The 113,101-nt window shown below is 64.1% G+C and carries 109 protein-coding genes and 3 pseudogenes; 50 read left to right on the plus strand and 62 right to left on the minus strand.

Annotation, left to right across the window (positions count from 1 at the left end):
• Window positions 1-48 precede the first annotated feature (48 nt).
• Window positions 49-1,716, plus strand: a complete 1,668-nt coding sequence (locus JGU71_RS10205; RefSeq protein ID WP_233529009.1) for an NTF2-like N-terminal transpeptidase domain-containing protein — start codon at window positions 49-51, stop codon at window positions 1,714-1,716.
• A gap of 28 nt (window positions 1,717-1,744) precedes the next feature.
• Here JGU71_RS10205 and JGU71_RS10210 read toward each other — a convergent pair.
• From JGU71_RS10210 to JGU71_RS10225, 4 genes and pseudogenes are all read right to left on the minus strand, one after another.
• Window positions 1,745-2,113, minus strand: a pseudogene (locus JGU71_RS10210) (DUF3054 domain-containing protein); the annotation flags it as partial.
• Between the two features lie 83 nt (window positions 2,114-2,196).
• Window positions 2,197-2,742, minus strand: coding sequence for a YceI family protein (locus JGU71_RS10215; protein WP_199703979.1), 546 nt, complete (start codon window positions 2,740-2,742; stop codon window positions 2,197-2,199).
• A 97-nt stretch (window positions 2,743-2,839) separates the two neighbouring features.
• Window positions 2,840-3,916 carry a lysylphosphatidylglycerol synthase transmembrane domain-containing protein gene (locus JGU71_RS10220; RefSeq protein WP_199703980.1) on the minus strand — a complete coding sequence of 359 codons (1,077 nt, stop codon included), beginning with the start codon at window positions 3,914-3,916 and terminating at the stop codon, window positions 2,840-2,842.
• 31 nt (window positions 3,917-3,947) lie between these two features.
• On the minus strand, window positions 3,948-5,426 hold the full coding sequence (locus JGU71_RS10225; RefSeq protein ID WP_233529097.1) for an adenylate/guanylate cyclase domain-containing protein: 1,479 nt from the start codon (window positions 5,424-5,426) through the stop codon (window positions 3,948-3,950).
• A gap of 100 nt (window positions 5,427-5,526) precedes the next feature.
• Here JGU71_RS10225 and JGU71_RS10230 point away from each other — a divergent pair, with 100 nt between their 5' ends.
• The 5 genes from JGU71_RS10230 (at window position 5,527) to JGU71_RS10250 (ending at window position 11,307) form a co-directional block, all read left to right on the plus strand.
• Complete coding sequence (locus JGU71_RS10230; protein ID WP_199703981.1) at window positions 5,527-6,717, plus strand: AI-2E family transporter; 1,191 nt, start codon at window positions 5,527-5,529, stop codon at window positions 6,715-6,717.
• A complete protein-coding gene (macS, locus tag JGU71_RS10235) occupies window positions 6,701-7,933 on the plus strand; it encodes a MacS family sensor histidine kinase (RefSeq protein WP_199703982.1) in 1,233 nt (410 codons plus the stop codon). Before JGU71_RS10230 ends, macS begins: the two co-directional genes overlap by 17 nt.
• 44 nt (window positions 7,934-7,977) lie before the next feature.
• On the plus strand, window positions 7,978-8,610 hold the full coding sequence (locus tag JGU71_RS10240) for a response regulator (protein WP_233529098.1): 633 nt from the start codon (window positions 7,978-7,980) through the stop codon (window positions 8,608-8,610).
• A 16-nt stretch (window positions 8,611-8,626) separates the two neighbouring features.
• On the plus strand, window positions 8,627-9,274 hold the full coding sequence (locus tag JGU71_RS10245; protein ID WP_199703984.1) for a DUF1707 SHOCT-like domain-containing protein: 648 nt from the start codon (window positions 8,627-8,629) through the stop codon (window positions 9,272-9,274).
• Between the two features lie 86 nt (window positions 9,275-9,360).
• Window positions 9,361-11,307: a DUF2339 domain-containing protein gene (locus JGU71_RS10250; protein WP_199703985.1), complete on the plus strand. Its 1,947-nt coding sequence runs from the start codon at window positions 9,361-9,363 to the stop codon at window positions 11,305-11,307.
• Here JGU71_RS10250 and JGU71_RS10255 read toward each other — a convergent pair.
• The 4 genes from JGU71_RS10255 to JGU71_RS10270 are packed head-to-tail and all read right to left on the minus strand — an operon-like array spanning window position 11,273 to window position 15,630.
• Window positions 11,273-13,882, minus strand: a complete 2,610-nt coding sequence (locus JGU71_RS10255) for an MMPL family transporter (protein WP_199703986.1) — start codon at window positions 13,880-13,882, stop codon at window positions 11,273-11,275. The two genes, JGU71_RS10250 and JGU71_RS10255, sit on opposite strands and share 35 nt — an antisense overlap.
• Window positions 13,882-14,613, minus strand: coding sequence for an NYN domain-containing protein (locus JGU71_RS10260; protein ID WP_199703987.1), 732 nt, complete (start codon window positions 14,611-14,613; stop codon window positions 13,882-13,884). The genes JGU71_RS10255 and JGU71_RS10260 overlap by 1 nt, the downstream gene beginning before the upstream one ends.
• Complete coding sequence (trmB, locus tag JGU71_RS10265) at window positions 14,610-15,335, minus strand: tRNA (guanosine(46)-N7)-methyltransferase TrmB (protein ID WP_199703988.1); 726 nt, start codon at window positions 15,333-15,335, stop codon at window positions 14,610-14,612. The genes JGU71_RS10260 and trmB overlap by 4 nt, the downstream gene beginning before the upstream one ends.
• 46 nt (window positions 15,336-15,381) lie before the next feature.
• Window positions 15,382-15,630 carry a hypothetical protein gene (locus JGU71_RS10270; protein WP_199703989.1) on the minus strand — a complete coding sequence of 83 codons (249 nt, stop codon included), beginning with the start codon at window positions 15,628-15,630 and terminating at the stop codon, window positions 15,382-15,384.
• Between the two features lie 56 nt (window positions 15,631-15,686).
• Here JGU71_RS10270 and JGU71_RS10275 point away from each other — a divergent pair, with 56 nt between their 5' ends.
• The 6 genes from JGU71_RS10275 to JGU71_RS10300 all read left to right on the plus strand — a co-directional run bounded on the left by JGU71_RS10275 (window position 15,687) and on the right by JGU71_RS10300 (window position 22,307).
• A complete protein-coding gene (locus tag JGU71_RS10275; RefSeq protein WP_199703990.1) occupies window positions 15,687-16,748 on the plus strand; it encodes a hypothetical protein in 1,062 nt (353 codons plus the stop codon).
• Complete coding sequence (locus JGU71_RS10280) at window positions 16,741-18,207, plus strand: hypothetical protein (protein WP_199703991.1); 1,467 nt, start codon at window positions 16,741-16,743, stop codon at window positions 18,205-18,207. The genes JGU71_RS10275 and JGU71_RS10280 overlap by 8 nt, the downstream gene beginning before the upstream one ends.
• A 21-nt stretch (window positions 18,208-18,228) precedes the next feature.
• Window positions 18,229-18,534, plus strand: coding sequence for a DUF6802 family protein (locus JGU71_RS10285; RefSeq protein ID WP_199703992.1), 306 nt, complete (start codon window positions 18,229-18,231; stop codon window positions 18,532-18,534).
• 251 nt (window positions 18,535-18,785) lie between these two features.
• Window positions 18,786-20,639, plus strand: coding sequence for a phosphoenolpyruvate carboxykinase (GTP) (locus JGU71_RS10290; protein ID WP_199703993.1), 1,854 nt, complete (start codon window positions 18,786-18,788; stop codon window positions 20,637-20,639).
• Complete coding sequence (locus tag JGU71_RS10295; RefSeq protein ID WP_199703994.1) at window positions 20,636-21,502, plus strand: patatin-like phospholipase family protein; 867 nt, start codon at window positions 20,636-20,638, stop codon at window positions 21,500-21,502. Before JGU71_RS10290 ends, JGU71_RS10295 begins: the two co-directional genes overlap by 4 nt.
• A 7-nt stretch (window positions 21,503-21,509) precedes the next feature.
• On the plus strand, window positions 21,510-22,307 hold the full coding sequence (locus tag JGU71_RS10300; RefSeq protein ID WP_199703995.1) for an acyl-CoA thioesterase: 798 nt from the start codon (window positions 21,510-21,512) through the stop codon (window positions 22,305-22,307).
• A gap of 205 nt (window positions 22,308-22,512) precedes the next feature.
• Here the strand turns inward: JGU71_RS10300 and JGU71_RS10305 are convergent, their stop codons facing one another.
• Genes JGU71_RS10305 through JGU71_RS10315 form a run of 3 tightly spaced genes read right to left on the minus strand, consistent with a single transcriptional unit; the run spans window position 22,513 to window position 24,704 of the window.
• Complete coding sequence (locus tag JGU71_RS10305) at window positions 22,513-23,268, minus strand: HD domain-containing protein (protein WP_199703996.1); 756 nt, start codon at window positions 23,266-23,268, stop codon at window positions 22,513-22,515.
• Between the two features lie 17 nt (window positions 23,269-23,285).
• The gene (locus JGU71_RS10310) at window positions 23,286-23,738 is read right to left on the minus strand and encodes an SRPBCC family protein (RefSeq protein ID WP_199703997.1); all 453 of its coding nucleotides are present in this window, start codon (window positions 23,736-23,738) and stop codon (window positions 23,286-23,288) included.
• A 30-nt stretch (window positions 23,739-23,768) separates the two neighbouring features.
• Window positions 23,769-24,704, minus strand: a complete 936-nt coding sequence (locus JGU71_RS10315; RefSeq protein ID WP_199704544.1) for a cation diffusion facilitator family transporter — start codon at window positions 24,702-24,704, stop codon at window positions 23,769-23,771.
• Window positions 24,705-24,851: 147 nt separating this feature from the next.
• Here JGU71_RS10315 and JGU71_RS10320 point away from each other — a divergent pair, with 147 nt between their 5' ends.
• On the plus strand, window positions 24,852-25,250 hold the full coding sequence (locus tag JGU71_RS10320) for a hypothetical protein (protein WP_199703998.1): 399 nt from the start codon (window positions 24,852-24,854) through the stop codon (window positions 25,248-25,250).
• A gap of 4 nt (window positions 25,251-25,254) precedes the next feature.
• Here the strand turns inward: JGU71_RS10320 and JGU71_RS10325 are convergent, their stop codons facing one another.
• Window positions 25,255-25,662, minus strand: a complete 408-nt coding sequence (locus JGU71_RS10325; protein WP_199703999.1) for a RidA family protein — start codon at window positions 25,660-25,662, stop codon at window positions 25,255-25,257.
• Window positions 25,663-25,722: 60 nt separating this feature from the next.
• Here JGU71_RS10325 and JGU71_RS10330 point away from each other — a divergent pair, with 60 nt between their 5' ends.
• Window positions 25,723-26,331 carry a TetR/AcrR family transcriptional regulator gene (locus JGU71_RS10330; RefSeq protein WP_199704000.1) on the plus strand — a complete coding sequence of 203 codons (609 nt, stop codon included), beginning with the start codon at window positions 25,723-25,725 and terminating at the stop codon, window positions 26,329-26,331.
• A 4-nt stretch (window positions 26,332-26,335) separates the two neighbouring features.
• Here JGU71_RS10330 and JGU71_RS10335 read toward each other — a convergent pair whose 3' ends face one another.
• Window positions 26,336-27,256 (minus strand): helix-turn-helix domain-containing protein, encoded by a 921-nt coding sequence (locus JGU71_RS10335; RefSeq protein ID WP_199704001.1) that lies wholly within the window; start codon window positions 27,254-27,256, stop codon window positions 26,336-26,338.
• 116 nt (window positions 27,257-27,372) lie between these two features.
• Between JGU71_RS10335 and JGU71_RS10340 the strand changes: the two genes are divergently transcribed.
• Genes JGU71_RS10340 through JGU71_RS10350 form a run of 3 tightly spaced genes read left to right on the plus strand, consistent with a single transcriptional unit; the run spans window position 27,373 to window position 30,307 of the window.
• Entirely contained in the window at window positions 27,373-28,620 is a 1,248-nt protein-coding gene (locus tag JGU71_RS10340) for an MFS transporter (protein WP_199704002.1), read from the plus strand.
• A 34-nt stretch (window positions 28,621-28,654) separates the two neighbouring features.
• Window positions 28,655-29,152, plus strand: a complete 498-nt coding sequence (locus JGU71_RS10345; protein WP_199704003.1) for a cyclophilin-like fold protein — start codon at window positions 28,655-28,657, stop codon at window positions 29,150-29,152.
• 42 nt (window positions 29,153-29,194) lie between these two features.
• A complete protein-coding gene (locus tag JGU71_RS10350) occupies window positions 29,195-30,307 on the plus strand; it encodes an alpha/beta hydrolase (RefSeq protein WP_199704004.1) in 1,113 nt (370 codons plus the stop codon).
• A 3-nt stretch (window positions 30,308-30,310) separates the two neighbouring features.
• Here the strand turns inward: JGU71_RS10350 and JGU71_RS10355 are convergent, their stop codons facing one another.
• From JGU71_RS10355 to JGU71_RS10395, 9 genes are all read right to left on the minus strand, one after another.
• Window positions 30,311-31,354, minus strand: a complete 1,044-nt coding sequence (locus JGU71_RS10355) for a potassium channel family protein (protein ID WP_199704005.1) — start codon at window positions 31,352-31,354, stop codon at window positions 30,311-30,313.
• 18 nt (window positions 31,355-31,372) lie between these two features.
• On the minus strand, window positions 31,373-31,834 hold the full coding sequence (locus tag JGU71_RS10360; RefSeq protein ID WP_199704006.1) for an SRPBCC family protein: 462 nt from the start codon (window positions 31,832-31,834) through the stop codon (window positions 31,373-31,375).
• A gap of 1 nt (window position 31,835) precedes the next feature.
• Entirely contained in the window at window positions 31,836-32,735 is a 900-nt protein-coding gene (gene sigJ, locus JGU71_RS10365) for an RNA polymerase sigma factor SigJ (RefSeq protein WP_199704007.1), read from the minus strand.
• A complete protein-coding gene (locus tag JGU71_RS10370; RefSeq protein WP_199704008.1) occupies window positions 32,728-33,858 on the minus strand; it encodes an NAD(P)/FAD-dependent oxidoreductase in 1,131 nt (376 codons plus the stop codon). Before JGU71_RS10370 ends, sigJ begins: the two co-directional genes overlap by 8 nt.
• Window positions 33,859-34,034: 176 nt before the next feature.
• On the minus strand, window positions 34,035-34,511 hold the full coding sequence (locus tag JGU71_RS10375) for a DUF4383 domain-containing protein (RefSeq protein WP_199704009.1): 477 nt from the start codon (window positions 34,509-34,511) through the stop codon (window positions 34,035-34,037).
• Window positions 34,512-34,597: 86 nt separating this feature from the next.
• Complete coding sequence (locus JGU71_RS10380) at window positions 34,598-35,857, minus strand: diguanylate cyclase domain-containing protein (protein ID WP_199704010.1); 1,260 nt, start codon at window positions 35,855-35,857, stop codon at window positions 34,598-34,600.
• A gap of 121 nt (window positions 35,858-35,978) precedes the next feature.
• Window positions 35,979-37,427: an aldehyde dehydrogenase gene (locus JGU71_RS10385; protein ID WP_199704011.1), complete on the minus strand. Its 1,449-nt coding sequence runs from the start codon at window positions 37,425-37,427 to the stop codon at window positions 35,979-35,981.
• Between the two features lie 76 nt (window positions 37,428-37,503).
• A complete protein-coding gene (locus tag JGU71_RS10390) occupies window positions 37,504-38,400 on the minus strand; it encodes an ROK family protein (RefSeq protein WP_199704012.1) in 897 nt (298 codons plus the stop codon).
• Between the two features lie 27 nt (window positions 38,401-38,427).
• Window positions 38,428-39,231: a class I SAM-dependent methyltransferase gene (locus tag JGU71_RS10395; protein ID WP_199704013.1), complete on the minus strand. Its 804-nt coding sequence runs from the start codon at window positions 39,229-39,231 to the stop codon at window positions 38,428-38,430.
• A gap of 154 nt (window positions 39,232-39,385) precedes the next feature.
• Between JGU71_RS10395 and JGU71_RS10400 the strand changes: the two genes are divergently transcribed.
• Entirely contained in the window at window positions 39,386-40,600 is a 1,215-nt protein-coding gene (locus JGU71_RS10400) for a glycosyltransferase family 4 protein (protein ID WP_199704014.1), read from the plus strand.
• On the opposite strand, the gene JGU71_RS10405 is transcribed toward JGU71_RS10400, so the two are convergent.
• Entirely contained in the window at window positions 40,526-42,259 is a 1,734-nt protein-coding gene (locus JGU71_RS10405) for an MmpA family trehalose lipid delivery protein (protein WP_199704015.1), read from the minus strand. The two genes, JGU71_RS10400 and JGU71_RS10405, sit on opposite strands and share 75 nt — an antisense overlap.
• 96 nt (window positions 42,260-42,355) lie before the next feature.
• On the opposite strand from JGU71_RS10405, the gene JGU71_RS10410 reads away from it, so the two are divergent.
• On the plus strand, window positions 42,356-43,522 hold the full coding sequence (locus JGU71_RS10410; RefSeq protein WP_199704545.1) for a polysaccharide biosynthesis protein: 1,167 nt from the start codon (window positions 42,356-42,358) through the stop codon (window positions 43,520-43,522).
• On the opposite strand, the gene JGU71_RS10415 is transcribed toward JGU71_RS10410, so the two are convergent.
• From JGU71_RS10415 to JGU71_RS10425, 3 genes are all read right to left on the minus strand, one after another.
• Window positions 43,493-44,026 (minus strand): PRC-barrel domain-containing protein, encoded by a 534-nt coding sequence (locus tag JGU71_RS10415; protein WP_233529105.1) that lies wholly within the window; start codon window positions 44,024-44,026, stop codon window positions 43,493-43,495. The genes JGU71_RS10410 and JGU71_RS10415 overlap by 30 nt on opposite strands.
• A gap of 41 nt (window positions 44,027-44,067) precedes the next feature.
• The gene (locus JGU71_RS10420; RefSeq protein WP_199704546.1) at window positions 44,068-44,271 is read right to left on the minus strand and encodes a hypothetical protein; all 204 of its coding nucleotides are present in this window, start codon (window positions 44,269-44,271) and stop codon (window positions 44,068-44,070) included.
• Window positions 44,272-44,425: 154 nt separating this feature from the next.
• Window positions 44,426-44,767 carry a cupin domain-containing protein gene (locus tag JGU71_RS10425; protein ID WP_199704017.1) on the minus strand — a complete coding sequence of 114 codons (342 nt, stop codon included), beginning with the start codon at window positions 44,765-44,767 and terminating at the stop codon, window positions 44,426-44,428.
• Window positions 44,768-44,840: 73 nt separating this feature from the next.
• On the opposite strand from JGU71_RS10425, the gene JGU71_RS10430 reads away from it, so the two are divergent.
• Window positions 44,841-45,431: a TetR/AcrR family transcriptional regulator gene (locus tag JGU71_RS10430; protein WP_199704018.1), complete on the plus strand. Its 591-nt coding sequence runs from the start codon at window positions 44,841-44,843 to the stop codon at window positions 45,429-45,431.
• A gap of 76 nt (window positions 45,432-45,507) precedes the next feature.
• On the opposite strand, the gene pgfA is transcribed toward JGU71_RS10430, so the two are convergent.
• Window positions 45,508-46,671, minus strand: coding sequence for a cell envelope lipid trafficking protein PgfA (pgfA, locus tag JGU71_RS10435; RefSeq protein WP_199704019.1), 1,164 nt, complete (start codon window positions 46,669-46,671; stop codon window positions 45,508-45,510).
• Window positions 46,672-46,965: 294 nt separating this feature from the next.
• Between pgfA and JGU71_RS10440 the strand changes: the two genes are divergently transcribed.
• Together JGU71_RS10440 and JGU71_RS10445 are read left to right on the plus strand one after the other, a co-directional pair.
• A complete protein-coding gene (locus JGU71_RS10440) occupies window positions 46,966-48,126 on the plus strand; it encodes a zinc-binding dehydrogenase (protein WP_199704020.1) in 1,161 nt (386 codons plus the stop codon).
• Window positions 48,126-49,229, plus strand: a pseudogene (locus JGU71_RS10445) (acyltransferase family protein); the annotation flags it as partial. The gene JGU71_RS10440 and the pseudogene JGU71_RS10445, both read left to right, overlap by 1 nt.
• Here JGU71_RS10445 and JGU71_RS30560 read toward each other — a convergent pair.
• Genes JGU71_RS30560 through JGU71_RS10470 form a run of 5 tightly spaced genes read right to left on the minus strand, consistent with a single transcriptional unit; the run spans window position 49,175 to window position 56,813 of the window.
• On the minus strand, window positions 49,175-53,452 hold the full coding sequence (locus tag JGU71_RS30560) for an alpha-(1->3)-arabinofuranosyltransferase domain-containing protein (RefSeq protein ID WP_199704547.1): 4,278 nt from the start codon (window positions 53,450-53,452) through the stop codon (window positions 49,175-49,177). The pseudogene JGU71_RS10445 and the gene JGU71_RS30560 overlap by 55 nt on opposite strands.
• On the minus strand, window positions 53,452-53,622 hold the full coding sequence (locus JGU71_RS10455; RefSeq protein ID WP_199704021.1) for a DUF2613 domain-containing protein: 171 nt from the start codon (window positions 53,620-53,622) through the stop codon (window positions 53,452-53,454). The genes JGU71_RS30560 and JGU71_RS10455 overlap by 1 nt, the downstream gene beginning before the upstream one ends.
• Entirely contained in the window at window positions 53,619-54,785 is a 1,167-nt protein-coding gene (locus tag JGU71_RS10460; protein ID WP_199704022.1) for an isochorismate synthase, read from the minus strand. The genes JGU71_RS10455 and JGU71_RS10460 overlap by 4 nt, the downstream gene beginning before the upstream one ends.
• A gap of 19 nt (window positions 54,786-54,804) precedes the next feature.
• Complete coding sequence (locus tag JGU71_RS10465) at window positions 54,805-56,355, minus strand: alkaline phosphatase family protein (RefSeq protein ID WP_199704023.1); 1,551 nt, start codon at window positions 56,353-56,355, stop codon at window positions 54,805-54,807.
• A complete protein-coding gene (locus JGU71_RS10470; protein ID WP_199704024.1) occupies window positions 56,328-56,813 on the minus strand; it encodes a universal stress protein in 486 nt (161 codons plus the stop codon). The genes JGU71_RS10465 and JGU71_RS10470 overlap by 28 nt, the downstream gene beginning before the upstream one ends.
• A 112-nt stretch (window positions 56,814-56,925) precedes the next feature.
• Here JGU71_RS10470 and JGU71_RS10475 point away from each other — a divergent pair, with 112 nt between their 5' ends.
• Together JGU71_RS10475 and JGU71_RS10480 are read left to right on the plus strand one after the other, a co-directional pair.
• Window positions 56,926-58,113, plus strand: a complete 1,188-nt coding sequence (locus tag JGU71_RS10475) for a glycoside hydrolase family 3 N-terminal domain-containing protein (protein WP_199704025.1) — start codon at window positions 56,926-56,928, stop codon at window positions 58,111-58,113.
• A 71-nt stretch (window positions 58,114-58,184) separates the two neighbouring features.
• On the plus strand, window positions 58,185-58,787 hold the full coding sequence (locus tag JGU71_RS10480) for a TetR/AcrR family transcriptional regulator (RefSeq protein WP_199704026.1): 603 nt from the start codon (window positions 58,185-58,187) through the stop codon (window positions 58,785-58,787).
• Between the two features lie 61 nt (window positions 58,788-58,848).
• Here the strand turns inward: JGU71_RS10480 and JGU71_RS10485 are convergent, their stop codons facing one another.
• Window positions 58,849-59,715, minus strand: a complete 867-nt coding sequence (locus JGU71_RS10485) for a MaoC/PaaZ C-terminal domain-containing protein (RefSeq protein ID WP_372433144.1) — start codon at window positions 59,713-59,715, stop codon at window positions 58,849-58,851.
• A gap of 2 nt (window positions 59,716-59,717) precedes the next feature.
• On the minus strand, window positions 59,718-61,070 hold the full coding sequence (locus JGU71_RS10490; protein ID WP_199704028.1) for a 3-oxoacyl-ACP reductase: 1,353 nt from the start codon (window positions 61,068-61,070) through the stop codon (window positions 59,718-59,720).
• Between the two features lie 90 nt (window positions 61,071-61,160).
• On the opposite strand from JGU71_RS10490, the gene JGU71_RS10495 reads away from it, so the two are divergent.
• The 5 genes from JGU71_RS10495 (at window position 61,161) to JGU71_RS10515 (ending at window position 68,344) form a co-directional block, all read left to right on the plus strand.
• Window positions 61,161-62,486, plus strand: coding sequence for an acetyl-CoA C-acetyltransferase (locus JGU71_RS10495; RefSeq protein WP_199704029.1), 1,326 nt, complete (start codon window positions 61,161-61,163; stop codon window positions 62,484-62,486).
• Window positions 62,487-62,728: 242 nt separating this feature from the next.
• Complete coding sequence (locus JGU71_RS10500; RefSeq protein ID WP_307829582.1) at window positions 62,729-64,645, plus strand: VanW family protein; 1,917 nt, start codon at window positions 62,729-62,731, stop codon at window positions 64,643-64,645.
• A 151-nt stretch (window positions 64,646-64,796) separates the two neighbouring features.
• Window positions 64,797-65,918 (plus strand): dimethylsulfone monooxygenase SfnG, encoded by a 1,122-nt coding sequence (sfnG, locus tag JGU71_RS10505; RefSeq protein ID WP_199704031.1) that lies wholly within the window; start codon window positions 64,797-64,799, stop codon window positions 65,916-65,918.
• The gene (locus JGU71_RS10510) at window positions 65,915-67,135 is read left to right on the plus strand and encodes an SfnB family sulfur acquisition oxidoreductase (protein WP_199704032.1); all 1,221 of its coding nucleotides are present in this window, start codon (window positions 65,915-65,917) and stop codon (window positions 67,133-67,135) included. The genes sfnG and JGU71_RS10510 overlap by 4 nt, the downstream gene beginning before the upstream one ends.
• 45 nt (window positions 67,136-67,180) lie before the next feature.
• Window positions 67,181-68,344, plus strand: a complete 1,164-nt coding sequence (locus JGU71_RS10515; protein ID WP_199704033.1) for an LLM class flavin-dependent oxidoreductase — start codon at window positions 67,181-67,183, stop codon at window positions 68,342-68,344.
• Here the strand turns inward: JGU71_RS10515 and JGU71_RS10520 are convergent.
• A complete protein-coding gene (locus JGU71_RS10520) occupies window positions 68,278-69,276 on the minus strand; it encodes an EamA family transporter (protein WP_199704034.1) in 999 nt (332 codons plus the stop codon). The two genes, JGU71_RS10515 and JGU71_RS10520, sit on opposite strands and share 67 nt — an antisense overlap.
• 104 nt (window positions 69,277-69,380) lie before the next feature.
• Here JGU71_RS10520 and JGU71_RS10525 point away from each other — a divergent pair, with 104 nt between their 5' ends.
• Entirely contained in the window at window positions 69,381-69,932 is a 552-nt protein-coding gene (locus tag JGU71_RS10525; RefSeq protein ID WP_199704035.1) for a CGNR zinc finger domain-containing protein, read from the plus strand.
• Between the two features lie 51 nt (window positions 69,933-69,983).
• Here JGU71_RS10525 and JGU71_RS10530 read toward each other — a convergent pair whose 3' ends face one another.
• From JGU71_RS10530 to JGU71_RS10540, 3 genes are read right to left on the minus strand one after another with little or no spacing between them, the layout of a single operon-like run.
• Window positions 69,984-71,027 (minus strand): alpha/beta fold hydrolase, encoded by a 1,044-nt coding sequence (locus tag JGU71_RS10530; RefSeq protein ID WP_307829583.1) that lies wholly within the window; start codon window positions 71,025-71,027, stop codon window positions 69,984-69,986.
• 10 nt (window positions 71,028-71,037) lie between these two features.
• A complete protein-coding gene (locus tag JGU71_RS30385) occupies window positions 71,038-72,105 on the minus strand; it encodes a class I SAM-dependent methyltransferase (protein WP_199704037.1) in 1,068 nt (355 codons plus the stop codon).
• Window positions 72,102-72,851 carry a hotdog fold domain-containing protein gene (locus JGU71_RS10540; RefSeq protein ID WP_199704038.1) on the minus strand — a complete coding sequence of 250 codons (750 nt, stop codon included), beginning with the start codon at window positions 72,849-72,851 and terminating at the stop codon, window positions 72,102-72,104. Before JGU71_RS10540 ends, JGU71_RS30385 begins: the two co-directional genes overlap by 4 nt.
• A gap of 128 nt (window positions 72,852-72,979) precedes the next feature.
• On the opposite strand from JGU71_RS10540, the gene JGU71_RS10545 reads away from it, so the two are divergent.
• Window positions 72,980-74,185: an MFS transporter gene (locus JGU71_RS10545; RefSeq protein ID WP_233529012.1), complete on the plus strand. Its 1,206-nt coding sequence runs from the start codon at window positions 72,980-72,982 to the stop codon at window positions 74,183-74,185.
• Between the two features lie 38 nt (window positions 74,186-74,223).
• Here JGU71_RS10545 and JGU71_RS10550 read toward each other — a convergent pair whose 3' ends face one another.
• Window positions 74,224-76,062, minus strand: a complete 1,839-nt coding sequence (locus JGU71_RS10550) for an acyl-CoA dehydrogenase (RefSeq protein WP_199704039.1) — start codon at window positions 76,060-76,062, stop codon at window positions 74,224-74,226.
• 271 nt (window positions 76,063-76,333) lie between these two features.
• Here JGU71_RS10550 and JGU71_RS10555 point away from each other — a divergent pair, with 271 nt between their 5' ends.
• Entirely contained in the window at window positions 76,334-76,957 is a 624-nt protein-coding gene (locus JGU71_RS10555) for an alpha/beta hydrolase family protein (RefSeq protein ID WP_233529013.1), read from the plus strand.
• 5 nt (window positions 76,958-76,962) lie between these two features.
• Here JGU71_RS10555 and JGU71_RS10560 read toward each other — a convergent pair whose 3' ends face one another.
• The 6 genes from JGU71_RS10560 to JGU71_RS10585 all read right to left on the minus strand — a co-directional run bounded on the left by JGU71_RS10560 (window position 76,963) and on the right by JGU71_RS10585 (window position 80,959).
• Window positions 76,963-77,559, minus strand: a complete 597-nt coding sequence (locus JGU71_RS10560; protein WP_199704040.1) for a class I SAM-dependent methyltransferase — start codon at window positions 77,557-77,559, stop codon at window positions 76,963-76,965.
• Window positions 77,560-78,669 (minus strand): glycoside hydrolase family 183 protein, encoded by a 1,110-nt coding sequence (locus JGU71_RS10565; RefSeq protein ID WP_199704041.1) that lies wholly within the window; start codon window positions 78,667-78,669, stop codon window positions 77,560-77,562.
• Window positions 78,670-79,050: 381 nt separating this feature from the next.
• Window positions 79,051-79,671 carry a TetR/AcrR family transcriptional regulator gene (locus JGU71_RS10570; protein WP_199704042.1) on the minus strand — a complete coding sequence of 207 codons (621 nt, stop codon included), beginning with the start codon at window positions 79,669-79,671 and terminating at the stop codon, window positions 79,051-79,053.
• A 42-nt stretch (window positions 79,672-79,713) separates the two neighbouring features.
• Entirely contained in the window at window positions 79,714-80,208 is a 495-nt protein-coding gene (locus JGU71_RS10575) for a hypothetical protein (protein WP_199704043.1), read from the minus strand.
• 88 nt (window positions 80,209-80,296) lie between these two features.
• Complete coding sequence (locus tag JGU71_RS10580) at window positions 80,297-80,500, minus strand: hypothetical protein (protein WP_199704044.1); 204 nt, start codon at window positions 80,498-80,500, stop codon at window positions 80,297-80,299.
• A gap of 159 nt (window positions 80,501-80,659) precedes the next feature.
• Window positions 80,660-80,959, minus strand: coding sequence for a hypothetical protein (locus tag JGU71_RS10585; RefSeq protein ID WP_199704045.1), 300 nt, complete (start codon window positions 80,957-80,959; stop codon window positions 80,660-80,662).
• A 139-nt stretch (window positions 80,960-81,098) separates the two neighbouring features.
• On the opposite strand from JGU71_RS10585, the gene JGU71_RS10590 reads away from it, so the two are divergent.
• Together JGU71_RS10590 and JGU71_RS10595 are read left to right on the plus strand one after the other, a co-directional pair.
• Window positions 81,099-81,242, plus strand: a complete 144-nt coding sequence (locus tag JGU71_RS10590) for a hypothetical protein (RefSeq protein ID WP_199704046.1) — start codon at window positions 81,099-81,101, stop codon at window positions 81,240-81,242.
• Between the two features lie 44 nt (window positions 81,243-81,286).
• A complete protein-coding gene (locus JGU71_RS10595) occupies window positions 81,287-81,820 on the plus strand; it encodes a DM13 domain-containing protein (RefSeq protein WP_199704047.1) in 534 nt (177 codons plus the stop codon).
• A gap of 17 nt (window positions 81,821-81,837) precedes the next feature.
• On the opposite strand, the gene JGU71_RS10600 is transcribed toward JGU71_RS10595, so the two are convergent.
• Together JGU71_RS10600 and JGU71_RS10605 are read right to left on the minus strand one after the other, a co-directional pair.
• Window positions 81,838-82,248, minus strand: a complete 411-nt coding sequence (locus tag JGU71_RS10600; protein ID WP_199704048.1) for a hypothetical protein — start codon at window positions 82,246-82,248, stop codon at window positions 81,838-81,840.
• 53 nt (window positions 82,249-82,301) lie between these two features.
• On the minus strand, window positions 82,302-82,625 hold the full coding sequence (locus JGU71_RS10605; RefSeq protein ID WP_199704049.1) for an FHA domain-containing protein: 324 nt from the start codon (window positions 82,623-82,625) through the stop codon (window positions 82,302-82,304).
• A 74-nt stretch (window positions 82,626-82,699) separates the two neighbouring features.
• On the opposite strand from JGU71_RS10605, the gene JGU71_RS10610 reads away from it, so the two are divergent.
• Window positions 82,700-84,055 carry a cryptochrome/photolyase family protein gene (locus tag JGU71_RS10610; RefSeq protein ID WP_199704050.1) on the plus strand — a complete coding sequence of 452 codons (1,356 nt, stop codon included), beginning with the start codon at window positions 82,700-82,702 and terminating at the stop codon, window positions 84,053-84,055.
• A 23-nt stretch (window positions 84,056-84,078) separates the two neighbouring features.
• Here the strand turns inward: JGU71_RS10610 and JGU71_RS10615 are convergent, their stop codons facing one another.
• Window positions 84,079-84,936, minus strand: coding sequence for a MerR family transcriptional regulator (locus tag JGU71_RS10615; protein ID WP_199704051.1), 858 nt, complete (start codon window positions 84,934-84,936; stop codon window positions 84,079-84,081).
• Between the two features lie 156 nt (window positions 84,937-85,092).
• On the opposite strand from JGU71_RS10615, the gene JGU71_RS10620 reads away from it, so the two are divergent.
• Window positions 85,093-85,710 (plus strand): sigma-70 family RNA polymerase sigma factor, encoded by a 618-nt coding sequence (locus tag JGU71_RS10620; RefSeq protein WP_199704052.1) that lies wholly within the window; start codon window positions 85,093-85,095, stop codon window positions 85,708-85,710.
• On the opposite strand, the gene JGU71_RS10625 is transcribed toward JGU71_RS10620, so the two are convergent.
• Together JGU71_RS10625 and JGU71_RS10630 are read right to left on the minus strand one after the other, a co-directional pair.
• Entirely contained in the window at window positions 85,680-87,041 is a 1,362-nt protein-coding gene (locus tag JGU71_RS10625) for a TIGR01777 family oxidoreductase (protein WP_199704053.1), read from the minus strand. The two genes, JGU71_RS10620 and JGU71_RS10625, sit on opposite strands and share 31 nt — an antisense overlap.
• Window positions 87,042-87,069: 28 nt before the next feature.
• Window positions 87,070-87,624, minus strand: a complete 555-nt coding sequence (locus JGU71_RS10630; RefSeq protein ID WP_199704550.1) for a lipocalin family protein — start codon at window positions 87,622-87,624, stop codon at window positions 87,070-87,072.
• Window positions 87,625-87,824: 200 nt separating this feature from the next.
• On the opposite strand from JGU71_RS10630, the gene JGU71_RS10635 reads away from it, so the two are divergent.
• From JGU71_RS10635 to JGU71_RS10660, 6 genes are read left to right on the plus strand one after another with little or no spacing between them, the layout of a single operon-like run.
• A complete protein-coding gene (locus JGU71_RS10635; protein WP_199704054.1) occupies window positions 87,825-89,174 on the plus strand; it encodes an NAD(P)/FAD-dependent oxidoreductase in 1,350 nt (449 codons plus the stop codon).
• On the plus strand, window positions 89,171-89,932 hold the full coding sequence (locus tag JGU71_RS10640) for a DUF1365 domain-containing protein (RefSeq protein ID WP_199704055.1): 762 nt from the start codon (window positions 89,171-89,173) through the stop codon (window positions 89,930-89,932). The genes JGU71_RS10635 and JGU71_RS10640 overlap by 4 nt, the downstream gene beginning before the upstream one ends.
• A complete protein-coding gene (locus tag JGU71_RS10645) occupies window positions 89,929-91,278 on the plus strand; it encodes a class I SAM-dependent methyltransferase (RefSeq protein ID WP_199704056.1) in 1,350 nt (449 codons plus the stop codon). Before JGU71_RS10640 ends, JGU71_RS10645 begins: the two co-directional genes overlap by 4 nt.
• Complete coding sequence (locus JGU71_RS10650; RefSeq protein WP_199704057.1) at window positions 91,275-92,579, plus strand: SAM-dependent methyltransferase; 1,305 nt, start codon at window positions 91,275-91,277, stop codon at window positions 92,577-92,579. Before JGU71_RS10645 ends, JGU71_RS10650 begins: the two co-directional genes overlap by 4 nt.
• Window positions 92,576-93,376 carry a DUF1295 domain-containing protein gene (locus JGU71_RS10655; RefSeq protein ID WP_199704058.1) on the plus strand — a complete coding sequence of 267 codons (801 nt, stop codon included), beginning with the start codon at window positions 92,576-92,578 and terminating at the stop codon, window positions 93,374-93,376. The genes JGU71_RS10650 and JGU71_RS10655 overlap by 4 nt, the downstream gene beginning before the upstream one ends.
• Before the next feature lie 33 nt (window positions 93,377-93,409).
• A complete protein-coding gene (locus tag JGU71_RS10660) occupies window positions 93,410-94,846 on the plus strand; it encodes a lipase family protein (RefSeq protein WP_199704059.1) in 1,437 nt (478 codons plus the stop codon).
• A 5-nt stretch (window positions 94,847-94,851) separates the two neighbouring features.
• Here the strand turns inward: JGU71_RS10660 and JGU71_RS10665 are convergent, their stop codons facing one another.
• Entirely contained in the window at window positions 94,852-95,736 is an 885-nt protein-coding gene (locus tag JGU71_RS10665) for an SDR family oxidoreductase (protein WP_199704060.1), read from the minus strand.
• Window positions 95,733-96,149 carry a nuclear transport factor 2 family protein gene (locus JGU71_RS10670; RefSeq protein WP_199704061.1) on the minus strand — a complete coding sequence of 139 codons (417 nt, stop codon included), beginning with the start codon at window positions 96,147-96,149 and terminating at the stop codon, window positions 95,733-95,735. The genes JGU71_RS10665 and JGU71_RS10670 overlap by 4 nt, the downstream gene beginning before the upstream one ends.
• A 72-nt stretch (window positions 96,150-96,221) precedes the next feature.
• Here JGU71_RS10670 and JGU71_RS10675 point away from each other — a divergent pair, with 72 nt between their 5' ends.
• Entirely contained in the window at window positions 96,222-96,887 is a 666-nt protein-coding gene (locus JGU71_RS10675; RefSeq protein WP_199704062.1) for a TetR/AcrR family transcriptional regulator, read from the plus strand.
• On the opposite strand, the gene JGU71_RS10680 is transcribed toward JGU71_RS10675, so the two are convergent.
• From JGU71_RS10680 to JGU71_RS10690, 3 genes are read right to left on the minus strand one after another with little or no spacing between them, the layout of a single operon-like run.
• Entirely contained in the window at window positions 96,888-97,997 is a 1,110-nt protein-coding gene (locus tag JGU71_RS10680; RefSeq protein WP_199704063.1) for a PDR/VanB family oxidoreductase, read from the minus strand.
• Entirely contained in the window at window positions 97,994-98,911 is a 918-nt protein-coding gene (locus JGU71_RS10685; protein ID WP_372433145.1) for a metal-dependent hydrolase, read from the minus strand. The genes JGU71_RS10680 and JGU71_RS10685 overlap by 4 nt, the downstream gene beginning before the upstream one ends.
• Window positions 98,908-99,876, minus strand: coding sequence for an alpha/beta fold hydrolase (locus tag JGU71_RS10690; protein ID WP_199704064.1), 969 nt, complete (start codon window positions 99,874-99,876; stop codon window positions 98,908-98,910). Before JGU71_RS10690 ends, JGU71_RS10685 begins: the two co-directional genes overlap by 4 nt.
• 324 nt (window positions 99,877-100,200) lie before the next feature.
• Between JGU71_RS10690 and JGU71_RS10695 the strand changes: the two genes are divergently transcribed.
• On the plus strand, window positions 100,201-100,896 hold the full coding sequence (locus JGU71_RS10695) for a TetR/AcrR family transcriptional regulator (RefSeq protein ID WP_199704065.1): 696 nt from the start codon (window positions 100,201-100,203) through the stop codon (window positions 100,894-100,896).
• A gap of 6 nt (window positions 100,897-100,902) precedes the next feature.
• Here the strand turns inward: JGU71_RS10695 and JGU71_RS10700 are convergent, their stop codons facing one another.
• Window positions 100,903-101,541 (minus strand): TetR/AcrR family transcriptional regulator, encoded by a 639-nt coding sequence (locus tag JGU71_RS10700; RefSeq protein WP_199704066.1) that lies wholly within the window; start codon window positions 101,539-101,541, stop codon window positions 100,903-100,905.
• Between the two features lie 70 nt (window positions 101,542-101,611).
• On the opposite strand from JGU71_RS10700, the gene JGU71_RS10705 reads away from it, so the two are divergent.
• The 3 genes from JGU71_RS10705 to JGU71_RS10715 all read left to right on the plus strand — a co-directional run bounded on the left by JGU71_RS10705 (window position 101,612) and on the right by JGU71_RS10715 (window position 104,493).
• Window positions 101,612-102,286 carry a hypothetical protein gene (locus JGU71_RS10705; protein ID WP_199704067.1) on the plus strand — a complete coding sequence of 225 codons (675 nt, stop codon included), beginning with the start codon at window positions 101,612-101,614 and terminating at the stop codon, window positions 102,284-102,286.
• Between the two features lie 114 nt (window positions 102,287-102,400).
• Window positions 102,401-103,798, plus strand: a complete 1,398-nt coding sequence (locus JGU71_RS10710; RefSeq protein WP_233529014.1) for an HNH endonuclease signature motif containing protein — start codon at window positions 102,401-102,403, stop codon at window positions 103,796-103,798.
• An 89-nt stretch (window positions 103,799-103,887) separates the two neighbouring features.
• Entirely contained in the window at window positions 103,888-104,493 is a 606-nt protein-coding gene (locus JGU71_RS10715) for an alpha/beta hydrolase (protein ID WP_199704068.1), read from the plus strand.
• Window positions 104,494-104,524: 31 nt separating this feature from the next.
• Here the strand turns inward: JGU71_RS10715 and JGU71_RS10720 are convergent, their stop codons facing one another.
• From JGU71_RS10720 to JGU71_RS10730, 3 genes and pseudogenes are all read right to left on the minus strand, one after another.
• On the minus strand, window positions 104,525-105,193 hold the full coding sequence (locus JGU71_RS10720) for a TetR/AcrR family transcriptional regulator (protein ID WP_199704069.1): 669 nt from the start codon (window positions 105,191-105,193) through the stop codon (window positions 104,525-104,527).
• Between the two features lie 119 nt (window positions 105,194-105,312).
• Window positions 105,313-105,618, minus strand: a pseudogene (fdxA, locus tag JGU71_RS10725) (ferredoxin); the annotation flags it as partial.
• A 10-nt stretch (window positions 105,619-105,628) separates the two neighbouring features.
• On the minus strand, window positions 105,629-106,705 hold the full coding sequence (locus JGU71_RS10730; RefSeq protein ID WP_199704071.1) for an oxygenase MpaB family protein: 1,077 nt from the start codon (window positions 106,703-106,705) through the stop codon (window positions 105,629-105,631).
• 169 nt (window positions 106,706-106,874) lie between these two features.
• Between JGU71_RS10730 and JGU71_RS10735 the strand changes: the two genes are divergently transcribed.
• The gene (locus tag JGU71_RS10735; protein WP_307829584.1) at window positions 106,875-107,444 is read left to right on the plus strand and encodes a TetR/AcrR family transcriptional regulator; all 570 of its coding nucleotides are present in this window, start codon (window positions 106,875-106,877) and stop codon (window positions 107,442-107,444) included.
• A 116-nt stretch (window positions 107,445-107,560) separates the two neighbouring features.
• A complete protein-coding gene (locus JGU71_RS10740; protein ID WP_199704072.1) occupies window positions 107,561-109,204 on the plus strand; it encodes an MFS transporter in 1,644 nt (547 codons plus the stop codon).
• A 3-nt stretch (window positions 109,205-109,207) separates the two neighbouring features.
• Here JGU71_RS10740 and JGU71_RS10745 read toward each other — a convergent pair whose 3' ends face one another.
• Entirely contained in the window at window positions 109,208-109,618 is a 411-nt protein-coding gene (locus tag JGU71_RS10745; RefSeq protein WP_199704073.1) for a DUF5997 family protein, read from the minus strand.
• A gap of 62 nt (window positions 109,619-109,680) precedes the next feature.
• Here JGU71_RS10745 and JGU71_RS10750 point away from each other — a divergent pair, with 62 nt between their 5' ends.
• Window positions 109,681-110,610 (plus strand): LysR family transcriptional regulator, encoded by a 930-nt coding sequence (locus tag JGU71_RS10750; RefSeq protein WP_199704074.1) that lies wholly within the window; start codon window positions 109,681-109,683, stop codon window positions 110,608-110,610.
• Between the two features lie 25 nt (window positions 110,611-110,635).
• On the opposite strand, the gene JGU71_RS10755 is transcribed toward JGU71_RS10750, so the two are convergent.
• Both JGU71_RS10755 and JGU71_RS10760 read right to left on the minus strand, forming a co-directional pair.
• A complete protein-coding gene (locus JGU71_RS10755; protein WP_199704075.1) occupies window positions 110,636-111,202 on the minus strand; it encodes a hypothetical protein in 567 nt (188 codons plus the stop codon).
• On the minus strand, window positions 111,202-112,944 hold the full coding sequence (locus JGU71_RS10760) for a DEAD/DEAH box helicase (protein ID WP_199704554.1): 1,743 nt from the start codon (window positions 112,942-112,944) through the stop codon (window positions 111,202-111,204). Before JGU71_RS10760 ends, JGU71_RS10755 begins: the two co-directional genes overlap by 1 nt.
• Window positions 112,945-113,101: the final 157 nt, after the last annotated feature.

A 113,101-nucleotide genomic window follows, 5' to 3' on the forward strand; every position in this document is an offset into this window, starting at 1 on the left:
TTGTTACTGATGTGACAAGAGTGGAGATTGTTACTCATGGGGTTTGAGATGTCTCGTCGGGTGGGCGTAACCGGTGCAACTGCCGCAGTGGCGGTTGCGACGTTGGTAGCGACCTTGGGGTCGTGTGCGGTCGGTCGGCAAGCGAGCGAAGCCGAAAGGCTGGTCGAGCACTTTGCGGAGGCCCTCGACAGTCAGGACGTCGGCGGTGCGGCGTCGCTGACGTCGTACCCGAACGCAGCCTCGGCATCGATCCAGCAAATATTCGACGGTCTGCACCCGGAAAGCGTCGACTACAAGGTCAGTCAGTTCATCGGCCTCGACGAGGCATCCGGATTCTTCACCCTCGACGCCGTCTGGGATTTCGGACGCGACCGCAATTGGACCTACAGCGTCTCGGGCAGTGTCCGCAAACTTGCCGTCGGCTGGCGGATCTCCTGGGAGCCGTCCGTCGTAATGCCCGAACTCGGCCACAGTCGAGCCGTCAACCTCGTCCGCACGGACGCGGCGGCGCCCCGCGTCGTCGACGCCTCCGGCGCGGTGTTGATGGACGAGCAGACGATCAATGCCATCAGGCTCGATCCCGCGCACATGCCGGACCCCGTCGCATCGACGACCGCACTCGCGAAGGCGATCGAGCCGGTCGCACCGCTGATCACGTCGCAGTCGTTGTTGCAGGATCTGGTTGTGGCACAGGGTAAATCGATCACGGCGGTGACACTGCGTGACGCGGACTTCGAGATCCTCGAGCCCGAGTTGAGTCCGATCCCCGGCGTCGTCCTGGAAAAGCAGCCGAAACTGATCGCAACCGACCGGCGCGTCGTCTCGCCCGTTCTCGACGGACTCCGCAACGTCTGGCAGGCCAATCGCGACGCGACCTCGGGTTGGGCAGTACGAATCTCCGAACGCAGCGGTGGTGAGCCGATCCAGATGGCAGGCTTCCAAGGACCTCCGGGCCCGGACGTCGCCGCAACACTCGATCCGAAGCTGCAGCTCGCTGCCGAAGATGCGGTCGTCAGCGTCGGCACACCGGCGACGATCGTCGCGATTCAACCGTCGACCGGCGCTGTTCTCGCGGTCGCGCAGAACAGCTACGCCACCGATATCGGACCGATCTCGTTGACCGGACTGTTTCCGGCAGGCTCGAACCTCGAACTTTTCCGCGACGCCGCCGCTGCGATGAAAGGTGTAGCGCCGAGCAATGTTTCGGCTTCGGACATCCTCGATGCAGCGAGCGACCTCGGCATCGGCGTCGATTTCGACGTGCCGGGGTTGGACGAAGTCACCGGTAGTTTGCCGGGCGACGGGTCCGGGATGGAAGGTATTCGCGAGCGAAAGCCCAAGTCGGACGCGGTCATGGTCAGTCCGTTCGGAATGGCCGTCGTGTCTGCGTCGATCGCTCGCGGTGCACCGACGGCACCGATGATCGCCTATGGCCAACCCAGCACCGCGGACACCGAGCAGGAGCCGCTTCGAGCCGACATGGTCGAGCGGTTGCGTGGACTGATGCGCGACGCGGCAAAGAATCCCGACCTCGAGAGCCTGCGATCGATGCCGGATGTGGCTGCCTATCCTGCGTCCAACGGTGGCGATCAGTGGCTGATCGGAAATCGCGGCGACCTGGCGTTCGCCGTGTTCATCCAGGATGCGGACGGCTCCGATCAGGCCGCGAAGATGACTACTCGGATGTTCCGCGCGTTGTCGAAGCCTCAGCCTTAGAAGCCGCAGCCCTAGACGCAGCAGCCCTAGTCCGGCGCGAGTCGACCGCGCGGTAGACAGCGCGCCAGCCGATCAGGAAAACCCCGAGCACGGTCGTCGCCACGATGATGAAACTGGTTGCCGTTCCCTGACCGCTGACGGCGCGCAACACCATGCCGACCACGACGGTCGTGACCCAGACGAGGATGCCGGTCGGGAGTACCAGTTCGGGGGTGAACTTCTCCCTGTACAGCGCGATCGTGGCCAGCCAGCCGACCCCGAGGCCGGCGAGGAACGGCCACACCGTGCCCAACAGGCCGAAAATGGCGTTGGACTCGTCGTGGCTGCGTCGACCGATCACGCAGAAAACCACAACGAGTCCAACGTCGAGAGCAAGTGCAGGGGCGTGCCGCTTCATACGAACAAGCGTAGGCGGCAAGCCGCTCGTGAGTCTTTTCGGTGGTCCCGACCTCCGAAAAGACTCACGAGGCGCGGAGCGCCCTACGCCTTTGCAACCTCGATTTCGAGGACGAGGTTGATCTTGTCGCCGACAACCGCGCCACCGTTGGCGAGCGGCATGTCGATGGTGATGCCGAAGTCACGGCGATTGATGGTGGTCTTGGCCTCGAAGCCTGCGACCGGGCCGTTGCCCATGCCCTCGTTGACGCCGTTGAACTCGACCTCGAGGGAGACCGGCTTGGTGACGCCGTGGATCGTGAAGTCGCCATCGACTACGAAGTCGTCACCGTTGACGCGGAAACCGGTCGACTTGAACGTCGCGGTCGGGAACTCTTCGGCGTGGAAGAAGTCGGCGGTACGGAGGTGGCCGTCACGCTGCTCGTTGTCGGTGGTGACGCTGGCGACCTTGATCTCGGCCTCGGCGGAGGCTGTGCCGTCTTCGTTGATGACGAGCTTGCCGGAGAAGTCGGTGAAACGGCCGCGGACCTTGCTCACCATCAGGTGGCGAACCGAGAAACCGAGAGTCGAATGGCTGGCATCGATGTTCCAGGTGCCTGCGGTGAGCTTGGTGGTCGTTGCGGTGGTCATGTGAGCTCCTGTGTGGTTGAGGTTTCAACTAATACTATACCTCAATCGGACTACGGTCCGCTTTATTCCATGGGTCTTGACTCGGAAGATCGCAAACTCAGCGGATCGGACGTTCCAACTCTGCTGCGAAGTCGACATCTTCGTGCTGATGCCGCCGGAACAGGAAGAGGAAAACGATCCAGCCGACAAGCGCGACCAGAATGAAGCTGACCCCGCGATAGACGAAGGCGGCTGCGACGGCCTGAGAGGCAGGCAGAGCAGCAGCCGAGGTCAGCGTCGCGATCAAGGTCGCGTCCACGTAGACGAGGCCACCCGGCGCGAACGGCACAGTCCCGACCGCCTTGCCGATCGCGAACGTGATGAGCAAACCGGCGAGCGTCGGATCCGCGCCGATGGCATAACAGGCGAACGCCAGACAGGCGACGTCGCCACCACGGTGCAGGACCGCCCAGACGATCGAGAGCCCCCCGTCACGGACGCCGAGCTTGACCGACTCGATTTGATCGATCACTTCGCGAACGCGGTCCATCCCGACGTCCAACCGTTGCTTGCGAATCCGGTTGTACTTACCGACCACCCAGCCGACCGCGCGCTCGAGACTGTCCGGATGCGTCGAGGCGTACTGACCCGCATAGATCAGCGCAACCATGCCGCCGATCGAAATGATCAGCGTGAACGGACTCACCGAGCCACCGACCGCGATCGCGCCGGCAAGACCGATGAGCGCGAGACCGGAGGCCGCGATGACGCCGGATATCGCGAGTTGCCAGGACGCGACGATCGGACTTGCACCCCACCGACGGGTCTCGCGATAGGTGAACGCCGTCGAGAAGACCTGACCTGCGGGCAGCGTCACCGACATCGCGGTGCTTGCATAGATGACGGCAACCGATTTACGTTGACTGACCCGAACGCCACCGGCCTGCAGCAGTTGGCGTTGCAATGCACCGAAGCCGCTCAGCGACACCGCCTGCGCCGCGATACACGCGCTCAACCAGCCCCAATGGATCTCACTCAGGCTCTTCCACGATTCGTGCAACCGTGGCCACAAATAGATGGCTTCGCCGGTCAACAAAGCAAGCAATGCGATTCCGGCAACCCACTTGACCCACCGAAATCTGCCCCGCTTCGGCGCGGGCTCGGCATCAGGCGCGTCAGGTCCGGGCTGTGCCACACCTTTAGAGTAGCGAACGAGGTACTTCGATCTAGCTGCGAAGTACAGGAGACGCCAAGTGTGTCCTCCTGCGACGACCACGCAATTGCACTTCTTCGCCGAGTTCCCAGTTGCTCTGCTCGTCCTCGTCCGCGAAGTACAGTGCGCTGCTCGACGCAAGAACACGCGCCGGTTGGAGCTTCGCCAGCTCTGTCAATCGCGACGCCTCGTTGACCGGATCGCCGATCACCGTGTACTCGAACCGATTTGCGGCGCCGATGTTTCCGGCGACGGCAAGTCCGGCGGAGACGCCGATACCGATGTCGAGTCCGACGACTTTGCTGAGCTCTATCCGCATATCTCGGGCGGCCGCAAGAGCAGCGGTCGGCGCGTCCGGACGATCGAGTGGCGCACCGAAAATCGCAAGCGCGGCATCACCCATGAACTTGTTGACGAAGCCGTGATGCCGGTCGACCACCTCGACGACGATCCGGAAGAACTCGTTGAGCAAGCTGACGACCTCGGTGGGGGGTCGCTCCGCCGCCGTCGCCGTCGACCCGACCATGTCGACGAAAAGCACAGCGACGAAACGGGTCTCACCACCGAGTTCGGTACCGAACTGCAGCGCACGCCGCGCTACGTCCTCGCCGACATGCTGGCCGAACAACTCCTGCAGGACCCTGCGCTCGGACGCTTCCTCCATCATCCTGTTGAACCCGACCTGCAGCCGGCCGATCTCGCTACCGTCGAACACCTCGACCGAAACGTCCGGCTCGCCCTCCTGCACCTTGTCGATGGCCCTGGTGAGTTGGCGGATGGGATCGGAAATGCTGCCGCTGGTCAGCATCGACAGCGCGAACGCCTGCACGATCACCACGATGGTCAGCAGCAGCACGGCGACAGCGAGCGAGTTCGACGAGTATTCGAGGTCCGTCGAAATCTGCGTGACGCACAGCAACACGATCGCGATCGAGGGCGCGAGTGTGCCGAGCCCCCAGGTCATCGCCATCCGGGTACCGATGCCGGGAGTGAGAGTGCGGTCGAAACTGCCTTCGCTCAACGCTTTTGCCGCAACCGGGCGCAGGATGCGCTCGCCGAGCATGTAGGAGAAGCCGAACACGATGACCGCACCCATGATGTAGGTCATGATCACGGCTGCCGACAACTCAGGCGCACTCGGAATCGCGAGGATCGCGAATGCGGTGCCGCCGAAGATCCACAGGATCAAATGCACTATCGCCTGCCGAAGCGGTGCGTGCAGCGCGGCCATTTGTTCGCGCCGACTCGGCGGACCACCCCGCAACTGCCATCGCACGACCGGGCTGAGCATAAACGCCGACGACCCCAAACTCACGAGCGCGCCGACACCGAGCAGGGCGGCGATGATGGTCGCGCTACGCCTGCGATCCGAGATCACCGCCGACGATTGGGGAACAGGGAGGCCGTGCTGAATGAAGGCGTAGACCAGCAGTACTCCGAAGCCGTTTGCCAAGGCCATCGAGACGACATAGAGCGGCCAGCGAGTATGCATCGTCTGTTTGACCGCTTCGAGTGGCGCTGACACGGAACCAATTTAGCGTTCCCGGTGTGCGTACCGCCCGGTGATGGTCTTTCCCGATAGGCTCGGCGCAATGAATGCCCAGGTACCCGCGTCAGAACCGGCTCCGAAATCGCATGCGGATTCGGTGCATCCGCTGGTTCGGGTAGGCGCCGAATGGACGTGGCGGCTGCTCGTTCTGTTCGCGGGACTCCTTGCGATCGGCTACATCGTCCAAGAGCTCGCGACGGTGATGATTCCACTTGCGATCGCGCTTCTCGGGGCCGCGATGCTCGCACCGATGGTCAATTGGATGCAACGACAAGGGGTTCCGAGGTCCGCGGCCGTCGTCGTCGCCATCGTCGGCTCGATCAGTGTGCTCGCAGGCATTCTGACCTTCGTGGTCGAGCAGTTCATCGAAGGTCTGCCCCAGTTGGTCAGCCAATTCTCGACGAGCATCGAGCAGGTCCAGAATTGGCTCACCGATGGTCCCCTGCACTTCAGTGAAGACCAGATCCGCAGCGGCGGCGATTCACTGCGCCAAGCGCTGGAATCGAATCAGGATTCGCTCACGAGCGGCGCACTGACGACCGCGGCCGTCATCGGTGAAATCCTGACGGGTTCGTTGCTCGCATTGTTCATCCTGATCTTCTTCCTCTACGGCGGCGAACAGATCTGGGACTTCCTAACGCGAATCGTGCCGACCGACTCGCGTCGCCGGGTGCGGGTCGCCGGTCGGCAGGGCTTCGGTTCCCTCGTCGGCTTCGTACGCGCGACGGTCGCTGTGGCTGCGGTCGATGCGATCGGTATCGGCGCGGGACTGGCAATACTCGGTGTGCCCCTTGCGCTGCCGTTGGCGTCACTTGTGTTCATCGGCGCCTTCGTTCCGATCATCGGCGCCTTCGTCGCCGGTTTCGTCGCCGTCTTCATCGCGCTCGTGACCAAGGGTCTACTCACCGCTCTGATCACGTTCGGCATCATCGTCGCGGTGATGCAGTTGGAAGGCCATGTGCTGCAGCCGCTTCTGTTAGGTCGGGCAGTACGGGTGCATCCGCTGGCCGTTGTTCTTGCGATCACCGCGGGCCTCGTCGTTGCGGGCATCGCAGGCGCGTTGTTCGCCGTTCCGCTCGTCGCCTTCTTGAACACCGCCATCAGGTCGCTGCTCGTCGACGAGCCCGACGAGGTTTTCGAGGAGCAGACTGCCGACATGGTGACCGGTCCATCGTTCGCTGCGACACCCGACGAGCCTGATAAACCCGATAAACCCGATGAACCAGCAGGGTAGAGGTGAGCGCAGGCTGCACCGCGGGCGTGAGCGCCGCAGGCTGAACCTGCGCGCCGTTACGGGCGTCGAGGCGGATCCCGTTGCGCCGCTCTGGCGAGCGTCACAAGCGTTCCGGCTGATCACTTTGGTCTACGCGGCGTCCTACCAGTTCACCGTTATCGACAACTACACGAATCAGCGTCTCGCCTGGTTCTTCTTCGCGTTGATGGCTGTGTGGACCGGGATGTCGGCGTTGGCACTGACTGTCAATTCGCTACCCCGCTGGTGGATCGTGGCCGCAGACCAGTTGGTCGTCGCGGGGCTGATGCTCGCGACCAAGCTTGTCGCCGATCACGACTGGTACACAACCAAGCAGACTTTGCCGACGACGCTGTGGGCTGCCAACGCCGTGCTGTCGGCTGCCATTCTCTGCGGACCGTGGATCGGCGTCGTATCGGGACTTGGCATCGCCTTGGTAAGTCTCTATGTGCAGGAACGCATCACACTCGATCTTGGCGGCGACGCGACGGTACCGATGCTGGTCTCGACAGGGCTGGCGATCGGGCTGGCGTCGAGTGCGGCGACCCGCGCACACGGGCAGCTCGAGCGCGCTGTCCGGCTCGCCGCAGCAACCGAGGAACGCGAGCGACTTGCTCGTGAAGTACACGACGGGGTGCTGCAGGTGCTCGCCTACGTGCAGCGGCGGGGCGCTGAAATAGGCGGTCCGGCAGTCGAACTCGCTGCCAAGGCCGGTGAACAGGAAGTCGCCCTCAGGATGTTGATCTCGGAGCAGGGCGCCGGTGCGGAGTCCGATGCAGGCGGCGGCGCCATCGATCTGTGCCCGCTGTTGCGATCGCAAGCGCGGCCTCTCGTTGCGGTGTCCACTCCTGCCGATCCGGTGTTGGTCGGACGGTTCATCGGCACGGAACTCGCCGCCGCCGTGGCGACGGCACTGTCCAACACCGAACTCCATGCCGGCGCGGGCGCGAAAGCGTATGTGTTGCTGGAGGATATGGGCACCGAGATCATCCTCAGCGTTCGCGACGACGGCAGTGGTATCGCTGCCGGTCGGCTGGCGGAGGCCGAAGCCGAAGGGCGGCTCGGTGTTTCGAAATCGATCTGCGGACGCGTCGAAGCGCTCGGTGGCACCGCCACACTGGTGACCGAGCCCGGCGGCGGGACAGAATGGGAATTCACGGTGCCCCGCGATACAACGGACATCGGCAAACATCGTTAGCGGAAGGGGAGACACACGTGACCGAAGCGGATCAGGTGTCTGTGATGGTTGTCGACGATCATCCGATGTGGCGCGACGGAGTGTCCCGTGACCTGGAGGCCGCGGGTTTCACGGTGGTCGCGACAGCAGACGGCGTCGGCACAGCAAGCCGCCGAGCGGCTGCCGTGCAACCCGACGTCGTGCTTATGGATATGCAGCTCATCGACGGCAACGGTGCGGAGGCAACCGCGAAGGTGCTCGACGTGTCGCCGAACAGTCGGGTCCTTGTGCTGTCTGCGTCCGCCGAGCGGGAGGACGTGCTCGATGCGATCAAAGCCGGCGCATCGGGCTATCTCGTGAAGAGTGCGTCGGCCACGGAGCTGATCGACGCCGTTCGCGCAACCGCGGCAGGTCAACCGGTGTTCACTCCAGGGCTGGCAGGTCTGGTGCTCGGGGAGTATCGACGGATGGCGACGGCACCGGCCGACGAGCGCGCACCCGAGGTTCCCGCGCTGACCGAACGGGAGACGGAGGTGCTCCGGATGGTCGCAAAAGGCCTGAGTGCGAAGCAGATTGCGACGAGGTTGACGTTGAGTCACCGCACCGTCGAAAACCACGTACAGGCGACGTTACGCAAGCTGCAGCTCGCCAACCGAGTCGAGCTGACGCGCTACGCAATCGAGCAAGGTCTCGAATAACACCTATTCTGGATTTATGGACGCAAGAGACTTGCGGGTATCGGACGCCGAACGCGAACACGTCGGGCGGATACTGCAGAGCGCGGTGGGGCAGGGCATGCTTTCGCTCGGCGAATTCACCGAACGAATGGACACCGCGCTTGCGGCGAAAACGCGCGCCGAGCTCAACATAGTGCTGGTCGATCTGCCTGGAGTGCGCCTGGTCGGTGCAGAGACAGCCAACCGTGGGTACACGGCTCCGCAACCGACCTCGGGTCCGCAGCAGCAGCACCCCACGGTCGCACCTGGTGAACGCGACGTCGTCCGCGGCAGAATGTCGGGACTTTCGCGCAAAGGACCGTGGCACGTGCCGGCGACCCTGTTCGTCAGCACCAAGATGTCGAGCGTGACCCTCGACTTCACCGAAGCAGTCGTCTCGACGCAGGTCGTCGAGGTCGTCGTCGACGATTTCGCCAGTAGCGTCTCCCTGATCGTTCCGCCCAACGCGACGGTGGACATGAACGGGCTCGACCTCGTCGGCGCGAGCGCGAACAACAAGGTGCGAACCGGTCCGCCGGTCGGCGCGCTGCACCTCGTCGTCCGGGGCCGAATGCGCTTCGGCTCGGTGACCGCCAAGCATCCCTTCGGCACCGGCTGGCGACGCCTGCTCGGTCAGATGGACTGATTACCCGCAGATCAGGGTCCAATTCCCTACCCGGGCTGAGTAGGGATACTCATCTGCTAGAGCGGTCGATGGACGAGTCTTGTGTCATGACATCACCTCGGTCGCCTTTCGTCGATCCGCAACTAGTCACGCGGCTCTCCGACGATTTCGCATCCCTCGGCGCGCAACTCGGCCACGTCGGCCGAAATCTCGCGATACTGCGGACGCAGTTGGACGCGGCAGTAGCGCCGCCGCAGCCCGCGCCGCCGCAGCCCGCACCGCCGCAGCACGCACCGCCGCAGCCCGCACCGCCGCAGCCCGCACCGCAAGTAGCGCCTCAGCCCGTGCAACCGCAATACCGGCCGCCGCAACCACCGCCGCAGTACCGCCCGCCACAGCCGCCGCCACAGTATTGGTCACCCGCGCCGCAGCAGGCAAGGCCCCGTCCACAGCTCCCGCCGCGTACGCCGTGGTGGCAGCGCGACGGCGTGATCAGCAAGTTGCTCGCCGTCGCGGGTGCAGGCGTCACGCTGATCGGTGTGGTCATGTTGCTTGTGATCGCCGCGCAGGCGGGCTTCTTCGGACCGGTCGCTCGTGTCACAGCGGGAGCGGCGCTGTCCATCGTGCTGGTCGGAATCGGCGCGCGTGTCTTCGGGCGAACCGGCGGCCGGGTCGGCGGAATCGCCTTGGCCGCAACGGGTATCGCAGGTGCGTACCTCGACGTGATGGCGGTGACCTCGATCTACGGTTGGCTCGTTCCGCCGCTCGGGCTGCTCGTCGCGCTCGGGGTCGGGGCCTTCGGTGTTGCGCTTGCGGCCAAATGGCAGTCGCAGTCGTTGGCGCTGCTCGTCGTCGTCGGCGTTGCCGTGCTTGCGCCGATCGTCACCGACGGGATCACACTTGTGCTCATCGGCTTCCTCGTCGTCATCCAGATCGCTTGCTACCCAGTGCAATTGGTTCGTCCGTGGCCCTATCTCGAAGCAGCACGCACCATCCCGGTGGTACTCGCCCTGCTGCTCGCCATCGCGCTGAGCGTCGTCGACTCCGATTCGAGCAACGAGTACTGGCTGCTCGCGTCTAGCATCGTCGTCGCACTGGTCGGCATCGCAGCAGTCGTCCCCTACGGTCGCCGTCGCGTCGACGTGCTCGGTAGCGCGATGTTCGCAACAGCCGCACTGCCGCTGCTGTTCACGAGCGCGCTGTTCGAGCGTCCCATCGTTGTCGCGATCGAAGCGCCGTTCGCCGCTGTGCTGCTGCTCATCGCTGCGCTGCCGATGTTCGCCGCGCACACCAGGATTGCTGCTGTCACGGTCGCCGTACTTGCCCTGCTGCAGACCACGTTCGCTGCAACCGATCGCAACACGCTCGCGATCGCACTCCTTGTCGTTGCCGCCGGATTCATCGCAGCATCGGATCGGCTGCGGTCGAAGGTCGCCTACGGGATCGGCTTCGGCTTCACCGTCGTCGCCGGGTTCGCCTACCTCGCACAGGCCTCACCCGACAGCGTCGCGTCGGCGAGCCGTGCGGTCGAAAATCTGGGCAGCTCGGTTGTCCTCGCGGGCGCCGCCGCCATTGCAGTGCTGGTCTTGCTGGTGTGGGTTGGACAACGTTCCGGCATCGTGGCGAAGTCCACTGTCGAGCCGCTGACGTTCCTGGCCGGGCTCGCCGGTCTCTATGCGATGACCACAGCAACCGTCGCAGCCGGCGTCGCGATAGCAGGCAGGGACGGGTTCATCGGCGGACACTGCGTCGCAACGATCACGTGGATGATCGTCGCAACACTCGTCCTGATGCGCGGACTGCGGGTTCGCAGCAACGCACACCTCACGCTGCTGTGCGGGCTTGCGCTGTGCGCTGCCGCGATTGCGAAGCTGTTCCTCTTCGACCTGGCAACCCTCGACGGCCTGTTCCGAGTCTCGGCCTTCATTGCGGTCGGGCTGCTACTGCTGGTCGCAGGCACCAAGTACGCACGGGCCTTCGCGGAGCGTGAAAGCGCTGCCGAACTGGCCGAGCAACAGGCTAGTGACGGTTCTCCCGCTCCAGCAGCTCGCTGACGCTGACGGCTGGATGGTCGGCACTGCGACGGTGCCGACCAGTGTCGTCGTCGAGGTCGTCGCTCGGAGGATCCGTCGCAGGCGGGGTGCTAGCGCCGTTGTCGCCCATGGTCGCGGGCGGTCGCTGTGGCCGATCCGACGTCGGTCCAGCCGACCCCGATTGCGTCGGACGCGGTGTGGAACCACGCAGGTCGGCGAGCCAACTCTCGATTCCGCTCGAATTGCGGTCCGGGGGTGGTGGTGTCGGCTTCTGCACGCGGGGCTGTGGCCGCACCGCACGGACCGGCGGCGTCGCCGAGATCCGCGGAAGCGGTTCGGTAAGCGGCTCCGGAGCCGCAGCTTGATGATGATGCGTCGCGCGCCCGACAGGATGTGGGACCGCAGCGGGACCGACGTCGGGTACATCGTGGGGAATGTTCTGCTCGTGCAGCAGCGGTTCGCCGAGGCCGAGCTTCTCCTGAATGCGTTTCATCCATGCAGGAGCCCACCAGCAGTCGTCACCGAGCAGCTTCATGGTCGCTGGGACAAGGAACATCCGGATCAGGGTGGCGTCGATGATCAGCGCCGCGATCATGCCGTAGGCGATGTACTGCATCATCACCAGATCGGAGAAGCCGAACGCGCCGGTGACGACGATCAGGATCAACGCGGCGGCCGTGATGATTCGGCCCGTGTGCGCGGTACCGATGCGGACCGCCTCGGTTGTACTCGCTCCCATCGCGCGCGCTTCGACCATCCGCGAGAGCAGGAACACTTCGTAGTCCGTCGACAGGCCGTAAATGACGGCGATGATCAGCACAAGGACTGGCGAACTCACCGGCCCCGGCGTGAAGTTCAAGATTCCTGAGCCATGACCGTCGACGAAGATCCAGGTCAGAATGCCGAGTGTCGACCCGAGACCGAGCGCGCTCATCAACGCGGCCTTGATCGGCAACACCAACGATCCGAACGTCAAGAACATCAACAGGGTCGTCGACAAAACGACAAGGATGATCATCAGTGGCATTCGATCGAGCAGCGCGGTGACACTGTCCGCCTCGATCGCCGGGGTGCCGGTCACACCGACCTTCACGCCGTCGGGAACGTCCATGCTCCGGAGATAGTCGATCGCAGGCGTTGCGACGTTGCGATCCTTGAGCCCGGCTTCGGACCTGAAGACGTTGTCCTTGGTCGGCGACAGCGGATTGAGCGTGAACTTCTGCACCAACCCCGGCGCATTGCTGGCCTCTTTGAGAATGTCCGAAACCTGAGTGCTGTTCGCGCCGGTGATGACCAGTTTGATCGGCTCGGTACGCAGGTTGGGGAACAGTGAGTCGAACTCCTGCTGCGCGACGCGTGTCGCGTTGTCCGGTGGCAGATACTTTTCGCTGATGCCGCCGAACTTGATGGCATTCACCGGGATGATCAGCAGCAGCAGGCCGATGACGATCGGGATCGCGACCTTCAGCGGGTGCTTCATCACGAACCGGGTGAGGCGTCCCCAGAAACTCGCCTCGACCTCTTCGGCCGTCTTCGTTTTGCGGAAACGCTTGAGGCCGAACGCGTCTACTCGGGGCCCGAGGATGCCGAGGATGCCGGGTAGGACCGTGATTGCGGCAAGCGCAGCCAAGCTGACGGTGGCGATGGCACCGTAGGCGACGGACTTCAGGAAGCCCTGCGGGAACAGCAGCAGACCCGCAAGGCTGGCGACGATCATCGTCGCGGAGAACACAACTGTTCGCCCTGCCGTCATCACCGACCGTCGGACGGCGTCCTCGGTGCTGTAACCCTCGGCTAGTTCCTCGCGAAAGCGGCTGACTATGAACAGTCCGTAGTCGATCGCCAGACCTAGTCCGATGAGCGAGACGACGGGCGAGACAAAGGCGTTGACCTCGGTGAACATCGTGATGACGCGGACGACGCCCCACGCACCGACAACGGTGAGGCCGCCGACGATCAACGGCAGCGCTGCCGCGATAACGCCGCCGAAGATGAAGAAGAGCAGGACACCGACAACAGGAATTGCGAGCAGTTCCATGCGGTGGATGTCGTTCTGCATCGTGTCGTTGATCGTTCCGAAGACCGGCTGCAAACCGGCGAGTTGGACGTCGACGCCGTCGATGTAGAAGTTGCTCTTGACCTTCTGGAAGTTCTGCGTCAGTTCGGTGTCGGTATCGCCGACGATGCCGATGCTGGCGACCGCATGCTGCTTCTCTTTGTCGGCCGCCGCCTGGTTGTTGATCGCACCTTCGACCGGGTAGTACGAGATGTTGACCTTGAGGATCTGGTCGGGATGGTCTTTGACCAGGCTGTTCAGATTGTTTTGGATGGCCTGTGCGAACTGCGGATCGTCGATCGTCTTGCCAGGCGGGGCAGTGTAGAGCGCGAGGACGTCGGAATTGTGATCACGTCCGTAGGTCTTGTCCAGAAGTTGGGCTGCCGCAACAGAATCCGACCCGGGATCGTCGAAACCGCTCTGACTCAGGTGATCTTCGAGACCGAGGCCGTAGGCGCCGAGCCCTAGCAGGCCCGCGACCATCAGACCGATGACGGTGTACCGAAGCTTGTAGACCAAGCGGCCCCAACCGGCGAACACTATGAAACTCCTGAACGTGACGCCAACAGAGCGGACAGCGGCCGGAACGGCTGCAGCCACGCGCCCTCGTCGGGTAGCGAATCGAGGCTTACGCGTGGAAGCGGCTCGCGGAATACGCCTGGGATGTCTTCGAGATCGATGAAGTCGAGGATGTCGGATGCGACAGCCCAGCTGGCATGCTCACGGAATCCGAGCACCTGCACGGGAACGCCGGTCGCGGCGATTGCTTCGAGCGGCTCGCGAAAAGCCTGGCCGTCGGCAGAGGCGACCATGATTCCGGCGAGACCGTTGTCGCGGGCGCGTAGTTCGATGTGGGCGAGCATGTCGGAGTCGACATCGGAATCTTCGTCGATCTTGGGTTTTGCGAAGACAGCGAAACCGACGTTGCGCAACGCCTCGACCCATGGCCGGACGACGTCGGCACTGCCGGTGGCGATGTTGGTGAAGACTGTTGCTTCCGGTTCGAGCGATGCGCTCTTACCGTTGGAAAGATCTGCTGTCCTGCCGAGCAGCCAGCGACCGAGGGCGTCGAACCTGGGTCGGTATGCGGCGGTGGGTCGGCCACCGAGGATCGCGCCGAGGCCCATGTCGAGGTTGGGAGCGTCCCAAACGAGCAGAACGCGTCGGACCGTGCGGTTGGTCCGGGGCAGTTCGCCCGGCAGGCCACCCTCTGCACCCAGGACATCTGCGACTCCAAGGACGGGGTCCGGCGGCGCTTCGCTGATGCTCATGACCTGATCTTCCCCCATATCAGCTCGGTGATGGAGCTTCCAACGCGATGAGCTTTGCTTTCGAACTTCGTCACAGGGCGCTCGTGCGTCATGGGTGAATCCCAATCGAGTGCGCTGAGATGGGGATCAGCATTGCCTACCGAGGCGATGTATTCGGCGTATTCCGCATGGTCGGTTGCGACATGGAGCACTCCGCCCGCCTGCAGCCTGTTCGCGATCAGTGCGACGGTCGGCGGTTGAAGCAGTCGTCGTTTGTGATGACGGGCCTTCGGCCAGGGATCGGGAAAGAAGACGCGAACGCCGGTCAGCGAATCGGGGGCGAGCATATTTTCGAGAACGTCGACGGCGTCGCCGCGGAGCAAACGGATGTTGGGGATGTCCTCGCGCTCGACCTGCTGGACGAGTTGCGCGAGCCCGGGCCGATAGACCTCGATGGCAATGAGGTTGACGTGGGGTTCTGCCCTCGCCATTGCCGCCGTCGCGGTGCCTGTGCCCGATCCGATTTCGATGATCAGCGGTGCTTCGCGACCGAACCAGGCAGCGACGTCGACAGGTTCGTCACCGACATCGCGGCCGATCTGCGGCCACATTCGGTTCCAACTCTGTTGCTGAGTCTCGGTCAGCGCGCCACGGCGCGACCGAAAACTGGTCACTCGAGGGTGCAGCCGTGAGCCCCGCGTCGCGATCTGTTCGGCGTCGTTCACTCGACCATTGTCACGCATAAACCGCTGCTGTGACACAAGGGTCTGAAGTTGTTATTGGGACGTTTCAGATCACAACGACATCTCCACCCATCTCACGCTGGGCAAAAGCGGCGTGGTCGGAGGCCGCAACAGCCAGCGGAAACGTTGTGACCTGCGTTGTCACGCTTACCCGTACTGCAGCCGTCACAGTGTCCGAAACGCTGCACAAAGCAGCGTCCGGGACGAGACCGACGGCCGATCCAGCCGTCGTCGTTGCTGTGATGTTCCTCCCAGCAATGCTGTTGCCGTCCAGGTAGAGCTCGCGAATGCACACATTTCCTCGACTTCTGGGAAGATTTCGCAGAACGCGGGTGCTTTGGGGGGAACGTTTTGTCTGGCTACAGATTGTCCGACCACGGGCCGTCGAACGACGCGCTCGATCGGCTCGTCGAGCGGGTCCGCCGCGTCGACGCCTCGGTCGCGGATCAACTCTCCGAGTCGGTCGCGCGGTATCAACGACCGCTGACAGTGCAGGTTGCCGGTCGTGCAGGCACGGGACGATCGAGCGTGATCCGAGCTCTGCTCGCCGGACGGGCAGAGCCGTTCGGGTTCGACCCCGCCGACACGGACCCGGTCGACAGCCCCGCGACACCCGACCCGACGCTGGACGGCGATCTGGTCCTCTACGTCCTTGCTGCCTCGTTGCATCCCGCCGATCGTGCCGCCGTCCGATCGATTCCGACCGGCCACGGCCTCGTCGTCTTGAACAAAGCAGATGCGGTCGGCGCGTCCTTGGCAACGGTGTTGGCACGTGCGAACGAATGCACCGATTCGCTCGGCATGCGAACACTTCCGCTCGTCGCAAACACCGCGGCGACCGCTGCGAGCAGTGCCGTCACACCAGCCGAACTCGCTCTGTTCAGAAACTGCGCAGACAACGATCCGACGCTGGTCGAGCGCTGGGGGTCGTTCGGAGTCGGCATCGCGATCGATGTACTGCGTCGGAACCCGCAAACGAGCGCGCGAACGCTGACGCAGATCCTCGCCGCTGCGAGTGGTGCGAGCGGTCTGCAGACGGCATTCGAGCGGCAACGTCGACAAGCGCAGGCGCTACGTGGGGTGAGGCTGATCGACGACCTCGAACGGCTCGCGACTCGTGCGCTCGAGGGTGCGGCTCGCGACGAGATCGAGCACTTTCTGCGATCCGACGGTGCCGCGCAGATCGGGCTCGTCGGAGCGTGGGCCTCGCCGGATATCGCGGCTGTTGTCGGTGAGCACGAACTCGTCGATCCCGTCGACGATGAGCAGGCCTTGCAGCTTGCCCGGTGGTGGCGTGGCTTCGCCGACGCCGGCGACACGCGCAGCGATCCGACCGGGGCAGGCAAGCGCGCAGCCTTGCGGATCCACCACGGTTACGTGCGGTCGTGGGCGAGAGCGGTGCGCGATGGCTGATCGAAGTTCGAACCTCGACGAACTCGTTCCCCCTGCCGTCGAAGCAGTGTTGCAACGCTGGCACCCCACAGGCGTCGATCAGCTCGTCGCGATCAGACATACCTCCGGAACAGACGGTCGCGTCGCAATCGTCGGAGACGTCGACGGTGTGTTGCACGACGAACTCGCCAAGGCAGACCCCGGATTACGGTTCGTCGATTCGCCCGAGGCGGCGTCGGTGCTCGTCGTTCGCTTCGACGCTGCCGCGCCGATCGGCCGGACCGAACTCGAACTCGTCACACGGTCGAGTGCCGCCGGGCAGCCGGTCGTGTTCGCGTTGACCGGAATCGACGCACACGCGGACTGGCGGATCGTTCGTGATCGCAACATCGAAATCCTGGGGGCACACACCGCACGCTTCGGCGATGCCCGAATCTGGCCGGTCGGTGGCGGATCGGCGCCGAACGATCTCGTGCGCGAGATCGGCGACGTGCTCCGAGCCGATCCCGCGTCGGCGCGTGCGATGCAACTACGGCACGCGAGTGCTGCCGTTGTCGTCGAGGCCAGACGTCGTATCGCCACGAAGGTTGCCGAACTGCGCGCATCAACGGAGTCGGCGGTGCTGCGGAACGAGCGAACCGCCCTCGTCGCACGTCGTGACGGTGGTCGTGTCGAGTCGATGGCGATACTGCGCAGCCAGATCCAGTTGGCGCGGCACGAACTGCTGCACGAGGTCGGCAATCGGGTGCGGTCGGTCAACGTCGGCGCGCGAACCGAGATCGAGCGCGCGGACCGCGGCGGGGTGACGGAATTTCCCGGGCGACTGGACGGGATCGTCTCCGCGGTTGTTGCGCAGACCGACGAGTCCGTGGTGGCCAGAGTCGGCGCTGTGCAGAGCGCAGTACTGAGCAGACTCGAACCGACAGACGTATCGGGAGACGCATCGGGCTACGGGCTGCGATTGCCACCCGCGCCCGACCTCGGTGCCGGACCCGAGCCTCGTCGGCACGGGATCGAAGACAGAATGATGGTCCTGATCGGCGCATCGGCTGGATTCGGGATAGGCAGGTTGGCCGTCGCGCCGCTGTCGATCGTCCCTGCTCTCGATATTGCGAGTATTCCGATCACGCTGCTGCTCGGCGGGTTCGCCGCCTGGTGGCTCACGAGGTCACGCAGCCTGGTTGCCGATCGTGCGCATCTGCGGCAGTGGACCGCCGACGTGCTTGTCACGCTCAAATCTGCACTCGAACAACGGGTCGTCGGTGCAGTCGTCGGCGCGGAAGCCGACCTCGCCGATCGTGTGGTGCGGGACAGTTCGGCGCGGCAGATCCTCATCGACCAGGAGGTTGCGCGGATCGACGCCGAAATACGGCAGCTCAACGCACGAACGACGGCACAACTCGCCTCGTGTGAGCGGGATCTCGACGTGCTGTCCAGTCCGATGGAACCGCGACGGGTCGGCGTGCGTCGAACAGTGTGAGCCGACTTTGGGAGCACACTGATGATCGCGTCGAACGAGTTTCCGGGCATTCCGGAGCTGACGGATGCGTCGACCCCGCTGGAGAACCTGGGCGCAGTCGAACTCGACACCCCGGGCCACGACATCGACGCCGACGGCACCCTCGATACGGAGACGTTTCGCACCGACGATGCCTTCGTTGTAGCGACCGATACCGATCTCGACGGATTCGCCGATCACCTCACCATCGTCGACACCGACGGGGACTTCGCTGCGTGGGAGTTTCACCACTCTGAAGACGGTGAGACGCATTGGAAACGCACTGATAACGGTAAACTGGGCGAATAATTTTCGCCGGTGCAAACCGGTCGGCGTGGCGTTGAAACAAAAGGTCGAGAATCGGACACGACCCGATTCTGTGGTTGGCGTAGCACACGTTAACCTCTAGGGCTAGGAACCCCGGCCCCCGTGCAGGACCGCTTCACGAAGTTTGTAAGAGCGGACGAAACGGGTAGCCCCCCGCCGACAGGGGGAAACTGGGGATGCGGTGCCAGCCAGCGCCGAAGCTCCGGTTCCGGCCCCACCTCAGGGAGAGTTTGATGACCTCAGCGACCATTCCAGGTGTCGACGGCCCAACGGGCGGAGCTTCAGCCCAGCCTCCTACTCAGCACAAAGAGCTGCTGGCGTGGGTCCAGGAGATCGCCGAGCTCACCCAACCCGCACGCGTCGTATTCGCAGATGGTTCCGAAGAAGAATGGGACCGGCTGACGGCCCAGCTCGTCGAGGCAGGCACCTTCAAGCAGCTCAATCCTGACAAGAAGCCGAACTCGTTCCTCGCGTTGTCGGATCCGACGGACGTCGCTCGTGTCGAGTCGCGCACCTACATCTGTTCGCGCACTCCCGAGGGCGCAGGCCCGACGAACAACTGGATCGATCCCACCGAGATGCGCGCGACCATGTCGGAGCTGTACCGCGGTTCGATGCGCGGTCGCACGATGTGGGTCGTCCCGTTCTGCATGGGCCCGCTCGGCGCGGAGGATCCGAAGCTCGGTGTCGAGATCACCGACTCCGAGTACGTGGTCGTCTCGATGAAGGTCATGACCCGCATGGGTGCTGCTGCACTCGAAAAGCTCGGCACGGACAAGCCGTTCGTCAAGGCATTGCACTCGGTCGGCGCACCTCTCGAAGACGGTCAGGCAGATGTGCCGTGGCCATGCAACTCGACGAAATACATCACTCACTTCCCGGAAGACCGCGAAATCTGGAGCTTCGGCTCGGGCTACGGCGGCAACGCGTTGCTCGGCAAGAAGTGCTACTCGCTGCGGATCGCGTCGGCTATGGCACACGACGAGGGCTGGCTCGCCGAGCACATGCTGATCCTCAAGCTGATCTCGCCCGAGAACAAGTCGTTCTACGTCGCGGCCGCGTTCCCGAGTGCGTGTGGCAAGACCAACCTCGCGATGATCCAGCCGACCGTTCCCGGCTGGCGTGCGGAGACCCTCGGCGACGACATCGCGTGGATGCGGTTCGGTGACGACGGCCAGCTCTACGCCGTCAACCCCGAGTTCGGTTTCTTCGGCGTTGCCCCCGGCACCAACTGGTCGTCGAATCCGAATGCGATGAAGACCGTCGAAGGTGGCAACACCGTCTACACCAACGTTGCTCTCACCGACGACGGCGACGTCTGGTGGGAAGGCCTCGAAGGCGACCCCGATCACCTGATCGACTGGAAGGGCCACGACTGGGATCGCGAGTCGGAAGAGAAGGCAGCGCACCCGAACTCGCGCTACTGCACCCCGATGTCGCAGTGCCCGACCTTGGCTCCCGAATGGGACGACCCGAAGGGTGTGCCGATCTCGGCAATTCTGTTCGGTGGACGCCGCAAGACGACGGTCCCGCTGGTGACCGAGTCGTTCGACTGGCAGCACGGTGTGTTCATGGGCGCGACGTTGTCGTCCGAGCAGACCGCCGCCGCAGAAGGCAAGGTCGGTACGGTCCGCCGCGACCCGATGGCGATGATTCCGTTCATCGGCTACAACGTCGGCGACTACCTCGGTCACTGGATCAACATCGGTAAGAACGCCGATGCCCAGAAGTTGCCGAAGATCTTCTACGTCAACTGGTTCCGCCGCGGTGCAGACGGTCGCTTCCTGTGGCCAGGATTCGGCGAGAACTCCCGCGTGCTGGAGTGGATCGTCGACCGCATCGAGGGTCGGGCAGATGCCGTCGCCACACCGATCGGCAACGTTCCGACCGCTGCGCAGATGGACCTCGCCGGCCTCGATGTCGATGCCAACGACGTCGACGAAGCACTGAAGGTCGACGTCGAAGAGTGGAAGAAGGAAATTCCGCTCATCGAAGAATGGTTCGAGTTCATCGGTGACAAACTGCCATCCGGTATTCGCGACGAGTTCGAGTCGCTGAAGGAGCGCCTCAGCGGCGAGCCCGCGTGAGCTGGGGTCTCGTACTCGCCGGTGGCGGGGTCACCGGATTGGCGTGGGAGGCCGGCGTCATCGTCGGCCTTGCCGACTCCGGTGTCGATCTGACCTCTGCTGACGTCGTTGTCGGCACCTCGGCAGGGTCGATCGTCGGATCACTCGTGCTCGGCGGGATCGCACCATCGGAATTGGCGGGACTCGTCGCCGACCCGGAGCGGTCACCGCTCGAGCTCAACGGCAAGTCGAAGAACGACGGCGACGGTGGCGTCAACGCGCAGGTGTTCATCCGGTGGATGTCGGTGAAAGAGTTCGACGAATCCTCGACGAGCGCGATCGCGCAGCTGTCACTCGGCTCGCGGACGATGACCGAAGCAGCGTGGGTCGAGGCGTTCACCGAAGAACTCGGCGAGCGCACCTGGGCACCGTCGCTTCGAATCGTGTCCGTCGATGTCGAGACCGGCCGACGCAAGTTGTGGTCCGCGGCGGACTCTGCGCCGCTTCCCTCCGTCGTCGCGTCCTCGTGCGCGGTTCCCGGTGTGTTCCCGGCCGTCGAGATCGACGGAACCAAGTACGTCGACGGTGGTCTCTGGTCACCGACGAGCGCGGATCTTCTGCTCGACGCAGGCTTGGACGCCGTCGTTGTCGTGTCGCCGCTCGGTGGCAGCGATCCGATGGGCGTTGCCTTCAACAGGTCGACCGATCGTGAGGTCGCCGAGTTGATCGAACGTGGCATCGACACCGAGGTGTTGCGACCGCAGACCCCCATCAGTCCGCTCAGCGCGTTCGACGATTCGCAACGAATCCCGGCGTTCGAAGCGGGAATCGTCGACGGTAAGGCTGCGGCGGAGCGCTTGGGTCGTGTGGTCGGCGTTGCCTGATTCGGAGATGCATAGTTTCGACAATGCGCTGGAATTGACCGGTTCCGGCGAAAAGCTTTCGGGCCGAACGACTCCCGAATACGCCAACATGGTCGGCCCCTTCGGTGGTGTCACGGCCGCTGTCGTGGTGCGGGCAATTCAGCAGCATCCCGATGTGCTCGGTGATCCCGTCACGTTGACGGTGAACTTCCTCGGTCCCATCGCGTACGGAGATTTCGATCTGAGTGTGCGGCCGGTGCGAACCAACCGCGCGACCCAACACTGGTCCGTCGAGATAAGCCAGGACGGCGCGGCGGTGACGACGGCGACGGCTGTGTTCGGCTTTCGGCGCTCGACCTGGTCGGCGACCGAAGCGGGTTTTCCGTCAGTCCCGGATGCCGAAACTGTTGCCGAGCAATCGTTTCCGGACATCTACGCGTGGCCGCAGAACTACGAAATGCGCTTCGTCGAGGGTGGCTTGATGGAACTCGACGGCAGCGAGAACGCCGAGTCGGTGTCGACGTTGTGGTTGCGCGACAAGCCCGTTCGACCACTCGATTTTCCGGCACTGACATCGATTGCGGACGCCTTCTACCCGCGCATCTTCAGAAGGTTGGGCCGCCCCACCGTCGCCGGAACGGTCTCGATGACGACCTACTTCCACGCCGACGCTGCAACTCTGGCGGCATACGGCACCGACTACATCCTCGGTACCGCACGCGGGCAAGCTTTCGGCGCAGGGTATTTCGATCAGACCGCACAATTGTGGGGAGTCGGAAAGAACCTGCTCGCGACCAGTCACCAGGTCGTCTACTTCAAGGGCTGAGTGCGGTCCTTCGAGGGTCGGCTCGACTGCGCAACACGTTCTCGCACTTCGCAACGCGTTCTCGCACTGCGCAACCCGCGTAACGTGTCCGGGGGCGTGCGCAGTGTCAACGCATGCTGCGCAGTGAGCTGGAATACCCGGAATTCCAGTGCTAGCGCGACTAGGAGTTCGATCAGCTGGCGATGGCAACAGGGACTGATAGCCCTTACTCAGCGAACGGCGCCTGCCGGATCAGCAGCGGGAACATCGCGTAGCGCCTGGCCCAGTTGGCTCTCCCGTTGGGCACCGCTTTGCTCTCGTCGAGCCACGCGGACACCATGTGTTTCTTGAAGCCGAGTCGGGGATGCCGTTGCAGCAGTTCGTCCACCCACTCTGGCGAGAATTCGTCGACGCGCGAGCCCATCACGTCCGCGCTCGCGCCGGCCGAGACGAATCCGCCTGGGTCGCTGAGGTCGCCATCGACGCCGACCGTGATGTGCGCGGCGATTGCAGCACCGATGGCCTGCGCGCGTTCGGGTTCCGCGCCGTGCTCCGCCGCGAACGCGACTGCGCGCGTGCCGCCGACGACAGCGAAACAGGTGCCGGGTGTCGGTCTCTCGAGGTTCAGATCGTGCAGCAACGATGCGACGTACACAATCTCGTCGTCGTAGGTCGCGCCATCGAGGGCCGCCAGAACTCGTCCGAAATAGTAGGTTCGATAGCTGTGTTCGAGCACGTGTGCCGAAACTGATTCGCGTGCTTGCATTTCCGCGGCCTTGGCAAGCTTCGAGTCGGGGAGTGTGATGCCCCCGAAATCGAGGGCGCCACTGCCTCGCCGGCCCATTCGAGTGCGGACGGCACTGAGGGTGAATGCGGGTAGCGACCGCGCCAACGTTGCCGACAGCTGCAGTTTTTGGCGACGATCGAGATTGCCACCCGTCCGCTGCGCCCACTCCCAGTCGATGCCGTCAGGTCCGCTCATGGGACAAGTGAAGCAGATCAGCCCTCAGCCAGGTGCTTGATGTCGGCGAGTCCTTTGTCGAAGTCTTTGCCGATTGCTTTGTCGAAGAACAGTTTCCCCGCGATCTCCATGGCGAGGTTGCGCTTGCCCGTCATGGTCCAGGACAACTCGGTTCCGCCCGCGGTCGGCTTCAGCTCGAAGATCGTCTTGTTGGACGCTTTGAACGGTTTGATGAACTCCAGGTCGATGTCGATCCGATCTGGAGTGGAGTCGGTGATCTCCATCCGGCCCGACCCGACCTTCTTGTTCCCCTCCCACGAGTACTTCGCACCCGCGCCTTGCTCGGCGCCTGCGAAATGTCGCTGTAGTTGGGGATCTAGCTTCTCCCACGGAGACCATGCGCCCCACTGATGGAAGTCGTTGAGCAGCTTGTGTATTGCTGCTGCGTCCGCCTTGATTACTGTTGTGCGTGTCTGTGTGAAGGCTGCCATGTCAGAGAGGGTACCTGCGACTACGCCACATCAGGCGGTGATGGTCGGCTCTGTTGCTGTCGCGAGGCTGAGCACCGCACGGACGACGTGCTCGCTCGTCTCGATGCGGGACTCCAAGTCGCGCAACGATTGTGCGATCTCGGATTCAGGTCGGTCGCCGACGAGGTCGACGGTCGCGACGAGCAGGACCCGACGCGGACCCAGGTATTCCATTCGCAGGAAGGTGACGCGGTCGATCTCCGGCAACGAGGTCAGTACTTTGATCCCGACGTTGCGTAGCTCGGGTGCTGCTTGTTCGCCGACGAGGAAGCGGCGATTGCGGTCGATCAGCAAGATGGCGACGACGCCGAGCAGGATGCCGACCGCGATGGACCCGATCGCGTCCGGAATCGGCGACCCGGTGAGTTGGTGCATAAGGATGCCGACGAATGCGATGGCGAGCCCGATCAACGCGGCGGCATCCTCGGCGAACACGGCTCGTACCGTCGGGTCGGAGGTGTTGAGCGCGTGCTGCCACAGGTCACGATCGAAATCGGCTGCCTCGGAGCGTAATTGGCGATAGGCCTGTTGGAAGGAGACCACCTCGAGTGCAAACGAGATGCCGAGCACGATGTAGGCGACCGGGAAGTTGCTCGACGGTTCGGAGTGGAACAGTTCCTGAATGCCGTGGGTGATGGACACGCCTGCTCCGAGCGCGAACAGTCCGAGTGCGGCGAACATCGACCATACGTAGGCCTCGCGGCCGTAACCGAGTGGATGCTCGTCGTCCGGTGGTGTCGACGAGCGTCTGTTGGCGATCAGCAGCAGGACCTCGTTGCCTGCGTCTGCCCAGGAATGCGCTGCTTCGGCAACCATCGACGCCGATCCGGTAAGGGCGGCGGCAACCGATTTCGCCAGTGCTATCAACAGATTTGCGGCGAAAGCGAGTACGACGGTGAGGCTGGATTCCTGCTCGGCGTCGGCCATCTGCTCACCGTAGGCCAGGTTCACCGCCACGTGAAGATTGGGCACGCGAACCGTTGGCGCGCACCAACTTCGTGCGCTCACGGCTGCGAGGTGTCATTCTGGTTAACGCTGAATGCGGGAATTGCCCGATCTGTTGAGGAGACCATCATGGCGCGCAAGGTTCACAGGAGTGCGGCGATCGTTGCTGTCGCTATGTCGGTCATGCTGGCATTGTCCGGTTGTTCCAAGCAGGAGAAGGACTTTCGGAAGCAGCTCGAGCAGGCGGGCTTCTCGGTATCCGACGTCAGATCGGAGAAAGCGTCGTCGTCCAAAACGAAAACCAAGTCCAAGAAGCGCCCGAAGAAGAGCTCGAACAAGAAGGTCTTCGAGGCGGACGTGAAGCTGGGCAACTGCCTTGTCGAGTTCGAGCAGGGCGAGAAGGAAAAGCGGTACTACCTCGACGAGGTCAACAACGACGAACCGGTCATCGGCCTGATGAAAGACAACCCGACCAAGGCGGACGTCGAAGCCTACCTGCGCGGCCCCGACAGTCCCTGCAAACTCTGACCGGTCAGTCCAGTACGGCTGTCGCGTCTACTTCGACGAGAAGATCTGGCTCGGTCAACGACGCGACCGGGATCAAAGTGATCGGCTTGACCGGGTTCACGCCGAGCTTCGCGGCAGCGCGCGCGACGCCCTCACCGAGTAGAGGGAACTTTTCGTCGGACCAGTCGACGACGTAGACGGTCAGCTTTGCGACGTCGTCGAAGGACCCGCCAACCTCTGCGAGTGCTGTCGCGATGTTGAGGTAGCTCTGCTCGACCTGTGCGGCGAGATCACCTGCACCGACCTGGTTGCCGTCTGCGTCTCGTGCAACCTGTCCGGCGAGAAATACGAACTTGGTGCCGGTCGCGACCGACATCTGCCGGTAGACCTCCGGCTTGGGTAGTCCATCGGGATTGATAACGGTGACGGTCATGTCTGCTCCTCGGTTTGTGGGATGGTTTTCATAACATAGCAATGTTATACTTAAAGCACCATGGCAAGGACAAAACAACCTCAGGTTCGAGCCCAGCTGATCGAGCGAGCGGCGCAGATGCTCCGCACACGAGAGCCGGTCACGTTGCGCGCGCTCGTCGACGGCACCGGACTTTCGACGATGGCCGTCTACACCTACTTCGGCAGCATGGACGGATTGTGGAGAGCGGTCCGCCAGGAGGGCTTCAGTCGACTGGCGACGAAAGTCGCGACGGTACCGACGACGACGGATCCAGTTCGAGATCTGGCAGCACTCGGGGCCGCGTACACCGCCAACGCGCTGGAAGCCCCGGACCTGTATCGCGTCATGTTCGACGCGGGGTTCGAATTGGAGGATGCGGAGGGCGCCGACGCGACGCTTCACGTACTCGTTGCCGCTGCCGAGAGGGCCAAGGTGGCCGGCCGCTTTCGTGCCGACGTGGACCCGATCGATCTCGCGACCCAGACGTGGGTGATCGGGCACGGTCTTGCCTCACTCGTCGCAACCGGACCCCTACCCGAAGCAGCTCTGGCACATGCGATTCCGATGCTCACCGCGCTGTTCGCATACGCCGGAGACGACGCTGTGGCCGCGCGCGAATCGGTCGAAGCCGGCTGGACAGGACTCTAGTTCGCTATTCGCTCGGGCTGCGGCTCGGCTGATCGGCCGTTGCGGTGGTAGCGAGGTTGGTGGCGGCCCAGTTCCCGAGCAGCGTCATGGCGTCGGCCGACGGGGTGCCGGGTTCTGCGCTGTACAACGTCAGGACCATGCCGGGGTCGGCAGGCAGCGGCATCGTTTCGTAGCCGATCGTGATGTCGCCGACGACGGGATGGTGGAAAGTCTTTGTGCCCGTGTAGTGCAGGCGCACATTATGTCTGGCCCATCGAATGCGGAATTCATCACTGCGGGTGGATAATTCGCCAACCAAGTCGGAGATGCCACGATCGTAGGGGTCGCGGCCCGCATCAGTTCGAAGCAGGTTCACCCCGCCGTCGGCCATCTGATCCCAGTCGGGATAGAACTCACGCGCTCGGGGGTCAAGGAAGCAGAATCGGACGAAGTTGACCGGCGTCGTCGGGTCCGGTCGCATGTGGTCCGGGTACAGCGGCGAGTAGAAGGCATAGGCGAGTTGGTTGGCAGCGACGAGATCATGGCGGGCATTGCGCACGAAGGCGGGCCCCGAGAAACCGTCGAGCAGCCGCTGAACGACCGGCCTGATCGTGTGACCCGTCCGGCGGGGACGTGTCCGCTGCGGGCTGGTCAACGCACTGCGGTGCAGATCGAACAGGTACGAACGTTCGGCTTCGTAGAGCTCGAGTGCTCGCGCGATGGCAACGAGAACCGATTCGGAAATACCGTTGACCTTGCCTCGTTCGATTTGGGTGTAGTACTCGACGGAGAGCCCGGCGAGAGTGGCGACCTCTTGCCTGCGTAGGCCGGGCACGCGTCTCTTGGCGGCGTCGTAGACCGGCAACCCCACTTGGTCGGGCGTGATCTTGGCACGTCGCGACGTCAGGAACTGCCCGATCGCGGCCGCTCGGTCGATGGACTCCATACCGCTGAGGCTACGACTCCCGGGTAGGCGGTTGCCAGGTTCTGTGAGGGGGGTGCTGCCAGTACACCTCTCGTCCGCATCTCCCACACGGCTCGTCCGCGACGTTGCATGGTGACATGACATCGCGACCGACCTCCCGAACACCGACCAGCAGGCTGCCTGCACTGGTGTACGTGCTTGCAGCTGGAATCTTTCTGATGGGCACGACCGAGTTCATGGTCGCCGGGCTACTGCCCGACGTTGCCGCGGATCTGAACGTGGATCTCGCGCAGGCAGGGTTGCTGGTCACGGCGTTTGCGGTAGGAATGGTCATCGGTCCGCCGGTGATGGCCTTGGCGACGCTGCGACTCCCCGCGCAGGCCACGCTCATCGGTGCGCTGGCGGTATTCGCCGCTGGACACCTGGTCGCGGCGGTCAGCGACTCGTTCACCGTGGTGATCGTCTCGCGGGTAGTGACCGCACTGGCTACAGGCACGTTCTGGGCCACCGGTGCCGTCGTTGCTGCAGCGGTCGCCGGGCCGGGGGCCAGCGCGCGGGCACTCGCGGTGATGTCGGGTGGCTTGAGCCTGGCGGTGGTCGCGGGGGTGCCGTTGGGAACTTTCGCCGGCCAGTTTGTCGGGTGGCGCGGCCCCTTCTGGATGTTGGCCGCATTGACGGTCCCGGCCATTTTCGCGGTGCTCCGGTTCGCACCGAGGGCCGCTGGAAACAAGCAGACCAGGGTCGCTATCGGTGCGGAGGTGGCAACGGTCAGGTCGGGGCGAATGTGGCTGGTGTTGGGGGTGATCGTCCTCGCTCAGGCTGGGTTCCTCGGGGCCTACAGCTTCATCAGCCCGTTGCTGACCGACCGTGCGGGTCTACCCGCGGTACTTGTGCCGTTGGTGCTGGTCGGATTTGGTATCGGTGCTCTGGCCGGCACCGCAATCGGCGGACGTCTCGGGGACCGGCGACCGCTTACGACTGTTGCCGTCGCAGTGTCTGCGACCTCGGTGCTGCTGCTGATCCTCGCGGCAACGGCAAGTCATTCGATGGTGGTCGTTGGACTTGTTGTGGTGGTTGGCGCGACCGGCCTCGGCGCAAACCCGGTGCTGATCGCGCAGACGCTGCAGTTCGCCGGGCACGGCTCACGACTCGCCTCGTCGCTGGCCACTGCGGCGTTCAACCTCGGCACCGCCACCGGGTCGGCTCTTGCCGCGACCACGTTGTCGAGCTCGCTCGGTGTGGTCGGACCTGCAGTGCTCGGCGCTGGAATCACAGTCACCGCGCTGATCCCGCTCGCCCTGCTGGCTGCTCGTTCCCGCTCGCGCACAGACACAACGACGTCATCCCGCGTTGAGCCGACGCGGGTTGCTGTGGGAGTGAGCTGACCATGGCGACCGCAGTGACGAGACGGGGAATCTGATGCGCATCAGACTGGTCGGCCTTGTCGCAGCCGCCGCTGTCGCAGGACTCAGCGCGTGTGCGAGCCCGTCGACTTCCGACAGTTCGGTCGCTTCACCGACAACACAACCCACAACAACGCAACCCGGCCAGCAAGTCACGTCCACGCAGATTCGGTTGAGGATCGGCACGGACGAGGCGACAGCGCGACTTTACGACAACGCGCCGGCGCGAGAGTTTGCCTCCCTGCTACCGACCACACTCAGCCTGCACGATCTCGGCGGGCGGGAGAAAGCTGGCGCGCTGCCACGCGATCTCACCAGCGGACAGGGTCAAAGCGACTATCGGGCAGGGCAACTCGGCTACTGGCCGCCCAGCGGCGACCTGGCCATCTACTACCGCGAAGACAGCTTCCGGATCCCCGACCCAGGGATCGTGATGATCGGCGAGATCGAGACCGGACTCGACGCGATTGCCAACTCCGACGACGACGCCAGTCTGATCGTCACCGCCGACTGACGACCCTTCGACAACTGTTCGACAATCAAAAGGAGTACCGAAATGACCACCATCTCGACACGGCGAGGCAATCGTCGCTGGACCAAACTTGCCGGCACCGGCGCTGCCCTGCTCGGCGTACTTGCAACGTCGGCCTGCGGTAGCGCGGAGTCGACCCCGGGCTGGTCGAGTCGCACAGCCGAAGCGACTGATTTGCCTGCCGGTGACATGTCCAGAGGAGCCGACAACTTCTACACCAGCGATCGCGTCACCGTCGAAAAGGTGACGTTCCAGAATCAGTACCAAATGAGCGTTTCCGGCAACCTGTTCGTTCCCGACGACCTCGACCGCAACACCACGAACCCGGCTGTGGTTGTCGGGCACCCGATGGGTGCCGTCAAGGAACAGAGCGCCGACCTCTACGCAACAAAGCTGGCCGAACAGGGTTTTGTAACTCTGTCACTCGACCTGTCGTTCTGGGGTGAAAGCGACGGAGATCCGCGCAACCTGGTTGCACCCGACATCTACGCCGAAGATTTCAGTGCCGGAGTCGACTACCTGCGCGCACAGTCGTTCGTCGACAAGGAGCGCGTAGGTGCGATCGGCGTATGTGGCAGTGGCAGTTTCGTCATCAGTGCCGCCAAGATCGACCCGAGGATCAAAGCAGTCGCAACGGTCAGCATGTACGACATGGGTGGCGTCAGCCGCAACGGCCTCAACCACTCGGTCACGCTCGAAAAGCGGCGGGACATGCTGGCAAAGGCGGCTGCGCAACGTGATGTGGAATTCTCCGGTGGAGAAACGGCGTACACCGGCGGAACTCCCGAACGATTGACCGATCAGTCGACCGCGATCGATCGTGAGTTCTACGACTTCTATCGCACAACGCGGGGTAACAGTCCCGGAACTACGACGCACCCAACGCTGTCGAGCAACGTCAGGTTCATGAACTTCTACCCCTTCGCGGACATCGAAACCATCTCGCCCCGACCGATGCTGTTCATTGCCGGCGAAAATGCGCACTCACGTGAATTCAGCGAAGAGGCCTACCGCTTGGCCGGTGACCGCAAGGAACTGGTGATCGTGCCCGACGCCGGTCACGTCGATCTCTACGACCGCACCGACCTGATCCCGTTCGACAAGCTTGCTGCGTTCTTCACTGAGAACCTCGGCTGACGGTCAGATCGCCGCTGGATCCAAGCGGTGGGCGGCGACGTAGTAGATGGTCGTTCCCGCGGGTACCGGTGCGTCCCACGGGGGACTTACCACCAGGTCCGTGTCGGTCCGAACGGCAAGTGCGATCGCCGAGAACCGCCGCCCGAGGTCGGTCTGCACGTCGCCGAAACCGGCGTAGTCGCGCGGTAGTCGGAACGAGTACGTGTTGCCACTGCCACCCGAGGTCATCAGCTCCGCGTAGACCTGACTGATGCCGGGGTCGTGGGCTTCCTCGACAAGCAGGTTCGGCACGTGCCACTGCACGCACTGCACGCGTGAGCTGACGTACTGGAACTGGCTGGTCCGGCTCATGTCGCGAAGCGCGACGATCAGATGTGTGCGGTTCTCGGCGGCACCGCGGCGGCCACTCGGTCGGCTCGCATGTGCGACAGCAACCGATATCGCCAGCGACTCGTTGTCGTCGCGCCCGTCGATCAGGACGATCGCCGCGGACGGCACACACGCGCGGGAGAGGACAGCAAAATCTGTGAGATCGCCACGGACGAACAGGACCCGCTGTTCGTTCGGCATCGGATGCTCGTGCACGTTGTCCCATGCGCACAGCACAAGTTGTACGGTCGGCTCGGCGATCAGCTCGGCGACGAGCCGTTCTGTGCGGCCTTCCGTGTAGCCGAGCAGCACGATGTGGTCGGTAAGTTCGAGTTCCGCGAGCCCACGCATTCGTTGTCCCTTCGCCCTGGACAGCTTGTCGACCAGATGTGTGAAAAGCATTGTCAGAGCGACGATGCCGCCGACGATCACGTACGCGCCGACGACGTGACCAGCGGCTGACGTCGGAAAGAAATCGCCGTAGCCGACGGTCGCGGCGGTCACGACGAAGTACCACGGATAGTTCTGCGGCTTGGTGATCTCGTTCGTCGACGGTTCGACCAGCCACATCGCGAGCCAACTGGTTGCGAATACGAAGAGCGCGATCGTCAGCGGCAGCGCCCAGCCGGTCACCAGGGGCCGCATCAATAGGCGGAGGCGGGCGATGAATAGCGGCACGGGCGGATGGTATCGCTTTTAGTGCGGCTGGATACGGGCTCCGGTGAGGTCTGCCTGCGCGGCGTCGAGGACTCTGCCGAACACCCGCCTGATTATCGGGACCCCGACGACCCGCGTCAGGAACGCGCCGACGAGTGGCAGCCGAATTTCGAAGGTGCTCGTCCACGTGACATGAGTACCGCCCGCAACTTCTGTGAAGGACTTCCGACCGGCCTCGTGGCGCGAAGGAGGGAAGCTGCGCTCGACGTGATAGTCGAAGCTGCGCGGCGGGTCGTAGGCGGTGATTCGTTCGTAGAAGATGCCGACGGTCCAGAGCAGCACCCGCAGAGCGCCGAGCCCGTAGGGCGCGTCGGCGCCGGGTTCGGCCAGTCTTTCGCGCAGCACGAACTTGGAGCGCGTGTAGTTGTGCGCGTTGCTGAGCCACGCGAACACGTCCTCGATCGGTGCCGCGATGGTTTGTTCGACGGTGAGGGTCTCCACGTCAGTCCCTTTCTCGGGCAAGCGGGTTGGATAGGTGCGCTGTTGCGAGCTTTTCGGGGTTCAGGACGGCGTAGAGGCCCTGGATCACGTTGTCGACGATGTCGAACAACAGCACGAATTCGAGTGCACCGCGGGAGCGCACCAGCATCGCAGGCTGGGCGTTGCAGGTCGTCAGCTCGAAGGTCGGCTCCGCCAGTTCACCCCGCGCGATGCCGAGTACGAACCGGGCAACACGTTCGGGTCCGAGAACGGGTCGACGTGCTGCGCTGACATGTCCACCGCCGTCGGATATTTCGACAACGTCGGGCGACATCAGATCCATCAGGCCCTGGATGTCGCCGCTGGTCGCTGCTGCGAAGAACTTTTCGACGATCTCTGTCGCCGTGCGTGATTCGGGTTGGAAGCGGCGTCGCCGTGCCTGTACGTGTGCCTTGGCGCGATGGGCGATCTGGCGGACGGCGACGTCGGTCTTGCCGACCATGTCGGCCACCTCCGGGAAGGTGTAGCCGAACACGGTGTGCAGTACGAACACTGCGCGTTCGTCCGGGCTGAGCGTTTCCAGGACGAGCAGCATCGCGATCGACACCGACTCGGCAAGCACTGCGTCGTCGCTGACGTCGGACGCGGTCTGGATCGGTTCGGGCAGCCAGTTGCCCGGATAGTCTTCGCGTCGGCGCTGGGCGGTACGAAGGTTGTTGAGCGCGAGGCGGCTTGCGATTCTGGCGAGGTAGGCGCGGGGATTGTCGACCTCGGTCGGATCTACCTGACTCCATCGAATGTAGCTGTCCTGCAACACATCCTCGGTATCCGCCTTGCTACCGAGGATCTCGTAGACAATCGTGAACAGCAGTGGTCGATGTTCGGTGAAGATCTCGGAACTGGACGGTTCGGAGCTAGACACCGACGGTGACCTCCTTGGCAGCGACCTTCGGGCCAGCGGGACGCCAGGATGTGACGGTCCGCCCGCGCAAGCCGACGACAGTGAAGCGGCAGACCAACTCCTTCGTCATCGTCCCGATCCGGCGTTTCACGGCGAAACGCGTCGGAGTGTCGTCGGTGCGGGTGAATTGCATGAAGCCCGCTCTGCGGCCGAGGCTGACGCATTGGCCGAACATTCCGATGGACACAGGCTGTGGCGAGCGTCCACGCACGAGAGCCGCGACGGTTGCGGCGCCGTGTACGCCGAGCGGCATCGCGGACTGGCAACTCATCCGTAGGTGACCGGCGACGGAGACGGGTGGTGCAACCGCGTCGCCCACGCCGACGATGCGCGGATTGGACAGCGACACAAGGCTTTCGTCCGTTCGTAGCCGGCCCAGATCGTCGACGAGGAGACCACTTCGCCGCGCGAGGGCGGGGACGGTGAACGATCCTGCCCAGACGGTGGCATCGCTTGCGATGGTTGCGCCGGATGCGGTCCGGACCCCATCGGCGTCGACCTGGGTGATCGTCGTTGCCTCGTGGATCGTGACGCCCAGCTCCGAGAGGGTGCCCGCTACGTAGTCGCGAGTCGCTGCCGGGAGCCAACCTGCGACCGAATCGGACGCCAGGTGCACGTCCAACTCGGGGAATTGCTCAGCGATCTCCGCAGCCGTTTCGACGCCCGTCAACCCACCGCCAACGACAACGACCTGTGCGCCCGCGGTCAGTTCGTCGAGTCGGGAGCCGAGTCGGTCGGCGTCTTCGAGTGCACCGACGTTGTAGGTGTTCGGTCGGCGGTCGACGTGGCTGCCGACGGCGTAGACGAGGTAGTCGAAGTCGATGGCGGTCCCGTCGTCGAGCAGTACCGACCGTTCGGCGATCGACTCGACCTTTCCGAGGCGGAGTTCGACGTTGCGCCGGAGCAGCTTCGACAGTGGTCGCGTTGCAGGCCCGGATCCAGTCGCGTACTGATGCAACCTGATTCGCTCGACGAAGTCCGGCCGCGGATTGACGACCGTCACCGACAATCCCGCTACCTTGGCGAGCCGGTTTGCGGCAAGCACCCCGGCATATCCTGCGCCGACGACAACGATGTGATTCATGTGTCCATCCTTCCGAGAAGACCTGCGGTCTGTATGGGTTTGCCATAAGACACCGCTCGTCAGCGAACCGTGACAGTCCGTGGATGTGGGGTGAAGCACATCGGGGCCGCACGACGAGTGGCCAGGTCGGCGTCGGAAGATATTCGCTCGCCTTGGATCGCGAAGGAGGGGCTGCGTCAGCCGGCAGGAAAGCGCGGGCCGAGTCCGGCAAGAGCCTGCTTCAGTCCGCCGTCGCGTCGTACCTGGATCAGGCCGATGCCGATCAAGATGGCGGCGGTGACGAAGTGTTCGATGGCGTCGAGTTCGTTGTTCGGGAACGTGAAGATGTAGGCGACCTGATTCGAGAACAGCGCCCATACACCTGGTAGACCGCCTGCAACGCCTGCGACGAAGCAGTAGAGCACGGCCCACGAGCGGCGGGTCGCGAAGACCAGACCGGGGAGAAACAGCGCGAGACCTGCGACGGCGTGCCAACCGTTGTAGTCCATCCCGAGGACGGGGGTCGTCGGTGCACCTGGCCCGGTCGCAAAACTCGGCTCGGCGATCCAACCAATGATCGACCACACGACGTGAACGAACGAGATGACGAGCACGCTCCACTGAGCGAAGGTCCAGGTAGCGAGCTTCTTTGAGGTGGTGGTGTCGATTGTCATCTGAACTCCCGAGCGAGTTGACAGAACGTTCTAATACTACGGAGTGTAGAAGACGGTTCGGCTCGGTGTCCAGAGTTTTGTCGAGCTCAGCTCGGAGTGGGTTCGTGCACGAAAAATCCTGCTCCACCGTCGGCCTTCGCGCGGTAGAGCGCCGCGTCGGCAGTCTCGAGGATGGCGTCGGCGTCGGCACCGAACACAGGCTGCGCGACAACGCCGATGCTGGCCGAGATCGACAGTTTGTGTCCGTCCACCTCGAACGGATCCTGGATGCTCGCCAACAAACGGGTCGCAGCAGCAGTGACGGCGTCGATATCGATAGGTGCGAACATCACCGCGACGAACTCGTCGCCGCCGAGGCGGGCAACGATGTACCCGTCGGCCATACCTTGCTCTTGCAACCGATTGGCAACAGCTGCAAGCAACCGATCGCCGGTGGCGTGGCCGAACTGATCGTTGACGTATTTGAAGCCGTCCAGATCGAGGAAGCACAGGCCGATGCGATCGTCCGGTCCGGCGATGTCGATGGCGTCGGCAATGTTTTCGTGCAGCAACAGCCGGTTCGGGAGTCCGGTCAAGGGATCGTGGCGGGACTGGCGATACAGAGCCGCCTGTAACTCGCGGCGCTCGGTGACGTCCTCGCCGACACCCAGCAGATAGCTGTCGACCTCGCCGTCGCCTGCCACGAGGGTGATCGCGAACATCGCCCAGCCGTAGGTGCCGTCGCTGCGACGGAAGCGCGCTTCGAGCCGAACCGTGCCGGAGCCGACGGCGATCAACTCGTCGAGGATGCGTCGACGCGCGAGGTCGTAGTCGTCAGGATGGCCGAGATCGAAGGCAGACATCCCACGGAGGTCGGCGGCGTCGCGACCGAGCATCTCGGCCATCGCCGGGTTCACGTCGACAAGGCCACCGTGCAGATCGCCGATCGCAATCGCCACCGCAGCGTTGTCGAAAACAACGCGGAAACGTGCATCCGTCGACCCCTGTTCGGACACTGTCTTCGCTTGCAGCGCAGACGCGTAACCCTGACCGAACGAGCCCATCAGCGCTGCGTACTTGGATCGGAAGTACGCAGTACCGGATTCCGAAAGCCGGGGAATCTCGGCGAGCACCTCGGCAGATCTGGCGACGACGACCGGATTCGTCAACCGCATCCGTACCAACGCCGAGCCGACCTCGGCGCCGACGGTCGGGTCGAATTGCTCGGCGTCCAAAGCGTCGGCGAGGTTGACGAGCAGATCGGCAAGCGCCTCCTTGGCGTCACGCGACGACATCGGTACGTAGCTGGTATCCGAGATTGCCGACCACCACATCCGAGCACGCCGAACAGCGTCACTTCGATCCATCGCGAACCACCTGGAACTCCCTGTCACCATGCGCACTAACGCCGCAAGTTTCCCAGAGTTTGCTGATGGGTGGAACAGGAGAGTGTGTCTCGTGCCCGGATGAGATTCATGTCACGTCGACCTAACCGCTGAAACCGGGAGGCATCAGCAGCGACTTCTGTTCGCAGTACGCGTCGAGACCCTCCGGACCGCTCTCCCGACCGATGCCGGAGTTCTTGTAGCCACCGAAGGGGGATCCGGGGTCGAAGGCGTACCAGTTGATGGCGTACGTGCCGGTCCGGACCTGCGCTGCCACCTTGCGACCACGGTCGACGTCCGACGTCCAGACCGAGCCGGCCAGCCCGTAGTCGGAATCGTTGGCGATCTTGATCGCTTCGTCTTCGGAGTCGTAGGGAATCACCGCGAGCACGGGACCGAAGATCTCTTCTCGCGCGATGGTCATCGAATTGTCGACACCCGCGAAGATCGTCGGCTCGACGTACCAGCCCTTGTCCAACCCAGCCGGCCGACCGCCGCCGAGGACGATGCGCGCGCCTTCGTCTATGCCCTTCTTGATGTAGCCCTCGACGCGGTCACGCTGCCGTGACGAGATCAGGGGACCGAGTGCGGTCGTCGGTTCGGTCGGATCGCCGACCGCCATGAACCCGGCTCCGGTCACCATGGCGTCGAGCATCTCGTCGTACCGGCTGCGCGGCGCCAGAATTCGAGTCTGAGCGACACAGGCCTGCCCGCTGTTCATCAGCCCTGACATCAGCAGCATCGGCATGGTCGACGCAACGTCCATGTCCTCCAGCAGGATTGCTGCGGACTTGCCGCCGAGTTCGAGCGAGCAGCGTTTGAGCTGTTGTGCGGCGATCGTGCCGATCTTGCGACCGACCGCCGTGCTGCCCGTGAAGGTGATCTTGTCGACGCCGGGATGGCTCACCAGGTACTCGCCGGTTTCGGCGCCGCCGGGAAGTACCGACAGCACACCTTCGGGCAGTCCGGCATCGGCGAAGATGTCGGCGATGAGATTCGCGGCGAGTGGTGTTTCCGGCGCAGGTTTGAGCAGCACCGAACAGCCCGCGAGCAGTGCGGGGGCGAGCTTGTTGATTGCAAGGAAGAGCGGGACGTTCCACGCGATGACAGCTGCGACGACGCCGACGGGTTCGCGGGTGACGGTGGTCTGCCCGAAGATTCCGTGCCGCGTCTCCTCCCAGGGAAACGAATCTGCCAGGCCCGCATAGTAATTGAGTACCGCGACAGCAGGGGTCTGCTGCAGCATGCCGACCATCATGGTCGGCGCGCCCATCTCCGAGGTCAGGGTCGAGGTGAGTTGCGGGCTGCGCTCCTCGATCAGCGCGGTGACCTTCGACAGCACTGCCGCGCGGTCTGACGGGCTGGTTCGGGGCCATGGTCCGGACTCGAAAGCGCGCCGAGCCGCCGCGACCGCTGCATCGATGTCGGCTGGGCCGGCAACCGGGGTGCTACCGACACGTTCCTCGGTGGCTGGTGAGATCACCTCGAGTCGTGCGTCGGTGGCGGGTGCGACCCAGTGGCCGCCGATGAACAGTGTGTCGTAGTCAGTCATGAGCCCGTATCCCGTGATTCGAAGCCGTGCGGATACTGGAACACGTTACAGAAATGCTCTCGAAAAAACAGGGGCGTCAGGAATCCAACGTCAGAGCGCCCGCGCCGGTCAGCGTTCCGAGCCCGCCGAGCTCTGCGGGCACAACCCGCAACTCCTTGATGAAGGACAGCCCCGCGTGGCGACGCAGCGACTCCTGCAGCGGATCCCAGAGCAGCGGTCCGGACTGCGCGAACCCGCCTCCGACGACGACGAGGTCGACATCGAGCAGGGCCGCGGCCGACGAAATAGCCTGGCCCAGTGCGGTTCCGGACCGCTCCAACGCGGCTGTGCCGATCGGATCGCCTGCCGCCGCTGCCTTCGACAGTTCGATACCCGTCGTACCCGCCCAACCTTGGGCCTGCGCCCAGCGGACCGTCGACGGACCGCTGGCAACGGCTTCGATACAGCCGACGCCGCCGCACGCGCACGGGTCCTCGTTGTTGACGACGATGTGTCCGACGTGGCCCGCGTTGCCGGTACGGCCGCGCACGATCTGCCCGTCGAGAACGATGCCACCGCCGATGCCCGTCGAGACGACCATCCCGAGCAGATTGGGAACGCCGCGCGCCGCGCCGTAGCGGTACTCCGCGAGCGCAGCGCAGCCGCCGTCGATGGCGAAGGTTATCTCGGCCGTCGGAAACAGGCCCTGTACAGCAGCGACGATCCCGAAGTTGTTCCGCCACTCTGCGATGTTGAGCGGGCCTGTGGTGCCTGCGACGGTGTCGATCGGGCCTGCCGACCCGATGCCGACCCTGTCGACCGGCTCGGTGCCCGCCACTTTGATAAGTAGCGCGGCGCAGGCGTCCCATACGCCGACCTTCGGGGTCGGCGTCGTTTCGACACCTACCAGCGTCCCGTCGTCGGCCACCCGTGCCGCCGCAAACTTCGTACCGCCGATGTCGAGGGCAATCCTGCCCGTCCCGCTACTGCGCATGGCTCTACTGTGCGCGATCCTGTGGCTTCAGGGGGCGGAAATTCGCGGTGCAGGCGTCGCGACGATCACCAGATTGCTGACCAACAGTTCGCGCAACCCCGGCACCCGCAGCACCCACCAGGCCCAGCGTGGGTGATAACGCGGGAAGGTCGCGAGCACGTCTGCGTCGGAAACCGAACGTGCCCAACGCAATCCGTCCGCGGCTCCGACTGCGAACAGTGACGTCCCGAATCTGTTCTTCGGTTCGCGGCCCTGCTTTCGAACATAACGCCTGGCAGCCCGCTCACCTCCGAGGTAGTGCCAGGGACCGGTCTCGTGGCCGCCGAACGGGCCGAACCAGATCGTGTACGACAACACCATCAGTCCACCGGGCTTCGTGACCCGCAACATCTCGTCGGCCATGACCCACGGCTCGCGTACGTGCTCGGCCACGTTCGACGAGAAACAGATGTCGACGGAGGAGTCCTGGAACGGCAGTGCCATGCCGGATCCTCGGACCGCGCCGTGCACGGCCAACCCGGCGGCGTGCATCTCGGACGGGTCGGGCTCGACGGGCAGATAGCGGGCGCCGGCAGCCGCGAACTCCTGGGCGAAGTAGCCAGGACCGCCACCGACGTCGAGCACCGTGGTTCCGGCAAGGTCGCGATCGACCGAACCCGCGTACAGGTCGCGGATCATGTCGACCGAATCCCGCGCCAGCGCGCCGTAGAACAGTTGCGGATCGCTTTGTTCGTGCCTGAAATCGGCAAGCAGTTGCACCGATCTCCGCAATGTCGCGCGACGCGCGAACCGGGCCGTGACAGCACGGCGACGGCGGGCGAGGGCAGACACGGGAGGCAACAATAGCGGCACTTCCGGAGGCGACTGCTGCCGCAATACCGACCGGCGTCGGCTCAGCCGTTAGTGTGTTCTTCGAACCGAACGTCCGCCAGACATACCAAGACATCCTCAGCCATCCCCGGTCACTGCCAGAGAGGTCGCTCACGTGCGCGAAGTGTTGCTCCTGTGCTGGCGTGACACCGGGCATCCGCAGGGCGGCGGTAGCGAGCGTTACCTCGAGCAGGTCGGCACCGAACTGGCGGCGCGTGGCATCAAGGTGACCTTGCGGACGGCACGTTATCCAGGTGTGCCGAAGGCCGAATCGATCGCCGGTATCCAGATCAGCCGTGCGGGCGGCCGGTACAGCGTCTACCCACGCGCGCTCGCGGCGATTGCGTTCGGGCGCCTTGGTCTGGGTCCGCTGCGCGGCATCCGTCCCGATGCGGTGATCGACACGCAGAACGGCATACCTTTCTTCGCACGGTCGGTAGCGGGTGCGCCGGTCACCCTGCTCGTCCATCACGGCCACCGTGAGCAATGGCCTGTGGCCGGTCGGTTGATCGGCCGGGTCGGCTGGTGGGTCGAATCGGTGCTCTCGCCGCGTGCGCATCGACGTAATCAGTATCTGACTGTGTCGTTGCCGTCGGCCGAAGAGTTGGCAGGCCTCGGTGTCGACCGCGACCGGATTGCCGTCGTGCGCAACGGTGCCGAAGCGATACCCGTCGGCGTCGACACCGGTTCGCCGGACACTCGCACCGCACACCCGAGCTTGGTCGTGCTGTCGCGTCTGGTGCCGCACAAGCAGATCGAAGATGCACTTGCCGTCGTCGCCTCGTTGCGTGGTCGGATCGAGGGTTTGCAACTCGACGTCGTCGGCGGCGGCTGGTGGGAAGAGAAGCTGCGTGAACGGTCGCACGAACTCGGCATCGAAGGTCGGGTCACGTTCCACGGCCACGTTTCCGAAGAGCGTAAGCACGAATTGCTTTCCAGCGCATGGGTGCACGTCCTCCCGTCGCGTAAGGAAGGCTGGGGCCTCGCCGTTATCGAGGCTGCCCAGCACGGGGTACCAACGGTCGGCTACCGCAGCTCGCGTGGTCTCACCGATTCGATCATCGACGGCGTCACCGGGCTGCTCGTCGGCGATTGTGCTGAACTGACAGACGCGGTCCACACGCTGCTGCGCGACCCGGACACCCGGACTGTGCTTGGCGAGAAGGCTCGGGTGCGTGCACGCGAATTCTCTTGGGAGCAAACGGCATCCGGGGTTTTCGATGTGCTGCAGGCGACCGCGCGTGGCGAGTCCGTGTCAGGACTCATCGGGTCGTCGTCGTACGCGGATCACTATGTAGAACACGCTGCCGAGGATTCCGCCCGCCAGTAGCGCACTCCACATGGCGTGGGCGAACAGTGCTGCGCCGCGCGGCTTTTCGTCCTCGGCTGCGACGCCGGGTACTCGATACAACGCCAGTTCGTCGTCTGCGTAGAGCCGCTCGACGCCGTCGATGCTCACATCGGGCTTGCCTGCTCGGCCAACGGCCGTGCGTTCGACGAGTATCCACCCGACGCCTTGCACGGCGAGTTCGGTAACCGGTGCACCCGTGGCGAGCAACTGTTCGACTTCGGCGGCCCGTGATCCCTCGCCGTCGACCCTGCCCTGCGCAACTATCAACTCGCCCGACTGCAGGACGTCGCGAGGCAGCATCCGCGGCGCAGGATCGAGAACCGGCGCTCGACCGGTATAGGGAAATGCTCGAAACATCCCTTCGGGGACGACCACGACGGCTCCTGGCAGGTCGGTGTCGATCGACTCGGCAACTCGCTCCCACGACGCCGGGTACCGAACGGGCCGCAACGCACCGCCGACACCCCAGACCAGGTCTGGAAGCGCAACGAGCAGCAGCAGGATCGACGCGGCCGGGGTCAGGAAGCGGGCTGGGTTCGGCTGCTCCGGTTCGGCGAAGCGCGCCACGATCGCCTGGCACCCGGCAGCCGCAGCAAGCGCGTACAGCGGCACAACGAGGGCGATCCATTTCTGGGTGTCACGAAGCAAGCCGGCTCCCGGCACCTCGACGACCAGCCATTCCCCGGCGCTGATGCCCAACGGTGTCGCCGCAACCGCGGCGAACAGCAGCGCACCGATTGCAGTGCAAGCCAACGCAAATACTGCGCGGTCCTGCCTGCGCCGCCACAGGTACGGCGCTCCGATGACAACGACCCCGAGCAGTAGCGCGGTCCCGACGAATGCGAAGCCACTCGTTCGACTCGTAGGCACGGCTGCGGAGTTCCAGATGCCGCCGAGCCCGGCGAGGCTTCCGAACGTGGCCAGACCAGGCTCGGCTCGCGCTGCGAAGGCAGCGACCCCAGCAGGATCCGACGTCGTAGCACCCGCACCGGAAGCAATCGCCGCATAAAGCCACGGCGCCGACGTGACGACGGCCATCGCGCCGACGCCGATCAGCTGCTTCGGCCGAACGAGGACCACCGCGACCACGATCGCAAGCAACGCGCCCGTCGGAGTGAGACCTGCGGCGCCGAGACAGACGGCGAGAGCGCACCACCCGCGAACCCCGCTGCCCGACCTGAGCTCGATCGCCGCCTTCGCTGTCCACGGCAGCGCTGCGTAGCCGACGAGCAGACTCCAATGGCCCTGCAGTAGCCGCTCTGCGACGTACGGGTTCCACATCACAACGGTCGCGGCGACGAGTTGCGGACCGACCGCGACGCCGCTCAGCATCGATCTGACCAGCGCCGCGGCACCCCAACCGGACAACCACAACGCTGCGAAGAGGATCAGCTTCACGACGACGCCGCCGTCGACTATCGACGATGCGATCGCGAGAGCGGCGTCCTGCGGGACGGCTCGGGGAGCGGCGTCGCCGAGTCCGAGGGCGGAGTCCGTCAGGTAGGACCGTGGAGTGCTCACGGCGTCGCGCAGCAGTAGGTACCCGGGTCCGAACAGTGGACCGAAAATCACGCTTGCAACGGCGAAGCTGTAGCCGCCCGGCAGCGCCCGCGTTGTCGTCGAGCGTAGGTCTGCCATGGGCCGCACGATACGTGGGTGTTTCATGCTGCCTGACATCATGGGCAAGTGACCAACCGACCGACCGCGACCGCAAAGCTCGACGCGGGGTCGGCGATGGCTGGGTTGACACTGGTGACGATGGGGGCAATGACGGCCAACGTCGCCGGCTACCTGTTGCAGCTGCTTGCCAGTCGCTGGCTCGGGCTCGACGGGTACAGCGAGTTCGCCACGTTGCTCGCCGCACAGTTGGTGCTGGCCGTGCCTGCCTTGGCGCTGCAGACCGTCGTTGCGCGGGAGGTCGTCCACGGCGCGTCCACGGCGGCCCTACGCGCGTTGCAGATACGTAGTGCCGGTCTGGTCGCGATCGTGGCTGCCGCGCTTGTTCCGGTCGTGTCCATGGTGTTGAACGTCAGCGTCGCGGCGACCATCGGCGCGCTGCTCGTCGCACCCATCCTCGTCCTACTGTCCGGTGAGCAGGGACTGCTGCAGGGGCGAGGCCGGTTCAAGGCCCTCGCCGTTGTGCTCGGCGCGGCAGGCGTCGCCCGCGTCGTTCCTGCGGTCGCCGTACTTGCCGTCGGCGGTGGACCCGCACCCGCTCTGATCGCCGGTGCCGTCGGCAGCGCGGTGACCTACGCGGGTGCCCGACTGCTGACCGGTTCGGCAGAGGGTCCGGTTGCGGCGAGGCTGCCGGCGAGTGTCGTCTCGGTCCTGCGTGCTTCGCAGGTTCAGCTAGCGCTGATCGCGTTGTCGTCGCTCGATATCGTCGTCGCTCGACTTGTACTCGACGGTGACAACGCGAGCCGCTACGCGCTCGGTACCGTCGCTACGAAGGTCGCGTTCTGGCTGCCGCAGGCGGTCGGAGTCGTGCTCTATCCGCGGATGGCACATCCAGAGCACTCGGCGCGTGCGATCAGGTCCGCGTTGGCCGTGTTGGCAGGCATCGGCGCGGTGACGGTTGCCTGCGCAGCGCTCGCGTCACCGCTCCTACCGATCGTCGTCGACGAGGATTACGCACCGATTCAAGGCACGTTGTGGGCTTTCGCGCTGCACGGTGCCTGTCTCGCGCTGCTGCAGGGCGCATTGCTGTCTGCGATCGCAGGTGACCGAACCTGGCTCGCTCTTGTTGCCTGGGTAGGCCTTGCCGTCGAAATAAGCGTCATGCTCACGGTTGCCGACTCGATCGGGCAGTTGATAGCGATCGCCGTTGCGTGTGCGGCGGTGACGACCGTGATCGTCTCCTGGCTGGCGTTGCTAGGCAAACCTGCGCAACCGCGCCCCTGACGAAGCCTCCTGCTCGACCGGGGTGCCGAACGCGGTGCCCGAGATCGCGCCGCCACTGCCCTCCAGCACCACACACGAGCGAGCATCGGGTGCATACCTGTCCTGCAACTCCTGAGACGTTTTTGCAAGCTCATGCTGTTCGTCGGTGCGATTGTCCACAACAGCAGCAACATCGGCGCGACGCTTGCGTAACTGATCCTCGGGCAGCGGGAGTTGGTAGTAGCGGCACAGATCCGATTCGAATTCCTCGCCGATGTCGTTCTTGCCGAGCTCGGGGGAGTGTTTGACCGCATCCTTCGTCGGAACGACCTTCAGTTCCCGGCCGTCGAGAACGGCGCCTTCGTACGGAATCGCCTTCGTCGAACCGAACCAGCCCGCGTGGACGGTCAGCCACAGCGGATCGGACGTCTCGTCGTCGACGTAGAGCTGATCGATTTTGCCGATCTTTGCTCCGGACTGGTCGTACGCCGTCGCTTGGGTGATTGCGACGAGGTCCTGTTGCATGTTCACAAATGTCGTCCGTTCGGTCGGGGATGGTGCCGGGGTTACGGACTCGGTTGTGGCAACTCGCAATCGGTGACCTTGGGGTTGAGGCCGAGGTAGTTGAGCGGGCCGGCGACGACCGTGAGGGCGATGGTGCCTGTGCCTGCACAGTTGGTCGGTGCGCTGTCGAAGTAGTCGCGCTGCCACGCTGCGACGGCTCCAACGACAAGCCAGATCAGCACGATGACGCCGAGGAGTCCGCTGATGCTCGACCTGCTTCGGCGCGCTACGGGAGTGGTGCGTTGTCGTCGGGCGAAGAAGGACCGGTTGCGATTCATGACGTCTCCGTAGCTTCGTAGCGATGAAGTTGTAGGATTCCCCATCATCGCCGCTGGTAAACCTAGGTAAATGCCCCAGGTCCTATGCCGGAGACGGCCCGATCGGCACGTCCTCCGAGACGACACCAGGTTCCTTGAGCTCGATGAAGAGGGCGTGACTGTCGGTGTCGCCGATGTTTTCTCCTGCGTGTTCCTGGGCGCCGACCCAGCGCGGTTGACCCGCAGCCAGTTGCACCTCGACCTGGCGACCATGGGCACCGATACGCCGCCGGAACGACGCCAGCGGAACCATGACGGCATCCGGATGCGAGTGCCATTGGGTGCGCGCACCCGGCTGGTCCCGGTACTCGAGGATTCGCACTCGATCGTTTTCGAAAATGACCCGATACAGCTCAGGGTCGGTGACTGCGGGGTCCGTACTCATGGCAATCCTCGAATCCAACACGCTGTGATGTGGGATTACAGTACCATGATGGGCATTGCCATACAATAATAGGATGGCTATCCCATATGAGATAACGGGTCGTCGTAGTCAGAAGGCGCGCACTCGCGCTGCATTGATCGCTGCGACGCGAGCCCTTCTCGGGCAAGGTGAAGTCCCGACTGTGGAAGAGGCCGCCAGCGCGGCCGACATCTCGCGCACGACCGCGTATCGGTACTTCCCGAATCAACGGGCACTGCTGAGTGCGGTGCGACCGGAAATCGAACAGGTATCGCTGTTGCCCGATACCGCTCCGGCTGACCCCACCGCCCGCCTGGAACTGGTGATGGATCAATGCATTCGGATCAGCCTGGAGTGGGAGCCCGAACTTCGCACCTCACTGCGACTCTCGCTCGAGTCCGGACACGACGAGGCACCTGTATTGCGCGGGGGCCGCGCGATCGGATGGATCGAGGACGCGTTAGCACCCCTGCGCCAGACGCGTCCCGACATCGACGTCAAGCGTCTGGCGATCGCGATCCGTTCGGCCACCGGGATCGAATCGTTGATCTGGCTCGTCGATGTAGCAGGCCTGTCCCGTGTAGACGCCGCAGATACTTTGCGCGGCAACGCCAGAGCGCTCCTCCGCGACGCGCTCGGTGGGTGAACCGAGCGCAGCCGACGCAACAAATCGGGCCCGCGACGGCAATTTCTGCGTCGCGGGCCCGATTGTCGGTTTCGGCCTACTTGTTGAGATTCGGTCTCTGCACCGGAATCTCTTCGGTTCGGTCGTTCGTGCCGGTCCAGCTCTGACCGCCTCGGCCTTCGCCGGGCTGCGGGGCGCCGGCACCAGGCGGTACACCGGTCGAGCCACCGTTCGCACGTCGACGACCCGGCTCGCCGCGACCGAGGAACAGCAGGATCAGGCCGGCGATCAGCGCAACGATGCCGATGATGCCGAGGATGATCGGAAGCACCTTGCCGTACAGCGAGATCTTGTCCGCGCCGTCCTTCGCAGTGGTGATCTGATTCTCGATCGTGTTCTCGTCGTAAGCGAGAGTGGCCTTCAGGACGGTCACCTCGGGCTTGTCGGCCGAGCGGGCGTAGTACTGGAACGGCTTCTCTTGACCGCTGATGACGGTGCCCGTGATCGGGTCGACCCAGATGTCACGTTCGTTGCTGTACCAGCGGGTCATCGTCACGTCTTCGGTCGTGTCGGTGACGCCCCACTTCGCTGCGGGCAACTTCAGCTTGTTGGTCGGCGAATCGACGACCTTCGACAGGTCGGTCGCCGGAACCTTCTGGTTGAAGTGGTAGACCTTCTCGCCGTTGATCTCGGTCTCTTCGACGAAATCGATCGGATGCGTCTCACGCGAGTTGGTGTCGTAGTACGGGTAGGTCTTCTTCTCCGTGTTGAACGGGAAGCGGTAGACCAGACCGGTGATGTCGACCTCTTCGGCAGGCTTGTCGTTCTGCACCTGGATCGCGCCCTTGTCCGATTCGATCGGATCGCCGGTCTTGCGATCGAACGTGCCCTTGACGACGCTCGCGGTGAGCAGGCCGGTATCGGCGCTCTTGTCGGTGCGACGCAACGTCGAGCCACCCTGCAGGGTGACGACGTCGGAGTCCGACGGCTCTTCGACCGTGATGAAGCGCTGCGACACGAGCGGGACGTTCTTGTCGACGACTGCAGCACCTGTCGGCGAGGTCAGCGACTTCGCGTCGAGCACCTCACCGCCCTGGTTCTGCGGCGTCACGGCGATCGTGGTGACCTCGAGGTCAAGCGGCGTTTTGGCCAGCTTGGGCAACGTGTAGGTCGGAATCAAGATGGCGGCAACGAGTAGGAAGGCACCGAAGAAAAACAGAATGCACACCAGCGCCTTTTTCGGCCCTGAACGCTCCGCCATGCTGACGCTCCTTATATTCACGAACAACAGATCACGAAAAGATCCACGAACCGAAATTTGCCTGACTCGACGTGTGACTCCGCGAAAAATTCATGGAGTCGACGTCATCCGTCGCCAGATCAGCCCGACATCGAGTCAGACACTAACAGCCTTGTCTCCTCAGGCAATGGCGGCGCGGTCGATTCGGGACTATTCGGTCGACCCGCGGCGGATACACGACCGACCTGGACGCGTTTAGGGTGGTCGCAGGTTCGTAGCCGCCGCCGTTCGAACCAGAGCCGATAGGAGTCCATCGTGAAGGCTGTCGTCTGCCGGGAGACCGTGCTGACCGTAGGTGAGGTCGAGACGCCCACTCCTGGCAAGGGACAGGTTCTGCTCGAGGTCAGCGCGTGCGGGATCTGCGGATCGGACCTGCATTCCCGGGTCCACTGCGACGACATGGCCGAGTTGGCAGCCGAAACCGGCTACACCGGCTTCATGCGATCGGACCAGGACATCGTCATGGGTCACGAGTTCTGCGGCTCCGTTCTCGAATACGGTCCCGCAACCCACAAGCGATGGAAGCTGGGTGCACCGGTCGTTGCGTTGCCGATCGTTCGCCGCGGCTCCGAAATTCATCTGACCGGGCTCTCCGCGCTGGCCCCCGGCGGCTACGCGGAACGCGTGGTTGTTCAGGAAGCCATGGCCATGACCGTGCCCAACGGCCTCGAACCCGAGAAGGCTGCACTGACCGAACCGATGGCGGTCGCCTGGCACGCGGTTCGCAAGGGTGAGGTCGGGAAGGGACAGACGGCGATCGTGATCGGGTGCGGACCGATCGGGTTGGCTGTCGTCTCGATGCTGAAGGCAGCGGGGGTGCGACACGTCGTCGCGAGCGACTTCTCGCCGCGTCGTCGCCAGCTGGCCGAACAGTGCGGTGCCGACCTCGTCGTCGATCCCGCCGAGCAGTCGCCGTGGACGTCGTATCCGGAGCGCAACGAGATCCGCAAGGTCACGGGACTGCTCGAACTCGGCATGGACACCATGGAGAAACTGCGGTGGGCGCCGAAAACGCCGTGGTGGCACGTGTTTCGGCTCGCAGACACCGTGGGAGCGACGCCGCAGGGGCCGGTGATTTTCGAATGTGTCGGCATGCCGGGCGTCATCGACCAGATCGTTGCCAGCGCCCCGCTGCTGTCGCGCGTGGTCGTCGTCGGGGTGTGTATGGAGACCGACAAGTTCCGGCCTGCGATGGCGATCAACAAGGAAATCGAGCTGCGCTTCGCATTCGGCTACGACCCACGTGAATTCCGTGACGCCCTCTACATGCTCGCCGAAGGCAAGGTCGATCCGACACCGCTCATCACCGGCAAGGTCGGATTGGCGGGGGTAGCAACGGCATTCGAAGCGCTCGGCAAGCCGGAGGAACACGCGAAGATCATCGTCGACCCGTCGAGTGCAGCGGTCGCGCCCTAGTGGAACAGCCGAGTCAGGCTCGTGGCTTCGTCCCCGCGCTGGAGGGTATGCGTGGTGCCGCGGCTCTCGGCGTGCTCGTCACCCACGTCGCCTTCCAGACCGGCGCGGCAGGCTCGCCGGTCATCGGCCGGATCTGGGGACGTTTCGATATGGCTGTCGCATTGTTCTTCGGATTGTCCGGCTTCCTGCTGTGGCGCGCGCACGCCGCGGCCGCTCGCGGTCTGGCGCCGAAGCCGTCGGCCAAGCGCTATCTACTCAATCGTGCGGCTCGCATCCTGCCCGCGTACTGGGTCGTCGTGATACTCGTGCTGCTGTTCCTGCCGCAGGCCGGAGGTGGCTGGCGGGTGTGGTTCGCCAACCTCGGGCTCGTCCAGGTGTTCGTGCCGCTGACCTTGACCGACGGCTTGACGCAGATGTGGAGTCTGTCCGTCGAAGTGGCGTTCTATCTGGTGTTGCCGCTGCTTGCGCTCGCCATGGCGTGGCTGTCCGGCGAGCGTGCGCGGTACCGCATTCCCGCTCTGCTCGCGTCGACGGTGCTCTGCTTGGGTTGGTCGTTTCTGCCGATCCCGACCGCCGAAGGAACCCATGCCGACAATTGGCTGCCTGGCTACCTGCCCTGGTTCGCGGTCGGGATGTTGCTCGCCGAGTTGGCGGTCGGGCCCCCGGTCCGGTGGGAGCGCTTCTTTGCCAATCGAGGGCTGATGGCCGCTGTCGCGATCACCGCGTTTCTGCTCGCGGCTACCGACCTGGCAGGTCCGGCTGGTCTCACCCGCGCCGAACCCTGGCAGCACGCGGTGAAGATGCTGCTCGGTGCGATCCTTGGCTTCGCGTTGCTCGCACCGCTGGTGCTCGGTGATTCGCACAGACACCGAATCCTGGAAAGTCCGCTGATGCTTGCCGTCGGACGTTGGTCGTTCGGGCTGTTCATGTGGCACGTCGCCATCTTGTCGATCATCTTTCCGGTGTTCGGCATCGTGCCGTTCCGCGGCAGCTTCGTGCTTGTCCTCGTGCTCACGATCGTGCTGTCGATACCTGTGGCGTCGGCGAGTTACGCGCTGGTGGAGGAACCCGTTCGGCGTGCCGTCAAGCGGTGGGAAAGTCGGCGCAGGATCGGCGGTCCGAACGACGGATCGTCCGACAGTCCTGCGAGGACGGACAGCCCGACGACGATCACCGCGATCAACGCGGGCAACTGAACCCACATCGAATGCCCGACGTAACCGTCGGGAGCGCGCCACGGTCCCCGCGACAGCGCCGCCACCGACAGAGCGGTGCCCAGCCCGGCCACCGCGACGGCTGCCTGCAACGTTGCGACGACCCGGCCGTTACGGGCGATCAGCATCGCGACTGCGGCGATCACAACGGTGAGAATCGGACCTGCCGCTCCGGCGATCACCCACGTCAACGCGAGGAGCCCTGCGAAGCCGACGGTCCGGCTGCGCCACGACCGGGGTGACACCGGTGCTGCACGACGTTGTCGTGCAGGCAGTAGTGCCAGCGCGAACAGCGGCAGCAGGAGAAGCAAGCCGCCGAAGATGCCGACGCGGTACCAGCGGTCGGTCGGGAAGTCGAGTGTCACGGTGCCGTCGGTTCCGCCGGGAACGATCCAGCCCTGTTGCCAACCGTTGACGACGACGGGTGTCAGTGTGGTTCCGTCCGGTCCCGTCGCTATCCAGCCGACATTGTTGCTCTGCGGGACCACGAGCAACTGATCCGTCGACGTCGTCGGCAGTTGGAGCTCGCGGTGATTTTCGGTCCAGGCGCCGGTCGGGACTGCACGGACGGGTGCAGGTGGCTTCGTCGAATCGGTGGTCGTCAAACGCAGACCGTCTGCCACGAACAGCGGCCCGGGGCCGACCGCGACGTCCTGCCGGCCGGTCGGTAGGACGATCGACTGCGGACCCTCGCAGAGTTGCGCGCGAACAGGCGCGCCGCTGCGCAACTCGTCGACCGTTGCCGTCACGGACATCCGAAGTTGTTGTCCTGCAACCGATAACACCGGACCATCGGCGCAGTCCACGGTGATGCGGCGTTGCAGGTCGAGAGGGGCAGGGTAGAGCGGCTGCGAGTCCGGACCCAGCACCGTCACCTCGGAAAGCCCTGCTGGTTGCAGCAGTGCGAACCCGATCGCGGTCAGGTCGAGGACGGACCGCCAATCGACGATACTCAGTTCGATGCGGTCGGTGACGCGTGGGTGCAGGTCGATGGTCGACTCGTCGCCGCGCAGATCGCGGACCTGGGGTCCGTCGCCGAGGTTGACGGAAACGACGGTCGGGCGCGTCGGCAGATCACCGAGGCTCGCTGCGATGTCGAGGCCGGTGACCAACTGCGGCGACGGGAGTTCGATGGTCAGCGTCGGTTTTGCTCCACCCAACTTCCGCACCGTGTCCTCGGGAGCGGTCCACGACGTCCGCGGGTCGCCGTCCGTCGCCGCGAAGGCAGAGCCACGGATGTCGCCGATGTCGGCCTGGCCACGCGCGACCGGTCGACCTGGTGCGCTGAGCAGGGTCTCCAGCGCAGGGCCCTGTCGCGAGCGAACCGTGAGCTCGGGGACAACCGTGGTGGGCGCGGGAACGTCCAGCGTCCGTTCGAACGTCGTCGGCTCTTCGGGTGCGAGGGCGAGGCCCTTGCTGCAGCGAACTCGGTCGGGAGCGTCGGCGCAGCCGGTACGGCCAGGTAGTTCCTGGCCCAGATCCCAGCCCGTGACTGCTGCGCCCGGCGGGGTCGGCGGCAACACCGTCCGGTGGCGTATCGGTACGAACCTCGGTGCAGCCGCGTTGCTGAAATCTTCGACGGAGACTTCACTGACTCCGAATTGGCTACCGCCCGAACCATTTTCGGTCTCGATGGCGACGACTCGAAGCCACGATGTCCGCCCGGGTGGTAGCGAGACGGTGATCGGAGTGCCCGGCTTCTCGACCCGCGCCGCGGTGCTGCCGTTCTCGGTCTGGATCTCCACCCAGGTCACCGGTGTGCCGAGCGCGGCGGGGCTGGTCGTCACCCGAAGTAGTGCGCTGTCGACCGGGGTATCGAGATCGAGGCGAAGCCATTGACCCAGCGCGGGATCCAGACCGTTGCTCAGCCAACTCGTCGCGTTGTCGCCGTCGACGGTCGCGGCCGGACCGCTGCCGGGTGAGGCGCCGCCGAGTTGCGTTGCGTCCGATGCCGCACTGGACACGCTGACAGTCGCGCCGGTCCACTCGCCGTTCACAAGGTCGGCGCCGTAGACGGGATAGTCGGGAACGAGGTTGTAGGTACGCCTTGCCTCGTCGGGCGTACGAAGCGCAGAACTGTGGTTGTCGACCTGACCGAAGTCGGTCTCCCGGTTGGTCGGCGTGTCGGTGACCGTAACGGCGTCGATCGGCAGGCCGGCTCGGGCCGCATCACTCGCAAGCAGATGTGGACCGGTAGCGCCGAGTCGCAATAGCGATTCCGGTCCGCCCTGGACTATCGGGACCGCCGCGAGGTCGGTCGTATATGGCTTGGTCTGGGCTGAGGCGTCGGGTGCACCCGGTGCGGACACCGAGTAGATCTCGATCGCTGGGTAGTCGGGGCGGAGGTCGCCGTCCGCGACGAGTCCGTCGGACTTCGCCGGACCGATGTCGTCGCCGAATTGCGCGACCTTGGTCAGGCCTGGCGAACCGTCGATGGCTTGGTGCACCAGCATCGGCCGTGTCGAACGCGAGTTTTCGGAGTCGAGGTCGTTGCGAAGCACGACGTAGCCGATGCCCTGACTCAGCAATGCCGCTGCCATGTCGTCCGACGGCCGCCCGTCGGCGATCAGACGCTGGACCGAATCCATCGCCCTGATCGCACCGGGCGGATTCAACGGCACAGCGTCGCGGACCGCCCACGGTGTACTCGCAAGCGCCTGCAGTGGCTCGTCGCGGGTCAGACCCCACACCTGACTTGCAAACGGTGCACCGGGAACGACGAGGGCGCGTTGCCCGCCGGAATTGTCTTCCAGCCATTGGGCGGTCTGGTGCCAGTAGTCGGGCACCTCGTCGTAGCCGCCGCGCGGCGCAAGCTTTCCCGTCCATGCCAACGAGGTCGCCAACGTGAGTGCGACGAGGACGAGGCCGGTCAGAGCAACCATCGGGTTGCGTTCCGGATGGCCGTAGGCGGTGCGCAGCCGTCCGAACGACGCCGATGCAGGCAGTGGGACGCGCGCGAGCAGGTGCGCGATCCCGAGCACGAGCGGCAGCCGAATCAGTGGCTCCAACTTGTGCACGTTGCGCAGGGGTGCGCCGCCGGAGTCGAGGAAATGACGGACCGACTCGGCGATCGGCGACGACAGTTCGCCGACGTAACCTGCGCTCAGGCCTGCCAATCCGACGAAGAGGATCAGCGCCAGCCGCCCACGTGCAGGCATCGACCGCATCGCGAGACCAGCCATGCCCGCCGCGGCAACAACGCCCGTCGCGATCACGGCGGCGGGCTGCGTGACGAGGACGGCACCCGCGATGCGCTCTGGCGAAACGAAAGGGGTCCAGCTGTCGGTGCCGCGCAACACTTCCGCGAGCGAGGTCCACTGTGTCGTGACGCCCGCGGACTCGATGTAGTCGAGGAAGGGCGGACTGACGCTGCCGAGCAGCAGTAGCGGAACGATCCACCACAGTGTTGCCAGCAACAGGCAGGGAATCCACCATGCCGTGAAGATCCACCACGCTCTGTTCGGTTTATGCGAGAGCCACCACACGCCTGCGACCAGGCACGCGGCACCCGTCGCGACAGCGTTAACCGATCCCATCAGCGCGACCGCGACCGCCGACTGTGCAGCAAGGCGGGCGGGTGAATAGGCGCCCATCCGCCCCGACGCGATCGCAGCGGGCGCCAACAACACCCACGGCGCGAGCATCATCGGCAACGTTTCCGACGAGATCGAACCAAGGGTCGTAAGCACCCGCGGGGAGAGGGCAAAGGCGATGCCCGCAACGATGCGCGAGCCGCGACTACCGATGCCGAGGGTCTCGGCGAGACGGACGATTCCCCAGAAACCCGCAAGCAGGAGCAGCGCCCACCAGATTCGCTGTGTGATCCACGGCGGTATCGATGCCAGGTCGCCTATCGCAAAAAACGGACCGTGTGGAAAGAAGTAACCGTAGGCCTGGTTCTGCACTTGGCCGAGGGGCGCTTGACTACTCCACTGATGTGACGCACGCTCGAGGAATCCCAGCGGATTCTGGGCGAGGTCGTACTTGGTATCGGCGGCGGTCAGCCCAGGTGATTGAACGAAGGCAAGAACGAGACAGACAAGTGCTGCGCCGGCGAACCAGCGACGATCGAGCGGCGCGGTCGGCTCAGGCGGTGTGGAATCCGCGACGATCAGCGGCTGCCGTACTCGACCTGGTTGAGCAGCGAGGAATCGGCGTTACCGCTGCGATCGATCTCCGGACGACTGTTGTCCTGGACGGCGAACGTGACTCCGATGATGACGAGTGCACCCAAGACGGCGCCGGCCACTGCGCTACCTGCACCCGCGGCGGTCAAATTCATCTCGGTTCTCCCACATTTCGTCGTTCCTGCATTGCCTCGGTCAAGGTATCACCTGCCGCTGCCCCTGCCTTGCTTGTGTCGTCGAGTCGAACCCCCAGCGCGCCGAGAAGGGTGCCCAACTTGGTCGTCGTCTCGTCCAGTTCGGACCGTGGATCGGAGCCGGCGACGATTCCGCCGCCCGCGTAGGCCTCGAGGGTGCGGCCGTCGCCGGCGAGTTCGGCGCACCGGATCGCGACGATCCAGTCACCGTCACCGTTGGCGTTGCACCAACCGACGGCACCGCCGTAGAACCTGCGGTCGCCTTCGACGTCGGCGATCGTCGCGAGCGCCACCTCGGTCGGTGTGCCACAAACAGCTGGCGTCGGATGTAGCAGCGCGGCTACGTCGAGTGCGGTCGTCGCGCTGTCGCGGAGGACGCCGTGGATCGGCGTCTCCAGATGCCACACCTCGGGTGTGCTCAGCAGGATCGGTCGGTCGGGGATCGTCAGGTCGGCGCACACAGGACCGAGTCGCTCGCGAATCCAGTCGATGACGAACGAATGCTCGTGCTGGTTCTTGGTCGAGGAAAGCAACCCGTCGGCTTCCGCGCGGTCGGCGATCGGATCTTTCCGCCGCGGCGCGGTGCCGGCAAGCGGTCGTAGCCGCACCGCATTGCCATGTCTGCTCACGAGGACCTCGGGGCTGGCACCGACCAAGGTCGAATTGCCGAGGTCCGAGTCGTAAAGATCGACGGCGAAAACGTTGGCATTCGGATGCCGTCGAACGAGATGGGAGACGAGCAGTTCCGGATCGACCTGCGTGTCTGCCTCGACCGTGACCGACCGCGCTGCAACAACTTTCGAAATTCGCCCGGCATCGATCGAGCCGATCAGGCGCGCCACTCGTGACATGTGTGCTGCCGGGGAGGGGTTCTCCCGGATGATCCGACTCGACGGCAACTCGGCGAGTGTTCCGTCGGTCTGCCACCGGCCTGGTGTGAAGGTGGCCGATTGAGGTGCCGTCAGTACGCCGCCACGTGCCGGGTCGAACGCGAGTGCTCCCACAATCAGCGGTACCCGACCGGCACGCAGACTCGCAGCAGCTGCATCTACCTCGGTGAACCGTTCGCGTGCGCCCGTTGTCCTGACGACCTGATCGGTCCGGGCGAGCAGAAACCCATCCATAGTGAAATCGACAGTAGCGTCAGCGAACGCCGCTCGGGGTCGGCCGTGATCCACTCTCCTGGCGGGGCATCGTCTGGAACTGCGGCACCTGCGGCGCAGGAAGCCGCATCTCGGCGACCGCTTCCCGGTACAGCGGACCCATGTCAGGAAAGGTCGGAACCGACAGCTGCGGCGTCCCTGCCAGGTTCAATGCCGAGGTGAGGTCGCCGCAGGTTTCGCGGCGCCACGCCGTGAGGTTGGGCACCTCCGGCCCGAACCTGGTCTCCAGGAACCGCAGGATCGAGGTGTGATCGAACGTGTCGTGACACACATAGCCGCCGCGCGTGAACGGTGAGATCAAGATCGTGGGGACCCGTGGACCGAGGCCGATCGGGCCTGCCATCCCGGTCGCTTCCGGAGACTGGAGGAGGGCCCGCTGGCTCAAGTACTCGCCGGGCGTGCCCGGCGGTGCCAGCGGCGGAGGCACGTGATCGAAGAAGCCGCCGTTCTCGTCGTAGGTGAGAATCAACAACGTCTTTCGCCACACCTCGCTGTTGGAGGTCAACGCCTCCAGAATGCCCTGCAGGTACAACCCGCCGGCTGCCGGCAGTTCGTCGGCATGCTCGGTCGTCCACTGCGGACCGCAGATCCACGACACCTGCGCCAAGTTGCCACTTTCGACATCGCGACGTAACTGCGGGATCAGCTGTCCGTCCGGGATGGTCGACCGACCCCTGCGGAAGAGTTCGGTCGATTCGTCCTGGTAGGCAACGAAGTGGTCGAGCATGTTGTCGCCGAAGTCGTCGCGCTCGCGGTACAGATACCAGTCGACACCGGCGGCTTGCAGCTGCTCCGGGTAGGTCCTCCAACTGAAGCCCGACCGCAGGTTCGCGACATCGGGTCCGCCGTGGGTGCCTTCGGCATCGATCGACGCGGACATGAGGTAGAGCCGATTCGGATTGGTCGGACCGATCACCGAGCAGAAGTAGCGATCGCAGATCGTGAACGCGTCGGCAAGCCCGTAGTGCATCGGCAACTCGTCGCGGGTGAAGTAGCTCATCACCCTGCCGCCGCCGTTGCGAACCGCGTCCGGCTGGCTGCTCGCTGCGGCGAGACCGACGTCGACGGGAATGTGGCTGCGTACGTAGTTGTCGTTCGTGCCGTTCGCGACGGACCAGTGCTGGGTCTGCCACGTGTGGTCGACATCGATGAGGTGCTGCGCCGACGAGGCACGGGTGTCGAGACGCCAGGGGAGCAAGACGCCGCCTGCGAAACCGTTTGCGGTCGGGTCGAACTGCTCGAACGCCGACAGTCCGGTCCGAGGGTCGCGTGGAACGTTCGGATCGTCGAAACCTGCTACGCCGGACAGGGTTCCGAAGTAGTGGTCGAACGAGCGGTTCTCCTGCATGAAGATGACGACGTGTTCGATGTCGTTCAGCCGCGAACCGGTCGGTGCGGCGTGTGCGAGGTTGAGCCGGGCGGACGGGGACATGGCGGCGAAAGCTGCCGTTGCGCCGACGAGGCCGGCGCCGCGCTGCAGGAACTGCCGTCGCGACCAGGTGGTCATCGAACGGGCGTCGACTTCTTGCAAGGCGGCACCATAAGCACGGGTCGATGGCAGTGCTTGAGCACGTGGTCGGCAACGCTGCTGTGCAGCAACGCCCGGATGCCGGTTGCGCCGCGTGTGCCCGCAACGATGATGTCCACGTCGAGTTCGTCTGCGATGTCGACGATCGTGTTCCAGATCGTCGTCGAGCACTCCTCGGTCCGAGCTTCGGCGTTGAGGCCTGCGGCGCGGGCAAGTTCGACGCCCTCGGAGTTGGTTGCCTTCGCATCGGTGAACGCGACGTCCTCCAGATCTTCGTCCGGCACCCAGTCGGGTTGCATCACCCCGGACAGGCCGGACATCCGAGCCGCTTGGCGCACCATCGGTTCCCAGGCAGTGAGAACTACCGCTTTGTTCGCGGAGAGAAATCTGCCCGAGTATTCGATCGCGCGCTTGGCGTTGTCGGAGCCGTCGTAAGCAATGAGCATCAGGTCGCAGGGCATTGCGAACCTCCTGGTCCAGACAGCCGAATTCGCTACCGGCGACACTACCGGCGACCGACTTGGCTGGCAGCGCAATGCGTCGAGTGAGAATGATCCGTTACCGTCGGACACCATGCGGAAGACGGTCGGGCTGGTTGTCGTGTTGTGCGCGGTTGTCGCGGGGGGATGTTCGAACGGCGGGTCGACCTCGTCGGAAAGTGCCTCGACGCCCGGACCCGCAGCCAGCGCGCCGCCCGTCGGATCGTCGAGTGCATCGCCGCAACCGAGTCCGCCTGCCGACCCCTGTGGTGCCGAACCGTTTCTCGCGTCGCTGTCGCAGCGGGAGAAGCTCGCGCAGCTGCTTACGGTCGGCGTCACCGGTCCGGACGATGCAGCGCAGGTCTCGGCGGAAGAACACGTCGGTGGCATCTTCATCGGCGGCTGGACCGATCAGTCGTTGCTCACCGCGTCCGAAATGGCTCGGGTGAAAGGCGCGAACACGAAGGTCCCGCTGATGGTGACGATCGACGAGGAGGGCGGTCGGGTCTCGCGGATACCGGAACTTATCGGCGAGGAGGCGTCGGCGCGTGAAGTGGCGGCAACCTACTCCGCCGCGGAGGCGCAGCAACGGATGAACAAGCGCGCGACGGAGATGAAGAAGCTCGGCATCACAGTCGATTTCGCTCCGGACGTGGATGTCAGCGGCCAGCCCGCGAACTCCGTCATCGGTGATCGGTCGTTCTCCGACGACCCGGCGAAGGTCACCGAGTACGGCCGCGCCTACATCAACGGGTTACGCGACGCCGGTCTCGGTGCTGTGATCAAGCACTTCCCCGGCCACGGGCACGGTTCGGGCGATTCGCATACGGGCGCCGTCTCCACACCGCCGTTGGACGAGCTGAAGAAGAACGACCTGCTGCCGTTCGCGGACCTCGTTTCCGAGCCCGACGTTGCCGTCATGGTCGGCCACCTCGACGTCCCTGGTCTCACCGATCCGAACGTGCCGACGAGTATCAGTCCTGCGGCGATGCAACTGCTGCGGACGGGCGACTATGCCGCCCCACCGCGGCCTTTCGATGGCGTCATCTTCACCGACGACCTCAGCGGCATGGCAGCGATCACGGCGAAGTACAGCATCGAGACAGCGGTGGAAGCAGCGCTTGTCGCAGGTGCCGATGTGGCGTTGTGGATTTCGACCGACTCCGTGAAGGCCGTCCTCGACAACCTGGAGCAGGCGGTTGCGGCAGGTCGCCTGCCACAGAAACAAGTTGACGAGTCAGTTCTTCGCGTCGCCCGCTTCAAGGGCGTGTTGTCCTGCTGATCGCGTCGTCCGACCCAACCTTCCTTACCGTAGAGTAAGATAGCCCTACCAGGCGGCGAGAGGACGGTGCAGTGGCCGGCGGTACCAAACGACTCCCGCGCGCCGTTCGTGAGCAGCAGATGCTGGATGCAGCGGTAGAAGTGTTCGCGCGCAACGGTTATCACGCGACTTCGATGGATGCGATCGCTGCCGAGGCGGACATTTCCAAGCCGATGCTCTACCTCTACTACGGCTCGAAGGAAGAACTCTTCGCTGCCTGCATACATCGCGAAGGCGTCCGCTTCGTCGAAGCTGTGTCCCCTGCGGGCAATCCGAACCTGACCCCACGTGAGCAGGTGCGCACAGCGCTGTTCTCGTTCCTCGATTTCGTCGACAAGAACCGGCAATCGTGGATGGTGCTCTACCGCCAGGCGATGACGGAGCAGGCCTTTACAGGGCAGGTGCAGTCGAGCCGCGAAATGTTGATCAACCTGGTCGCCAAGCTGCTGGAATCCAGCACGAAGAACCCTGATCCAACCTGGAACTTCAGTGTTATGGCCGTCGCACTCATCGGTGCGGGCGAAGCTGTGGCGGACCGCATCGCGGGCGGCGAGATCGCTGTCGGCGAGGCCGCGGACCTACTCGAGAATCTAGCCTGGCGCGGTCTGCGGGCATCGGGCCCCGTGCGCGACTGACGGGTCGGAAGACCGGTCGGCCGCGCACGAGAAACCCTGTGTGCGTTGGCTTTCGGAAAAGCTAGCGCAGTGTTGCGGTGAGGTGCGGGTAGCCCTTCTTGGGATGCTTCAGCGAGATATCCCAGCCGTCGCTGACCTCGTCTGCGTAGACGTTCACGGTTGCCGGAAGCAATACCGGCTTGCCGAACTTCACGCTGTAGGTCACCGAATCAGGAATCCGACCTTCGACGGTCTGCAGAGTTGCTGCCGCAGTGAACATTCCGTGCGCGATCGTGCCGGGGAAGCCGAATGCCTTCGCGCCGAGTCCCGAGATGTGAATGGGATTTCGGTCGCCCGATACCGCCGCGTACTTGCTGATCGTCTTCTGATCGATACGAAGCGTGCTCATCGGCGTCGGTGGGACCTCGTCCGGCTTGGGCTCGGGCTTGGGACCACCGGACAGCGACGTCTTCTGCTGGTGCAGGAACGTCGTCGTCTGATGCCACACCTCTTCGCGGCCGACGCTGACGACGGTCACGATGTCGACGAGCAGACCCTTCGGGTGCTCGCGCAGGTTCTCCGCGTGTGTGCGGATGTCCAGCGGTTCGCTGACCGAGATGGGTCGGGCCTGACGAATGATGTTCTCGGCGTGAACCGATCCGATCGCGGGGAACGGAAAGTCCTTGCTCGTAACAAGTTTCATCACGGTCGGGAACGTCAGAACGAACGGGTAGGTCAGCGGCAGGGTGTCGCTGAACCGCAGCCCGCACGCCTTGACGTAGGCAGCGAGGTGATCCGGATCGACGCGAAGACCTTTGAGCTCCAACGTCCGTTCCGGCAATGACTCGCTACGCGCACTGAGCCCAGGGATGGGCAGTGCACCGAGCGCGGCCTTGAAGTACAGGTCGCGAATTTTCGGCTGCTCTGTGAGCGTCTCTGTTTTGGCCATCGTCATGCGCCCAACAGGCTCTGTCCGCAGACCCGAACGACGTTGCCGGTGACAGCGTTCGATGCGGGGCTTGCGAAGTAGGCAATCGTCTCGGCGACGTCGACCGTCTCGCCACCCTGCAGCAGCGAGCTGAGGCGACGGCCGGCTTCGCGGGTGGCGAAGGGGATGGCTGCCGTCATCGCGGTCTCGATGAAGCCGGGGGCAACAGCGTTGATCGTGATGCCCTTCTTCGCGAGAACCGGTGCACTCGCGTTGACGAGGCCGATGACGCCCGCCTTCGACGTGCCGTAGTTGGTCTGGCCACGGTTGCCCGCGATGCCTGCGATGGAGGAAACGTCGACGACGCGGCCACCTTCCTTGAGCGCACCCTTTTCGATGAGCACGTCGGTGATGCGCTGCGGCGCAAGCAGGTTCACGTTGATAACCGAGTTCCACCGACCGTCGTCCATGTTGGCCAACGTCTTGTCACGCGTGATGCCTGCGTTGTGGACGATGATGTCCGCGCCGCCGTGACGGGAGAGGATGTGCTCCGCGAGAACGTCGGCAGCGTCGGCTGCTGTGACGTCGAGCGCGAGCGAGGTGCCGCCGACTTTGTTCGCGGTCTGCGAAAGGGCCTCGCCTGCCTGCGGGATGTCCGCGCAGATCACGTGCGCACCGTCACGCGAGAGCACCTCGGCGATGGTTGCGCCGATGCCGCGGGCCGCGCCGGTGACGACTGCGACCTTGCCTTCGAGCGGGCGATCCCAGCTCGCGGGAGCCGTCGACTCGGCTGCGCCGACTCGAATGACCTGACCGTCGACGAATGCGGACTTTGCCGAGAGCAGGAAGCGCAGGGTGGATTCGAGGCCCGAAAGGCCGGTCGCCGCGTCGGGGGAGACGTAGACGAGCTGAGCCGTAGCGCCGCGCTGGACCTCTTTGGCGACACTGCGTGTGAAGCCTTCGAGCGCACGTTGCGCGATGTGAGCGTCGACCGTCGACGTTTCGTCCGGAGTCGTACCGAGGACGACGACGCGAGCCGACGGTGCCAGGTTGCGGATGACCGGCTGGAAGAACTTGTACAGCTCGTCGAGCTGGCTCACGTTCTCGATGCCGGTGGCGTCGAATACCAACGCGCCGAACTTGGTGCCCTCTGATCCGTCTGCTGCGAACTCGTAATCCGAGAGCAGTTCGCGGATCGGCTCGACGAGACGGCCGTTGCCACCGAGAAGCACAGGACCGGCCAGGGGCGGCTCGCCGGCCTTGTACCGGCGGAGCTTCTCGGGCTGGGGAAGGCCAGCTTGTTTCGCGATGAACGCACCTGCCCCCGTGGACAGAAACGACGAATACAGGTCGGGAGCTCCCTTTGTTGCTGCCACTTTCCTACCTTCTCTGAGTTGACACGAGTGAAGACCGCACAATTTCTCAGCATGCGGAGTCGACATTGAACTTACTCCGGAGTAAGTTCAATGTCGAGCAGACCCCAACACCCATCTTGGAGACGTCAAGTGACAAGCAAGCAGCTGCGCCCGGTCGCGATCGTGGGCGGCAACCGAATTCCGTTCGCCAGGTCGGACAAGGCCTACGCACACGCTTCCAATCAGGACATGTTCACTGCCACCCTCGATGGACTGGTCAGCCGGTTCAATCTGCAGGGTGAGCGGCTCGGCATGGTCGTCGGTGGCGCGGTACTCAAGCACAGCCGCGACTTCAACCTCATGCGTGAGTCCGTCCTCGGTAGCGCGCTGAGCCCTTACACCCCGGCCTACGACCTCGGTCAGGCCTGCGGCACCGGCCTGCAGTCGATCATCGCCGTCGGCGATGCGATCGCAGCCGGTCGCATCGACGCGGGTGTCGGCGGCGGCGTCGACACCACGTCCGATGCCCCGATCGGTGTCGGCGAAGACCTGCGTGAGTTCATGCTCTCGCTCAACCGCGCAAAGACCACGGGTCAGCGCCTCAAGCTGCTCGGCCACGTGCGTCCGGGAATGCTCGGCCTCGAGATCCCGAAGAACGGCGAGCCGCGCACCGGTAAGTCGATGGGTGAGCACGCCGCGATCACGTCGAAGGAATTCGGCGTCCGTCGCGAAGATCAGGACGAACTGGCCGCCGCGAGCCACAAGAATATGGCCGCAGCGTACGACCGTGGTTTCTTCGACGACCTCGTCACGCCGTTCCTCGGTCTGACGCGCGACGACAACCTGCGTCCGAACTCCTCGGTCGAGAAGCTCGCCACGCTGAACCCCGTCTTCGGTGTCAAGCTCGGCGACGCCACGATGACGGCAGGCAACTCCACGCCGCTCACCGACGGTGCCTCCGCCGCGCTGCTGTCCACCGACGAATGGGCCGCCGAGCGCAAGCTTCCTGTCCTCGCACACCTGGTCGACTCCGAGACGGCCGCCGTCGATTACGTTCACGGCAAGGACGGACTGCTTATGGCACCGACCTACGCGGTGCCGCGGCTGCTTGCTCGCAACGGCCTCACGCTGCAGGACTTCGACTACTACGAGATCCACGAAGCGTTTGCATCGGTCGTTCTCGCGACTCTGCAGGCCTGGGAGAGCGACGCGTACTGCAAGGAGCGTCTCGGCCTCGACAGCGCGCTCGGCTCGATCGACCGCAGCAAACTCAACGTCAACGGTTCGTCGCTCGCGGCCGGACACCCGTTCGCCGCGACCGGCGGACGCATCGTCGCTTCGCTCGCAAAGATGCTGGCAGAGAAGGGTTCGGGCCGTGGCCTGATCTCCATATGTGCAGCCGGTGGCCAGGGCGTCACCGCGATCATCGAACGCTGAAAAAAAGATTCGCCGCGGGTGTAACGCCCGTACGAACCTAGCGATGTCATAGGCGGCCCCGCGCTGCTGCCCGACCCCCGACCCGGCAGCCGCGCGGGGCCTTCCATGTCTCCAGCCGTTTCGCTCGACAAGAAGTCGAGGTTTGCGCCAAGTACGCTCGAGGCATCCGCACAGTGTTGTGCTCACAGATTGTCGTGCCCATTCGACGGTGCGACGATCTCCGAACCTGGCGGGAGATGTGCGTGACCGAAGTGTCAGGGAAGTCTCCTCGCCACGCTGCCGATCCTGGATCGCTTCCGGAGCGCAACAACGGCGCCGGTCGGCACTCGGTCGAGCAACCCGACGATGCGGTCACCGAGGTTATTCCGGTCGTGGTCGAGGCGCCCGTCGCTGCGGCCGACGAGCCTGCAGCATCGGCATCTGCTGCACCAGCGGCTGCGGCACCAGCGGGGCCACCCGGCGAGACGCGCCTCGCAGCCAAGCGTCGGCTGCGGCGTCGTCCACGTGTCGGGCTGCTCGTCGGTGGTCTGTTCGCTGTGCTCGCAATCGCCTATGGCATCGATCTGTTCGTCTCGTCCGGCTCGGTCCCACGAGGTGTCACAGTCGCGGGAATCGATCTGGGCGGCAAAGACAAGGGCGAGGCGGAAGCAATACTGCGTGACCGGTTGGGTGAGCGGTCCGAGCAACCTGTCGCCGTAGCGATCGGCGACCTCCGATCCGAGGTCGTTCCGGTCGCCGCAGGTCTGCAGGTCGACGTGGCCACGACGATGGACGCCGTCGGTTCGCAACCGCTCAACCCGATCACCAGGCTGACGTCTTTCTTCACGACCCGCGAGACCGACGTGACGTCGGTTGTCGACGACGCCGCCCTCACAGCGGCCGTCACCGATCTCGCTGCGTCGACCGACCGCAAACCCGTCGAGGGGAATGTCGTCTTCGAGGGCGCTGAGCCGGTACCGGTCAAACCCGCCGTCGGTCAGACACTCGATGTCGAGGGTGCGAAGGTAGCGCTGATTGCCGGATGGGCCGACGAAAATCCCGTCGAGCTACCTGTCGAGGTCGGGGGAGTTGCGGTGGACGCGACTGCCGTCGACCGGGCGATCGAGGAGGTAGCGAGGCCGGCGGTGTCGAGTGAGGTTGTGTTCACCGGCCGCGACAACAAGTCCGCCGTGCTGCGGCCCGAGTTGGTCGGGGCAGTGCTCACGTTTGTGCCTGACGGTCGCGGCGGGCTCGCTCCGGAGTACAACCGCGACGCCGCGACGGCAATCCTTGCCCCGCAACTCGCCGTCACCGATGTCAAGCCGAAAGATGCTGTCATCGCGGTCGATTCGGGATTCCCGAGGATCGTTCCAGCGGTCGTCGGTGACATGGTGTCGTGGCAGAAGACGCTCGATCAATTGCCTGCTCTACTGGGTGCGAGCGGTGCGCGGACCGCGACCGCAATCTACGAGCCCGTGCAGCCCGCATTGACGACCGAGGGCGCGACCGGACTCGGAATCAAGGAAGTGATCGGCGAATACTCGACGGGCGGGTTCGAATCCGCGTCGGGTGTCAATATTCGCAAGGTGGCGCAGGTTGTGAACGGTGCGATCGTGAAGCCTGGAGATACCTTCTCGCTCAACGGCTTCACCGGTCCGCGCGGCCTCGAGCAGGGTTACGTCGAGTCCGGCGTCATCGATCACGGTCGGCCGGCCAAAGCGGTCGGCGGCGGGATCAGTCAGTTCGCTACGACGCTCTACAACGCGACCTACTTCGCAGGCCTGGAAGACGTAACGCACACCGAGCACAGCTACTACATCTCGCGGTATCCAGAAGCACGTGAAGCGACGGTGTACGAGGGTGCGATCGACCTGCAGTTCCGCAACAACACGAGCAGCGGCATTCTGATCGAGTCGTTCGGCAACAGTTCGAATGTGACCGTTCGCATTTGGGGAACCAAGACCGTCGACGTCGAATCCGTCACCGGAGATCGGTACGCCCAGACCCAACCGGAATCGGTCACGCTGCCCAAGGGTGATGACTGCGTCGCATCGAAAGGTGCGCCCGGCTTCACGACGAGCAACACGAGAATCATCTCCGACCGCGCGAGCGGCAACGAGGTCTATCGCCACACTCGCACGGTGAAGTACGACCCGGTGCCGATCGTGAAGTGCGAGTAGGGCCTCCGGCCTCGTGAGTCCTTTCGGTGGTCCGGCGCGCCGAAAAGACGCACGAGCGACTTAGGCGCCGTTGGCCGCGGCTGTCAAGGGTTTCGCTCGTGAAACGCGCATGGGTTGGGTGCGGCCGGTTCGATCGCGAGACTCGACACCCATGAGCACCGAACGCATCGCAGACGAGATCAAGTTCGCCTACTGGGTGCCGAACGTCAGTGGCGGCCTCGTCACCTCGACGATCGAGCAGCGCACCAGCTGGGATTACGAATACAACAAGAAGCTCGCGCAGACGGCAGAGAACAACGGCTTCGAATACGCGCTGAGCCAGGTCCGCTACGAGGCGAGCTACGGGGCCGAATTCCAGCACGAGTCCACGAGCTTCAGTCTGGCTCTGCTGCTCGCGACCGAGCGACTCAAGGTCATCGCGGCCGTGCACCCGGGTCTGTGGCAGCCTGCTGTGCTCGCGAAGCTGGGTGCAACCGCGGATCACCTGTCCAACGGTCGGTTTGCGGTCAACGTCGTCAGCGGTTGGTTCAAGGACGAGTTCACCCACCTCGGCGAGCCGTGGCTCGAGCACGACGAACGATACCGTCGCAGCGCCGAATTCCTGCAGGTGCTCCGCAAGATCTGGACCGAGGACGACGTCGACTTCCGAGGCGACTTCTACCGGATCCACGACTTCACGTTGAAGCCGAAGCCGCTGAACACCCCGAAGCGTCCGAACCCGGAACTGTTCCAGGGCGGCAACTCCCAAGCCGCACGCCAGAACGCAGGCAAGTACTCCGACTGGTACTTCAGCAACGGCAAGGACTTCGACGGCGTCACCGAGCAACTCGTCGACGTGCGGGATGTTGCCCGAGCACACAAGCGGGAGGTGAAGTTCGGGCTCAACGGCTTCATCATCGCCCGTGACACCGAGGCCGAGGCAAGGGACACCTTGCGCGAGATCATCGCAAAGGCGAACAAGCCTGCGGTGGAGGGCTTCCGCGGTGCCGTGCAGCAAGCCGGCGCGTCGACAGCCGACAAGAAGGGCATGTGGGCCGACTCGTCGTTCGAGGATCTCGTGCAGTACAACGACGGCTTCCGGACGCAGCTCATCGGCACACCCGAGCAGATCGCGGAGCGCATCGTCGAATACCGTCGCCGCGGCGTCGACCTGATCCTCGGTGGCTTTCTGCACTTCCAAGAGGAAATCGAGTACTTCGGCGCACGTGTGTTGCCGCTGGTCCGTGAACTCGAGGCGAACGAAGAACGCGAACTGGAGCCGTTGCTCGCATGACCGCGTCCCTCGACGCCGCACTGGTTTCCACTGCGGCAGAGGCGGTGTCGGTGGCGAGCGAGCTCGCGACGCGGTTCGCGGTCGGTGCCGCCGATCGAGATCGTGCGCGGCGGTTGCCCGTCGACGAGATAGCTGAGCTCTCTCGTTCGGGGTTGTACGGCGCAACCGTTCCAGCGACGTTCGGCGGAGCCGATATTGCACCGTCCGTGCTGGCGGAGGTGTTGCGGATCCTCGCGACCGCGGACCCGAACATCGCGCAGATACCGCAGAGCCACTTCGTGTACGTACAGCTGCTGAAGGTAGCGGCGAACCCGGAGCAGCAACGCTTCTTCTTCGGAGAAGTGCTGCGTGGCAAACGGTTTGCCAACGCTCAGTCCGAACGCGGCGGGAAGACGATCACCGACATCGCGACGACGTTCACACCGGCGCAGTCGGGTGGATTCCGGCTCGACGGCACGAAGTATTACTGCACGGGGACGCTTTTCGCGCAGTGGATTCCGGTGTTGGCGCGGTTGCACGATCCCGATCGGCTATCGGCTCTGCCCGCGGGGGACTACGTGCTCTACGTTCCTGCCGATGCTGCCGGGCTCACCGTCGTCGACGACTGGAACGGCTTCGGTCAGCGCCTGACGGGCAGTGGCACTGTGACGTTGGAAGGTGTTGCTGTCCAGCCGGAATGGGTGGTTCGACGGTCGCCGGCCTTCGATGGTCCTACCAGCTACGGCGCCTTCGCTCAATTGCTGCATACGGCAATCGATGTCGGCATCGCACGTGCCGCGCTGGACGAGGCTGCGGCCTTCGCGCGGACGAAGAGTCGCCCGTGGTTCGAGGCGAAGGTCGAACGTGCCGTGGACGATCCGTTGCTTGTGCAGCGCTTCGGTGAGCTCGCCGTATCCGTGGCGACTGCCGAGGCCACACTTGTCGCGGCGGGCCGTGCCGTGGATGCGGCGTTCGACGAGCCGACCGAACAGAGTGCAGCGGATGCGTCCATTGCGGTCGCCGTGGCGAAGATCGTCGCAGAGAAGAGTGCGGTCGAAGTATCGGCGGCGCTGTTCGAGGTGTCCGGGACACGTTCGGCTGCAGCGGATCTCGATCTCGACCGGCATTGGCGTAACGCTCGAACGCACACGTTGCACGATCCGGTCCGATGGAAGTATCAGCACATCGGCCGCGTTCTCCTGCACAACGAGGCGCCGCCGCGGCATGGCTTGATCTGACGGAACCGAAAACATTATGTGTTGTAACAATTTTGGAGTTACTCGATGACACGTTCGGCCAATTCACTGTCCTTCCACTGGTTCCTGCCGACCTACGGCGATTCGCGCAATCTCGTTGCAGGCGGACACGGGACGTCGATGTCCGGCGACAGGACCGCGAGCCTGCGCTACCTCAACCAAATCGGCGCTGCCGCAGAGGACAACGGCTTCGAGGCGGTACTGACGCCGACGGGTGCCTGGTGCGAGGACGCGTGGCTCACCACGGCGATGATGGTCGAGACCACCGAAGTGCTGAAGTTTCTGGTTGCCTTTCGGCCGGGTCTGATCAGTCCGACCCTCGCCGCGCAGATGGCGGCGACCTTCCAGTGGCAGTCCCGCGGACGACTCCTGCTCAACGTCGTCACCGGTGGTGAGAAGCACGAGCAGGAAGCCTACGGCGACTTCCTCAGCAAGGACGAACGATACGAACGGTGCGGTGAATTTCTCGATGTGGTCCGCCGACTGTGGACGTCGCCGAGCCCGGTGACGTTCGAGGGCAAGCACATTCACGTCGAGAAGGCAGCACTCGGTCGGCAGCCGGACCCACTGCCGCCGGTGTTCTTCGGTGGGTCGTCGGGTCCGGCCGGACCGGTCGCGGCAAAGTATGCGGATACCTATCTGACCTGGGGTGAACCGCCTGCCGCGGTGTCGAAGAAGCTCGAATGGATTCGGGGGCTAGCTGTAGACGAGGGCCGAATCCTTTCGTACGGGTTGCGTATTCACGTAATCAGTCGCGACACCGCGGAGCAGGCGTGGGCCGAGGCCGACCGCCTGCTTGCCGCGATCGATCCGGCCGCCGTCGAACGTGTGCAGGCCAATCTCGCCCGCAGCGAGTCCGAGGGGCAGCGCCGAATGCGCGAATTGCACGGTGGCAGTACGGATCGTCTCGAGATCGGACCGAACCTCTGGGCAGGTGTCGGGTTGGTCCGCGGTGGTGCGGGCACAGCACTGGTCGGTTCGCACGAGGAGGTTGCGGATCGCCTCGCCGAGTACGCGAACCTCGGCATCTCGCATTTCATCCTGTCCGGGTATCCGCACCTGGAGGAGGCGTACTGGTTCGGCGAAGGTGTGCTGCCGATTCTCGAGCGTCGCGGCCTGTGGACTCACCCGACTCGGTCGGTCGACCTGTCGCACTCGTCCGTCCCGTTCGCTGCGGCGGCGTCGAGCTGATCGGCGTCGCGAACAACTGGCAGGTCAGCTTGGATGGCCGCACCTGCTCCGCCGAGTCTCGCGATGGCAACGCCGCCGACAATGGCTGCGCCACCGAGCATTTGCACGACGGTGATCGACTGGTCGATCAGTAACCACGCGAAGACGGACGCGAAGAGAACTTCCGACAGCAGCACAAGTGACATCAGCGTCGAGCCGATTCGAGAACCGCCTGCGACGCCGAAAACGTAGGCCAGGACGGTGCTTACGGTGATCAGCAGAAACAGGGGGACGTACCAGGGCAGCTGCTGCCCAGCGAGGTCTACGGAGTCGGTGGCGAACGTCGCCGACATGATCTGCGTTGCGATCAGGACGCCTGCGGTAGCAGCTGCGACAGTCATACCGCTCGCAAGCAGGACGATGGGTGCGAGCGAATCCGAGGTCCGTTCGGACAGCAGGAAAAAACACGCGTTGCCGAGCATCGACAAACCAGCCCAACCGAGGCCGACCAGGCTGAGTCGCAGGCCGCCGAAGACGTCGATGACCGCCGCGGCACCGACGAGGGCAACGACGGTGCCGATGATCGTGAGGGTGCTTGCCGGCCTTTTGCGGACCAGCCACTCCCAGGCGATGACGACGATGGGTGCGAGGAACTGGATCATCAGCGTCACGCCGACCGAAAGGTGTTGCATCGACAGGAAAAACGTGGCCTGCACGCCTGCCACTGCGACGCTTCCGTAGACGCCGACGGTCCGAAAATGTCTCGGTGCGTCGAGTAGGCCGCGCCGATCGACGATCGCGGCGATGACCAGCGTGATCGCGGCTGCGCCCGTTAGCCGGACGACGAGTGTGCCGCCGGGTGACCAGCCGTTGTCCATCAGGGCGGTCGCAAACGATCCCGACAGCCCGAAGGTGATTCCGGAGAGGATCATCAGCCAGATTCCGGTGCGCATCCGGTGTGCGTCGACGTTGATGAGTCCACCTCCTCGGGCTTTCGTGTCAGGACCAATTTCGATTACGCTAATGACACTAACGACAGCACGCGTCAGGAGTCAAAATGTATTTTGCTCATGACACCGATCATGCGCTCGTGACGACGACGGCTTTGGTGAACACACTGCTCGGCGACGACGACTCGCTGAGCGATCCTGCCGCGCTGAACGATTTCCTGGACGAGTACGAGTTCACGGGCAGGCGCGATCTGAGCGACGTCGAATTGCAGCAGGTTCGCGGGCTACGCCGCAGCCTCCGCGGCGTGTGGGATGCCGCGGACGAGACTGTCGCCGTCGACATCGTGAATCGCATGCTGCTGGACTCGAACGCGCGGCCACGATTGACGCGGCACGACCGCTGGGACTGGCATCTGCACGTCACCGCAGCCGACGACCCACTTACCGACCGGATCGCCGCCGAAGCCGCGATGGCGTTGGTCGACGTGATTCGCGTCGGCGACCTCGATCGGTTGAAACACTGCGCGGCGCCCGACTGCGATGCCGTGCTGATCGATCTGTCGCGCAACAGGTCTCGGCGCTATTGCGACACCGGAAACTGCGGCAATCGGGCCAATGTCGCCGCGTATCGGGCACGAAAGGCCGCAAGCGGGTCGTGAGTCCTTTAGGAGGTCCTGCCCTCCGAAAGGACGCACGAGCGGCGGAGCCGCCTACGCCAATCCTGCGCGAATTGCCGCCGCTGCTGCCGCTGCTCGGGACGTGACACCCAGCTTCGAGCGGATGTTCGCCACGTGGCGGTGCACCGTATGTGCGCTGAGGACCAGTCGGTCGGCGATTTCCTGGTCGGTCATGCCCTGGGCGATCAAGGCAACGACCTCACGTTCACGACCCGACAGTTCCGACCTCACCGGAGTGGCCGGACGCGCATCGACACCGAGAAAATCCAGAAGCGCCGACGCGACTGCGTCCGAATCTCCGCGCCACGGATAGTGATCGAGACCGTTCAGCGCAACGAAGCGCGCACCCGATATCGCAGCGGCAAGTTTGCGACCGAGCGCAAACGGCACGGCGCGGTCCTGCCGACGGTGCAGGACGAGCGTCGGAGCCGTGACGTGCGAAAGATAGTGCGTCGCATCGAATCGATACACGCCGTTCAATGCTGCCGACGCGGTTTCCGCGGTTGCCGCCGCACGCTGGAACTCGACGAAATCGCGTCGTTCGTCAGCTGTCGCGTCCGGCAGAAACACGTCGGCTAGGAACTTCGATGCGACACCCCAGTGCTCGGCGACGAGTGCAACGATCGCATCGCGTGCCGCGGCGTCCGCGATCTCGGCGCCGCGAACGTAGGATCCGTACAGCGCCAGACTGCGGACCCGCTCCGGCCGCTGCGTCGCGTAACACGCAACAACCGTACCGCCGGACGACGCGCCGAGCATATCTACTGCCGTGCTAGCGAATTCGTCGGAAACAGCGTCGGCAATCGCGGCAAGTGTCGCGACCTCGCCGAGCAACGTCACGGCCGAATCCGGGGAGGGTTCGGATAGTCCCATTCCCGGCCGGTCGTAGCGGATCACGGTTCGGTGCGTGGCAATCTTGGCGATGAAATCTCGGAAAAGACCGTTCTGCCAATCCAATTCGAGGTGCGAGCACCACCAACCGCCGAAGATCAGCGGCGGACCCGTACCGACAGCCGACCACGCGACCGCACGCCCGCCGACGTCGGTCCGGAAGAACCGCTGCCCGGGTGTACCCACGAAAGAAATCTTAGGACTTGTCCAGCCGATAGAACCGCCAGAAGTCGTGCCCGAGTGGCAACTCCTCGAACGTGCACCCGGCGGCTTCGGCCCAACCGCGGACCGTTCCGGGGCGGAGCACCGTGCCATTGGCGATGTGCGTCGATTCGGCCATAGTCGCCGGAAGGCAATGCAGCACACTGAATGCGTACTGCAGCCGTTCGATCTCGCCTGCGTTGGCGGTGAACTCGTCACCACTGTGTTCGTCGCCGATCAGAATGACACCGTCGCTGGTCAAGGCGCCACGAATCGCAGCAAGCACCCCGACCGGGTCGCCCATGTCGTGCAGCGCCTCGAAGATCAGAGCGAAGTCGAATTGCACCTTGCGCTGCTTCGCGAGTTCGCCGATCGCGGTGGCGTTGGCGACTTCGAAATGGACCCGATCCTCCAACCCACGCTCGCTGACGTTGCGGCGAGCATCTTCGATCGACGCCGTGTCCATGTCGACACCCACAACCTCGACGTTGGGGAAGGCCTCGGCGATGGCAATGCTCGACCAGCCCGTTCCGCAGCCGGCGTCGAGGACAACGGCACCGTCACGCAGGCGGTTCGTGACGTCTTTCATCGAGCCGATCCATTCGGGCAGGTCGTGGATGAATCCCGGCCGGTTGAACGTGCCGATACCGTGCCGGATCTCCTCGCCGTACTCCTCGTATGCGACGCCGCCGCCGGACCGATAGACGGCAGGCAACGCGGGCAACGCGAGCCCGCAGCCGACCATCATCGGCGCAGCGCCCATCATGTGCAGCGGACTTTCCTCGTCGAGCAGGACGGGTTCGTGTTCGCTCGGGATCTCGTAACGCCGCTGCAGTTCGTCCCCGGCTTCGGCAACCGCGATGAAGCCTGCCGCAGCCTGCTGCTCGAGCCACTCCCGCGCGTATCGCTCGGCGATGCCTGCTTCGGCGGCAAGCTCGGCCGAGTTCACGGTGCCGAGACGGTGGACGGCGCGATAGAGGCCGAGACGCCGACCGAGGTCGATCGTCAGCAACTCCATACCGGCAACGAGGGATTCGAAGATTCTGTCTGCAAGATCGGTCACGACGCATCTCCGGTGAGAGCAATCCACACTGCTTCCGACTGAGCAACTGTAACGCCGTCGGGGTCGACGAGGGCTGCTGCTGTGCGATATTTGCGGCCCGACACGGCGAGCGTCCAACCGACTGCGACGAGTTGATCGCCGACGTGAATCGGGCGACGCTGGACGACGCTCAATCGGCCGAGCAGGCAGATCGGCCCGCTCTGCAGTGCGACGGCTGGATAGCTCGAGCAGTCCAGTGCGGCCCAGACGATTTCGGACGGGACAACGCCGTCGGCGTCGCCGACCGTTGCATCGGGAACGAACGGTGAGGCGGTGACGTCGTCATGCCCGTCCAGAATGCCTGGGCTTACGTGCAAGCCGTTGCTGCGTTCGGGTCCACACACGAAGCAATCCGACAGTAGGTGGCGAATACCGTTGCCAGGATGGCGGTTGCGGGCTGCTTCGGCTTCGGCCATCGTCGGCCGAGCCGGAGCGATGAGGATGCCGGGATCGATGGAACACGCTTCGGCGTAGACGACACCGTCGGCGACGACACGCATGATGCCGTCGTCGTCGCGGTGGACCGAGAGTTCCGTTTCGAGCGGCGGCGGTTTCCGCAGCGTCACTCGCGAGGGACCGTCGACGAACGCCGCGATGCGCCCACACGCATAGCCGCCGTTGGCACTGGCGGGCGGGCCGTTGAAACGGCTGTCGATGGTGAGCCGGCCGAGCAATTCGGTTGTCCGGGTGGCGATTCGGTCGATCATGTCCTTGGCTCCGTTCAGCGGGTTGTGACTACAAGTCAACCGCTGGGAGTGCTTCTGCCGCATCGCGTGAACAGGCCAACCTCGAATGGCCGAATCGGGCCACGGTCGGGGGCTGACAGACTCGTCGTATGTCAATGCTCAGGACGGCAGGCTTTGTCGGAGTCACCTTCGCCTTCGTTGTCGTGATGGTAGGAACGACGCTGCCGACGCCGCTGTATCCGCTCTACGAGCAGGAGCTCGGCTTCGGCCAGCTGACGGTGACAGTGGTCTTCGCGGCGTACGCCGTCGGCGTGATCGCCGCACTGCTGCTACTCGGCACGGCTTCGGACGTACTGGGTCGGCGGCGGGTGATGCTCCTTGCGATTGCGGTATCCGCGCTCAGCACGCTGGTGTTCGTGACCTCGCCCGCGCTCGGCTGGCTGTACGTGGGTCGGGTGCTGTCCGGGATCAGCGCCGGCTTGGTCACCACGACGGCGACGGTCTACCTCGTCGAGCTTGCAGGCAGAAGCTCGGACGGGGGAGCGGGCTCGGGTAAGGCGACGCGCGCGGCGCTTGTGGCGACAGCAGCAAACATGCTCGGCCTCGGGCTCGGTCCGCTGGTCGCGGGTGTGCTCTCGGAGGTATTCGGCGAGCCGCTGATCACGCCGTACGCCGTCCACCTCGGGCTGTTGGCACTCGCGCTTGCGGCCGTTCTGCTCGCTCCCGAAACCGTCGAACCGAAGGGTGGATCGCTTCGTCCTACTCGGCCTGCTGTCGCGGCCGAAGCGCGAGCGGTGTTCGTGCCCGCGGCGATCGCCGCGTTCGCGGGCTTCGCCGCGCTTGGTCTCGTCACATCGGTGTCGGCGGGAATTCTTACCACCGTGCTCGATCGGCACGACCGCGCGCTGACCGGAGTGGTCGTGTTCACAATCTTCGCAGCTTCCACCTTCGGTCAGGTGGCGTTGCGCGGCGTACCGACGCGGACCGCACTTCGGCTGGGTTGCGTCGTCCTTGCGGTCGGGGCAACGCTGCTGGGCTCCTCGTTGCCTGCCAAATCTCTCGTGCTTTTGGTTGTTGCCCTCGTTGTGATCGGCATAGGCCAGGCGCTCTGCTTCCGGGCAGGCATCGCCGAGATCACCGCGCAGAGCCCACCCGCGAAGCGGGCTCAGACCGTGACGAGCTTCTTCCTGGTCGCCTACGTCGGCATCTCGTTCCCCGTTGTGCTGGTCGGCCTGGCCTCAGGACCGATGGGTTTGCGTGACGCGGCGATCGCATTCAGTGCTGCCGTGGCGGTGTTGGCTATCGTCTCCCTGCTCGCCCAGATCATGATCGCAAAAAACCGCACCCCCGGATAAGTATCCGAGAGTGCGGTTCTTCGGGCTGCTGCGATGAATCAGAACGCAGCTTCGTCGAGCTCCATGATGTCGTTCTCGATGTTGCTGAGGACGTTACGCGTTGCGGTCAGCTCGGGCAGCATGTTCTTCGCGAAGAACGAAGCAACTGCGATCTTGCCTTCGTAGAACGCCTTGTCCTTGCCTGCATCGGCTCCGTTGTCGAGGGCCTTCAGGGCAACCTCGGCGTGGCGCAGCAGCTGCCAACCGATGAAGAGGTCGCCGACGGCCATCAGGAAGCGCACCGATCCGAGACCGACCTTGTACAGCTCCGACGGCGTCTGCTGGGCACCCATAAGGTGTCCGGTCAGCGTCGCGGCCATGCCCTGAACGTCTTCCAGAGCGGTGGCGAGCAGCGCGCGCTCGGCCTTCAGCCGGCCGTTGCCTGCCTCGCTGTCGATGAACTTCTGGATCTGACCGGCAACGTGCGCGAGAGCGACGCCGCGGTCACGCGCGATCTTGCGGAAGAAGAAGTCCTGCGCCTGGATCGCGGTGGTGCCTTCGTAGAGGCTGTCGATCTTCGCGTCGCGGATGTACTGCTCGATCGGGTAGTCCTGCAGGAAGCCGGACCCACCGAAGGTCTGCAGCGACTCGGTGAGCTTGCCGTAGGCCTGCTCGGAGCCGACACCCTTGACGATTGGGAGCAGCAGATCGTTGACGCGGAACGCGGTGTCCTTGTCGGCACCCGACACCAGCAGAGCGGTGTCTTCGTTCTGGTGAGCTGCCGTGTAGAGGTAGATCGCGCGCAGGCCCTCGGCGTATGCCTTCTGCGTCATCAGGCTGCGACGGACGTCCGGGTGGTGCGTGATGGTGACGCGCGGTGCTGCTTTGTCGGTCATCTGCGTCAGATCGGCACCCTGGACACGCTCCTTGGCGTAGTCGAGAGCGTTGAGGTAGCCGGTCGACAGTGTCGCGATGGCCTTCGTGCCGACCATCATGCGAGCGTGCTCGATGACGTCGAACATCTGCGCGATGCCGTTGGGGGTCTCGCCGACCAACCAGCCCTTCGCGGGAATGCCGTGGCCACCGAAGGTGAGCTCACATGTCGTCGAGACCTTGAGGCCCATCTTGTGTTCGACGTTGGTGACGAAGGCGCCGTTGCGCTCGCCGAGTTCGCCGGTCTCGAAATCGAAGTGGAACTTCGGGACGAAGTACAGGCTCAGGCCCTTGGTGCCGGGTCCGGCGCCTTCGGGGCGGGCGAGCACCAGGTGGAAGGTGTTCTCGAACATGTCGTCGGCGTCAGCAGAGGTGATGAAGCGCTTGACGCCTTCGATGTGCCACGAGCCGTCGTCCTGCTTGATGGCCTTCGTGCGGCCTGCGCCGACGTCGGAGCCGGCGTCGGGCTCGGTGAGAACCATCGTTGCGCCCCAGTTGCGCTCGGCCGCGATCTTGGCCCAGCCCTTCTGCTCGTCGGTCGCGTTGTCGTAGAAGATATTGGCGAAGCCGGGGCCCGCGGAGTACATGAACACGGCCGGGTTGGCGCCGAGGATCATTTCTGCGATCGCCCAGTACAGGATGCGCGGGACGTTCGTGCCGCCGAGTTCCTCGTCGATGCCGAGGCGATCCCAGCCGCCGTCGGCGTAGGCGCGGTACGACTTCTTGAATGCTTCGGGAATCTTGACCGTATGCGTCTCGGGATCGAACACCGGAGGATTGCGGTCGGCTTCGGCGAAGGACGCGGCGATCGGTCCTTCGGCGAGCTTGCGAACTTCGCTCAGCATTTCGCGAGCGGTATCTGCGTCCAAGTCCCCGTACGCGCCCGTTTCGAGGGTCTCGCCGAGTCCAAGTACCTCGAACAGGTTGAATTCGAGGTCCCGTACGTTGCTCTTGTAGTGGCCCATCGTTCTTCGCTCTCCATTGAGTCAGGGGTGCGGTCTGGTCAACCCAGTCCCGCCCGTGTGGTTCCAGCTCCTACACCATGGCGGTGTACTCACCAGTAACTTAGTGTCGATGTTACGCCCGGATACGGACAACGACCAAGAGTTCGAGTCCATTGTGTGATGCGTTGCACACACGCCGCGATCGCGTGAAATCCACTGGCGAACAACGGATCCCGGCCCCAGATCGTGAGGAACCCTCACGTTTGGCGGCGGAATGACATACCGTCGAAACATGGAACCCGGGCGAACGAGATTGCGGCAGTTGGCTATCCCGACAGCAGCGGGCGAAGCCCAGGTCTGGATCGACGGCCGGACGAATCCCCGATTTCTGGTCGTTCTCACCCACGGCGCGGCGGGTGGAGTCGACGCACCGGACCTGCTCGCGGTCCGACGGAAGGCGGTCGAACTCGGCGGGTCGGTCGCCCGCGTGTTGCAGCCGTACCGCGTGGCGGGCGGTCGGGCACCCGGATCTGCCGTTCGCCAGGACGCGGCATGGCTCGAAATCGTCGCCGATCTGCGCAGGCGCTTCAAGAAGGTCCCGCTGATACTCGGCGGGCGCAGCAACGGTGCCCGCGTCGCGTGTCGGACCGCGCCCGCGCTGGGTGCGGCCGGCGTCATCGCATTGGCATTTCCGCTGCATCCGCCTGGCCAACCCGAAAAATCGCGGGTCGAGGAGCTACGCGGAGCAGGAACCGACGTCGTCGTCCTCAACGGAGATCGCGACCCGTTCGGCGTTCCCGACCCCGCCGACGCCGCGCTTGTACACGTACTCGCTGGTGAGACGCATGCGCTGAAGAAGAGCGCGGCCGTCATCGGCGAGGTGGTCGAGCCCTGGTTGCTGCGCTGGAGCGAGTAGGTCGTTCAGAGCTTCGTAGCGACGACCAGTGCATCGATGGCGTCGCCCGCAGGTGTTTCGCGTAGGCGTCGTTCGGCGACGCGAATTTCGGCTCGGGTGCCCAACTCTGCTACGACGTCGTCCGGGGTGAACAGAATCGCCGGATCCTGCGGTCCGCCGACGCCGGAGGTGATGTTGTCGGAGTCGTGGCCGAGGACGATCAGGGTCCCGCCAGGCGTCAACGCGTCGATCGACGCCGTCAGCACCGCCGCGCGCTCGTCGGCGGACAGGTGCAGAAAGACGAGCAGGACCAGGTCGTAGTCGCTGTCGAACTGCGCATCGGTGACATCGGCTCTTACCCACTCGATCCGCTCACGAACCGACCGTGGCGACCGCGCCGCAACCGTCGCACCCTTGTCGAGCGCGACGCGGGAGAAGTCGACGGCAGTGACACGCCACCCCGTGACGGCCAACCAAATAGCGTTGCGACCCTCTCCGCACGCCAGATCGAGTGCCCGACCACGCTGCAGCGGCCATAGCTGCTGGACGACCAGCGAGTTCGGCGGTGCACCCCAGACAAGATCGGCCTGCGCGTACCGATCGTCCCAGTCCTTGGCGTCCACTCAGCCGAGGGATGTCTTCATCAACACCACGTTGTACTGGTTGTGAATGGTGGTGAGGAAATAGAGATCGGACCCGGTTTGGTACGGGTAGAGCGACGGGGCGTAGGCGGTCGGCAGCTCCCGGGTGTCGATCAGGACTTCGGGCGGACTCCACGGCCCCTGCGGTGACGGTGCACGCATCATGACCACCGAGTTCCAGGGATCGGTCGTCAACATGATGTATTGGCCGAGGAACTGGTTGTATTGGACAGAGAGCTCGCCGACCCCGCCCGTGATCGGGGCGGCTGCGTTGACGTCGTCCTTCTTCCATTCGCTGCCGGTCCAATATTCGTACTCGGCGAGATTGGCGATGTCGTTCTCGCGAACACGGGCTACGTGGGCAAGATTGTTTCGTCCGGGCGGCGTGCCGTAGACGTAGACGAAACCGCCGTCCTTCAAAAACGCGTTCATCTGGAAGTTCCGGTTGCCTGCTTCGGCCGGACGATGCGTCTGCGGCAGATCGCCCCAGTTCTCGCCATTGTCGCCGGATGCGGCTAGGCCGGCGAAATTGGTGGTCCATTGTCCGGGTTGATCCCAGGTCTTGACCGACATCAGGCTCAGGTACTGGACACCGTTGACGGAAACGCCTGCGGTCGGGATGCGACTGATTTCGATGAACGGGATCTTGGGGCTCGGCACGAGATCTTTGGCTTGGCCGAAGATGTCGCGCGCGACACTGTCGTAGAAGATGCCGTCAGCTGGATTCCGATCGTGGCTGCGGACGAGGATGTTGCTTCGCCACGCCCAGATGCTGCCTGCCAGCAGGTTCGGAAAGCCGAGGCCGGCGGTGTCTCCGAAGGCTGTGAGCATCTCGCCGCCGCCGTTGTCCCACATGATGCCGAGGTCGGTACCGAGAACGTTGTAGCTCGCCGTGTTGTTAGGACTCGCCAGACCTGTCGCCTGGAACACCGCTCGGGTTCTGCCGTGCAACTGCGGCAGACCGTTGGTGCCGTTGATGACGGGAATGGGATTGATCGCGTTGGGGTTTGCGGCCGCATGAGGTGCGAGAACCACCAGCGACGCAGTGACGCTCACGAGAGCGGTTAACACGATCGAACTGGTCTTCTTCACCTCGGTGCCTCATCTCGAAGTCTGCGCGTACGAAGTCTGCGCGTAAGGAGCCCTGCCTTTTCGGCCGCGACCGGTGCGACGACAGCACAAAACGCCGAAATATTAGCAAGATTGTGGGGTCGGGGAGAGGCGAAAGTTTTGATAGCGCAGCTAACGATGGGGTCGTCGGTGTGGTCGAAACCCCCGTAGCAACTCAAATCGGGCGCGAGTCTTGCCGACCGTCGTTGCCGAAAAGGCGCCCGAGCAGCAGTGCGACAGGGACGGAAACAGCCGCCCAGCCGAGTGTTGCCGCAGCTATGACCATGTGCCTCAGTGCCAGCGCCTGCGACGCACCTCGCCGCGACTGGTTGCGGAACGATAACGAAAGGCTGCGTGAAATTGTTATGTGGACGGTATGCGCAAAAGCGTGGCGATGTGGGCCAGAGCAAACTCTTGGGCTGCTTTTTCGTCCTCGACTGGAATGATTCCGTCCGGTGTCAGAGCAAGCGACAAGGCCAATCGGGCAAGGATCTCGGCGACCTGCTCGGTGTCGAACTCGCGCAGCTTGGCATTGCCCTGCAATTCGCCGATGTAGTCCGCCAGGTAGGCGCGACCGAGCGCGAGCAGCGGTCCGCCGTTGGTCGTCAGATAGGGCAGCAGCACGTCGGGCTCGGTGATCAACAACCGTCGCAGCAGCGGATTGCCGGACAGTATTGCCACGAACGACGAAAATCCGGCGGCCACCTGAACCTCGACGGGTGCGCTTCGGTCTACGCGACTGTCCACAGCGGTGACGAACCGTTGCGCCTCGCGTAGACCGACGGCCTCGACGACCGCTGTCTTACTGGCGTACCGGCGATACAACGTCGCCGGGCTGACCCCCGACCGCTTTGCGATTTCGCCCATGCTCGTTCGCTTTATGCCGAAGTCGAGAAACGCTGCCAATGCGCCATCGAGGATCGCGGGATCGCCGTCGTCGGACGACGCACCGAGGATCTGCGACAGAAAACCGCTGGTGGTCATGGCCTCAGCTTAGTTGGCCGACCCCAGCGGATTCTCCCTCGATCAGTTGTTGCGGTTGGTCCTGCCCATGCCCGACTGGTCGTTCGGGCGGATGCCTGGCTGGTCGTTCGGATGTGCAACCGGCTGATCGATCGGACCCTGCGCGTTGATCGGACCCTGCGCGTTGATCGGACCCTGCGCGACCGAATCGCGGTCGGTACGCGGGTCGAGCTTGTCGGCGCGCTGCCACTGCTTGTCGACCTTCTGACGCGCGTCGGCTGTCGCTGCTGACTGCTCGCGAGCTTCGCGCTCCAGCCGTGCTGCCTCCGCCGCACGCTGCTCGGCTTCGGCACGCATCCGGACTGCACCGGCATGCTTCTCGGCAGCCTCGGCGCGCTGCTGCTCGATCGCAGAGCTTTCCTCGAACGCGCGCTGCCTGATCTCTTCGGCTTCCGCGCGTCGCCGAGCGGGACGTTTCCGTGCCGCGACTACCGCAACCGCGACGATCAGTGCGATGAGTACAACCGCAACTATTGCAACAATGACCCAGGTATCCATACGTTTTGCCTCCTCGAAGCGCCCTGTCCGGGGCTTCTTACAGGCGTACCCAGATAGTTGCAGCGGTGAACCTGTCCCGGTGAAGGGATCAGGCGAGGCCCTCGGCAAGAAGCTGATTGCGAATGAATCGAGCGAGGTCTTTGACGGCGTCGCGCTCGTACAGATCGATCGTTCGGCCGGCGTTCTCGCGCTCGGTGATCCAACGTTCGATGGCGTCGTGGGTTACCGACCCGACGACCATTTCTTTGGCGCGCAGGCCGTCGTCGGCCCCGGCCTCGGACACGTCACTCATACCGTTGATCATCGCATCTTCCTCCCTGTTTGCGTCGTACTCCAGAGTTGGAGTCGCAAACCCGCGCGACGACCCCCCAACGAAACGTCCTGCAACGATAGCAGCCGATGCGGCACCCCGAATGGGTCCGACCTGGCCCGGACCGGTTCAAATCAGAGGTCAGCGGGGATCGATCATCGACATCCACCAGTCGTTCGGAAGCTCCTCACCGCGTACCACCGAGCGTGTCAGTCCCCACGCCATCAGCATCCCGAGCGCAGCAAGCCACAGCGCGAGTCCGATGACTCCGATGCGAACCAACCACACCATGTCGCGTAGCGGATCGAACAGGATCATCGCCGGAGCAATGGCGAGTGCGAGGCCGATCGCCCACGCGGAGCCGGACCGGTCGGCTCGGAGCACTGCACGCAGTATTCGATGCGGATGTGTGGTCGTCTTCTTCGGCTGTCGATTTCTCATGAGGCGACGCTAGAACCGATGCGGTAGCACGGCGATTACCCGAGAGGTAATGGCGACCGCTACCTGCGCGAACCGCTGCGAGAGGTGGGTTAAGCCGACGATAAGGGGTCGCTAAGGGGGTCGGCCGATTCTTTGTCTCATGACGAACTTCGACGACAAAAGCCCGACCACCACACGGACCGAGGGGGTCACCGACTTCTCGTTGGTGCTTGCACTCATTGCGATCGGGATGCTCGGATTCGCGTTCGCCTTCATCGCGCTGTTCCCGACGGATCGAATGTAGGGACGGCTGTAACGAATTCGGCGCACTCACACACTGGACTTCCTATGAACACTCGAACCGCACGCCGCCCATTTCTGAAGCGGCCCATCATCCTCTCTGTGCTTGGAGTTGTGGCCGTCGCGATCGCGGTAGCCGCGTTTTGGCTGGAACCGTGGAAACTCGTCGTCGATCAGACCGTCGACGAGGCCTTGCCGACCGTTTCGCAGACCGACGGCCGACCGAGCGCAGAGCCCGTGGTGCTCGCAGCGGGATCGTTCATCAGTCACGAACACACGACGACCGGTTCGGTCGAGTTGCTCGAGCTGTCCGACGGCACCCGCGTGCTACGGATCGAAAACCTCGACACAAGCAACGGCCCACTTCTGAAGGTGTTCCTCACCGATGCTCCCGTCGTCGACGGCACCGCGGGCTGGCGTGTGTTCGACGATGGCCGTTACGAAGATCTCGGCGAGCTCAAAGGCAATATCGGCAGTTCCAACTACGTCGTACCCGCCGACGTCGATATCGACGGCCTCACCAGCGTCAGTATCTGGTGTGACCGCTTCGATGTCTCCTTCGGTGCTGCCACCCTCGGCTGATCACCTCGCTCGCGATGTCAGCTGGAGGCCGGCGCGGGCTTGCCTTCGAGGCTCGCCCGCGGCGCAGCGCGCCAAAGGAGGACTGCACCGGCGGCGGCAACCGGCGGCCAAATCGTGCGCTCCGGCAGCGAAGGCGAGGCCAGGTTGATCGGAACGCCGAGGGCAAGCCCCACCGCGCCGACCCGCGTCACCACGTCGCGAACGCGGGGTGTTCCGACCGCGCCGACCGCAACCGCTGCCAGGCCGAGGTAAATCGGGACTGCCGCGGCGCTGACCGCCCGGAGTCGGTTGGGCACAGTTCCAGGGTGAGCACCTCCGTAGGCCGCCGCCCCGAGCGGCGCCCCAGCAGCAAGAGCAGCCTGAAAGCCGGCGATGCTGCCAAGGACGGCGGCCGCGAGGCGTCCGGACGTCTGCGGTGAGAGCGTCATCGAATCATGTCTATGGAGGTGTGTACCGACCGGTGCATCAGTACCCCGTGGCGTCAACCCACGTTGAAGTAGACGAGTGTGCTGCCGACTCTGATCTGATCGCCGTGCACCAGCTGCCAGCTCGTGTCGATCCGAATGCCGTTGACTGTCGTTCCGTTGGAGGATCCGAGGTCGACGAGCACCGCGGTGTGGCCGTCCCAGCGAATGTCGAAGTGCTGCCGAGACACCCCCGGATCGGCGAGGCGAAACGCCGTGTCGAAACCGCGGCCGACCACGTTTGTACCAACCAGCAGCTGGAACGCGCGGCCGCTGCCGTCGTCGGGAAGAAGCGCGGCGATGTGACCCGGCGCGTAGGCCGGGTAGGTGGCGATGTGCATGGGACGAGATTCCACGACCGAACTTGCCCCTGACTTAAAGCGGACTTAAGGGATCGACACCTACTCTCGGACGTATGGAGACATCGATCGTCTGGTTCCGGCGAGATCTGCGGCTGACCGACCTACCAACGCTGCTGAGTGCGGCTGATATGTCGGCGCGTGCGGTCGCGTTGTTCGTGCTCGACGATCGACTGCTGCGGTCGGCGGGGGCTGTCAGACGGACGTTTCTCTATCGATGCCTGCGTGAGCTCGACGACGCGTTGAAGGGTTCGCTGGTAGTTGTCGAGGGCGATCCCGCGGACCTGGTGCCGAAGGTTGCGTCGGCGGTGGGTGCGAACAGCGTCCATGTCAGTGCCGACTTCGGACCGTACGGTGCCCGACGCGATGCTGCGGTCCGCAAAGGCCTCGGTGACGTCGACCTGGTCGAGACCGGATCGCCGTACGCGGTAGCTCCTGGCAGAGTCCGCAAGGACGACGGGACGCCCTACAAGGTGTTCACACCTTTTCGGCGGGCGTGGTACGACCACGGCTGGCGTGCGCCTGCGAAGACCGACGCGTCGACGCTGAAGTGGCTCGCTCCGGACGACATCGAGGGTCGAATCCAGGTGCCGGACGACGAAGATCTGGGGACCACCGAGTTGCCGGCAGCAGGTGAGGCCGCCGCGTTGGAGCAGTGGCAGTCGTTTGTGGCGAACGACCTGACCCGCTACGACGGCGAGCGCAATCGCGCGGATCTCGATTCGACGAGCCGGATGTCGGTGTACCTGAAGTACGGCTGCGTGCATCCGCGCACGCTGCTTGCCGACGTTCGGGGTGAGGATGCGAGCTCGGCGACGCTGCGAAGTGAACTCGCGTGGCGGGATTTCTACGCCGACGTGCTGCATCACAATCCGCGGTCGGCACGACACAATCTCGACAAGAAGTTCGACAGGATCGATTACAACACCGGTGCAGCGGCGGACGAGGCGTTCGAAGCCTGGCGCGAAGGTCGAACCGGATTTCCGATCGTCGATGCGGGCATGCGGCAGCTGCGCGCGCAGGGGTGGATGCACAACCGTGTTCGCATGATCACGGCGTCGTTCTTGACGAAGGATTTACACCTGCCCTGGTGGCGTGGTGCGCAGCACTTCATGGACCTTCTTGTCGACGGGGATCTGGCATCGAATCAGCACGGCTGGCAGTGGACCGCAGGAACGGGTACGGATGCGGCACCCTATTTCCGGGTTTTCAATCCGACTACGCAGGGCGAGAAGTTCGACCCCGACGGCGAATACGTGCGGCGCTGGATACCCGAGCTGCGCGAGGTCGACGGCAAAGCGGTGCACACGCTGAAGGCGGGGCGTCCGAACGGTTACCCGGAGCCGATCGTGGACCACAAAGAGGAAAGGCTCGAGGCACTGGCGCGCTACGAGCAGATCAAGGCTCGCTGATCGTCACGTGGAACTCGAGCGGCCTAGCGGATGAACGCGACGGCTTCGCCGAGACTGCCGAGCACGGAAACGTCGGACCGCAGGTCCACATCGTCCCAACCTGGCCCGGCAACCCATACTTTCGCAGCGTTGCGCAGGCCGATGTTCACCATCTCGATCGCTTCGGGAGTGCTGCTCATCGACCACACGACGACCGTTGTCGGCAGCTCGGTTCGAGTGAGTGCGTCGGCAAGCGCCGACGAGGGGAGCGATCCGAGCATGCGAGCGCTGACGTTTGCTTCTGACAGTGCCGCGCGAAGTACTTCGAGCGGCATCGTGTGAGACTCCACGTCGGCGCACACCAGAACAACCGAATCGGGCTTCGTCGGCTGTGGCATTCGATGCAGTGTCGACACGATCGTCCAAGACAGCAGGTGCTCGACGTCGATGCAGCCGCCCTCGTTGTACTGCCGTTCGGAAATGATGCCGAACGCGGGCCTGCACAGGTGGTCCCAGGTAGCGACGATGCCGTAGTGGCGAACGTGCTCCTCGAGCATCCGAAGCAGACGAACTGTGTCGAGACGGAAAGCGGCCTCGATGAGCGCGCCGGTGTCGCCGAGATCAGGCGCGGGGGCTTGCCCGCCGGTTGCTGCGCGCGCGGCACTACCCGGACTGGCACCCGCTCGCATGAGGGCAACCATCTGCTCGAGTATCGCGATGTCGGCCTCGGTGTAGTAGCGGTGCCGCCCGCTCTGATGACCCTGCGGACCGACTCCGTATCGCTGGCTCCAACTTCGCAGGGTCGGCGTTGGCACGCCGATCCGCTCCGCCACTGCGCGCACCGTGTACGCGGGTGACTCCGTTGCTGTCGGTTTCGTTTCGATACCTCCATCTTGACTCATGATCACCGCTCGGCGGAAGGCGATACCAAGATGAGATACCAAAACGATGCACGAGCGATGCACAATATCGAAAACAGTGCCAGAATCGGACGTAGCGACGCACCGTGCGCACCAAACTTCACATTTCGGAGACGACCCATTTCGGAGACGACATAGATGGCAACTGTTGCGGCAACCGGCGCCGACGAAACGCAGCGTCTGTCCGAATGGCTCCGACGAATCGCTGTCGGCGATTGCGGCAACTTTGCCGACCTCTATCGGGCAACGGCGGGGCGCGTGTACGGGATGGCCGTCCGGGTGCTTCGCGACGGTAGCCATGCCGAGGAAATCACCCAGGAGGTGTTCCTCGAAGTGTGGAACAAGGCAGACACGTTCGACCCGCTTCGCGGCTCACCGCTCGCCTGGTTGCTCACGTTGGCCCATCGCAGGGCGATCGACCGCGTTCGGTCCGAACAGTCGCGGACCGACAGGGAAAGCTTGGCGGCACGACTCGATCATCGCCGCGACTACGACGACCCTGTCGTGTGCACCGTCATCTCGCGGATGTCGAGCGACGCCTTCGAAAATCGGCTCGACGAACTCACAGCCCTGCAACGCCAAGCTCTTGTTGCCACGTACTACGACGGCTTCACCCAGCACGAAACCGCGCGTCTACTCGGTGTCGGTCTGCCTGCGATCAAGGCGAGAAAACGAGATGCCCTGCTCAAACTGAAGCGGCTGATCGAATCCGAGAACGAAACAGCTCAGACGCTCGAACGGCTCTTGCCGAGCTGATGTCGCAGGGTCTCTTCCAGCCCCGCGTAACGGAACTCGTGGCCGAGCTGCGCAAGCTTCCTCGGCAGCACCCGCTGGTCGGCCTCGGCAAGTTCTTCGGTGCCCTGTCTGCCGAGTAACAGCCGTGGGCCGAATCCGGGCACCGGCAGAACAGCAGGACGATGCAACACAGCGGCCAACACCTTCGTGTATTCGGTGTTGCGAACTGGCTGCGGCGCAACGGCATTGACCGGTCCGCGCAGTCGCTCGTCGAACAGTGCACGGTAGTAGACGTCGAGAAGGTCGTCGAGGCCGATCCAGGACAACCACTGCGACCCCGACCCGAGACGACCGCCGAGCCCAGCTGCGAACAGCGGACGCAGCAGGCCCAAAGTGCCGCCGGCAGGGGTCTGCACGATGCCGGTACGGACCTGCACTACCCGCAGGCCAGCGTCCGATGCGGGTGCCGTTGCGTTCTCCCAGTCCTCGACGAGATCGGCGAGGAAGCCGCCACCACGTTCACTGTCTTCGGTCAGTTCTTCGTCACCGCGGTCGGGACCGTAGAACCCGATCGCCGACGCCGTTACGAATACCGGTTTGCTCGACGACTTCGCTGCGACGGCGGCAAGTTTGCGAGTCGGGTCGATACGGCTCTCGCGGAGGGTTCGTTTGTGCGCTTCGGTGAATCTCGCGGCAATCGATTCTCCAGCGAGATGAACCACTGCATCGACGTCGGCGAAGAGGTCCGTCGCTGGATTCGCGGGGTCCCACATACGTTCGTCCGGACCTGTCGGCGAGCGCCTGACCAGGCGAACGACGCGATGGCCACCCGTGGTGAGAAAGGCAGCCAAAGCCGAACCGACCAGACCGGACGATCCGGTGATGGCGACGGTGAGCGGCACGGCACCCTGATCGGCCGCACGCTGGTGCGCGGTGAGGTCGTCGACGAGTTGGCGATGCCGGTATTCGAAGGTGGAACGCAGCATAAACGCGGGCACGGGCGTATCGACCCGGTCGATGACTCGCGTGGAACCGTGACCCGCGTGCGCGAACTCGTGGGTGTGGCGCCACTTGCCGATCACCCGTGGCGGCAGGGTCGCGATGCCATCCGAACTCAGCACGTCGACGAATCGGTTCGGAGGGTCGTAACTTGCTGCCTCGTGCTGGGCGATCCAGCGGAGACCGCCGGGAAAACCGAGCACCGCGCGACCGTCGGCGAGGGAGGTGGCCTCCTCGACCGCACGCATGGGCTGCCACGGGGGAATCAGCCGAGGCATCGCGCCCGGACGTGAGAACCATTCGAAAACAACGGATTGCGGGAAGTCGATGGTGCTCTCGAATTCGATACCCATCAGAGATCTCCTGTAACTACCTGCGCGGTCACACTGTGCACAGCGGGCGGATGTCGTTGTTCGCGGCCGTCGTCGGCGACGTCAGCAGTACACACGAGTTGTACCCACGAGATTCGACGACGAACCGGATGTTGCGCCATTCGCTGTCCGTCACGACGGGTTCGCGGGACAGTACGAACCCCGAGACGCGGAAGGGGTCCCCCACGAGCGCCCACGAGTAGTCGTCGGCGATGTAGGTGACGATGTAGTTGGTCGGGCCGTCGGGTGATCCCTGTGTCGGAACATTCGGAAAGCTCACGTGCAGTTGGGCATTGGTTACCGGATCGTTCACTCGCGCGTTACCGGTTATGCCGCTCGCCCCGCCGGTCCACGTAGTACATCTGTTCTCGACTTCGACGTTCGCGGGATCGAGGAGGGTGTACGTGGCCTGGGTGTCGCGGGCGCACTCCAGGTTGAACGGTTGTGGAACGGCCGCAATCTGATTCCACGTGCCCATGTAACGGGCGACATCGAGGGAGGCGATCGGTGCGAGTGGCTGCCAGATCGGTGCGGGCTGTGCGGCCGCCACACCGGATCCGACCATGCCGGAACCGAGTACGAGGGCCGCAATTGCTATGGGACCGAACACAAGTCGTCTTCCGAACGCCGTCACCGGTACCTCCAGAGTAGTGTGCCAAACCGATCGGATGTCTTCGGAACAGATCGGGCGCGGGATAGGTGTGTTCCGGGCCACATGATTTTCGAGGACCAGTCCTCGACGTGGTTCGGCTCCGAAAGGTTGATATGCATATCGGATCGACCGCGACCGCCGGCGGCCTGCGGCGCAATGTTGCCGTGGTCGGCAGCGGGGTCGCAGGATTGACTGCCGCGCACGTACTCGCCAAGCGCGATCGCGTGACGCTTTTCGAAGCGGACGAGCGTCTCGGCGGACACGCACACACCCAGCGAGCGCCACTCGGCGATGGCACGTACGTGAACATCGATACCGGCTTCATCGTTCACAACGATCGCACGTATCCGACGCTGCTTCGGCTGTTCGCCGAACTGGATGTGGCGACACAGGAATCGGACATGTCGATGTCTGTGCGATCCGATGTCGACGGACTCGAATATGCAGGCGCACGAGGCCTCGGCGGATTGTTCCCACGGGCGCGGTTGGCGACGAACGGTCGTTATCTTCGGATGCTGTGGGAGGTCACCCGCTTCCACCGAGCCGCGCGCGCGCTGCTCGACGGCGCTGCCGACACCGACCCCGACGAAACGCTCGCAGACTTCTTGCTGGCCCACAGGTTCAGCGACTATTTCCTAGAGCATTTCGTGAAGCCCCTGGTTGCCGCGGTGTGGTCGTGCGATCCGGCGATCGCCGCCAACTACCCGGCGAGATACCTGTTCCGTTTTCTCTCTCATCACGGCATGTTGACCGTGTTCGGCTCGCCGACCTGGCGGACTGTGACGGGTGGTTCGGTGCAGTACGTCGAGAAGGTCGCCGCTGGGCTCGACGAGGTCCGCACCGGTGTTGCGATCGAGCGGATCGACGCGCGCCCCGACGGTATGCACCTCACCGACCGGTCCGGGGCCGGCACGAGTTTCGATGCCGTTGTGGTTGCGGTGCATCCGCGCGACGCGCTGGCAATGCTCGCCGAGCCGACGGAGCTGCAATCGAGTGTGCTCGGGGCGATGCCGTATTCGGTGAATCGCGCACTACTGCATACAGATACAACGGTGCTACCCGACGCGCCTCGTGCTCGTGCGTCCTGGAACTACCTGATTCCGGCGCAGCGGACAGACGGCGTCGTCGTCACCTACGACCTGACCAGGCTGATGAGAATCGAAACCGGCAGTAGTCGAAGGTTCCTCGTCACACTCGGTGGCGAAGGTATCGTCGATCCGGCGACGGTGCTCTCGGAAATGACGTACGAACACCCGATCTACACACCGGAATCTGTTGCAGCACAACAGCGGCTGCCCGAGATCGCCTCGGACACGCTCGCCTTCGCCGGTGCGTACCACGGCTGGGGGTTTCACGAGGACGGCGCGCTTTCCGGACTGCGCGCGGCCGAGCGCCTCGGTGGGTCATGGGAGGACGGTGCCGATGTGGCGCCAACCAGGTCTCTTCGTGTGGTGCGGTCATGAATCCCGCGCTGTTCGAGACGCAAATTCGGCACGCGCGTGTCGATCCGATCCGCCATTCCTTCGAATACCGTAGTTACAGTTGGTTCGTCGACCTCGACGAGCTGCCGCGGCTGCCCCTCTGGTTGCGTCCGTTCGCGAAGTTCCGCGCCGCCGATCATTTCGAAGCGCCTGCCGGCGACGACCACCTCGGGCCCGACACGCTCCGTGGCCGAGTGGAGGCGTTCCTCGCGAGCGAAGGCGTCGCCTTCCGTGGTGGCCGGATCACGGCCCTACTCAACGCCCGAGTACTCGGTCATGTGTTCAATCCGCTGAGTGTGTTCTGGTGTCGCGACGACGACGGAGTGTTGCGTTGGGTGATCGCGGAGGTGCACAACACCTATGGGGAACGCCATCCGTATCTGCTCGAACTCGACGGGGCAGGTCGGGCACAGACCGACAAGCAGTTTTATGTCTCGCCGTTCAACGAGGTCGACGGTCGCTACGACATGTCGGTGCCCGAGCCGGAAGATGAACTCGCGGTTCGCATCACGCTGCGCCGAGACGGTCGAGCACCGTTCGTCGCAACGATGCGCGGTCGGCGTCTGCCAGCCACGACGCGGACCGTGGTCCGTGCGCAATTGCGGACACCGCTGGCGCCGCTCGTCGTGTCGGCAAGGATTCGGAAACAAGGAATTTGGTTGTGGGCCCGCGGTTTACCCGTTGTTCCTCGTGTTCCAGTTCCAAGCAGTGCCCAGGTGTCGCAGGAGGTAGGGCAGTGAGTAGTCAGAGTGTCGACGACGGAACTTCCCGCAATACACCGTCGGCAGGTACCCCAGCGTGGGGCGATCTGGTCCGCAGACCGCACGGCCTGCGCGGCCGGCTCTTCACCCGTGGGGCGGACCGATTGTTCCGCAGGGCCGCCAAGAAGCTTCCGGTCCGCGTCGAGTATCCGGACGGCACTGTCGTGGGAGCACACGGCGGCTCGGACATATTGCCACGCATGATCATTCGACGCCCAGACGCCTTCGCCGAGCGAATGGGCACGCGCGGCCTGATCGGGTTCGGTGAGGCCTACATGGTCGGTGACTGGACCTCGCCCGATCCTGCGGCGGTGCTCACCGCGTTCGCGACGAAAATGGCCAGGCTGGTGCCGCGACCGTTGCAACGGATGCGTGGACTGTTCGTCGCGAACCCACCCGCGACCGAGCACGGCTCGGAAGAGAATGCCAGATCTAACATTTCGCGCCACTACGACCTGTCCAACGAGTTGTTCGGACTGTTTCTCGATCCGACGATGACCTACTCGGCGGCGCTGTTCAGCGAACCCGTCGCGGACGGCGTGGAGCGCGGCGTCGAGCTGTTGCGAGTCGACCAGCCGTGCCCACCGGCGACGTGGGAACAGTTGGAGCAGGCGCAGCACAACAAGATCGACCGTCTCCTCGATGCAGTTGGTGTGCAGCGGGGTACGCGCCTACTGGAAATCGGCACCGGCTGGGGCGAGTTGTGCATCAGGGCTGCCGCACGGGGTGCGATCGTCAGGTCGGTCACGTTGTCGCGCGAGCAGCAGGAGTTGGCACGCAAGCGCGTCGACTCTGCGGGACACGGCGATTCGGTGCACATCGACCTGATGGACTATCGCGAGATCGAAGGCTCCTACGATGCGATCGTCTCGGTCGAGATGATCGAGGCTGTGGGGCACCAGCATTGGCAGACGTACTTCGGGGCGCTCGACGAGTTGCTCGCTCCCGGTGGCCGTGTCGCGCTGCAGGCCATCACCATGCCGCACGACCGGATGCTTGCAACCAAGAAGACGTACACGTGGGTGCAGAAGTACATTTTCCCCGGCGGCTTTCTCCCGTCGGTCGAGGCGATCGAAACCGTTGCATCGGAACACACCTCGCTACGAGTCGCCGAACGACTACGGATGGGTTCGCACTACGCGGAAACGTTGCGACTCTGGCAGGAGCGATTCGGTGCGGCGAGCGCGGACGCCGAGGCGCTCGGCTTCGACGAGACCTTCCGCCGAATGTGGAAGTTCTATCTCGCGTATTCCGAAGCTGGTTTCAGGTCGGGGTATCTCGACGTGCAGCAGATTGTCCTGCACCGTGACGAGGTTGTCCGATGACTGTCGCTGCCGAACTCGAACGAGCATTACGGCCGATCGTCCGCGGTGAACTTCCCGTTCGGCTGACCGGCTGGGACGGCAGTACGGCAGGCCCGCTCGACGCACCGCACGTGGTGTTGCGTGGACCCGAGGCGCTGCGCGCGATGCTGTGGAGCCCAGGCGAATTGGGTGCAGCGCAGGCGTACGTCACCGGAGCGCTGGACGTCGAGGGTGATCTCGATGCGGCGCTGCGGCATGTATGGACCGTCGTCGCCGAGCGCGAACTCACCGGCATCCGGCCCTCGATAGCCACGTATGCGAGGCTGCTGCGAGTTGCCGTCAAGCTCGGCGCGTTCGGCAGAAGGCCGGCCCCGCCCGTGACGCAGGCCCATGTCAAAGGTCGGTTGCACAGTGCGCTTCGCGACCGCGCAGCCATCAGTCATCACTACGACCTGTCCAACGACTTCTATGCGTTGATACTCGATCCTGCGATGGCGTACTCGTGTGCTTACTTCACGCGTAATGCCCCTGGGGCGCCTCGAGATCCGGCGTACGGAATCGCGGAGGCGCAGCTCGACAAGCTCGATCTGGTATGCAACAAGATCGGTTTGGGTCGGCCTGGGATGACGATGCTCGACGTCGGCTGTGGCTGGGGCTCGCTGAGTTTGCATGCCGCGCAGCACTACGACGCGAAGGTTGTCGGAATCACCATCTCCCGTGAGCAGAAGGCCTTCATCGACAAACGAATCGCCGAACGCGGACTAGGTGATCGAGTCGAGATTCGGCTACAGGACTATCGCGAGATCACCGGTGAGCAGTTCGACGCCGTCGCGTCGTTGGAAATGGGTGAGCACGTCGGGGAGAAGAATTACGCTGTCTACGCAAAAGCGTTGTACGACAACGCCGCACCGGGTGCGCGTGTACTCGTGCAGCAGATGTCGCGCAGTGGACCGCATCCCGGTGGCGGACCCTTCATCGAGTCGTTCATCGCTCCCGACATGACGATGCGTCCGGTCGGCGAGACGGTCGGCTACCTCGAACGCGCCGGACTCGAGGTCCGCGACGTCCACGCCCTACGTGAGCACTACGTGTGGACCGTCGAGGAGTGGCTGAAGACGTTCGAATCGCACTTCGACGAAGTCGTCGACATGGTCGGCATGGAAATGGCGCGAGTGTGGCGACTGTATCTGGTCGGCGGCGGCCTGAGCTTCCGGCAGGGTCGGATGGGCGTCGATCAGATTCTGTCCGTGAAACCGGCTGCCGATGACGAGCTTTCGTGGCCCGCGGTCCGCCGCGACAACATCGGCGTCGGTGCGGCGTGAACGACTTCTCGCCTGCCTGTTTCGCGTCGATCGCTGTGGTGTCGCTACTGGCATTGGCGGTACTTCAGGCGGTCACCTTCGCGATCGGTCGAAAGATCGGACGCTACAACGTCGTCGACGTCACCTGGGGTATCGGTTTCGTCGTCGTCGCGGCCGTTGCGGCGATAGTCGGGGACGGTGATTCGTCCCGACGTTTCACCCTCTTCTTTTTGGCCGCGATCTGGGGACTTCGGCTCGCCTGGCACGTACATCGCAAATCCGCCGGCAAAGGCGAGGATCCGCGGTACCGCGAGCTGCTGGATCGAGCAGGCGGCGGAACAGGCACCATTGTTCGCAAGATCTTCCTGACCCAGGCTGCTGCCCAGTGGTTCGTGTCGTTGCCGTTGCAGGTATCGGCCGCCGCGGGTCCGACGACGGGTCCGTGGCGGTTCGTCTTCGTCGCGGGTGTGGTCGTGTGGATTGTCGGCTTGCTGTTCGAGGCCATCGGGGACGAGCAGCTCAACCGCTTCAAGGCCGATCCGGCGAACAAGGGCACGATCATGGACCGTGGCCTCTGGTCTTGGACCCGGCACCCCAACTACTTCGGCGACGCCTGCGTGTGGTGGGGCCTGTGGCTGATCGCGGCAAGCGCCTGGCCGGGTGCGCTGACGATTCTGTCGCCCGTCGTTATGACGTACTTCCTGATCTTCGCGACCGGAGCACGGCTGCTCGAGAAGTCCATGTCCAAGCGGCCGGGTTATCCGGAGTACCAGGAACGGACGAGCTACTTCTTTCCGCTACCGCCGAAGCGGGGCTGAGCAGACGCTCACCGATGTGATTGGATGTTGTCCATGTCACAACGGGGTGCGGCGTTTGCAATTGAAGATCAGCGCTGGTCAGCGCGTGTGTTGGCGGCAATCGTTGCGTGTGTTGCAGCGTTGACCATGCTCTCGGTGGCCCAGGTTCCACATGCGGCAGCAGAACCTGCGCCGCCCGCGGATGCGTTCTACGATCGGCCTGCCGACCTCGCCTCGTTTGCGGCCGGCGACATCATCAGAAGCAGGCCCGTGCCGGTCAAAGCGTTCCAGTTGTTCCCGATTCGGGTGCAAGCCTGGCAGCTGCTGTACCGAACGGCCGATGCGAACGGCGCACCCGATGCGGCCGTCACAACGGTGATGATTCCTGAAGGCCCTGCCAAACCGCGGCCACTGCTGTCCTATCAGGGGGCGACCGACTCGACGCTGCGGATCTGCAACCCGTCGTACGGCCTGGTCAACGGTCTGCCGATCGATTTCAGCAGCCCGGCCGGTCCGATCACCCTGCCGGTCCCTGCCGCGGAGATTGCCTTTGCCGCAGGTGGTTTGGCCGAGGGCTGGGCGGTCGCGATGCCGGATCACGGTGGCGTCGACAACCGCTTCCTCACGCCGCGGCAGCCAGGTTTCGCCGTGCTCGACGGTATCCGGGCAGCGGAGAATTTCGGCCCACTCGGGCTTGCGGGTGCCGCGACGCCGACCGCGCTGTGGGGCTACTCCGGTGGTGCCATCGCCAGCAGCTGGGCTGTCGAAGAGCAGCCGACCTACGCCCCGGAGTTGAACATCAAGGGCGCGGCGTTCGGTGCGCCCGAGCGCGATCTCGAGGCGTCGCTCCGGTCCGTCAACGGAGCTCTGCTCGCCGGTCTCATCCCGCTCGCGCTGTCGGCGATCGGTAAGGATTCTCCGGAGTTCGAAACCGAACTCGCGAAGTATTTGACCCCGCAGGGCAAGGCGATCGTCGACGAGACCCGCAACCACTGTGCCTCGCAGAATGTGCTGAGCAACATCTGGATTCGGTACGAGACCTTTCTCAACGCCCCCATCGAGGTGGTCCTGGCCAACCCGGTTCTGCGGCGCGAGATCGACATCCGCGGGGTGAGCGACCGAACCCCCGAGGTGCCGGTCTACGTCTACAACGGTGTCACCGAAGAGGTCGCGCCGATCGTCGGGACGGACAAGCTGGTCAACGGGTACTGCGCACGGGGTGCCGCGGTGACGTATCGCCGTGAAGAGCTGCCCCCCAATCCTGCGCCGCAGATCCTGACCACCCACGGCACCGTTGTCGCCACGGGCGGACCGGCCGCGTTCAAATGGCTGAAGGAGCGCCTGGCTCCAGGTGCACCGACGCCGTCCGGTTGTGACATCCGGACGGTGCCGAGCACACTTCTCGAGCCTGGTGTCGCGGCGGAGTTGCCGCCGTTTGTTGCGACTGCTCTGTCGATGATCGTCGGTCTGCCGATCGGGAGCGGGCGCTGAGACCGCTACAGGTCGTAGAGCATCTTCAGCGCGTCTGCTGAGCCTTCGTCGTCGGACAGACGCTTCGGATCGATGAAGAAGTCCGGTGCGAACGAGGTCTGCCCCGGCTTGTGGCTGTATGCGGACAGGTCGGTGATGCCTTCTTCGGCGAGGACGTCTTCGACGATCGCGGTGTTGCCCGTGTAGTCGACGTCGCGGCGCAGCATGATGGCTGCCGCGTCGGCGACGATCTGCGGCGTGCGTGAATGCGCGACCCCTTCGTCGCCGCCGAGCAGGTTCTGGACTGCAGCGGTCGCGATGGCGGTCAGCGGCCAAAGGCAGTTCGCCGCAACGCCGTTCGCGCGTTCGGTCTGCGCGACGCCGAGCGTGACGATGCTCATGCCGTACTTGGAGACCGTGTATGCCGACGGTGCGAACCAGGTCGGGTCGAGGTTGAGCGGCGGCGACAGCGTCAGCACACGTGCGTGCTCGGATTCGCGAAGGTGCGGCAGGCAGGCCTGCGTAACGACGAAGGTCCCGCGCACGTTCACCGACTGGATCAGATCGAAGCGTTTCATCGGCAGCGACCCGATATCGGCAAGGTTCAGAGCGCTCGCGTTGTTGATACACAGGTCGAGACCGCCGAATCTTTGCACCGTCTTGGCGACGGCCTCGGCGACACCGTCCTCGTCACGGATGTCGCCGACGATGGGTAGGACCTCGGCGCCCAACGCTCGCAGCTCGTCGGCGGCTTCGTGAATTGTGCCGGGCAACTTGGGATTCGGGGTGTCGGTCTTGGCGATCATGGCGATGTTCGCGCCAGCACGTGCGAGCGTGCGAGCGATCTCCAGACCGATGCCACGGCTACCGCCACTGATGAAGGCCGTCTTGCCGGCAAGCACATCCGTCACTTGGCTGCCTCTGCTGCTGCGTGGGCTTGCGCCATCTGTTCCATCGCGGCGGCGAACTGTACGGACATCTTCTCGGCGAAGAGGGTGACGGCCTTGAGCGGCCGGAGCATAACGGTGAATTCGTCGATCAGTCCGTCTTCGCGGGTGTGCAGGAAGTCGCAACCCTGGATGTCCAGACCGCCGACCTTCGCGTTGAAGACGAGCGCGTGATCAACGTCGCCCTCGCCGCCGATCTCCTTGGCGTAGGTGAGGTCTTCGAAGACGTTCGACACAGCGCCGAGGATCGCTCCGACAGTGTCGCGGCCGTGGTACGGCTTATGCGCGATGGGGCTACGGAAGACGACGTCCTCGGCGAGGAGCTGTGGAAGCGCGTCCCACTGCTTGGCTTCGACTGCGGCGCGGAACGGGTGCATAGGTGGTCCTGTCGGTTCGACGGCAAACGTATAACAACTGTTATACCATTGTGTTATTGCAGCGTCTACAACATGAAGGCGACCGATATGAGCAAGCGGCGAGCCGACCCCGAGATGCGTTCTCGGCTACTCGAAGCTGCGGCAAAACTGCTGGCAGTGGAGGGTCCGAGCGCGCTGACCACGCGGCGGACCGCGGCCGAGGCAGGCGCGACGACGATGGCCGTCTACACACATTTCGGCTCGATCGGTGACCTCGTCGATGCCGTTGTCGACGAGGGTTTCGCTCGGTTGTCCGACCTCTTCGACGATGTCGAGCGGACCGACAACCCCGTCGCCGACCTCGCAGGGCTGTCGCGTGCGTACGTGACCAATGCACTGTCGAATCCGCATCTGTACGCGGTGATGTTCGGTAGCGCTTCGCTTGGCGGCTACCGTCCGAACACGCCCGACGAACTCAGCGCGGGCAAGTACACCTTCGACGAGATCATCGAGGTGACAGGCAGAGCGATTGCCGCAGGCCAGATCGTCGCCGACGACGCGACGAATGTCGCCGCACAACTGTGGAGCACGCTGCACGGCGTCCTGATGCTGCACACCGCCGGCTACTTCGGTTCAGGACGTGAGGCAGCCGAACGCATCCTGGTTCCGGCGCTGATCAACCTGATGACGGGGTTGGGCGCGGATCCGGCGATCGTTGATTCGGTTGTCGCACAGGGGCAGAGCGTCAGTACGAACTGATCAGAGATCGAGTACGAGTCGATCGCCTGCGGCACGCGAAACACAGACCAGCATGTCGCCGCGGTCGCGGTCCTCGTCGATCAGCGCGGTGTCGCGGTGATCGACCGAACCCTCCAGCACTCGAACGATGCACGTACGGCAGAACCCCTGCTGGCAGGAGTATGCGATGTTGGGCCGTTTCTGTCGGACCACTTCGAGCACGGTTCGATCCGCGGGCACCTCGACGGTTTCGCCCGTTCGCGCCAACTCCACTTCGAAAGCGGTGCCGTCGACGACAGGTGGCGCCGAGAAGCGTTCGTAGTGGAACTCGACCTCAGGGTTGTTGCGTAGGACGTCGAGCATCCCGCCGATCATCGGGACCGGACCGCACGTGTAGATGGCGGTGTTCGGTCGGACATCGTTCAGCAGCTCTTTGGGGTCGGGCAGGCCGTGCTCGTCGTCGGTCCGGATGGTTACCCTGTCACCGAATTCGGCGACCTCGTCGAGGAACGGCAGCGAATCACGACTGCGACCCGTGTAGGTCATCGTCCAATCGAGTTGCAGTCGCTGCGCCAGCCGAGCCATCGGCAGAATCGGCGTGATCCCGATACCGCCCGCGACGAAGTGCAGATGCTTGGCGGGTGACCCGAAGCCGGGCGCCGCGAAACCGAAGCCGTTGTGGGGTCCGCGAACCTTGATCTCGGATCCGACCTGCAGCTCGTCGTGAATCTCTATCGAGCCGCCGTTGCCCTCGGGTATGCGGCGCACAGCAATTCGATAGCGCCGCCGATCCGCGGGATCGCCGCACAGCGAATACTGCCGTTGCCGACCCGAGGGCAGCCGTAGATCGAGATGTGCGCCCGGGTGCCACGGCAGTAGCTCGTGATCGTCCGGTGCAGCGAGAATCAGGCTGATGACGTTCTCGTCCTGCGCCTCGACTCGTTTGTCGAGAATCACCATGGTCGTCGTGTTGTCGTCCACGCGAGATTTGACCGCGCCCCGGTGGATCAACATCGACCAACGGACGTATCCGCCGATGAACCTGTCGTAGAACCGGATCGTCAGGTCACGGTCGCGCCGCCCGTACAGATTGGGTGGAACGACCTTGGGCGCCGGTCGATAACCGGTCAAGACGCCGCAGCCCGTGCGGCGGGCGATTTGGCCAGGTAGGCAAGGGCCTGTGCCGTATTGCCGACCGATTCGGGTGAGTAGCCAGGCTTGAGGCAGAGGAGGAGGCTTTTGCCGATCATCGGAAGGGTCGGCAGCGCGCCGCGGTACATCGCGCCGAACACGCGACCCAGCGTCTTTGCGTAGCCGGGGTTGTCCATCGACGGATCTTCGTGGGTCAGGTACTTCGTGCCCCTGACCACGAAGATGAGCAGGCTTGCCACACCGAGGACCATCGTCGTGTTGCGACGGAAGTAGCCGACCTCGAAGTATTCCGCGACGTCATGGGCAACGTGGCGATGTTCGACTTCCTCGGCACCGTGCCACCGGTAGAGGTCGAGCATGCGGGGTTCGCCACCGAACTTCTCGAGGTCGGCATTGATGATCCAGTCGCCGAGGAACGCGAACATGTGCTCGAGACCGGAGATGACGGCAAGCCGCTCGACCAGGTACTGCTGCTGCGCCGCGGGACGGATACCGGGACGAGGGCCGATGATTCTGCGGAACAGGAACTCGACGTGGTCGACGAAGCTGCGTGCGTCGATGTCGTGCGCGGCGAGGAACTCCCAGATCACCTTGTCGTGCGTTTCGGCGTGCATCGACTCCTGGCCGATGAAGCCGAGCACGTCTTCGCGCAGCTTCTGATCCTTGATCAGCGGCAACGCCTCGGTGAACGTCGCGCAGAACATCCGCTCGCCCTCGGGGAGCAGCAGGGTGAGTGCGCTGATCAGATGCGATGCGGTCGGCTCGTCCGGCATCCAGTGCAACGGGGTGTCCGCCCAGTCGAACGTGACGTTGCGGGCGTGCAGGTCGACCTTGCCGGGGTCGGTGATCGACTTGTCCGGGGTGGCGACGGTGTCGCGACCGAGCAGTTTCACAGGGACTCCTTCGTTGCGGCGGTGTCGGATTCGGTGGTGAGCGACTCGATGAACGTCGTTGCAAGTTCTGCGATCAGCTCGGGTCGGGAGTACGGCAACCAGTGCCCGGCTGCCACGTCGACGCGGCGGAGGTCGGCGACCCACCTGCCGGTGTCGTCGTAACCTGCGGGGCGAACCGCGACATCGCGGGTGTTGACGATCAACTGGACAGGGACCTCGGTGCGGCGCTCGCGCGGGTGCAGCAGACGCTCGACGATGTTGGCGCGGTAGTACCGCAGACCGCTGATCATGTCCGCGCGCAGCGTCTCGGAGAACTCGAGATGCTGGTCCGGCATTGCTTCCATGATTCGCAGGGCCTGGGTCCATATGCGCTCGGTGCCTGCAACTCGGAAGAACGCGTCGGGAATGACGGGCAGCTTGAAGAACCCTGTGTAGGCCGACGAGAGCAACTGGCTGATCGGCCCCCACAGGTTGCGCGGCGTCGGGTTGGACAGCCGATCGCGAACCCATTTGCCCAGATGGTCGAGGTTCGGGCCGGAGATCGAGGTGAAGGAAGCGATCCGGTTCGCGGCGCCTGGCTCACATACCGCGTCCCATGCAGTCACCGAACCCCAGTCGTGCGCGACGACGTGCGCGGGCTGATCAGGACTGACCGCGTCGATGACAGCGAACAGATCCTTGGCTAGTTCGGCAAGCGCGAAGTCGTCGACACCGGCTGGGTCGGTCGACTGGCCGTGGCCGCGGACGTCGTACGCAACGACGTGAAAACGGTCGGCGAGCAGCGGCACGACGGCGTTCCACAGGTGGTGGGTGTCGGGCCAGCCATGGATGAGGACGACGGTTTCGGTGCGCGAGTCGCGAGGTCCGTACTCGAAGACAGCTAGCTCGATCGGACCGTTCCGGACGGTCGATCGGCGGGGCGCGGTGACCTCGCGCGCATCGGGAGCGAGACGGATCAACTTCATTGTCATCCTGTCGGGATCGATTCCAACCTCGGCGGTGAGGCAGGACGCCGTACCTTCGGAAACGATAAGCGTTACTTGCGGTACGACCAAACTTGAGAATCGCGCCTTCTTGGCGCTGTGTCAAGTGGGACGCAGGCGGCGCCCACCTCGTGTCAGGCTTTATGCCGCAGTAACACATACCCGTGCAGAGCGTGGCAGTATCGACCGCAAAGTTATCGACCGCAAAGTTATCGACCGCAAAGTTATCGACCGCAAAGTTATCGACCGCAAAGTTATCGATCGCAATGTATCGACCTCAAAGAGAAGGCGCGGAGGCGAACCGCAGTGACCGAGTCGAGGTCGGCCGAGGACGGCCAAACGAGCGTTCGAGACGAATTCGTCGACGCGGCATACCGTGTGATCGACGCGCAAGGTCCGGATCCGAGTATGGACGACATTGCGCGCGAGGCGAATACGAGCAAACCGCGGTTGTATCGCTACTTCGCAGACAAGGACGACCTCTACCGCGCCGTCGCACAGCGGATGGCTGACGACATATTTCGACGGATTCGGCCGGACTTCAATTTTGTTCTGAGCTCTCCTGAGACAACGCTCGGGGAAACGATTCGCGCATTCACCGACGTGGTTGCCGAGCATCCCGGGGTCTTTCGATTTCTTGCCCGCAGTCGGTCGCAGTACGGCGGCGAGGGCACCGGGTTTCCACTCGACATCGGGCGGGATGTCGCGCGCAAGATGGTCAGCATCGCCGAAGCGGTCTTGAAGTCGGTCGAGGTCGAGACGTCCGGCATGGAGTTGGCGGTGTATGCCGCAGTGGGGGCAATGCTCGCGTCGACCGACTACTGGTTGGAGTCGACTGCGGCCGGGGACCCGCTGGACAAGGACAATTTCGTGGTTGTGGTGACGCCCTTGATCTGGGGAATCATCGACTCGCATCTGAGGCGACTCGGCGTCGTCATCGATGCGGAACAGCCGATCTTCGTCAGCCTCGCCAACATCCGTGAAGCAGGCTCGGGCTCGTAGGTAGCGTCAGCTTGGTGGTCTGAACAGTAGTTCGCACAGCGTGCTGTACCACCACGATTCGATGCGGTCGGCGTCCCAATCACGTTCTCGGCGAAGGATGTCGAAGGTTTCGAACGAGCACATCACCGCGAAGATGTCCAAGGCTCGGGTTGTGTCGACGCCCGACCGCCACGTCGTTGCCGGCCAGCTACCGAACACTTCTCGACGAATGGCGTCACCGCGTCCGCGGCCTTCTCTGTATGCCGAATCGAGGGCATCGTTCTGGCGACGTCCTTCGAGGATGATGCGGATGACGTCGCCGGACAGTTCGAAAAGGCGGCGGTCGAACCCGACCATCGCGCGTAGCTGAGCAGCAGGATCGCCTGCGCCGGCTTCGAGTTCTGCCGATACTCGGGCGATGTCGGCCTGAGAATCGGCGCTGTCGATCAGCGCGATCGCCAACCCGGATTTGTTGCCGAACGTGGCGTACACGGTTGCTTCGGAGACACCTGCAGATTCGGCCACCGACCGGACCGTGGTGCCCGACCAGCCCTGGGCGACAAAACGTTCCCGCGCCGCCCGAGCGATCAGCATTCGGGTGTGCTCGGCCTGCTGCGCACGCAACGACGACCGATACGGGCGAGCGCTCGTCGATTCGGAGGTCATTTTCCTACTGTACTCGATTGGGATTGTTAGTCTATATTCACTGAGTAAGTCTCTAGTGAAATGAGGAACAATGAATCGAACGACTGCACCCGTCGTGGCTGGACTAGTCGGTGCGGGCGTGTTGCTCGCTGTCGGCGGCAATTTGCATCCACGGGGATCGGGCGACGAGGTCGACGACTACCTGGCATCGATGCTCGGCCAAAGCACCTGGGCTGCATCGCATCTCACGCAATTGATCGCACTCGTCCTCGTTGTTCCGACCTACCTTGCAGCCCGCCGCGCGGGTGTGTTCGGACGCGATGTGGATATCTGGTTGCTCGTCGCGGCCTGCGGGTCGACGCTCGGTGCCGTCGAGTTGATACCGCACGTGCTGGCATCCAGAGAACTGGACGGTGTGGTCTCTGGAACGGCTACCCCGATCCTCGACGTGCACCTGTTCTTGCAGATGTTTGCAACTCCAGCGCTCGGTTTGACGACCGCTGCTCTTGCTCTTGCGGTCGCTCGCGATGCGGGCACCAAGCCGGCGTGGATTCTCGGCGGCATCGCTGCTGTGACCGGTACGGCGTATGCATTCGCGGGACCTCTGACGTCGCTGACCGAGAACGTCGCCTTCACGCCGCTGTTTCCGGCGCAGTCAGGGTTGGCGCTGTGGATGATCGGAACGGGCGTCCGGCTGGCGCTCCGGGAGCGGGAGCGGGAGCGGGAGTCGGCCGAGCGGGAAGAGCCGGCGCTCCGCGCCTCGTGAGTCTTTTCGGTGGTTCCGCCCTCCGAAAAGACTCACGAGTAGTGGGCGGAATTGTGTTGTTGTGCAGGGACTTTGCGTCGGAAGTGTGTCGGTGGGTGCCGCTAGAGTTAGCACATGCTTTCGAACCCGACACCGCACCCCGCCACCCGGGTGGACGCTGCGGTGACGATGATCGAAGCAGGATTGCGCGAGTTGCGCGAGGCCGGATTCACCGAATTGTCGACAGGCCAACAACGCCTCGCCATGCTGGCGCGCCTCGAAGCAGCCGTCCGTACGATACCGAGCGTCGGCAACACCCTCATCGCCATCATGCAGCGCGAATTCCGGTGTGGCGAACTCGGCGACAACAACCTCGCCAACACCCTCGCCGACTCGTTGCGGATCACCCCGCACGATGCTCGCACTCGTATTCGCGTAGCCGACGACCTCGCCGCGCGCACGACCTTCTCCGGTGCACCGCTTGACCCTGTCATGCCCAACACCGCCGCAGCTCAAGCCGACGGCGCTATCGGTGTCGAGCATGTGCAGGTGATCCGCGACTTCTTTCGCCACGTCCCACTCCACGTCGACGAGGAAACGAAGGAACTCGCCGAAACGAAACTCGCGGCGCAAGCCCGCATGCTGCGGCCGGATCAACTACGGACGGCGGCGAACCGGATTCTGGGGTATCTGAACCCGGACGGTCCGCAGCCGGAAGCAGAACGGGCGCGTAAACGTAGTTTCACTCTCGGCCCCCAGGGTGCGGATTTGATGACGAAAGGCAGTTTCTGCGTCGACCCGGAACTACGCGCGTATTTGGAGGCGGCGTTCGCGAAGTACGCCAAACCAGGTGTCCTCAACCTGGCGGACGAGGCGTCGACGGTCGAGGAGGAACCCGCGGCCGAGACGGTCGAGCGTGATGATCGGTCCCTGGAGAAACGGCAGCACGACGCACTCAAAGCGATCCTGCGCGATGCTTTGGCGTCCGGAACGTTGGGCCAACACCGGGGGTTGCCGGTGACGGTGGTGGCGACGATGACGGTCAAGGAACTCGAAGACGCGTCCGGGACCGCGATCACCGGCGGTGGATCACTACTGCCGATCCGGGATGTGCTGCGGATGGCACGGCACGCTCATCACTACCTGACGTTGTTCGATGATGATGGTCGTCCGATCTACCTCGGTCGGTCCAAGCGGCTCGCCGAGGGCAACCAACGCCTCGTCTGCTTCGCCAAGGACAAAGGGTGCACGTTCCCGGGCTGTTCGCGGCCGTCCAATATGTGCCAGTGCCATCATTGCCGGGAGTGGGTTGCTCAACTCGGGCTCACCGATGTCGATCAACTGGCACTGGTGTGCGATGCGCACCATCCGCTGGCGGGATTGAAAGACACTGACTGGCAGACCGTCGTCGCCGGACCTGATCATCAGTATCCGGGTCGGATTCTGTGGGTTCCTCCGAAACATATCGACCCGACTCGAAAGCCCCGAATCAATCACTATTTCCATCCCCACGAATATTGGGACCTCGTCTGAGTGATGGCAGCTCGGCGGGTTGGTGCAACGCTCATGAGAAGCCGATCACACGCGCACGTCTCGATCGCCTTCGGCGACGAACACACGGTATGCGGGAGAACGCGAAGGTGCGTGGCTACGTCCTTGTCTTGCCTGGTGGCAAACCGGAGAGTGTCGACGAGTATCAGCCATGGCGATTGGCTGGGCTGCGAACCGCGTTGGTGACACGAGCCCTTCGGGCCAAGCTCGCCCCGGGTTACGTTGTCGAGCAACTCGATTACCGTTATCGCGGCTGGAATGCGCCCGATTTGCCTGCGGTCCGTGACGGCGAAGCGGCGTTACGTTCTGCGCGTAACCGTTTCGGTCCTGTACCGGTTGTCCTTGTCGGGCATTCGATGGGCGGCCGAGTAGCCGCTCATCTGGCCGAAGGGCCCGAGGGTGGATCTGTCATCGGAGTTGTTGCACTTGCGCCGTGGTGGCCGAACGACGAGGGACGGCTGATGCCGGCTGGAAAGAAGCTGCAGGTTCTGCACGGCACCGCCGACAGGTGGACCGATCCGGTCGCCTCGCGGCGTCAAACCGAACACGCGGCCGCACGCGGAGTGCAAGCGGAGTGGCGGGCCTTCGACGGTGCTGGCCACTTCATGCTAAACCGGCCGTGGCGCTGGCATCGGCTGACGGCCGAGTTCGTAGACGCGATGCTTGGCGTGACATGAACCGCGCCAAGCGTTTTCGTCGACGCCGACCCTAGGCGCTGTTGGGCTGTGCGCCCCTTGTTCCGGTCATGATGAGCGCGGTTGCGGCGTCGATGTAGCTGTCGGCATCGATCGGGTGCTGTTCGGTGCGAGCGGCTTGCAGAACAGCCATGAGGATGATGCCGACGATCGCTTTGGCGGTTTCGGTGGTGTCCAGATTGCTGCGGAGGACGCCTGCATCGACGCCTCTGTCGAGATAACCGGCGACAAGTGACTGCGCAAGATCGACGAGGCCGTACCATCGCGTCGTCAGTGCGTCGTCGATCGTGTTCGATTCCAGCGCAAGAAATTTCGCGAGCCGGGGACGAGCGGCAAAGGCATCGCCGATACGTAGTCCTATCGTGCGAAACTGCTGCTCCACGACTGCAAGTGACTCGGCTCCTGGCAGAACGTCGTCGAGCAGGATGTCGCCGAGGATCTTCTCGACTCCGAAATCGATTACGGGATCGAGGATTTCGCGTTTGTTGCCGAATGCCTTGTAGTAGGTGCCGAAGCCGAGTCCCGCCTGAGCGGTGATGTCGGCGATCGATGTTGCGTGATAGCCCTTGTCGAGAAAGACCGTGTAGGCGGCGTCGACGAGCTTCTGCCGTCGTGCATCGACCTCTTCGGGTGTGGCTTTGGGCCGACCTCTCTTGCGAGCAGGCGCAGCATCCGACGTCACCCGGTGAGGGTATCGGACAAGGTGAGAGGTCATTGCAGCCATCGCCGCGCCAGCTTGCCAAGGCTCACCCACACAGGAGGCACCTCGTGCTTCTCCTGCGCGGACCGAATCGCGGGGATGGGACGCGCCGCGACGCACGCTGCGTCGCGGTCACGTCGTCCGATCGCGGCCGCGCCACCTGGTGAGCCGAGGTCGGTGAAGAAGTCGACGTTGGCGTCGGCGTAGACGTGCCATTCGGTCGGTAGGTCCTCGGCGAAGAAGATCGCCTCGACCGGGCACGCGGGTTCGCATGCGCTGCAATCGATGCACTCGTCAGGGTGAATGTAGAGCTTTCGCGGACCCTCGTAGATGCAATCGACCGGGCACTCGTCGATGCATGCCCGGTCCATTACATCGATGCACGGCTCGGCGATCACGTAGGACATGGCGGGTCGACTATGCGGTGCTGGTGATGCGGAGTTCCGTGGTGGTCGCCTCGTTGCTGACGAAAGGCGACTGTTCCTTGTCCGAATGCCGGTTGCCTGGGCCCGCTTGGCGGACGACCAGATGTAGATCCTCACGTATCTCAGGATCGGCAAGCGGAAGGTTCGGGTCGGACTCGAGCGCTTGCCGCATCATGCCCCAACCCTCCGGGCTGATGATGCTGGCGATGGTCGTGCGCAGCGGCTCGACAGCCAGGGCCTTGGTTGCACCACGCACTGCAATCTCGGCCAAGCTGATGCTCACCTTCGACGGATGAAAACGCGCCATTTCCAATAGGTCCGGGGTGAGATGACGTGCGAAGGCGGTCGACGCGATGCGTAAACCTGGCTGACCGACGATCATCGGCCAGAACGGATCTCGCGGCGGGCGCAGCAAGAAGTCGACATCACGAGACCCTTTCAGACCGAGCGCCATCTGCGGCATCCAGCCGAGTGCGATCTCGCGGCATCCTTCGAACGTCAGCGGCACATCCTTCGGATCGACACCGACCAACTGAGCAAACGGGACGTTCTCGCGTGCGAAGCGATCTTTCTCCGACCGGCTGAGACCCGAACTGAACTGGTCGAAGCATTCTCCGAGGCTGACTATTCCGAGAGCGTGTGTCCACAACGCCATCTCGAGGTCGGTGCCGTGGTACTCGCGCCCGGTGATCGGGTCCAGACCGTTGATGTGCGAGTGCACCCGGAACAGCGTGCGACCCGCGCGGATCGCGGACTCGGAATCGCCGAACGAGGCCATCTGAAAGAACATGATGGAACGCCGCGCCCGAGTCAGCGGATCGGTGCGCATCACGCTGTGGGTCGACACAGACTCGGCGACGAGGGGGTCGAACAACACCTCGATGGCGCCCCGCAGGATGCCGAGCACCAGGGGGAGTGGTGAGCGGCGCGACATCTCCCAGTTCACCGATGTTGGGCCGTAGAAGCCGTTGTCGGGACGCGGCGCCAGTCGGACGGCGTTCATCCGTTCCACATCTTTCACCAGATGTTGGTCGGCGAGCTTGCGAAGGTCGGTAACGGCACTACGCATCGTGGAACTCCTTTGTTCTCGTCGTAGGGCTGATTTTCAGCCGCGAAATTATCGTGACATCAATATCACGATATTGCAATCACGTAATTCCAGTTTCGACGAAAGCTGTCAAAGCTATCGCCCACCTCCTCCACGTACTATGACGGCAGGCATACAACGAGGAGCAGGCGTGGGACGACGATCGGATGCGCGCGAGAAGATGTTGCTGAGTGCGGTCGCGTTGTTCCGGCGGCACGGAATCGATGGCACGGCGATCGGTGAGGTCATCGCCGACGCGGATGCACCGCGCGGTTCGATCTATCATCACTTCCCTGGCGGAAAGGCGCAGCTCGCCGAAGAGGCGACGCGGATGGCGGGCGCAGCGGTGACCGCCGCAGTTGCTCATCAACTCGCCGCAGATGGCCCGGAGGCCACCCTCACGTTTCTTATCGACACCTTCCGAAAAGAATTGCTGGACAGTGATTTTACCTCCGGTTGTCCCATCGGTGCGGCGGCACTCGAAGGCGGTGGGACGCCGGCAGCGCGCGCTGCAGCAGGCGAATCCTTCGCGATGTGGGAGTCGATGGTCGCGGCCGCGCTCTGGCAGCGAGGCTTGGCACTCGAGCGCGCCGAAGCGCTGGCAACAACGGTGATCGCGGCGCTGGAGGGGGCCATCATGCTGTCGAAGGCTCAGCGCAGCACACGTGCGCTCGACCGCATCGAAGCCGGACTGCCAGCGCTTGTGCCCGACATGCTGTGACGCCTGTCACGTAATCGGTAGGCGTGCATCGCCCATCACTATCTCCACTTTTTCTATGCACAAGTGCATAGGTTTTGAGGCGGCCCAACAGAGCCCCAATGGAGAGGTGACTGCACATGACCGCGACCGCAAACCACACGACCACCGGATGGCAGGTGAGCGCAACGGGGACCCGGGTAGTCCGTCCCGTCCTCGCGCTGATCGTCCTGTGCCTCGCAGAAATGCTCGTGCTACTCGACAACACGATCGTCAACGTCGCGTTGCCGTCGATGAGTACCGCCCTGCAGGGCAGCTTCAGCAGCCTGCAATGGATCGTCGACGCCTACGTTTTGACCTTCGCCGGTCTGCTCCTCGCCTTCGGGCATCTCGGTGATCGGTACGGCCGCCGCAAGGTGATGGTCATCGGCCTCGTCGGAGTCGGCGTCATGTCGCTCGCTGGGGCGTTCGTCGGTGGGATCGGGCAAATCATCGCAGTCCGTGCCGGCATGGGAGTGTTCGCGGCGGCTGTGTTCCCGGCGACGTTGGCGCTGCTCACGGGCCTGTTCAGCGACCCTCGCGCACGGGCGGCAGCGATCGCGGCCTGGACCGCAATGGCGGGCGTCGCAATTGCCCTCGGCCCGACTGTCGGTGGCTGGCTGCTCGAACACTTCTCGTGGCGTTCGGTGTTCTGGATCAACGTCCCCCTCGCCGCTGCACTGGTCGTCGCCGCGCTGCTGCTCGTACCGGAGTCACGCGCGCCGCACAGTGGGCCACTGGACGTGCTCGGTATCGTGTTGTCGCTGTCGGGCATCACCGCGCTCGTCTGGGCGATCATCGAAGCGCCGCACAACGGCTGGACCTCGCAGGTCACGCTCACCGGATACGGCGTCGCACTCGCCTGCCTCGCCCTGTTCGTATGGCGCGAGTTGAAAGCCCCCTACCCGGTGCTGAACCTACGTCTGCTCACCAACCGCAGATTCTCCTTTCCCGCGCTGTCGATCACCGTCGCGTACTTCTCGATGTTCGGATTTCTGTTCCTGATCACGCAGTACTTCCAAGGCGTTCGTGAGTACAGCCCGCTCGAATTCGGCCTGCACTCGCTGCCGTTTGCGCTCTCGGTCGGCCTCGCTGCTCCGATCGCTGTACTGCTCGCTCAACGATTCGGTACGACGGCAGTGATCGTCACAGGTCTGCTCATCCTGGCGGTCGGCATGTACATCGCGGGTCAGGTAACCATCGATTCGCCGTACGTCGGCACGGTGCTGATCTCGATGGTGCTGATGGGCCTCGGTCTCGCGATCGTGCAGGGCCCGGCGACGGAGGCGATCATGTCCGCGGTGCCGGAAGACGAGGTCGGTGCCGGTGCGGGCGTGAACGACACGACGCGTGAAGTCGGCGGTGCGCTCGGCGTCGCTGTGCTCGGATCGATCGTCGCGTCGACCTACAAGACGCAGATCTGGCCGATCGTCGACAAGATCCCGGACACGCTCGCCAACGCGACCGACAAAGAATTTATGCGGCAGACGGCCATGAGCATCATCGGTCTGCGAGAAAAGCAGCAGGGGTCGATGTTCGCGCCGCAGATCGAGGGCATCATCACGAACATGAAGGTCGCCGTGCTCGACGGTTTCCACATCGCCAGCTACGTCACGGTCGGTGCCGTCCTCGTCTGCGCGGTTGTGGTTGCCATCGCGCTGCCGTGGCGACGTGACGCTGCCCAGCGGTCGATGTTGCTGGGCTGGGCCGATAAACCGAAGGAACCGGAGTCGACGCGGATGTAACCGTCAGCGGTTCTTCGCAGGCCTGTTCGTAGCTGCTGCTCGCTCGGCGGCCTTCGCCTTGATCCGCTCGTTCTCTTTCAGCACGGCGGCGTAACTCTCGCGCTCGCGGACCAGCCACGGCGGCTGGTTCGCGAGCAGTTCGTCGATCTCGGCGGCCGTGAGTGCATCGCTGACGTCCGCACGCGTAAGACCCGTGTTGGATACGCCGAGCTTCTTCGACACGACATCACGCGGGAACGGGCCCGTCTTCCGAAGTTCGACAAGCCATTCCGGCGGATTCGTGCGCAGTTCGTCGAGCTCGGCGCGAGTTATCGTCGAGTTCTGGAACGCCTCGGGCGTCGCGGGGAGGTAGATGCCGAGCTTGTTCGCCGCGGTCAAAGGCTTCATCGTTTGCTGCTGCTTATCCGGGCTCACGACATCAAGGGTATCCGGGGCGCTGCGATCATTTACCGCGCAGGTGCAATAGCCTTCGTGAAATGAGCGAGTTCTCCTCCGACGACGTACAACGCCTGACGTGGTTCGTCGCCGTCGCGGAGGAGCTACATTTCGGCCGCGCCGCGAAAACGCTCAACATTGCTCGGCAGAAACTCAGCGCCGCCGTCATCGAATTGGAAGCCGAGCTGGGACACAAGCTGTTCGTTCCCGGCGCACAGCCGACCGAACTCAGCGCCGAGGGACATGCACTCCTTCTCGAGGCGCGTGAGTTCCTCGCAGCCGAGGCGGCGAAGCGTGCCGAGGAGGTGCCGGTCACGGTGGCAGGCCTTCGTGTCGGCTTCGTTCCCGGTGTCACCGTGAGCAAATGGACCCGAATCTGGAGCGAGCGGTTCCCGACCGTTCCGCTCGACGTGGTTCCCGTCGAGGCAGCTGATCAGGAGCAGGCGCTGCGCGACGAGCGTGTCGACATGGCGTTCGTCCGGCTCCCGATCGAACGTGACGGTATGAAGGCGATACCGCTCTATCGCGAGACGCCCGTCGTCGTCGTTCCGAAAGAACACCTCTTTGCGATGGTCGAGCTGATCGCCACCGCGGACCTCGTCGACGAGCAGGTACATGCGGCCGACGACATCGACTCGATCACGGCGACCTTCGAGCTCGTCGCAGCCGGTGTCGGTGTTGTGGTCGTGCCACATTCCATCGCTCGCCTGCATGCCCGCAAGGACCTCGTCTACCGGACCGTCACCGACGCTCCCGACACCGAGATCGCGCTTGCCTGGCTTGCGGATCGTGAGACCGAGCTGTTCGAGGAGTTTGTCGGCGTTGTGCGCGGTCGGTCGCTGCACAGTTCGCGCGCACCGGCCAAGGCCGAGCCCCGACGTGCTCCGAAACCGAAGCCGCGCACCGCGGCCGGCGGCAGGGGACAGCCGAAGAAGCAAGTGGCCAAAGGGAAGAAACCGCGCAGGCGGTGACTTGGGCTATGTCAGCTGGGATACGTCAGTTGGTGACCGTGAAGAAGTTCCGAGCGTCGATCGCGCTCAGTAGCGTCCAGCGTGGCGGTTGGGCGGCGTCTTCAACTGCAGCGTTGTCGGCTGTCGCCCGGTAGAAGTCCTGTAGTTGCAACGTGATTCGAGGATCGTCGTCGACCCGCCGCGCGGTCTCGTAGAACAAGGCGAGGACGTGGACGCAACGAGCGGTCCGTGCCGAGCATGAACAGTCGGTGCTGACGATGGTCGGCGCTACGGATTGGCCCGCCGCGGTGATCGCTGCGTAGACCTCGTTGGTCAGGGTGCCTGCGAGGTCAGCGCCCAGCGCGGTGATGCGCTCCCGCGACATGGGTGCCACCTCGACGTGCACAACCGACGCATCGTTGCCGCGATGGATGCGGGCATGGGCTATGTGACCCTCGAATTCGGCTGTGACGCCATTGTTTCGGGCGATACTACGTGCCCGCGGCAGCAGCGGGTCCGGGCGCTTCTGGGCGAGTGGTTCGGCGAGACGGACCCAGTCCATTCCCCACGGCGTGTAGCCGAACTCGTTGGTAGCCAATCGATCCACTGACATCAGGCGTTCTCCCGCTTCCGTCGAAGGATGTCGATCAGGTGGTCGTCGTCGAGGCGGGCCAACTCCGCGACGCCGGCTTTGCCTGTGGGGTCGGTGAGATTGACCAGCGTCGATTTTCGATCGTGCATCCTCGCGATGTGTTCCTCGAGCGTCGTCGTCGAGGTCAGAGTTGTGACGGTGACGGTCCGCGTCTGCCCGATGCGGTGTACGCGATCGGTCGCCTGTGCTTCGACCGCTGGATTCCACCATCTGTCGAAATGGATGACGTCGGCCGCGCGGGTGAGGGTGAGCCCGGTTCCCGCGGCTTTGACGCTGAGAACCAACACGGGCGGTCCATCGGGTGCTTGAAAGCCTGCGACGATGTCAGCCCTTTCGCGTTGCGTCAGGCCGCCGTGAAAGAACGGTGCTGTGATACCGAATCGCTCGGACAAGTGCCGGACGAGGACATCGCCGGTCGTGCGATATTGAGTGAAAATAATTGTGGGCGAGTCGGTTTCGAGGTTGTTTGCAACGATGTCGGCGCACAGTTCGAGTTTGCCGGAACGGCCGGCCAGCTCGATGAGGTCGCCGGTGATCAGGCCCGGGTGATTGCAGACCTGCTTGAGCGCGGTCAACGCTGCGAGTACACGCGCCTGCCGTTGCGCGCCGGACCCGAACCCGCCCTCGCTGGCTTCGGTGAGGACCCGGTCGTACACACGTTCCTGTTCGTCTGTCAGGTCGCACAGCAGGTCGCTGTGGATCTTCGAGGGCAGTGATGCGGCGACGTGAATCTTCTTGCGCGCCAGTAGCACCGGTTCGACTGCATCCAGCATGCGGTTCATCGCGCTTGCCGATCCAGCTTCGATCGGTTTGGTGAACCGTCGTCGAAACTGGGATTTGTGGCTGAACAGCTGCGGCGTAACGAGATTGAGCAGTGCCCAGAGCTCGTCGAGGTGGTTTTCGACCGGTGTTCCTGTGAGGGCGATCCGGTGCGCTGCAGGCAATTTGCGTGCTGCCCGCGATACCTGCGTTCGTGGGTTCTTCAGCACCTGCGCTTCGTCGAAAACGACTGTAGCCCAGCTTTGTTCGACCAAACGCTCGGTATGCAAACGTAGCGTCGGGTAACCGGCGACGATGACGGTGCGCGGGTTGGTCACATCGATTTCCCCACCGCGGTAGCCGACTGCATGCAGATCGGGAGCGAACTTGGCAATCTCGTGCTCCCAGTTGCCGACCAACGAGGTCGGGCAGATCACCAGTTGCGGTGCGGCGGAATCGGCTTTGCGGCGCAGGTGCCCGATGGCCTGCAGGGTCTTACCGAGGCCCATCTCGTCGGCCAGTATTGCGCCGCCGTGTTCGGCTGTTGTGCTGTCGAGCCAGTCGATACCGCGGACCTGATACGGCCGCAGGTCGGCGTGCAGCAGCGATTCGAGTTCGGCGCCCAATGCGACGGTGCGCGTAAATGTCGTCCGCGAATAGTGCGCCGAGTCGATCGCAGTTCGAGTCGGATTCGGAACCGCATGCGCCGCAACGGGTAGCGCACGGTCGGTGTGCTCACGCGTCGCAAGCCAGGCGCTCAGCGAGCTGCCAGCCGTCTCGTTGGTCGGCAATGTATCGGGTTCGACGACGATGCACGGAGTCTCGACCACCTCGAGGGTGGAGCGTCCCGGGGTCGGCAACGCGAGGGCGACGGTGTGCGGCTCGCCCTCGACGTCTGGTGCTCGCCCTGATGGCGATGCGGGCCAACGCCAGAGCGCGAACATGTGACGGTCGGTGAGATAGGTGGCATGAAGCTCGGCCAGGAGAGGCTCCTCGGATGAAATCGAGTCAGGCGGAATCGAGCGATACGACCTCATTATCGTACATCATACGAGAACGTTACCGATCGGTCGAAACCTGACCCGATCCGCAGAAGTTGCT

This window comes from Antrihabitans stalagmiti (genome assembly GCF_016482825.1).
GTDB classification, from domain to species: domain Bacteria; phylum Actinomycetota; class Actinomycetes; order Mycobacteriales; family Mycobacteriaceae; genus Antrihabitans; species Antrihabitans stalagmiti.

Excerpts from the sequence above, each read along its gene's own strand:
- JGU71_RS10430 (WP_199704018.1), top strand. The coding sequence starts at position 44,841 with ATGGCTATCCCATATGAGATAACGGGTCGTCGTAGTCAGAAGGCGCGC.
- JGU71_RS10755 (WP_199704075.1), bottom strand. The coding sequence starts at position 111,202 with ATGTCAGTGGATCGATTGGCTACCAACGAGTTCGGCTACACGCCGTGG.
- JGU71_RS10340 (WP_199704002.1), top strand. The coding sequence starts at position 27,373 with ATGACATCGCGACCGACCTCCCGAACACCGACCAGCAGGCTGCCTGCA.
- pgfA (WP_199704019.1), bottom strand. The coding sequence starts at position 46,671 with ATGGCGGAGCGTTCAGGGCCGAAAAAGGCGCTGGTGTGCATTCTGTTT.
- JGU71_RS10520 (WP_199704034.1), bottom strand. The coding sequence starts at position 69,276 with ATGCGCACCGGAATCTGGCTGATGATCCTCTCCGGAATCACCTTCGGG.
- JGU71_RS10370 (WP_199704008.1), bottom strand. The coding sequence starts at position 33,858 with ATGAATCACATCGTTGTCGTCGGCGCAGGATATGCCGGGGTGCTTGCC.
- JGU71_RS10230 (WP_199703981.1), top strand. The coding sequence starts at position 5,527 with ATGAATGCCCAGGTACCCGCGTCAGAACCGGCTCCGAAATCGCATGCG.
- JGU71_RS10730 (WP_199704071.1), bottom strand. The coding sequence starts at position 106,705 with ATGCGTAGTGCCGTTACCGACCTTCGCAAGCTCGCCGACCAACATCTG.
- JGU71_RS10510 (WP_199704032.1), top strand. The coding sequence starts at position 65,915 with ATGACCGCGTCCCTCGACGCCGCACTGGTTTCCACTGCGGCAGAGGCG.
- JGU71_RS10260 (WP_199703987.1), bottom strand. The coding sequence starts at position 14,613 with ATGAGCATCAGCGAAGCGCCGCCGGACCCCGTCCTTGGAGTCGCAGAT.
- JGU71_RS10415 (WP_233529105.1), bottom strand. The coding sequence starts at position 44,026 with ATGCAACAGGACCTCGTCGCAATCACCCAAGCGACGGCGTACGACCAG.
- JGU71_RS10675 (WP_199704062.1), top strand. The coding sequence starts at position 96,222 with ATGAAGGCGACCGATATGAGCAAGCGGCGAGCCGACCCCGAGATGCGT.
- JGU71_RS10715 (WP_199704068.1), top strand. The coding sequence starts at position 103,888 with ATGCGGGAGAACGCGAAGGTGCGTGGCTACGTCCTTGTCTTGCCTGGT.
- JGU71_RS10405 (WP_199704015.1), bottom strand. The coding sequence starts at position 42,259 with ATGGCAGACCTACGCTCGACGACAACGCGGGCGCTGCCGGGCGGCTAC.
- JGU71_RS10470 (WP_199704024.1), bottom strand. The coding sequence starts at position 56,813 with ATGCCCTGCGACCTGATGCTCATTGCTTACGACGGCTCCGACAACGCC.
- JGU71_RS10300 (WP_199703995.1), top strand. The coding sequence starts at position 21,510 with ATGCATAGTTTCGACAATGCGCTGGAATTGACCGGTTCCGGCGAAAAG.
- JGU71_RS10285 (WP_199703992.1), top strand. The coding sequence starts at position 18,229 with ATGATCGCGTCGAACGAGTTTCCGGGCATTCCGGAGCTGACGGATGCG.
- sfnG (WP_199704031.1), top strand. The coding sequence starts at position 64,797 with ATGAGCACCGAACGCATCGCAGACGAGATCAAGTTCGCCTACTGGGTG.
- JGU71_RS10620 (WP_199704052.1), top strand. The coding sequence starts at position 85,093 with ATGGCAACTGTTGCGGCAACCGGCGCCGACGAAACGCAGCGTCTGTCC.
- JGU71_RS10460 (WP_199704022.1), bottom strand. The coding sequence starts at position 54,785 with ATGGATGGGTTTCTGCTCGCCCGGACCGATCAGGTCGTCAGGACAACG.
- JGU71_RS10225 (WP_233529097.1), bottom strand. The coding sequence starts at position 5,426 with ATGCATACTCGCTGGCCGCTCTATGTCGTCTCGATGGCCTTGGCAAAC.
- JGU71_RS10660 (WP_199704059.1), top strand. The coding sequence starts at position 93,410 with ATGTCACAACGGGGTGCGGCGTTTGCAATTGAAGATCAGCGCTGGTCA.
- JGU71_RS10740 (WP_199704072.1), top strand. The coding sequence starts at position 107,561 with ATGACCGCGACCGCAAACCACACGACCACCGGATGGCAGGTGAGCGCA.
- JGU71_RS10605 (WP_199704049.1), bottom strand. The coding sequence starts at position 82,625 with ATGCACATCGCCACCTACCCGGCCTACGCGCCGGGTCACATCGCCGCG.
- JGU71_RS10640 (WP_199704055.1), top strand. The coding sequence starts at position 89,171 with ATGAATCCCGCGCTGTTCGAGACGCAAATTCGGCACGCGCGTGTCGAT.
- JGU71_RS10575 (WP_199704043.1), bottom strand. The coding sequence starts at position 80,208 with ATGGATACCTGGGTCATTGTTGCAATAGTTGCGGTTGTACTCATCGCA.
- JGU71_RS10290 (WP_199703993.1), top strand. The coding sequence starts at position 18,786 with ATGACCTCAGCGACCATTCCAGGTGTCGACGGCCCAACGGGCGGAGCT.
- JGU71_RS10760 (WP_199704554.1), bottom strand. The coding sequence starts at position 112,944 with ATGTTCGCGCTCTGGCGTTGGCCCGCATCGCCATCAGGGCGAGCACCA.
- JGU71_RS10310 (WP_199703997.1), bottom strand. The coding sequence starts at position 23,738 with ATGGCAGCCTTCACACAGACACGCACAACAGTAATCAAGGCGGACGCA.
- JGU71_RS10245 (WP_199703984.1), top strand. The coding sequence starts at position 8,627 with ATGGACGCAAGAGACTTGCGGGTATCGGACGCCGAACGCGAACACGTC.
- JGU71_RS10455 (WP_199704021.1), bottom strand. The coding sequence starts at position 53,622 with ATGAATTTGACCGCCGCGGGTGCAGGTAGCGCAGTGGCCGGCGCCGTC.
- JGU71_RS10390 (WP_199704012.1), bottom strand. The coding sequence starts at position 38,400 with ATGCGCAGTAGCGGGACGGGCAGGATTGCCCTCGACATCGGCGGTACG.
- JGU71_RS10350 (WP_199704004.1), top strand. The coding sequence starts at position 29,195 with ATGACCACCATCTCGACACGGCGAGGCAATCGTCGCTGGACCAAACTT.
- JGU71_RS10215 (WP_199703979.1), bottom strand. The coding sequence starts at position 2,742 with ATGACCACCGCAACGACCACCAAGCTCACCGCAGGCACCTGGAACATC.
- JGU71_RS10385 (WP_199704011.1), bottom strand. The coding sequence starts at position 37,427 with ATGACTGACTACGACACACTGTTCATCGGCGGCCACTGGGTCGCACCC.
- JGU71_RS10425 (WP_199704017.1), bottom strand. The coding sequence starts at position 44,767 with ATGAGTACGGACCCCGCAGTCACCGACCCTGAGCTGTATCGGGTCATT.
- JGU71_RS10580 (WP_199704044.1), bottom strand. The coding sequence starts at position 80,500 with ATGAGTGACGTGTCCGAGGCCGGGGCCGACGACGGCCTGCGCGCCAAA.
- JGU71_RS10700 (WP_199704066.1), bottom strand. The coding sequence starts at position 101,541 with ATGACCTCCGAATCGACGAGCGCTCGCCCGTATCGGTCGTCGTTGCGT.
- JGU71_RS10585 (WP_199704045.1), bottom strand. The coding sequence starts at position 80,959 with ATGAGAAATCGACAGCCGAAGAAGACGACCACACATCCGCATCGAATA.
- JGU71_RS10550 (WP_199704039.1), bottom strand. The coding sequence starts at position 76,062 with ATGGGCCACTACAAGAGCAACGTACGGGACCTCGAATTCAACCTGTTC.
- JGU71_RS10325 (WP_199703999.1), bottom strand. The coding sequence starts at position 25,662 with ATGACCGTCACCGTTATCAATCCCGATGGACTACCCAAGCCGGAGGTC.
- trmB (WP_199703988.1), bottom strand. The coding sequence starts at position 15,335 with ATGCGTGACAATGGTCGAGTGAACGACGCCGAACAGATCGCGACGCGG.
- JGU71_RS10345 (WP_199704003.1), top strand. The coding sequence starts at position 28,655 with ATGCGCATCAGACTGGTCGGCCTTGTCGCAGCCGCCGCTGTCGCAGGA.
- JGU71_RS10570 (WP_199704042.1), bottom strand. The coding sequence starts at position 79,671 with ATGACCACCAGCGGTTTTCTGTCGCAGATCCTCGGTGCGTCGTCCGAC.
- JGU71_RS10545 (WP_233529012.1), top strand. The coding sequence starts at position 72,980 with ATGTCAATGCTCAGGACGGCAGGCTTTGTCGGAGTCACCTTCGCCTTC.
- JGU71_RS10240 (WP_233529098.1), top strand. The coding sequence starts at position 7,978 with ATGGTTGTCGACGATCATCCGATGTGGCGCGACGGAGTGTCCCGTGAC.
- JGU71_RS10320 (WP_199703998.1), top strand. The coding sequence starts at position 24,852 with ATGGCGCGCAAGGTTCACAGGAGTGCGGCGATCGTTGCTGTCGCTATG.
- JGU71_RS10315 (WP_199704544.1), bottom strand. The coding sequence starts at position 24,704 with ATGGCCGACGCCGAGCAGGAATCCAGCCTCACCGTCGTACTCGCTTTC.
- JGU71_RS10250 (WP_199703985.1), top strand. The coding sequence starts at position 9,361 with ATGACATCACCTCGGTCGCCTTTCGTCGATCCGCAACTAGTCACGCGG.
- JGU71_RS10380 (WP_199704010.1), bottom strand. The coding sequence starts at position 35,857 with ATGGATCGAAGTGACGCTGTTCGGCGTGCTCGGATGTGGTGGTCGGCA.
- JGU71_RS10690 (WP_199704064.1), bottom strand. The coding sequence starts at position 99,876 with ATGAAGTTGATCCGTCTCGCTCCCGATGCGCGCGAGGTCACCGCGCCC.
- JGU71_RS10555 (WP_233529013.1), top strand. The coding sequence starts at position 76,334 with ATGGAACCCGGGCGAACGAGATTGCGGCAGTTGGCTATCCCGACAGCA.
- JGU71_RS10280 (WP_199703991.1), top strand. The coding sequence starts at position 16,741 with ATGGCTGATCGAAGTTCGAACCTCGACGAACTCGTTCCCCCTGCCGTC.
- JGU71_RS10330 (WP_199704000.1), top strand. The coding sequence starts at position 25,723 with ATGGCAAGGACAAAACAACCTCAGGTTCGAGCCCAGCTGATCGAGCGA.
- JGU71_RS10335 (WP_199704001.1), bottom strand. The coding sequence starts at position 27,256 with ATGGAGTCCATCGACCGAGCGGCCGCGATCGGGCAGTTCCTGACGTCG.
- JGU71_RS10705 (WP_199704067.1), top strand. The coding sequence starts at position 101,612 with ATGAATCGAACGACTGCACCCGTCGTGGCTGGACTAGTCGGTGCGGGC.
- JGU71_RS10595 (WP_199704047.1), top strand. The coding sequence starts at position 81,287 with ATGAACACTCGAACCGCACGCCGCCCATTTCTGAAGCGGCCCATCATC.
- JGU71_RS10710 (WP_233529014.1), top strand. The coding sequence starts at position 102,401 with ATGCTTTCGAACCCGACACCGCACCCCGCCACCCGGGTGGACGCTGCG.
- JGU71_RS10410 (WP_199704545.1), top strand. The coding sequence starts at position 42,356 with ATGGCTGGGTTGACACTGGTGACGATGGGGGCAATGACGGCCAACGTC.
- JGU71_RS10305 (WP_199703996.1), bottom strand. The coding sequence starts at position 23,268 with ATGAGCGGACCTGACGGCATCGACTGGGAGTGGGCGCAGCGGACGGGT.
- JGU71_RS10610 (WP_199704050.1), top strand. The coding sequence starts at position 82,700 with ATGGAGACATCGATCGTCTGGTTCCGGCGAGATCTGCGGCTGACCGAC.
- JGU71_RS10590 (WP_199704046.1), top strand. The coding sequence starts at position 81,099 with ATGACGAACTTCGACGACAAAAGCCCGACCACCACACGGACCGAGGGG.
- JGU71_RS10625 (WP_199704053.1), bottom strand. The coding sequence starts at position 87,041 with ATGGGTATCGAATTCGAGAGCACCATCGACTTCCCGCAATCCGTTGTT.
- JGU71_RS10205 (WP_233529009.1), top strand. The coding sequence starts at position 49 with ATGTCTCGTCGGGTGGGCGTAACCGGTGCAACTGCCGCAGTGGCGGTT.
- JGU71_RS10615 (WP_199704051.1), bottom strand. The coding sequence starts at position 84,936 with ATGAGTCAAGATGGAGGTATCGAAACGAAACCGACAGCAACGGAGTCA.
- JGU71_RS10375 (WP_199704009.1), bottom strand. The coding sequence starts at position 34,511 with ATGACAATCGACACCACCACCTCAAAGAAGCTCGCTACCTGGACCTTC.
- JGU71_RS10630 (WP_199704550.1), bottom strand. The coding sequence starts at position 87,624 with ATGGTCGGATCCGGTGTGGCGGCCGCACAGCCCGCACCGATCTGGCAG.
- JGU71_RS10750 (WP_199704074.1), top strand. The coding sequence starts at position 109,681 with ATGAGCGAGTTCTCCTCCGACGACGTACAACGCCTGACGTGGTTCGTC.
- JGU71_RS10650 (WP_199704057.1), top strand. The coding sequence starts at position 91,275 with ATGACTGTCGCTGCCGAACTCGAACGAGCATTACGGCCGATCGTCCGC.
- JGU71_RS10515 (WP_199704033.1), top strand. The coding sequence starts at position 67,181 with ATGACACGTTCGGCCAATTCACTGTCCTTCCACTGGTTCCTGCCGACC.
- JGU71_RS10540 (WP_199704038.1), bottom strand. The coding sequence starts at position 72,851 with ATGATCGACCGAATCGCCACCCGGACAACCGAATTGCTCGGCCGGCTC.
- JGU71_RS10600 (WP_199704048.1), bottom strand. The coding sequence starts at position 82,248 with ATGACGCTCTCACCGCAGACGTCCGGACGCCTCGCGGCCGCCGTCCTT.
- JGU71_RS10485 (WP_372433144.1), bottom strand. The coding sequence starts at position 59,715 with ATGGCCAAAACAGAGACGCTCACAGAGCAGCCGAAAATTCGCGACCTG.
- JGU71_RS10475 (WP_199704025.1), top strand. The coding sequence starts at position 56,926 with ATGCGGAAGACGGTCGGGCTGGTTGTCGTGTTGTGCGCGGTTGTCGCG.
- JGU71_RS10670 (WP_199704061.1), bottom strand. The coding sequence starts at position 96,149 with ATGCACCCGTTCCGCGCCGCAGTCGAAGCCAAGCAGTGGGACGCGCTT.
- macS (WP_199703982.1), top strand. The coding sequence starts at position 6,701 with ATGAACCAGCAGGGTAGAGGTGAGCGCAGGCTGCACCGCGGGCGTGAG.
- JGU71_RS10495 (WP_199704029.1), top strand. The coding sequence starts at position 61,161 with ATGTCGAGCAGACCCCAACACCCATCTTGGAGACGTCAAGTGACAAGC.
- JGU71_RS10525 (WP_199704035.1), top strand. The coding sequence starts at position 69,381 with ATGTATTTTGCTCATGACACCGATCATGCGCTCGTGACGACGACGGCT.
- JGU71_RS10635 (WP_199704054.1), top strand. The coding sequence starts at position 87,825 with ATGCATATCGGATCGACCGCGACCGCCGGCGGCCTGCGGCGCAATGTT.